Here is a 113685-nt window from a genome sequence, read left to right as displayed (position 1 = left end):
TCTCCTGCTCGACCTCGGCGAGTCGCTGCCTGAGGTGGCCGATCTCGCTGCGGGCACGCTGTGCAGCGGTCGCGGCGGAGGTGGCGTCGGCGTGCGACCGCTCTCCGGTCTCCTGGAGGCCGGCGGAGCGCTCCTCCTCCTCGTTGGCGTGCGCCTGGGCCCCGTCGGCGGCCCGGTGCAGGGCGCGGACGAGGTCGACGGCCGCGCGGGCGCGGGCGGCGAGGGCGGGCGCCGCGTCCCGCTCGGCCTCGCGGATCGCGGCGGCCACCCGTGTGGAGCGGTCGGCGGCGGCGCGGTGCCGCAGGACCGCCTCGGCGGCCTGCCAGGCCGCCTGGAGGGTGCGCGCGTCGGCCAGCTCGCGCTTCTGCGCGGCGGCCGACTTCTCCGCCCCGGCGAGAGCCAGGGAGGCGTGGCGGTAGGCGAGTTCGGCGGCGACGAGGGCGCTGCGCTCGCGGGCGCCCTCGGCGTGCGTGACGGCGTAGGCGGCGGCGGTGACGCGCTGGGCGAGTTCTCCCGCGCGTACGCGTTCGACCACGGCGCGGGCGGTCAGCCGGCGGGCGAGGGTCCGGGTGCGCCGCTCGGCGCCGGTGTGGACCTCCCGCGCGCGGGTCCGGGTCTCGGAGGCGTCGACGATGCGCCCCAGCAGGTCCACGGAGCCGGCCGTGAAGTCGCGCTCGGCGATGAGTTCGGCCCGTCGCCCGAGCTTGTTGCCGAACCCGCCGACCAGGTCGGCGAGCCCGTCGGTGTCGCGGGTGTCGGTGACCGCGCGCAGCAGCAGGTCGGTGAAGTCGGAGTCCTTCTTGACCGCGAAGAGGCCGGCCGCCTCACCCTCGTCGGCGTTCATCTCCCGCTGGTAGCGGAAGAGTTCGGGGTCGAGGCCCAGGTCGCCCAGGTGTTCGTTCCACCGGTCGTGGATCTCCTCCCAGTGCACTTCCAGGTGGGGGTAGGCCTTGCCCGCATCGGTGATGGCGTCCCGGAAGCCCTTCATGGTGCGGCGCCTGCCCTGGGCGCCGGAGGCCCCCTCGGCCGGGGGCCGGACGGTGGTGGCCTCGGCGACGGGGAGGTTGTCGAGGCTGAGGCCGGGGCCGGGCCGGAAGGAGTACCAGGCCTCGGCGAACTTGCGCGGGTCGTTGGAGACCTGGCGTCCCCGCCATTCGCTCGCCTTGCCGACGACCACGCAGGCGCCGGTGAGCGTGTGCTGCCATTCGAGGGCGACGTGCCCGCAGTCGTCGGCGAGCAGGAACTTGCGCAGGACGCCGGAGCTGGCGCCGCCGAGGGTGTTGCGGTGGCCGGGGAGCATCACCGAGAAGATCAGCTTGAGGAGCACCGACTTGCCGCCGCCGTTCTCCAGGAAGAGCACGCCGGCGGGCGCGGGGCGGCGCGGCGGGCCGACCGGCTCCTCCTCGAAGAACTCCGCCTGGGTGGGGGCGGGGTCGGGCACGGGCTCGCCGACTCCGCGGAGGTCGAGCACGGTGTCGGCGTAGCGCGCACCGGCAGGCCCGATGGAGTAGAGGCGGACCCGGGACAGCTCGTACATGGCGGCGGACTCTCGTCGTGGTGAGGGAGGAGGGGCGGGGGGCGGGGGCCGGTGTCAGGAGTGGAAGGGCAGTCCGGCTCCGGCCGCGAGCTCCAGGTCATCGGTGTCCTCGGCGGGCAGCAGGGTCGCGGTGCCGTCGGTGACGGGGACGATGCCCAGCTCCAGCAGTTCGCCCAGGGCCGCGCTGCCGGCCATGTCGCGGACCTGGAGCTGGTAGCGGGCCGTGGTGCGGTAGGTGCCGCCCGCGTCGTCCCCGGTGCGCTGGAGGAAGCCCGAGTCGGTGAGGAAGGCGACGGCCTTGGCGATGATGCCGGTGGTCGAACCGGCCAGCCGACGGGCGTCCTTGGTGGCCCCGGTGGAGCTGCGGCGCGCCCAGATCCGCCAGGCGGCTTCGAGGCCCGGCGCGTCCGTCGCCGGGTCGGTGTTCTCCCCGGTCTCCTCGGCCCGCTCCTCCAGGCGGCGGCACGCCTGCCGCACGAAGGCGTCGACGCCGTTGACCGAGACGCGTCCGATGTATCCGTCGTCGGCGAGGTCCTCGGGGCGGGGGAAGGCCATGGCGGCGACGGCGAGGTGGGCCAGGCCGTGCAGGAAGCGGTCCGCGGAGTCGGCCGAGGCGCGGCGGGCGTAGTCGCCCATGCGGACGGCGAAGACCGAGTCCTCGGCGGCGGTGACGGCCATCCCCGCGCGCGGGGACACCTCCAGGACGACGAGCCCGAGTCCCGCGGCGACCGCGTCGGCGAGCCGCGCGAAGGGCGGGTCCTCGCGGTGGCGGCGCAGCAGTTCCGCGTACTCCTGGTCGCGTGCGGGCTGCAGTTTGGGCTGGAGCCCGAAGGCGACGAGCCGCGCGGCGTCGGCGGCGTCGGCAGGGGTGACGGGGGCGTTCACCGGCGCGGCGGCGGCCTCCGGTTCACTCCACTCGACGTGCTCGGTCACGGCTGGGACTCCTTGTTCGGACGGACGGGGGCGGCCTGCGGCCGATCGGTCCCCGGGGAGAGCGGGTCGACGCGAACGGGTCCGGCGGAGCGCCGGACGGGCGCCGCGGGACGCGGGACGGGCGCCTGGGCGGCTGCCGGTGGAGCGTGGCCGGCTCGCGCGGGCGCCGGGCCGGGGCGGGCTCCGCCGGGCGGGAAGGGTGGCGGGCCGTTCACGCGCGGTCCGCCTTCATCCCGGCCGCGTCGAGCAGGGCCATGCCGACGATCAGGTCGGCGCCGCCGAACTCCGGATCGTCCAGTTCGGTGCCGTCGTCCACGGCGAACAGCAGGCGCTCCTCGCCCTGGCGGTAGGCCGTGCCGACCGGCGGGCTCGCGGCGTGCACGGCCAGCAGGGCCACGAGATAGGGCAGTTCGGGATCGCGGCGGCGGGCGTCGGCCAGCAGACCGGACAGCCTGCGCGGAGCGTCGGCGGGCAGGTTGAGCAGGTCCATGGCGGAGGCGAGCTGGTCCTCGCTGAAGCGGCTGTCGTCGGGGGTGGCGATCAGGTCGGGCTCGGGCATCTCCGCTCCGAGGTGCTCCCTCTCCTGCGGCGGCGTGAGCAGGATGTCGACGAGGTCCGCCACCCGCACGGCGACCGGCGTGCGCAGACCCGTGCCGCGGGCGAAGAAGGCGTCGGTGACGCGGAGGGACCGCTCGACCGCGAGCGGCAGCACCGGGGCGACGAGGTGGCCGTACAGGTCGATGCCCGAGGTGGTCATCGGCGTGCCGAACGCCTGCCGGTCCTGCTCGGCGCGGAACAGCGGGCCGGCCTCCAGCAGGCGGGACTGGAGCTGGGTGTGGCGGCGGATGCAGTCCTTGACGATGTCCACGAGTTCGGCCGCGCGCCGCTTCTGCTCCGGGTCCTCCGACTCGTCGCGGGCCTTGCGGATGTTGGTGAGGATCGCGTTCTCGTGGCGGTACCGGTCGGCGACGTGGTCCAGCGCCTCGGCGATCATGTCGGGGACGGCCCGGAGCCAGTCGACGGCCCGCACGTTGCGCCGGGTGGCGTCGAGCGCCTTGCGGAGGGTCTCGGCGTACTGCACGGTGCGGTACCGGGCCTGCTCGGCGGCGAGTTGCGCGTCGGCCAGCCGGCCCCGGCTGATGAGGACCTCCAGCTTGACCTCGGCGGCGATCTGCGCGCTCGTGACGTCGGTGTCCAGGGCGCCCACCAGGACGTTGACCGCTTCGTCGGTCGTCCGGAGGTAGACGCTCCCCCCGTAACCGGGGACCTCCTCGATCAGCTTGAAGTCGTAGTCGCGGCGGACGTACGAGCCGTCGGTGGCGAAGGTGCCGTACACGGCGCGGAAGCCGCGGTCGACGCTGCCGACGTTGATCAGGTTCTCCAGCACCCAGCGGGCCACCCGCTCGTGCTCGGCGACGGGGCGGTGCGGGGCCTGGGCGGCGATGCGCGGGATGAGCCGGGCCACTATCTGGTCGTGGTCGGCGCCGGTGTCGAAGTCCATGTTCAGCGTGACGAGGTCGATGGCGGCCAGGGCGACCTCGGCCATGCCGTACACCGTGTACTCGCCCGCGAGGTTCGCCTTGCGCACGTCCAGGTCGTGCAGCGGCGCGGTGCACGCGAGGGCGCGCAGCCGCCGCGCCAGACCCTCGTCGGCGGCCGGGCCCGGAGCCGGGCGCGGTCCCGCGCTGAGCTGGGCCGGAACGCTGTCCGTCGATGCAGGCGAAGTCACGGTGCACAGACTAGGTCCTCGGTCCGACAACGGTCGAAACGACGCAGATGCGACCGGTCCCCCGGCCCGGACCGGCCCTCACTCTCCGCGTCCCGGCCCTCACGCCCGGCTCTCCCGGCGTCGTCGCCCGCGTTCCGGCGACCGGCCTGCCGGCGGGCGGTCGCGGCGCGGCGGGAACGTCGGGACCCGCGGGGCGCCGTTCACGGCTGCCGGGGGCGCCGGGCGGGCGCGGGGGTGCGGGAGCCGGGCGGTGCGCGCACCGCCCGGGGCGCCCCGCCGTCGCCCGGGTCCGGCCGCCGCCCGGGACCGGCCCCGCTCCTCGCGGGGGCGGCCCGTCCCCGACACCCGCCCCCGCGCGCGCTGGTTCGCCCCGGCACCGGGGCGGGTGGGCCGCCCGTCGGCCGCTGCGCCGCTCAGCCCGCGCCCTGCCCGTCGGCCACCCTGCGCGCGTACACGTCGACGAGGCCCTTGAGGGAGTCGGCGAGGTAGGCGGCGAGGAGGTGCTCGGCGGTGTCGCGGTCGCCCTGCTGGAGGGTGCGGAGGATGCGGAGGTTGCGGGCGAGGTAGGGCTCGTGGAGCCGGCGCGGGTCGTCCACGACATGGAAGGCGAGGCGGAGTTCGGCGAAGACGCTGCGCATCACCTCGTCGGTGCGGGCGCTGCCGGCGAGGGCGACGAGTGCGCGGTGGAAGTGGATGTTCGCGGTGGACACCCCTTTCCAGTCACTTTCACCGGCCGCCCGCTGCCCCTCCTCGACGGCCGCCGCGAGCCCCTCGACGGTGTACGGCGGCTCGCCGAGCCCGCGGACGACAGCGCACTCGACCAGCGCCCTGGTGCGGTAGATGTCCGCGACGTCCTCGACGGTGAGCACCCGGACGAAGACCCCTCGGTTGAGTTCGTGCACCAGCAGACGCTCGTGCGTGAGCAGCCGGAACGCCTCGCGCAGCGTGTTCCGGGAGACGCCGAGGGCGCCGCCGATGCTGTCCTCGGACAGCCTGGTGCCGGGCGGGAAGAAGCCTTCGGCGATGCGGGTCCGGAGGATGTCGGAGACCCGTTCGGCGGTGCTGGTGCGCCCCAGGAGGGCTCGGTCGTCGGACAGTTCCGTCAGCTCTGCCATGCCCGGAATTCAACCGCAGTCACCGGGACGAAACAACAGGGGTATTGAGGGATCGTTCAACGATCCTCTACCTTGTCGGACAGGCGCCGCCCGGCACGACCGCACACGCACCGGCGGCCGGCACTACGGCGTCCATCGCTTGCGCACGGCACGGCTCGGTCCCCCAGCACTCCCCGTCCCGCACTGCGAGGTGCCCATGAGCACGACTCCTCCGTCCCATGCCCCGACCGCCGATACAGCGCCCGTCGCGGGCGAACCCCCCACTCAGGACGGCGCGTTCGGCTGGCTGCGCGCCCTCGGACCGCGCGGCCGGCGCGCGTTCGGCGGCGCGTTCGGCGGCTACGGTCTCGATTCCTACGACTACTTCACCCTGCCGCTCAGCATGGTCGCGCTGGCCGCCTCGTTCGGCCTCGACAGCGGCCGGACGGGCCTGTTGACCACCGTCACCCTGGTCGTCTCCGCGATCGGCGGCGCTCTCGCCGGTGTGCTCGCGGACCGCATCGGCCGCGTCCGGGCGCTGCTGATCACCGTCGTGACCTACGCGGTCTTCACCGTCGCGTGCGGGTTCGCGCCCAACTACGAGACGCTGCTGGTGTTCCGCGCCCTGCAGGGCCTCGGCTTCGGCGGCGAGTGGGCGGTCGGCGCCGTCCTGGTCGCGGAGTACGCGGCCCCCCGGCACCGCGGGCGCACGCTCGGCGCGGTGCAGAGTGCCTGGGCCGTCGGCTGGGGCCTGGCGGTGCTGGTCTACACGCTGGTGTTCGCGTTCCTCGGCGACGACCTCGCCTGGCGCGTCATGTTCTGGACCGGAGCGCTCCCCGCGCTGCTCGTGGTGTGGGTGCGGCGGCGGGTGCAGGACGCGCCGGGAGCGACCGCGGCCCGCGAGAGGAGTGCGGACAAGGGCTCGTTCGCCGCCATCTTCAGGCCGGGCACCGCGGGGTCCCCGGGACTGCTGCGCACCACCGTGTTCGCGGTCCTGCTCTCCACCGGCGTCCAGGGCGGCTACTACACGCTGGCGACCTGGGTGCCCACCTACCTGAAGGCGGAGCGCGGCCTGTCGGTCGTCGGGACGGGCGGCTACCTGGCCCTGCTCATCTCGGGCGCCTTCGCCGGCTACCTCACCGGCGGCCACCTCACCGACCGGCTGGGCCGCAAGCGCACCATCCTGCTCTTCGCGGTCCTGTCGGCGGGGTGCATCCTCGCCTACGCCAACATCCCGGGCGGGGCCGACACCCTTCTGCTGGTGCTCGGCTTCCCGCTCGGCTTCTGCATGTCGGCGATCTTCAGCGGCTTCGGCTCCTTCCTGAGCGAGCTGTACCCGGCGGAGGTCCGCGGCACCGGTCAGGGCTTCACGTACAACACGGGACGGGCCGTGGGCGCGGTGTTCCCCACCACGGTCGGCTTCCTGGCGGACGGCTGGGGCGTGGGCGGGGCTCTCGTCTTCGGGGCCGTCGGCTACGCCCTGGCCGGTCTGGCCCTGCTCGGGCTGCCCGAGACGCGGGGCAGGGAGCTGCTGTGAACGACACCGCCCCCGTCGCCCCGCGCCCCCTCGCCGAACCGCCCGCCGAGGTCCGGGACGCCCCCGCACGCGCGTGGACGCCCGCGGAGGCGCGGCACCGGTTCCGCTCCGGCCTGTCCCGGCCCACGGCGGGCGTCGCCGCGGGCCACACCCAGGCCAACCTCGTTTCGGTTCCGGCCGACTGGGCGTACGAGATGCTGCTGTTCTGCCAGCGCAACCCCAAGCCGTGCCCGGTCCTCGACGTCACGGACGCCGGCGCCTGGACGACACCGCTCGCCCCCGGCGCGGACCTGCGCACTGACCTGCCGCTCTACCGGGTCTGGGACCACGGGGAACTGGCGGACGAGCCGACCGACGTGCTCGCCCACTGGCGGCCCGACCTGGTCTCCTTCCTGATCGGATGCAGTTTCACCTTCGAGTGGGCGCTGGAGGGCGCGGGGGTGCCGCTGCGCCACGTCGAGCAGGGCCGGAACGTCTCGATGTACGTCACGGCGCGGCAGTGCCGCCCGGCCGGGCGGCTGCGCGGACCGATGGTGGTGTCCATGCGTCCGGTGCCGCCCCGGCACCTGGCCGCGGCCATCCGGGAGAGCAGCCTGCTGCCCGCCGTGCACGGCAGTCCGGTGCACTGCGGCGAACCCTCGGGGCTGGGCATCGAGAGCCTCGCACGCCCCGACTTCGGCGATCCGGTGGTCGCGGCCCCGGACGACATCCCGGTGTTCTGGGCCTGCGGCGTGACACCGCAGGCCGCCGTGATCGCGTCCCGTCCGCCCTTCGCGATCACCCACGCGCCGGGGAGGATGTTCCTCACGGACGCCCGTGACGAGCAGTACCGAGTGGCCTAGCAGGGCCGGAAGAGGAGACAGGGCATCCCATGACCCCGATCGATCTCAACGCCGATCTCGGCGAGGGTTTCGGCCGCTGGCGGCTGACCGACGACGAACAGCTGCTGTCCGTCGTCACCAGCGCCAACGTGGCCTGCGGTTTCCATGCCGGGGACGCCGCCACGATGCGCCGGGTGTGCGACCAGGCCGTCGAGCGCGGGGTCAGGATCGGCGCGCAGGTGTCCTACCGCGACCTGGCGGGGTTCGGACGGCGCGCGATGGACGTGCCCTCCGGGGAACTCGCGGCCGAAGTGGCCTACCAGATGGGCGCCTTGGAGGTCTTCGCGCGTGCGGCGGGGTCCCGGGTCGCGTACGTGAAACCGCACGGCGCGCTGTACAACCGGGTCGTGCACGACGAGGAGCAGGCCGCGGCGGTGGTGGAGGGTGTCGTGCTCGCGGGCGCCACCCTGCCCGTGCTCGGGCTGCCGTCCTCGCGGTTGCTGAAGGTGGCCGAGCGGGCCGGACTGCCCCCCGTCACCGAGGCCTTCGCCGACCGCGCCTACACCGAGCAGGGCACCCTCCTGCCCCGCGAGCGGGAGGGCGCGGTCCTCACCGACGCCGACGCCGTCGTGGAGCGCTCGCTGGGGCTGGCCCGGGACGGGTGGGTCGCCGCCCGCTCCGGGGAGCGCGTCGACGTCCGTGCCCGATCGCTGTGCCTGCACGGGGACACGCCGGGCGCGGTCGGGCTGGCCCGCCGGGTGCGCGAGCGGCTGGAGTCCTCGGGCGTGCGGGTGGAGGCGTTCGCGTGACGGCCGGCGCGACGGACCGGCCGGCCCACCCGGTGTCCGCAGGCACCGGGTTCCGGGACGGCCGCGGGGCGGCCCCGGCGGACACGCCGCCAGGAACGCGTGCGGAAACCCGCCTCCGGCCGCCGCCCCGCTCCACGGCTGTGCGGGTCCTCCCGGTCGGGGACCGCGCGCTGCTCGTGGAGGTCTCCTCGGGCGATGCCGCCCAGGCCCTGCACGCCGAACTGCTGCGGCGCCGGTCGGAGGGGTCCCTGGTGGTGCGCGAGATCGTCCCGGCCGCCCGCACGGTGCTGCTGGAGGGACTCGACGACGCGGCCCGGGTCGCGGAGCGGCTGCCCGGCTGGGAGATCCCGCCGCCGGGCGCGACCGCGGACGCGGAGGTCGAGATCCGCGTCCGGTACGACGGCCCCGACCTCGCGGACGTGGCGGCCGCATGGGGGGTGCCGGTGCACCGGGTGCCGGCCCTCCACGCCGCGGCCCGGTTCCGGGTGGCCTTCTGCGGGTTCGCGCCCGGCTTCGGGTACCTGACGGGGCTCCCGGACCGGTACGGCGTGCCCCGCCGGGCGACCCCGCGCACCTCGGTCCCCGCGGGATCGGTGGCGCTCGCGGGCCCGTACACCGGGATCTATCCGCGCAGTTCGCCGGGCGGCTGGCAGTTGATCGGCACGACGGACGCGGTCCTGTGGGACCACGCGCGCGTGCCGGCCGCCCTGCTGGCACCGGGCACTCGGGTCCGCTTCGTCCCGGTGGGCGGCCGATGAGCGACCGGGCCCTCGCGGTGGTGCGGGCCGGCGCCCTGACCACCGTCCAGGACCGGGGCCGGCCCGGTCACGCCCACCTCGGCGTGCCGCGCTCCGGAGCGCTCGACGCCCCCGCGGCGGCACTGGCCGGCCGCCTCGTCGGCAACGGCGTCGGCGCGGCCGTGCTGGAGACCACCCTCGACGGCTGTTCCCTGCGCCCGCGTTCGGCGGTCGTCGTGGCGGTGACGGGAGCGCCCTGCCCGGTCACGGTGGACGGCCGTCCGGCCGCCTGGGGGGCACCCGTCCGGGTGCCCGCGGGCGCCCTCCTGGACGTCGGTCCGGCGCGCGCGGGAGTGCGCTCCTACGTGGCCGTGTGCGGCGGGGTGGCGGTGGAACCGGTCCTCGGCAGCCGGTCCACCGACCTCCTCTCCGGCCTCGGCCCCCCGCCGCTGACGGCCGGGACGGTGCTTCCGCTGGGCCGCCCGGTCGCCCCCCACGCGCGCGTGGACGTGGTCCCGCAGCCCGCCCCGCCCGCGGAACTGGTCCTGCGGGTGAGGCCCGGCCCCCGCGCGGAGTGGTTCACCGCGGCGGCGCTGCGGACCCTGACGAGCCGGGTCTACCGGGTGTCGGCGGCGAGCAACAGGATCGGGCTGCGCACGGACGGACCGGTGCTGGACAGGGCCGTCGCCGGTGAACTCCCCAGCGAGGGCATGGTGCTGGGCGCCGTGCAGGTGCCGCCGGACGGCCGGCCCGTGGTGTTCCTCGCCGACCATCCGACGACCGGGGGCTATCCGGTGATCGCGGTCGTCCCGGAGGAGGACCTGGCCGCCGCCGCCCAGGCCCGCCCGGGGACTCCGGTGCGCTTCGTGGCGGCGCGCCGGCGCTGAGAAGGGGCCGGCCCGCGCGTGGGGAGGCGGCACCGGGCGCCGGCGCGGCTCCGGCGGACCCCGGAGCCCGTGCCCGTGCGCGGGCCCGTGCGGGGACGCGGGGCGCCCCGCCTGCGACGGCACGCGCGCTCCGCCCGGCCCGCCTCCCGCCGCGCGCGCGGCGAACCGCCGCCGGTCGGCGGCTCTCCCGGTGGGCGCGCCGGAGGGCCGGAGGGCCGGCTCCTCACGCCGCGTCGGGCCGTTCGGTCACCGCCAGGGCGGCCAGCGCGGCGGACACCGCGTGTGCCGTCCGGAGGTCGAGGCGGGCACTGGTGCCGCGGGCCCGGTGGCGGACCTCGGACGCGGCCAGGGTGAGCAGTTGGGGCAGCAGGTCGGTGCACCGGCGTGCCACCCAGCCCGTTCCGGCCGTGGCGAGCCACCGCAGGCTCGCCGACCGTGTGGGCGCGGCGGACTCCGGCTCCGCCGCGGGCGCCGACCCGGTGGCGACGCCCCGTTCGGCGAGCAGGGCGTGGAAGCGCAGGGCGAGTTGGCGGTGCCCCCGCTCCCCCGGGTGCAGCCGGTCCGCGCTCCACAGGGACCGGTCGGTCAGCCAGTCCTCCTCCGCGGCGTGCAGGTGCAGCGCGCCGTGGCGTTCGGAGAGGGCGTGCACGACCGCGTTGACCGCCCGCTGGCGCCGGGCCAGCGGGCGGGCGAGCGCTCCGGGCAGTCCGAGCATCGAGCCGGGGTCCGGCAGGCAGGCCGTCATCACGAGGGCGCCCCGCGCGCGGAACAACCCGTAGACGGTGTCGAGGCGTTCGGCCACCGAGGGGATGTCGAAGGTGCACCGCAGGGTGTCGTTGACGCCGATGACGACGGAGACGACGTCGGGCCGCAACGACAGCGCGACCGGGGTCTGCCTCTCCAGGACGTCCCGGGTCTGTGCCCCGCTGAGCGCGAGGTTGGTGAACTCCACGGCCGTGTCACGGGGAGCGAGGCCGCGGGCGAGGAGCGCGGCCCAGCCACGACGGCTTTCCCCGACGGGGTCGCCCACTTCTTCCGTGAGCGAGTCGCCGAGGGCGACGAAGCGGAGCGGTCTCATGCCACGCCCTTCCGGGACGGCTCGAACTCGAGGGACCGCAGGGCCAGTCGAGACCGCTCCGGCTCCCGGGACCGCCCGGGCTCCGGAACCGGCGGACCGGGCCGGGACCCGCCGTCGTCACCGTTGCGGGCGGCGGCCGGGACCGGGGCGTCGTGCGCGGCGAGGAAGCCGGCGACGGCTGCGTCCCAGCCGAAGCACTCGGCACGCGCGCGGGCCGCCGCGCGGCGCTCCCGCGCGGCCCGTCCGAGCAGCCGCTCCACCGCGTCGGCGAAGGAGTCCCCGCTGTCCGCGGCGGTCGCTCCGGCGGAACCGACCACCTCGGGCAAGGCGGAGAGCGAGCTGGCGACGACGGGCGTGCCGCAGGCCATGGCCTCCAGCGCGGCCAGGCCGAAGGTCTCGGCCGGCCCCGGCGCGAGGCACACGTCGGCCGACGCCTGGAGCGCGCCGAGCGAGGCGCGGTCGGCGACGTGTCCGAGGAAGCGGACGGGCAGGCGCCGTTCCCGCGCCCGCTGTTCGAGGCGGCTCCTCAGCGGCCCGTCTCCGGCGACGACGAGCACGGCGCGCCGTCCGCGCCGCAGGAGCGCCTCCAGGGCGTCGAGCGCCGTTCCGGGCCTCTTCTCGACGGAGAGCCGGGAGCACAGGACGAGCAGGAGCTGGTCCTCGCTCGCGTGGCGGGCCCGCAGCGCCGGGTCCCGGAGGGAGGGGTGCCGTCCCTCCAGGTCCACGCCGAGAGGGGCGCGCACGACGTTGCGGGCGCCGATGCGGACGAACTCGCGTTCGGCGAACTCGGTGGTGCACACCACGCGGGCGTAGCTGTGAGCGGTCCGGGCGTTGAGGGCGTCGGCGGTCCGGCGGGCCGCCCCCTCGGGCAGTCCCCAGGTGCGCAGGACGCCGTCGGCGCTCTCGTGGGAGACCATCAGCGCGGGTACCCGGGCGCGCCGGGCCCAGGCGCCGGTCCAGCGCAGGGTGGTGCGGTCGGACACCTCCAGGCGGTCGGGGGCGAGCGACTCGAGCAGCCGTGCCACCCGGCGCCGGTCGGTGAGCACGCGGTAGCCGCCGGTGCCGGGCAGCGCCGGTCCGGGCAGGGTGATCACGCGTCCCTGTTCGGTGGTGCGGTCGCCCGCCCGTTCGCCGGGCACGACGAGCACCGGTTCGTGACCGGCCGCCAGGTAGCCGGCGCCCAGTTCGCGCAGGGCGGTGCGCAGGCCGCCGGAGGCGGGGGCCACGAAGTTGGCCAGCCGGACGATCCTGAGACTCATGCGGCCACCGGCTTCCGCGCTGACAGGACGCTCTCGTAGTGGCCGATGAGCTGGTCGCCGACGGCGGCCCAGGTGCGGCCCTCGACCTTCGCGCGGCCGGCCGCTCCGTAGGCGGCCCGCAGGGCGGGCCGGGCGGCCAGCGTCCGCACCGCCTCCCGGACGGCGTCGCCGTCGCGGGGCGGGACGAGCAGTCCGGTGCGGCCGTGGTCGACGAGGTCGAGGGGGCCGCCGGCGGCGGGGGCCACGACGGTCACCCCGCTGGCCATCGCCTCCTGCACGGTCTGGCAGAAGGTCTCGAACGGCCCGGTGTGCGCGAAGACGTCCAGCGAGGCGAAGACGCGGGCGAGGTCGTCACCGGTGCGCCGGCCGAGGAAGACCGCGCCGGGGAGCGCGGCGCGCAGGGCGCCGTCGCTGGGACCGTCGCCGACCACGACGACGCGGACACCGTCGAGCCCGCAGACCCCGGCGAGCAGGTCGACCTGCTTCTCGGGGGCGAGCCGGCCGACGTAACCGACGATCACCTCGCCGTTCGGCGCCAGTTCGCGGCGCAGCGCGGTGTCCCGCAGCGCGGGCCGGAAGCGGACCGTGTCGACGCCCCGCGCCCACAGCCGCACCCGGGGAACGCCGTGCGTCTCCAGCTCCGCCAGGGCGGCGCTGGAGGGGGCGAGCGTCACGTCGGCCGCGGCGTGCACGGAGCGGATGCGCCGCCACGCGGTGGCCTCGCCGGCGCTGATGTAGGTACGGGCGTACCCGGCGAGGTCGGTCTGGTAGACGGCGACGGCGGGGATGCCCAGGCGGGAGGCGGCGGCCATCCCGCGGACGCCGAGGACGAAGGGGCCGGCCAGGTGGACGATGTCCGCGCGGTGCCCGGTGATGGCCGCGGCCACCCGCCGGCTGGGCAGGGCGACGCGGACCTGGGGGTAGCCGGGGAGCGGCAGGGAGGGGACCCGGACGACGGGGCAGGGGGCGAGGGCGTCGGGTCCGTCACCGGCGGAGGCGGCCGGGGCGACGACGAGGGGGGTGTGACCGCGCTCGACGAGGTGCCGGGCGGTCTGGAGCGCGCAGTGGGCCACGCCGTTCACATCGGGGGGAAAGGATTCGGTCACGATGACGACACGCATACGGGAGTTCTCGCCGTACGGGACGTGCCCACGTCAACGTCGATCTTTGCGAACAGTGAACGTCCCGTGAGCGTTGCGCTCCGCCCCCGTCCAGGTCAGCCCACGTCCACGCGGCCCGGGGCCGCGGGCCACCGGACGTTCACACGGCGGGCATGTCGGGGCCGATCCGGCTTCTGACGGCTGTCTGGACCTCGGCCTCCTCGGCCGGATCCGCCGCCAGGCGGCGCAGTTGGTCCACCACGCGCGCGTCACCCGTCTCGGCGTGCCGTGCGGCGGTCTCCCGGGTGGTCTCCTCGCAGTCCCACAGGCATTCCACGGCGAAGCCGGCCGGGAAGGAGGGATCGGTGGCGGCGAGGGCCCGGGCCGCCCGCTGCCGCAGGTGCGACGAGGCGGTCTCCCGGTAGATGTGGCGCAGCACCGGGGCGGCGCAGGCGATGCCGAGCCGTCCGGTGCCGTCCACGAGGGTCCACAGGGTCGGCGCGTCGGGCCCTTCGCCCCGGACGGCCTCGCGCAGGGCGGCGAGGACCAGGTCGCGGTCCTGCGCTCCGCCGCGGCAGGCGAGGACGCGGCCGGCGGCGGCCCCGAGGGCGTCCGGCCGGAAGGCCCAGCCGCGGGCCCGGTCGACGGCGGCCACGCCGCGCATCCGTTCGAAGGCGTCGACGGCCGCCTCGGCGACGCCCGCCGAACCGTCCGCCACGGCCGCCTCGATCAGGTCGAGGGCGGAGGGGTCCTCGCTCTCGGCGAGATAGCGCAGCGCGGTGCAGCGGGCTCCCTCCCCGCCGTGGCGCGCCGCCTCGACGATCTCGGGACGGTCCTCGGGGGCGGCGACGGCGGTGAGACAGCGGGCGGCCGGCACGTGGAGCGCGGCGCCGCGGTCGATGCCCTGCTGCGCCCAGTCGAAGACGGCCTGGACGCTCCAGCCGGGTCGCGGCCCGGAGGGCCGCATCTGGCGCTGCCAGCGGTCGAAGGAGCCGGCCTCCTGCGCGGCGCGCACCCGTGACGCGACGGACGGGCGCGGGTCGTCGGCCCACAGCCGCCAGGGCCGCGGCTCGAAGGCGTCGCGCACGGCGGCGGCGAGCGCCGCCTCGCCCTGCGGGTCGGCGGGGAAGCGGGCGAGGGTGGGGGCGGCGAGCGCGCGCAGACCGGCGTCGTCGTCGCGCAGGGCGAGTTCGTCGAGGGCCCACGCCCAGTTGGTGCCGGTGGCGGCGTACCGGCGCAGCAGCGCGAGCGCGTCCGGCCTGCCGTACGAGGCGAGGTGTCCGAGCACGGCGAGGGCCAGTCCGGTGCGGGACTCGCAGTCGTCGAGCACGTCCTCGGCGTCGAACAGGTGCCTCTCGATCTCGTCGAGCCCGCCGGCGAGATCGAGGTACAGGCGGGCGTAGTACAGGGAGCGGTTCTCCACCTGCCAGTCGTGGCGGGGGTCCCGCAGCACACAGTGGTTCAGCGCCGCGAGCGCCTCGGCGCGCGGTGCGGTGAGCGCGTGCAGCGTGCCGTCGCCGCGGCCCCGCTGGAGCAGGCCGAGCAGCGTACCGCTGGGCGCTATGACCGGATCGAACATGGGAAACAGCCTCACATCAAGCGTCGACGCAACCGGGATCGTGCATTACCTGGCCGCGTGACAACACGTCGGGGCGCCCGCCGTCTCTTGCTTGCCGAAGACCATCTTCCTCTGCCTCTCGTCGGTGGCCCATGCGGGCCGCGTCACGGCCCGCGCGGTGCGGCGAAACCTGCCCAGCCATCACGTCCGTGAATCACGTCGTCATGATGACTCGGCAGTTCTTCCTGCCGCGACCGTATTTCCGGCGGCCCCGTACCGCCTCCCTTTTTCCGTGCGTTCCGCCTGGTCAGGGCGTTGCCGTCAGTGTGCGCCGAACAATTCGACGAGGTCCGCCTTGGCGAACATGCGGGCCGTGTCGACCGCCGAGGGAGTGCCGGCGGCCGGATCGGCTCCGGCGGCCAGCAGCACCCGGATCACCGCGTCCTCCCCCTTGAAGACGGCGCCGGCGAGGGGCGTCTGCCCGCGGTCGTTGACGCGGTCGGCCTCGGCGCCGCGGTCGAGCAGGGCGCGGACGGCGTCCGCGTGGCCGTGGTAGGCGGCGAGCATCACGAGCGAGTCGCCGCGGTCGTTGGTGAGGTTGGCCGGGACGCCCGCGTCCACGTACGCCACGAGCGCCTCCGTCTCGCCGCGCCGCGCCAGATCGAAGATCCTGGTCGCGAGCTCCACGACCTCGGGGTCGGGGGCTTCACTCATCGGGGCGGACCACCTCTCGCTGCAACCGTTCGGGTGAATCGACAGAGTACTGGCTCCCCGGCACATGACGGACACCCGCCCAGGCAAAGATCACAAAGGGTGCGCACGGAGCAAAAGAGCAGCTCAGGCGGCCCAAGCAGGCTCGACCGCGCGGGTGAAAACAGCCGTAATTCACCCACTTGCACCTTTTATCGTATGGATACATGCTGTGATCCTGGAACAACTCATGGTGACTGTCCCCACGAACCAGGAGAGCTCAAATGATTCTGTCCATGTCAGGCGTCGTCCTTCTCGGCATCATCGTCTTCCTCTTCTTCAAGAAGGACGGACTGAAGGCGTCGCACGCCCTGGTGGCCGCACTCTTCGGCTTCTACCTCGCGAGCACGGCCATCGCGCCGAGCATCAAGGCCGGCGGGGAGAGCCTGGCGGGCCTCCTCGGCGGGATCAAGTTCTGACGTCGTCCCCCACCTCGTACGCACCTTCAGGAGACAGCAGTGGCCCGGCGCCCTCTCCCCCGCATCCTCGTCAACGGCAACGCGCAGATCGCCAAGAGCCGGGAGCTGGCCCGGACGGCAGCCGACAGCGCCACCGATGTCCTCCATCCACTCATCACGGTCACCCGTGGACTGCGCCGGCTGGCAGCCGCCGGGCGGCGCAAGTGGGCCGCCACCCCCAAGGACCGGCGAGGACCGCTGCTGTTCCTGGTGGCCTCGGTGGTCCTGGTGGTGGCACTGGTGCCGTACGGACCGCTGCTCGCCGTCATCAGCCTGATGGCGGCGGCAGCCTGGACCGGCCGGGAGCACACCCCGCCGGCCCCGACCGGCCCCGACGAGGCGCAGACCGGCCGCCTCCAGTCGCTCTACGACGCCCTCGTGCCGTACTTCTCCGCGGCCGAGGACCCCGCTCCCCTCTACGCCCACGGCGGGGACTGGGAGAAGGCGTTCGGCTCCTACGAGTTCGACGACGACGGGCGTCTGAGCCGGCTGGTGATCCGCTACCCGGCGTACTTCACCGACGGTGAACCGGACGCCCGCGCGCGGATCGAGCAGGTGCTGCACGCCAAGTCGGGCCGCGGACGCGAATACCGCTTCGCGTGGGACGAGGAGGGCAACGAACTCGCCGTCACCGTCCTCGCGCCGCTGCCCACCGACATCGCCGCCCAGCGCTTCGTCACCGCGCCCGGCGAGACGGTCCTCGGCATCACGGACCCGGCAGACGTCCAGCGCACCCTCCCCCTCGGCTACGGCGAGGAACGGCGGGACGTGCCGCCGGTCGTCTGGCGCACCGGCGTCCGCTCCACGGAGCCCCACCTGCTGATCACGGGCGAACCGGGCACGGGCACCACCACCCTCGTGCGGTCCATCGCCCTCCAGGCCCTCCGGCACGGCGACGTCCTCGTCGTCGACGGCGGGGGCACCGGCGAATACGCCTGCCTGACCGGACGGGACGGCGTCCTCGCCGTCGAGTGCGCGACGGCCGGGGCGCTCGGCAGCCTGGAGTGGGCCGCGCACGAGACGGAGCGCCGGCTGATCTCCGCGAACCGGGCGCTCCAGGCGGGACACCCCGCTCCCGACGACATCAAGCGCCCGCTCTGGATCCTCGTCGACCGCCCGACGGCGCTGGCCCACCTGGCCTCGGCGGACGGCGGCCCCGACCCGCAGTCACTGCTCCAGGTGCCGCTGCGGCACGGGCGCGCGGCCGGCGTCACGGTCGTGATCGCCGAGCACGTCGAGCACCTCGACCTCCTCGGCGACGCGGTCCGGCACAACACCCGCGCGCGCGTGGTGCTCGGGCCCGTACCGGCGAGCAGGCTGGAGGCGGTCCTGGGCGCGCCCGCGCACACCACCCCGGCCCCCGACGTACCGCCGGGGCGCGGTTACGCCCGGCTCGGCGCGGGACCGGTGCTGCGTCTGCAGGTGCCGGCCACCCCGGACCCCTACGACGACGCGACCAGCGAGGCACACCGCACGGCGGTGCTCGATCTGCTGCCCGAGCGGACCGCGCCCGCGGAGCGGGAGCCGGTGGCGTCCGAGGCCGCCGGGGTGGCCGGGGTGGCCGTCGCGGAGGGATAGGACCGCCGGCCGTGCCGTCCGCCCGTCCCACGGCGGACGGCACGGCCGGAACCGCCCGCTCCCCGGCGGGCCCGCGGCCCTCAGGCCACGAACGTCCGCGGGCCGTCGTCTCCCCCGGTGGCGCCGGTCTCCACGAGGCGGGCCGCCGCGGCGAGCCGCACCGCGGCCTCGTCGGCGACCGCCCCGCCCACCGTGAACGGCAGCCGCACGTACCCCTCGAAGGCGCCGTCCACCCCGAACCGCGGGCCGGAGGGCACCCGCACACCGACCCGCTCGCCGGCCTCCGCGAGCCGCGATCCGGACAGCCCGCCCGTGCGGACCCACAGGGTCAGCCCACCGCGCGGCACCGAGAACTCCCATCCGGGCACCTCCCGGTGCAGCGCGGCGACCAGCGCGTCCCGGTTCTCCCGTGCCTGCGCCCGCCGGATACCGACCGCGTCCTCCCAGCCCCCGGTGCTGAGCAGCCAGTTCAGCGCCAGCTGCTCCAGGACCGGGGTGCCCAGGTCGGCGTAGGCGCGGGCGGCGACCAGGGAGCGGATGACGTCGGGGGCGGCGCGCACCCAGCCGATGCGCATGCCCGCCCAGAATGCCTTGCTGGCGGAGCCGACCGTGATCACGGTCGAACCCGCCGGGTCGAAGCCGCACACCGGCCGGGGCATCGCGACGTCGTCGTCCAGGTGCAGTTCGCTCATCGTCTCGTCGACGACCAGCACGGTCCCCGCCGAGCGCGCGGCGTCCACCAGCCCGCGCCGCTGCTCCTCGCTCGCCAGCGCCCCGGTGGGGTTGTGGAAGTCGGCGACCACGTAGGCGAGCCGGGGTGCGGCGTCGCGCAGCACCTGACGCCAGCGGTCCATGTCCCAGCCGGCGAGTCCCTCGGCCATCGCGACGGGCACCAGCCGGGCCCCCGCCTCGCGCATCAGCTGCAGGATGTTGGCATAGGAGGGCGATTCGACGGCGATCCGCTCGCCGCGGCCCGCGAACAGGTGGCAGATCGCGTCGATGGCGCCCATCGCACCGGTGGTCACCATGATCTGTTCCGGCATGGTCGGGATGCCGCGCGCGGTGTACCGCTCGGCGAGCATGGCCCGCAGCGCGGGCAGTCCGGCCGGGTAGTCGCCATGGGTGTGCGCGTAGGGCGGCAGTTCCTCCAGGGCGCCCTGGACGCCGCGGGTCAGCCACGGCTCGGGGGCGGGCAGCGCGGCGCAGCCGAGGTCGATCATCGAACCGAGTGTCTCGGGCGGCAGCGGCTCCAGCCCCCGCGCCGGCAGCGGGTTCCCCGCGGGCACGGCGGTCCAGCTGCCCGCTCCGCGCCGGGACTCCAGGAAGCCCTCCGCCCGCAGCGCCTCGTACGCGGCGGCGACGGTGGTCCGGCTGACGGACAGGGCCAGCGCCAGCTCGCGTTCGGCGGGCAGCCGCGCGGCCACGGGCACCCGCCCCTCCAGAACCAGCAGCCGGACGCCGTCGGCGAGCGCCCGGTAGGCGGGCGGGCGGCGGGCGCCGGGGCCCGCGGGGCGCTCCTGCTGCGAGTTGAGGAGCCGGGCGAGCTGAGCGGCCCCCACCGCCGAAGTCCACTGCGCCATGATTCCAGTCCACCTTCCCGAAATTGGCCATGGATGAGACCAGTTCCCACGCCACAGAGTGACACGCGTCAGGCCACTGCCACCACCGGGGGACCCCATGAGCACACCGCCCGCGTCCGCATCCGCACCCGATCCGGCGCCGGCGCCCTCCCCGGCCACCGCGTCCCCCTCCCCCGCCCGCACCGCGCGGCCCCGGCCCCGCGGGCTCCCGCGCCGCCTCGCCAAGCTGTACGCCGGCCTCGCCCTGTACGGCGCGAGTTCGGCCCTGCTCGTGGAGGCGGGGCTCGGGCTGGAGCCGTGGAACGTCCTGCACCAGGGACTCGCGGAGCTGACCGGGCTGACGATCGGGGTCGTGTCGATCATCGTGGGCGCGGCCGTCCTGCTGCTGTGGATCCCGCTGCGCCAGCGCCCCGGACTCGGCACGGTGTCGAACGTGTTCGTGGTGGGCATCGCCATGGACGGCACCCTCGCCCTCGTGCCGGACACGCACGCCCTCGCGGCACGGATTCCCCTGCTGCTGGCGGGCGTGGTGCTCAACGGCATGGCGACGGGTCTGTACATCACGGCGTCCTTCGGGGCCGGCCCCCGGGACGGGCTGATGACCGGACTGCACCGCCGCACCGGCCGTTCGGTGCGGCTGGTGCGCACCCTCCTGGAGGTGGCGGTCGTCGCGACCGGCTTCGCCCTGGGCGGCACCGTCGGTGTGGGGACGGTGCTGTACGCCGTCGCGATCGGGCCGCTCGCCCAGTTCTTCCTGCGCGTGTTCGCCGTCCGCCCGGCACCGCGCGGCGGCACCGCGGTAACCGGCGGTCGGCCCGAGGGCGCCATACTGCCCGGATGAGCACCCGCGCACGCCACCCGTACCTCGACCACCCCGGCCCGATCCCCTTCGCCCACCGGGGCGGTTCGGCGGACGGCCTGGAGAACACGCCGGCCCAGTTCCGTCGGGCTGTGGACGCCGGGTACCGCTACATCGAGACCGACGTGCACGCCACGGCGGACGGCAGGCTGGTCGCCTTCCACGACACCACCCTCGACCGGGTGACGGACGGCGCGGGCCGGATCGCGGACCTCCCCTGGGAGGAGGTGCGCCGCGCGCGCGTGGCGGGCAGCGAGCCGGTGCCCCTCTTCGAGGAGGTGCTGGAGACCTTTCCCGAGGTGCGCTGGAACGTCGACGTCAAGGCCGAGCCGGCCCTCGTGCCCCTGCTGGACCTGATCGCCCGCGCGGACGCCTGGGACCGGGTCTGCGTCGGCTCGTTCTCCGAGGCGCGCGTCGCACGGGCCCGACACCTCGCCGGGCCGCGGCTGGCGACGTCGCTCGGCACCCGTGGGGTGCTGAACCTGCGGCTGCGTTCGTGGGGCGTGCCGGGCGCCGTGCGCCGCTCGGCGCTCGCCGCCCAGGTGCCCGAGACCCAGTCCGGCGTGCCGGTGGTCGACCGCCGCTTCGTCAACGCCGCCCACGCCCGCGGCCTCCAGGTCCACGTGTGGACCGTGAACGAACCGCAACACATGCACCGGCTCCTGGACCTGGGCGTCGATGGCATCATGACCGATCACATCGACACACTGCGCAAGGTCCTGGAAGACCGGGGCACCTGGTTCTGAGCCTCCTCGCGCGGTCCGTTCACGGGAAACGAGGGCACGGGTGAGCACGGACACCGTGCGGGCGGGGGCGGCCGACGAGTCCGCCGACCGCCGACGCGAACAGCGCGGCTGGTACTTCTACGACTGGGCCTGCTCCGTCTACTCGACGAGCGTGCTGACCGTGTTCCTCGGCCCCTATCTGACGGCCGTGGCCGAACACGCGGCGGACGGGGACGGGTTCGTCCACCCGCTGGGGGTGCCGGTGCGCGCCGGTTCCTTCTTCGCCTACGCCGTCTCCGCGTCCGTCATCGTGTCGATCTTCGTGATGCCGCTCGCGGGCGCGGCGGCCGACCGCAGCGGCCGCAAGAAACCGCTGCTCGCGGTCGCCGCCTATCTGGGCGCCGGGGCCACGACGGGCATGTTCTTCCTGGACGGCGACCGCTACCTGCTGGGCGGCGCGCTGCTGGTCGTCGCGAACGCCTCGCTGGCCGTGTCGATGGTCCTCTACAACTCCTACCTGCCGCAGATCGCACCGCCCGGGGAACGCGACGCGGTCTCCTCCCGGGGCTGGGCCTTCGGGTACGCGGCGGGTTCACTGGTGCTGATCGCGAACCTGGTCCTGTTCACCGCCCACGACACCTTCGGCGTGTCCGAGGCGACGGCCGTCCGGATCTGCCTGGCCTCCGCGGGCGTCTGGTGGGGCGCGTTCACCCTCGTCCCGCTGAAGCGGCTGCGGGACCGGCGGACGCCGGCCGCCGCGCCGGGGACCGCCCACGGCTGGCGGCAGCTGGCCGCCACCGTGCGGGACATGCGCGAAAGGCCGCTGACCCTGTCGTTCCTGCTCGCCTACCTCGTCTACAACGACGGCATCCAGACGGTCATCTCGCAGGCCTCGGTCTACGGCTCCGAGGAACTCGGGCTCAGCCAGTCGACGCTGATCGTGGCCGTCCTGCTGGTCCAGGTGCTCGCGGTGGGAGGCGCGCTCGGCATGGGCCGGCTGGCCCGCGCCTACGGAGCCAAGCGCACCATCCTCGGCTCCCTGGCCGCCTGGACGCTCACGCTCGGCGCCGGCTACTTCCTGCCGGCCGGCGCACCCGTCTGGTTCTTCGTCCTCGCGGCCGCCATCGGCCTCGTCCTCGGCGGCAGCCAGGCCCTGTCCCGCTCCCTGTTCTCGCACCTGGTGCCGCGGGGGAAGGAGGCGGAGTACTTCTCCGCGTACGAGATGAGCGACCGGGGCATGAGCTGGCTCGGTCCGCTGCTGTTCGGGCTCACCTACCAGCTGACGGGCAGCTACCGGGACGCGATCATCTCGCTGGTCGCCTTCTTCGTCATCGGTTTCGTGCTGCTCGCGCGGGTACGCGTGCGACAGGCGGTGCGCGACGCGGGCAACCCCGTACCCGAGAGGATTTAGCGTCCGGACCCAAAGAGCGGTAGTGTACGCGTTTGGCCTGCCTGCCGTACCGTTACTGCGCGTCAATGATACTGAAGCGTTGGGTGACATCTGATGTCAGATGTGACAAAGCGGGCGACGGTGGGTACAACAAGGGGCGGCTACGACGGCGACGCATGACCCTGAACGGGAATCTTTACCGCCGACCGGACGTTGACCGGATGACGACGACAGCGACACCTGTCCTGTGGGCGACAAGCCCGGGAGGCACGATTCATGAGTGAGCGAGCTCTTCGCGGCACGCGCCTCGTGGTGACCAGCTACGAGACGGACCGCGGCATCGACCTGGCCCCGCGCCAGGCCGTGGAGTACGCATGCGAGAAGGGGCATCGCTTCGAGATGCCCTTCTCGGTCGAGGCGGAGATTCCGCCGGAGTGGGAGTGCAAGGTCTGCGGGGCCCAGGCACTCCTGGTGGACGGCGACGGCCCTGAGGAAAAGAAGGCCAAGCCCGCGCGTACCCATTGGGACATGCTGATGGAACGGCGTACTCGGGAGGAACTCGAAGAGGTCCTCGAAGAGCGCCTGGCCGTCCTGCGCTCCGGCGCGATGAACATCGCGGTGCATCCGCGGGACAGCCGCAAGTCCGCCTGACCCCTCGGGGCCGAGCGGCATACCACGCACGCCGAGACCGCGGACACCGTACTCAGGTACGGGGTCCGCGGTCTCGTGCGTTCGACGACGGCCATCCCGCGTGCGAGGAACGTCCGCGGTGGAGCCGGGGGGGCAGGCGGAGCCGTGAGGGCACTCGGAGCCGGGCGCGGGGGCTGCCGGAGCACGTCGCGGGAGGCCGGACCGTGGGCGCGAGGTCTGCCGGACCACGTTGCGGGGAGGCCGGGGCCGTCCGGTGCGCACGGCCGGGAACGAACGGGCCCCGCGCTGTTCCGGGCCCGCTGCCCTCTCGCGACGACCGGCGACCGGGCCCGGCGCGGAAGGGTGTTCGGGCTGGCGGGACGGGCCGGGTACCGCGAGAGGGGCGGCTGGTGCCGCGACCGGAAAGGTTCGCCGGACGGCTCGCGGCGTCCGGTGCGGTGCAGCGCACGGTGGAGCGTCTCCCGCGTACGGGATGCACTCGGGTGATGCGACGACGCGGCGAGGCGCCGTGCCGGGCGTCGCGAGCCGGTGAACCCTTCCGGTCAGGGCACTAGCGGTTGAGCGGCGGATACGGCTCGCCGGGCTCGCGCGGTTCGTCGTGGTGGATGACCTCGCCCTGGACCACCTTGCCGTCGGGGCGGTGCATCCGGGCCTGCCGGAAGGCGCCGCCGACGGTGCCGGGTGCGGCGGCGCTCATCCTGCGGTCCAGGGCGCGCTGCGTGTACCGGCCGAGCCCCTTCTGGACGGGTGGGATCAGCAGGAGCAGGCCGAGAGCGTCGGAGATCAGCCCGGGGATCATCAGGAGCAGACCGCCGAGCATCATCAGGCCGTTGCCCCCGCCGCCCTCGGTCGAGGGCGCGACGCCGCTCTGCTGCTGTTGCAGCGTCCGGCTGAGGTTGTCGAAGGCACGGCGGCCGGCTCGCTTGATCACCACCGCTCCGAGCACGATGCCCGCCACCAGCAGCAGGAACACGGCGAAGCCACTGGTCGCGTGCGCGACGGCCACCAGCAGCCAGATCTCCAGCACCAGCCAGACCGCGACGCCGAGCGGCAGCAACGTACGCAGCCGCGAGCGCCGCGGTCGCGCGGGACGGGTGGGAGGAGGAGCGCCAGTCGTCATGCTTCCAGTGTGCCTGGGCCGGGCTCAGGACGGGATAAGCGGAAGATCAATCCCCGCTGTGGGTCGTCCGCGGCTCAGGACTGCTTGCGGCCCGTGATCCGGCCGACGCGCTCGCCGACCCCCCACGTGGTGACGCGCCACAGCGCCTCGACCAGGATGTCGCGGCTCATCTTGGAGTCGCCCAGCTCCCGCTCCACGAAGGTGATCGGCACCTCGACGACGTGGTAACCGGCCTTCACCGCCCGGCGGGCCAGGTCGACCTGGAAGCAGTACCCCTGGGAGGCGACCTCGCCGAGGCCGAGCCCCTCCAGGGTCTCCCGGCGGAAGGCGCGGTAGCCGCCCGTCACGTCGCGGATGGGCACGTCCAGCAGGACGCGGGAGTAGAGGCTGCCGCCGCGTGAGATGAACTCGCGCGACTTGGGCCAGTTGACCACCCGGCCGCCCGGCACCCAGCGCGAACCGAGCACCAGGTCGGCGCCCTTGAGCGCGGTCAGCAGGCGGGGCAGCTCCTCGGGCTGGTGGGAGCCGTCGGCGTCCATCTCGATGAGCACGCCGTAGCCGTGCTCGATGCCCCAGCGGAAGCCCGCGAGGTAGGCGGCCCCGAGGCCCTCCTTGCCCTTGCGGTGCAGCACCTGCACGTTCTCGTCGGCGGAGGCCAGCTCGTCGGCCAGCTTGCCGGTGCCGTCGGGGCTGTTGTCGTCCGCCACGAGCACGTGCGCCTCGGGCACGGCTGCGCGTACCCGGCCGACGATCTTCTTGATGTTCTCCGCCTCGTTGTAGGTCGGAATGATCACCAAGGCCGTGCCGAGCGGGCCGAACCGCCTCCCCTGGGCTTCCGCCGCGAGGGTCCCGTCGCCGTCGTTCACTGCTGCCCCTTCGAGTCCGTACGCAGGGGACCACCATAATGCGCCCGGCCTGCACCGCTGCGACGCCGCGGGAGTCCGGGGGTGTCGAATGCGGGCGAGCCGGACGGCGGGAGGGATGTGGGGGCCGAATCAACCGCTGCGGATCGGGGCCCGGCGCCCTTCGGGCCGACCAGGGGCCCGCTGGCTGCGGGTCGACCGAAAGCCGTTGTCTACTGGACGTCCGGGCCCCACCCGGGTCGCACCTGCCGACTTGTCGGAACGTTCCCTCGCCTCGCTGCGCGGGCGCTGGGCCTGGCTGCCAGCGGTGGTGCGCCGGTGCGGCACACCACCCCTGACCCAGCGGCACCGCGAGGCCGTGCGGAAGTTCCCCGGTCGGACGTCCGGTGGTGGACCCGGCCGAACCTACCGGCCCCCCGCGCCCGGCTGTCAACACTCCCGTGAGCTGCACGTTGTCCGGCCGCGACCGGGCGGGCCCGGAGGATGCCCAGGTCGCGCGACGCGGGCGCGGACCGCGCTCCCGCCCGCGCGGCCCCGGGACATCACTCGTTAGGCCGTACGAATACCGTTCGTCCGCCGACCACGGTGCGCAGACAGACCGGCAGGTCGTTCCCGGGCGTCAGATCGGGCAGTCCCGGGGTGCCGGAACGCGGGTCGGTGGACCAGCGCGCGACCCGGTCGTCGGGGGCCTGCACGACCAGTTCGGCGGTGCGCCACACGGCGTAGTCGGCGGGCGCGCCCGGCACCAGGACGCCGGCGTCGTCCCGGCCGACGGCGCGCCAGCCGCCCCGGGTGTGGGCCGTGAAGGCCGCGCGGACGGACACCCGGTGGTCGGGGTTGCGGTGGAAGGCCGCGGCGCGGACCGTGCCCCAGGGGTCGAGCGGGGTGACGGGGCTGTCGGAGCCGAAGGCCAGCGGCACGCCGGCCCGCAGCAGGGCGGCGAAGGGGTTGAGCGTCCGCGCGCGCTCGGCGCCCAGGCGCCGGGCGTACATGCCCTCGTCGCCGCCCCAGAGCGCGTCGAAGGCGGGCTGCACGGAGGCGGTGAGGCCCAGTTCGGCGAAGGCCGCGACGGTCTCGGGGGTGAGCATCTCCGCGTGCTCGACGCGGTGCCGTGCGGCGCGGACGCGGGCCGTGCCGACCTTCTCGGCGGCGGCGCGGACGCCCTCGGCCACGGAGGCGACGGCGGCGTCCCCGATGGCGTGGAAGCCCGCCTGGAGGCCCGCCTCGGTGCAGGCGACCACGTGGGCGGCCACCGCGTCGGTGTCCAGGTGGGCGACGCCGGTGTGGCCGGCGTCCAGGTAGGGCCTGCTCAGGCACGCGGTGTGCGACCCGAGGGAGCCGTCGACGAACAGGTCGCCGGCGGCGCCGACCGCGCCGAGGGCACGGGCCTTGTCCACGTCGCGCTCCGCCCAGTAGCCGACGACGCGCGGACCGGCGCTCTGCGCGGCGAGCCGCAGCAGGCCGGTGAAGTCCTCCTCGGAGGAGATCTCGGGTCCGGCGCACTCGTGCACGGAGCCGATGCCGAGCGAGGCGGCGTGGGCGAGGGCCGCCCGCTGGGCCTCGGTGCGCTGGGCCGCGCCCACCGCCCCGAGGGCCGCGGCGCGCACCGCGTGGTGGGCGTCGCCGGTCAGCGGTCCGTCCGGGGCGAACCCGCCGCGCGCGGTGACACCGGGGACCAGGTCCAGGAGCGCGGTGGTGGCCACGGCGGAGTGCACGTCGATGCGCGAGAGGTAGAGGGGGCGCCCGGAGGCGGCCGCGTCGAGTTCGGCGCGGGTCGGGGGCCGGCCGCCGGGCCAGCGGGCCGCGTCCCAGCCGTGGCCGAGCAGGACCCGGTCGGCGGGGCGGGCGGCGGCGAAGGCGCGGACGCGGGCGAGGGCCGCGTCCAGGGAGGGGGCGTCGGACAGGTCGAGGCCGGTGAGCGCGAGCCCGGTCGCCGTGGTGTGCACGTGGGCGTCGGTGAACGCGGGGGTCACCAGGGCGCCTTCCAGGTCCACGACCTCGTCGACCCTGGCGGCGAAGGCGTCGGCGGCTCCCTCCGAGCCGACCCAGGCGACCTGGCCCCGCTCGACGACCATGGCGGTGGCGAAGGGATCCGCGGGGCTGTGGACTTCTCCACCGCGCAGCAGCACGGTGACCGACGGGGCGGTGCTCTCACTCATGGGGACAGTCTCCCGCCTCCGGCCCGCCGCCCGTCGCCCGGGTGGCCGCCCGCGTCCCGCGCGCACGCCGGCCGAGGCGGGGCGGCGGGCAAGGACGCCGCCTACCCCGCTGCGGTCGGCGGGCGGCCGGTGCCGGTCCGGGGGTCAGATACGCGGAGGCCGCGCCTCGTACGGGGTCGACAGGGCGACCGTCGTACGGGTGGACACGCCCGCCAGGGTGCGCAGCCGCGCCAGCAGTTCCTCCAGCTCGTGCGGCGTGGAGACGCGCACCTTGAGGATGTAGTTCTCGTCGCCGGCGACGCTGTGGCAGGCCTCGATCTCCGGTACGCCGGCGAGCCGTTCGGCGATGTCGTCGGGGGCGCTCGGGTCGAACGGTTTCACCGAGATGAAGGCGGTCAGGGGCAGCCCGACCGCCTCCGGGTCGACGACCGCGGCATACCCGCGGATGACGCCCCGCTGCTCCAGCCGGCGCACCCGCTGGTGCACGGCGGACGTGGACAGGCCCGTGGCCTTGCCCAGGTCGGTGTAACTCATCCGCCCGTCTGCGACGAGCAGCTGCACGATCTGTCGGTCCAGCTCCTCCATGGCGCAAGAACCTACAGGGCGCCGCATCCTCGGGACACTCGGCGGCGCAGGTCATGGCCGGTTCGTGATGATGTGGCCCGCCGCCGCGGGTGCGCCGCCGGGCGGGCACGTCCGCCGGGCCGGACACCTGCACGCGGCATGTGACGAAGGCCACACGCGGGCGACAGGGTCTGTGACGGTCTCGTGATTACCGCGGGGACGTGACGGGAAGTGCTTGCTGTGGTCGAGGTCGCAGTGCCTTGTCGGCCCACCCGAGGGGGAGAATCCCATGCAGAGTGTCAAGCGCCCTGGTCGTACCGCGCCCAAGCGGCAGCAGCCCGTGTTCGAGCCCGAGCCGGAGGGCGTCGAACGCGACGCGCCGGACGGCGACGGCTTCGACGCGTACGACACCTTCGAGATGTACCGGGTGATCTGCCCGGACTGCGCGCAGCCGATCGCGCTGCTGGCCGACGAGGAGGTTCTGCCGGAGCACGCGCTGTGCGCCTCTCCGTGGAACCCGTTCGGGCTCACGGTCTGTTCGGGCACCGGCCGCACGGCCACCGAGGCGACGCCGGCCGACGCCTCCGCCGAGCCCCAGGAGCAGGACACCGCACTGCTGCTGACGCTGCCTCAGGGGCTGGACTGGCGCACGCAGCCGTTCTCCCACGTGGGCGGACCCGGCTCGCGCCCGTTGCGTCTGGTCGCCCTGACGCGCGGTCAGGCCGCCTGACCGGCACACCCGTTCACCGTTCACAGCCCGCCGGCACCCGCTGCCGTCCGGCGCCGTGCCCGGGAGACCGGCAGGCGCGGGACAGGCGGCGCCGCGGGCGGGTGCCGCACGCGCCGGGGCCGGTCGCGCCGGGCACCCCCACCGTGCCGCGGTCGGGCGCCGGGAGATCAGCACCGCCGAGGAGGCCGCGCGGGCGCGCGTCGCAGCGGTTCGGCTCGGCCTGGCCGCGGTGGAGCGGACCCGTCCGGTCACGGCGCCGGGCGCGGGAACCGTTCGCCGACGAGGGCGCCGCCTTCGCCGGCCGCACGTCGCCCCCTGAACGCTCGGCGGCCGATGCCGGCGGGAGGTGCGCTTCGTGCGCCGGGGCGGGCCGCGCGGCGGCGACGGTCCGGACGGCGGGCGGTGCGGGCCGGCCAAGACTCCCGCACGGGGTCCGCCGCGAACGCACACCCGAATCCGTCACCCGGTGACCTGCGGGCCCGCTCGGACGTTGCCCGGGTATGAACCCCACGCATGCCGCGACCGGGCGTCGGCGGCGCATCCTCCTCCCCGTTCCGGCAGAATCGGTTCAGCGTGCACCTTCCCCGCCGCCTCCGCCGGTGCAGGACCCGCCCATCTACCGCGCCCTGATGCGCGCCTGGGCCGACCGGGGCCGCACCCTGCCGGGGCGCCACGACCCGGAGTGGGCGCGCCTGTCGGCGCCGTCGGCGCTGTACGGATACGGGGCGTACGGCGCGCCCCGGGACCCGCGCGGCGAGCCGCGCTTCGTCCCCGTGCGCGACGTGCGCGCCTGACGCCTCCCGGGGCCCTCGGAACCCGAGCGGCCGGCAGGTCCGCGCAGGGCGCCGACGCCTCACGGCACTCGGGCAGGACGCTCCCCGCGGCCGGCGACGCCCACCCCAAGTCCCTGACGCCCCAGTGGAGTTGGGACATCCCGGTGATCACCTCGGGGAAGACGGGCTGCCGAACACGCAGGGGGCTCGGCGCCTTCTTCCGCATACCGGGCGGGGCGCGGACGGCGGGCCGGTCACACCGGCCGACCGATCCGCACGGCGGACACGGCACCGCCGGCGCGCGGACACCGGCCGGACGTCCGCCCCGTCGCCTCAGCCGTCCCTGCGCGCGTCGGGCGGCGCGGTGTAGGAGGGGTCGATCTCCTCGACGGCACGCAGGGTGCCGCCGAGCATCTTCACCAGCAACTCCCGCATGACATCGCGCGACAGCGCCCGGTGGCCGATCCAGTCGAGGGTGGCGCCCTCCACCCCGTGCAGCCAGCCGAGCAGGGCGATGCGCGGCAACGGCCCCACCCCGCCCCGGCCGTAGGCCCCATCGGCGATCGTCTCGACGATCACCTCGCGCACTCCGTCGCGGATCGCCTGCACCTCGGCGTCGAACCCGACACCTCCGGCGATGATCGTCCGGTACGCGGCCTGATTGTGCTCGGCGTAGCGCAGGTACCCGTCGATGGTGCGGTGGACCCGTTCCACGGGGGGCAGTTCGAGGCCGCCGGCCGCCCGCGCGACGAGTTCCGCGACGGAGTCCTCGACGATGGCGAGGTAGTAGCCCCGCTTGGAGTCGAAGTAGTAGTAGATCAGCCCCTTGGCGACGTGCGCCTGCCGCGCGATGTCGTCCATGGAGAGCGCGTCGTAGGACGTGTCGGCGAACAACTTCCGCCCGATGGCGATGAGTTCGGCGCGGCGCGCCTGCGAGCGCTCGGTGCCGCGCGCGCGGGGGCGCTCAGTGTCGCGCTGTCGACTGTGGTTCAACTCCGGCCCTGGTCTCCGACTGCCCACGGAACATCGGCAGTATGGCAGAACCGTGGCGACCGTCCGGCCGCACGCGATCAGTCGTGCGGCGACGAGCCGGGGAGGGAGCGGCCTCCCACGGCGGGCCGCAGCACGCGGCGACCGGCCGGGCCGCCGGGGCGGGGGCCGCTCAGAGCAGACCGAGCTGGGCCACGAGCATCGCCACGACGACCGCGAAGGTCCAGCCCAGGACGTGTTCGAGGATCTTCGGGCCGTCCTCGCGGGGGCCTCCGGTACGGGCACGGAGACGTGGGGCGGTGGCGGAACTCGCGGTCATGGCATCTCGCTGACGTCGTGGTGCGGTCGGATCTCCCGCCCCCGCCGGCTCCCCACCGGCCCGACCACCCTGCCATCGGAGCAGGTCCCGGCGGTAGAGAGCTTGCTCACGCCCGAGCCGCGCCGGGCGGGAGAGGCCCATGGGCACCAAGGCGTCCGACGCGCCATGTGGTTCTCGTCACAGGCGCGGCCGGGTCCCGGCGGCCCCGCACGGGAGGGGCCGCCGGTCGGGTCAGCGGACGCCCACCGCCGCGAGCGCCTGGCGCTGGCGGGGCGAGGGACGGGCGGGGAAGTACAGGTAGCAGACGCCGCCCGTCCCACTCCTGACCTTGCCGTTCGCGTCGTAGCGCTTGGTGCGGAGCCAGATGTTCTCCCACTCCGCGCGCCGGTAGACCCGGCGGACCGCGTCGTCGTCGGGGGACGCCGGGTCGTTGGCGATCACGTCTCCCTCGGCGGTGAAGCCGATGACCGTCATGAGGTGCCCCGAGGTTCCGTACCCCGCGCCCGTCAGCTCGGAGGCGAGGAACGACTGCGACGTTATGGCCGGGATGCCCGCGGCGATCAGGGTCTCCAGGTCGGTGAGCGAGGCGAGCCGGGTCACGACCCCCTGGAGGTCCTCGTAGGTCGCCGCGTAGGCGGCGTTGAACGGCCAGTTGCCGCAACCGTCGTACTGGTAGTCGAACGTGGAGCGGGCCGCGAGGCACACCTGGGGGTCGGCGTAGGAGGGGTCGACCCAGGCGAGCTGCTCCGCGGTGGGCCGGCGCCCCCAGTACTCGATGATCATCTGGGAGGAGGTGGGGCTGCACCACGCCTCGCCGCCGTTGTCGTACTCGGGGTACTGGCCGGCGTGGATCTCCTGCGAGTAGCGCGGGACCCGCAGCTCCTGCGAGAGCCCGGGGGCGGAGGCGGGAACGGTGAAGCGGTCCGGGATGTCCGAGCCCATCGCCCCGATCCGCCACACGGTCGGGGTGCGTCGCGAACCGGGGGTGCGGTAGAGCGTCAGCCGCAGCCGGTAGGAGACGAGCCGCAGGCCGGACGCCGCGTCGTCGATGGCGAAGGTGTCCGTCCAGATGCTGCTGCGGCCGTCGCCCTGGTCGTCCACCGAGGTGCGGCGGATGTCCTGCTCGCCCGAGGCCCAGCGACCCATGACGTACCAGGGTGTGGCCGTGCCGTCGGAGTACGTGCCGCACAGCTCCACCTGGAGCCAGGTGCCGGCCGGGGTGTGCGCGTTCCAGGAGGCGATGACCTCCGTCGCGGGCACGGAGAGCCGGTGGACCGGACTGGTCCAGGTGGCGTACTCCCAGGCGGCCGTTCTGCCGGTGTGCGGGTCGGTGTAGTCGGTGGTGCCGGCCCGGGTGACGATCACCAGGCCGGGCCGCCGGCCCGGTACCGCACGGGTGCCCCGCAGGGTGCCGGAACGCCAGTCCGGGTACGAGGTCCAGGCGCGGTTGTCCACCAGGCCGCCGCGCGGTCCGGCGGGGCGGTCCGCAGCGACGGCCGCCGGGGAGGCGACTCCCACGGCCGCCGCGGCCATCGCGGCCGCGAGGACGGTTCTGCGGGACGGCTGTTCGGATCTGCTCATGGGTGGTTGACCCCCAGGTGTCCAAAGCGGGCGGGCCCAAGCTCGGTCGTGCGCCAACTATGGACGCCGGGGACCGCCTTCTGCCAGCACTTCCGGTCATGCCGCGCCCACCAATATTGGTGGAGACCACTGGCATGACCTGCGGCACCCCCCATCGGGGTACTCCCGTGCCGGGGCGGCGAAGGGGGGACGGACCGAACCGGGCGGCGCGAAGCGGTCCTCCACGGCCTGCGCCGCACCGCCCGCGCGCCCGGCAGCCCGTCCGCGCCGCGGGAGGCACCCGTGGTCCGGCTCCGGGCGGCCGGCCGCTCCCGGGCCCCGCACGGCCTCGCGGACCGTCACGTCGGGCGCTCCTCGATAGAATGTTCGCCATCACCCGCCGCCCTCCGACCCACCCCAGGACATGCCATCGACTCCCTCGCCGCACGGCTGCGCCGGCTGCCGCCCTCCTGCGGTCCCGTCCGCCTGATCGGCGTCGACGGCCACGCGGGCTCGGGGAAGACCACGTTCGCCGGAGAGCTGGCAGCGGCCCTCGGCGGCGCGCCCGTCCTGCACCTGGACGACCTCGCCACCCACGAGGAGCTCTTCGAGTGGACCGGGCGCCTGCTGGACCAGGTCGTCGACCCCCTGCGGCGCGGCGAGAGCGCGCGGTACGCGCCGTACGACTGGACCGCCCGCGCGTTCGGTCCGGTACGGGAGCTGCCCGCCGCACCCGTGGTGCTCGTCGAGGGCGTCGGCGCGGGGCGCCGCGCCGTGCGCGGGTGGCTCGCGCGGCTGCTGTGGATGGAGTTGCCGCAGGACGAGGCATGGGCGCGCGGGATGCGACGGGACGGTGCGGCGCAGGGTGCGTTCTGGGCCGGCTGGGTCCGGGCCGAGCGGCGGCACTTCGCCGCGGACCCCTCGCGGCCCTTCGCGGATCATGTGGTGCGGCAGCGTCCGGAGGGATACGAGGTACTGCCGGGGCCTGCCGGGACACCGGAGACCCCCTCGTTCGTCACCCACCGTGACGGACCATCCGCAGTGTGCTGAACTCGTGAAGAGCGGTGCCGGAGAAGTTCCCCCGGTGCCTCAACTCTCCTTGACCGGGGGGTCATACAGGTCTTACGTTCTGAACGAGCGGCCTTCCCGGGCCGCCCCCGCAGTCGCGAAGCCCCCGGTTGTTCCCCCGTGATCGGGGGCTTCGTTCTGCCCACATCCGGCTTTTTCCGGACGCCCGGTGCCTCCTTTCGCTCACCCAGGGTCACCGCTCCGTGTGCGCCCCGTCTGCTCCCACCCCGCGGAACGGGGTGTGCGGCACCCTTCGGCAGGCCCGTGAACCGCAGGTACGATGCCTTTCGGTGCGACCCTCGGACGGCTGCTCTGCGCACCGATGCAACTCCCGTCCGCGGCACAGTCGTTCGACCAGAGCTGCCGCCGGGCACCTGCCCGGCGGCGGGGGCGGTGTCCCGGTCCACGAGACACCTCCCGACCATCGGGGGCACGGTTTGTGGGGGACGTGATGGACTTCGGCACGCAGGGCCCCGAGGCCCCGGCCGACCTCGCCTGGCTGCGGGGTGTGGACGCCTACACGATGGGCGCCTACCCGCAGGCGGAGGAGGAGTTCCGCGCCGCGGTCCGGATGGACCCCGGCATGGCGGACGGCTGGCTCGGACTGCACGCGCTACGGGTGGACACGACGACCGCGCTGCTGCGCATGTTCCGGCACCGGGACCGCTTCGGCGAACAGCGCACCCGCCACCGGCGCACCCTCAACTCCTGGTACTGGCTCGGCTGGTGGGTCCAGCCGGTCCTGGAGAGCCCGCGCGATCTGCTCCTCGCGCACGCCTCGCACTGGCTCGACGGCCGCCATGTGCCCGAACTGGACCGGGCGCTGGCCGGTCTGCCGCCGGTCGACGCGGACCACCAGGTGCGGTTCCTGCACGCGTGCCGCGCCTATCTGGTCAAGGACTGGGAGCAACTCGTCCGGCACACCGATCCGCTGATCGACGACGCCCTGCTCGGCATAGAGGCCGGCCTCTTCGGGGGCATGGCCCGGGTCAGGCTGGAGATGTTCGGCCAGGCGGAACCGCTGCTGTCCTCCGCCCTGATGCGCTGCCGCAGCGAGCAGCCGCAGCGCAAGGAGCTGCGCTACTGGCTGGCCCGCGCCCACGAGGGCACCGGCCGGTCCGCCGCGGCACTCCCCCTGTACCGGGCGGTGCACCGGGTCGACCCGTCCTTCATGGACACCTCGGCACGGCTCGCGGCCATCTCCGAAGGGGACGGCTACGACGACGCGGCGGCCGACCTCGCGGCGATCAGCCTCGCCGGCGTGGGGCAGGACGTCCTGGAGGGCCCCGACGGGGTCGACCCCCTCTTCGGCTCCGAGGGACGGGACCTGAAACTCTCCCCGCCCGAACCGCCGTCGGGCGGCCGGCAGCCGGAGACCGACGTCTTCCGGGAGAAGGCGACGGCCCCGCCGCAGCCCCTGCCCACCGGGCCCACCGACCCCGCCCTGCTCGAACAGGCGCTCGCCGAGCTGGAGCGCATGGTGGGCCTGGAGCCGGTCAAACGGCACGTCAAGGCGCTCTCCGCGCAGTTGAACATGGCCCGCCTGCGCGCCGGGCAGGGCTTGCCCGTCCAGCCGCCCAAACGCCACTTCGTCTTCTCCGGCCCCTCCGGCACCGGCAAGACCACGGTGGCCCGCATCCTCGGGCGGGTCTTCTACGCGCTCGGGCTGCTCGGCGGCGACCATCTGGTGGAGGCGCAGCGGTCCGACCTGGTCGGCGAGTACCTCGGCCAGACCGCGGTGAAGGCCAACGAGCTGATCGACTCGGCCATCGGCGGCGTCCTCTTCGTGGACGAGGCCTACGCGCTGTCCAACTCCGGCTACGGCAAGGGCGACGCCTACGGTGACGAGGCGCTCCAGGTCCTGCTGAAGCGGGCCGAGGACAACCGCGACCACCTCGTCGTCATCCTGGCCGGCTACCCGGAGGGCATGGACCGGCTGCTGGCGGCCAACCCCGGCCTGTCCTCCCGCTTCACCAGCCGGGTCGACTTCCCCTCCTACCGCCCGCTCGAACTGACCTCGATCGGCGAGGTGCTGGCCGCCGAGAACGGCGACGTCTGGGACGAGGAGGCGCTGGACGAGCTGCGCTCGATCGCCGGGCACGTCGTCGACCAGGGCTGGATCGACGAGCTGGGCAACGGCCGCTTCCTGCGCACCCTCTACGAGAAGAGCTGCGCCTACCGCGATCTGCGGCTGACCGGCTACACCTCCACGCCGTCCCGCGACGACCTGTCGACGCTGCGGCTGCCGGACCTGATGCAGGCCTACGGGGAGGTCCTGTCCGGACGGGGCCCGCACGACCCGTCCGCCATGTGAGGGACCGCGCGGCCGTCCCGTCACGGGAGAGGCCCCGGCCGTGCGGGCGGGTACGACCACGACAGCCGTCGTGCCCGCCCGCGCGGAACCGGGGCCCGCGGGCACGGTCAGCTCGCCAGCGCCTCCTCGGGAGCTGCCGGGCCGGGGCTCGGCCCCGGGCCGGCCGCCGGTGCCGGACCCCGCTCCGGGCGGGCCTGCGCGACCCGCACCGGCCGGGCGTCCCGGTGCGCCGGGTCGCGCACCTCGCCGACGAGCAGTTCCAGGACGTCCTCCAGCGCCACGAGCCCGAGGACCCGGCCCGCGGAGTCGGCCACCTGGGCCAGGTGGGTGGCGGCACGGCGCATCACCGTGAGGGCGTCGTCGAGCGGGAGTTCGGCCCGGAGCGTGGTCATCGGCCGCCACATCCGCTGCGGGACGGCACGGTCGGAGTCCTCCAGGTCCAGGACGTCCTTCACGTGCAGGTAGCAGCCCATGAAGGCGCCCGTCTCCGCGACCACCGGGAACCGGGAGAAGCCGGTGCGCGCGGTCAGCGCGACCACCTGGCCCGGGGTCACCGAGGGGTCCACGGTGACGAGCGAGGCGCCGTCGAGCAGGACGTCGGTGACCGGGCGGGAACCCAGCTCCAGCGCGTCCTCCAGACGCTCCTGCTCCTCGGGGTCGAGCAGACCGGCCTGCCCCGAGTCCTCCACCAGGCGGTTGAGCTGCTCGCTCGTGAAGACCGCCTCGACCTCGTCCCGGGGCTCCACCCGGAACAGCCGCAGGATCAGCCGCGCACAGGCGCCGAGCGCCCGGGTGACCGGCCGGCACAGCCGGGCGAAGGCGACCAGCCCGGGGCCGAGCCACAGGGCCGTCTTCTCCGGGGCCGCCATCGCCAGGTTCTTCGGGACCATCTCGCCGATGACGAGGTGGAGGAAGACGACGAGCGCGAGGGCGATCACATAGCCGAGGGGGTGGATCACCCCCTCGGGCAGGTGGAGCGCCGCGAAGAGCGGTTCGAGCAGGTGGGCGACGGTCGGTTCGGCGACCGCGCCGAGCGTCAGCGAGCAGACCGTGATGCCGAACTGGGCGGCGGCCATCATCTGCGGCAGCCGCTCCAGGCCGTACAGCACCTGCCGGGAACGGGTGGTGTCCAGCGGTTCGATCTGGCTGCGGCGCACCGACACGAGGGCGAACTCGGCGCCGACGAAGAATCCGTTGGCGAGCACCAGCAGGCCGGCGAGGAGGAGTTGGAGAACGCTCATCGCAGGGCCTCCGGAGCCGGTGCGGTCCGCACCAGGCGGACGCGCTCCGCCCGGTAGTGGCCGACCTGCCGGACCGACAGGCGCCAGCCGGGGAGTTCGGCCTTGTCGCCGGGGGCGGGGATGCGGCCCAGCAGGTCGGCGACGAGACCCGCGACGGTCTCGTAGGGCCCCTCGGGGACGTCCAGGCCTATCCGGCGCAGGACGTCCACGCGGCAGCTGCCGTCGGCGTCCCAGGCGGGCCGGCCGTCCTCCGGCGGGGCGGCGGCCAGCTCGGGCGGTTCGCCGAGCACGTCGTCGTGTTCGTCACGGACCTCGCCGACGATCTCCTCGACGATGTCCTCCAGGGTGACCACCCCGGCCGTGCCGCCGTACTCGTCGACGACGACGGCGATCGGCTGCTCGTTGCGCAGCTGCCCCAGGAGGGGCTGCACGGGCAGGGTCTCCGGGACGAGCAGCGGCGGCTGGGCGATCCGCCCGACCGGGGTGCGCAGCCGGTCGTGCGAGGGCACCGCGAGGGCGTCCTTGAGGTGCACCATGCCGACGATCTCGTCGATCCGCTCCCGGTAGACGGGGAACCGGGACAGGCCGGTGGCGCGGGTGAGGTTGACCACGTCCTCGGCGGTCGCCGACGACTGGAGCGCGCTGACCTTCACGCGCGGCGTCATCACGTGCTGCGCGGTGAGACCGGCGAGGGACATGGTGCGGACGAAGAGGTCCGCGGTGTCCTGTTCCAGGGCGCCGGCCCGGGCGGAGTGGCGCGCCAGCGAGACGAGTTCGCCCGGGGTGCGGGCGGACGCCAGCTCGTCGGCGGGTTCGACGCCGAGGGTCCGGACCAGCCGGTTGGCGACCGTGTTCAGCGCGGCGATCACCGGGCGGAACAGGCGGGAGAAGACGTGCTGCGGGCCGGCCACGAAGCGGGCCACCTGGAGCGGCTTGGAGACCGCCCAGTTCTTGGGCACCAGCTCACCGACCACCATCTGCACGGCGGAGGCGAGCAGCATGCCCAGCACGACGGCGATGCCGGACACCGCCCCCTCGGGCAGGCCGGTCGCGGCGAACGGGCCCTGGAGCAGCCGGGCGAGCGCCGGTTCGGCGAGCATGCCGACGACCAGGGAGGTGATGGTGATGCCGAGCTGGGTCCCGGAGAGCTGGAACGAGAGCTCCTTGAGGGACTCGACGACCGTGGCGGCGCGCTTGTCGCCGTCGGCGGCGGCCTGCTCGGCGTCGGGGCGCTCCACGGTGACGAGGCCGAACTCGGCGGCCACGAAGAATCCGTTGGCGAGGATCAGCAGGAACGCCGCGCCAAGGAGCAACAGGGGGATGGTCATGCCGCCGCCTCGCTCTGTCGGGAGGGGGCGGCGCAGGTACTACAGGACGATCCGTCCATCGCTGGAGGGAGTCACTCCTCGGGTAGCAGGGAGCCTCGGAGGGCGGGGGCCGCATCGAAGGCGGAGGCGTCGTGGAACGCCTCCGCCACCAGATTAATCAAGACATGGGCCCTCGGGGCAGGGTGGAAGGGCGAGAGTCAGCCCTGATGTTCGTCACGGTGCCGGCCGGGCTCGCCGGCCGAGCGGGCCTCGGCGAGCGCCCGCAGGGTCCGCGCGTCCTCGATGGCGCGCCGCTTGGCGATGCCCGGCTGGATGCCGAGCGCCGGGAGGCTGGTGCCGTCGCTGAGGTCGAGGAAGACCCAGGGGTCGCCGGGACGCAGGTTGACCCGCAGGATCTCCGCCCAGTCCAGCCGGCGCCGGCCCGCGATGTTGACCACGGTGACCCCGGTCTCCTCGGCGACGACCTTGGGCCGTGCGAGCAGCATGAGCACGCCGAGCAGGAGGGCGGCGGTGAGGACGAAGCTGAGCCGCTCCCCCGGGCCGAGCTGCTCCAGGAGCATCGCGACCGTGGTGATGACCACGAAGATCGCGGTGCCCGCGGTGAGCAGCACCGCCCGGGTGCGGGCGGGGCGGAAGGTGACGGGGAGGGCGGGGAGGTCGGACATGTCCTGAGGTCCTGTCAGAGTCGGCAGGCGTGGATGGCCGTGGTGAGGATGGCCCGCGCCCCGATGGCGTACAGGTCGTCCATGATCCGCTGGGCCTCCTTGGAGGGGACCATGGCGCGGACGGCGACCCAGCCCTCGTTGTGCAGCGGCGAGATGGTCGGAGACTCCAGGCCCGGGGTGAGGGCGATGGCCTTCTCCAGGTGCTCGGCACGGCAGTCGTAGTCCATCATCACGTACGTGCGTGCTACCAGGACGCCCTGGAGGCGGCGCAGGAACTGCTGGACCTTGGGCTCGGCGTCCCCGGTGAGGTCGGCTCCGACCCGGCGGACGACGACGGCCTCGGACTTCATGATCGGGTCGCCGAACACCTCCAGTCCGGCGTTGCGCAGCGAGGTGCCGGTCTCGACGACGTCCGCGATGACCTCGGCGACCCCGAGTTCGATCGCGGTCTCGACGGCGCCGTCGAGGTGGACGACGGAGGCGTCGATGCCGTGCTCGGCGAGGTACTTGGCGACGATGCCCTCGTAGGAGGTGGCGACGGTCCGGCCGGCGAGGCCGGCGACGCCCTCGGCGGTGCCGGGCTTGGCGGCGAAGCGGAAGGTGGAGCGGGCGAAGCCCAGCGGCAGGATCTCCTCCGCGCCGGCTCCGGAGTCGATCAGCAGGTCGCGTCCGGTGATGCCGATGTCGAGGCGTCCGGAGGAGACGTAGATCGCGATGTCGCGGGGGCGGAGGTAGAAGAACTCGACCTCGTTGACCGGGTCGACGATCCGCAGTTCCTTGGACTCGCGGCGCTGCTGGTAGCCGGCCTCATGCAGCATGTCCGCCGCAGGTCCTGACAGGGAACCCTTGTTGGGGACGGCGATGCGCAGCATGAGGTCGGCTTCCTTTGCGTGAGGTGTTCGGGGCGGGGACGGGACGGTGGACGGGCGCGGCGGTACGGGGCTCGGCCCCTACAGATGCGCGTACACGTCGTCGAGGGAGATGCCGCGCGCGACCATCATCACCTGGACGTGGTAGAGCAACTGCGAGATCTCCTCGGCGGCGGCGTCCTTGCCCTCGTACTCGGCGGCCATCCAGACCTCGGCGGCCTCTTCGACGACCTTCTTGCCGATGGCGTGGACGCCCTTGCCGACCAGCTCGGCGGTGCGCGATGTGGCGGGGTCGCCGGTGGCGGCCTTCTGCTGGAGCTCGGTGAACAGCTCCTCGAACGTCTTCTTGGACATGGTGTCCTCAGCCTACGCGCTCCGTGCCGTGCCTCAGCGCCAGGGTTCGGATACCGAGCGCAGGGTGGCGGCCGTCGCGACGGCCGCGGTGACCGCCTCGTGCCCCTTGTCCTCGTTGGAGCCCTCCAGTCCGGCACGGTCCAGCGCCTGCTCCTCGGTGTCGCAGGTCAGGACGCCGAAGCCGATGGGCACGCCGGTCTCGACGGAGACCTGGACGAGGCCCTGGGTGACGCCCTGGCACACGTACTCGAAGTGGGGTGTTCCGCCGCGGATGACGACGCCGAGCGCGACGACCGCGTCGTAGCCGCGGCCGGCGAGGACCTTGGCGACGACCGGGAGCTCGAAGCTGCCGGGGACCCGCAGCAGGGTCGGCTCGTCGATCCCCAGCTCGTGCAGGGCGCGCAGGGCGCCGTCGACGAGTCCGTCCATCACCTTGTCGTGCCACTGCGCCGCGACGACCGCCACGCGCAGGTCGCCGCAGTTGCGTACCGACAGTTCGGGTGCACCCTTGCCGCTCACGTCTCTCCTCAGTCCCTCTGTGCTGCGTTGCCGATCGTGCTGAAGTGTTGCCGGTGGTGCCGTGCTGCCGGGTCGGACGCGGTCACTGGCTTCCGCAGGCGGACACGGTGGTCGCGTCCAGCCAGGGCAGGTCGTGTCCCATCCGGTCCCGCTTGGTGCGCAGGTAGCGCATATTGTGCTCGCCGGCCTGGACGGGCATGGGCTCGCGGCCGGTGACGTGCAGGCCGTGTCCGGCGAGCGCGTCGGTCTTGTCGGGGTTGTTGGTCATCAGGCGCAGGCTGCGGACGCCGAGGTCCTCCAGGATCTGCGCGCTCGCCCCGTAGTCGCGGGCGTCGGCGGGCAGGCCCAGTTCCAGGTTGGCGTCCAGGGTGTCCCGTCCGCGCTCCTGGAGCTCGTAGGCGCGGAGCTTGGAGAGCAGGCCGATGCCGCGCCCCTCGTGCCCGCGCAGGTAGACGACGATGCCGCGGCCCTCGGCCTGGATGCGTTCCATGGACGTCTGGAGCTGGGGCCCGCAGTCGCAGCGCTGCGAGTGGAAGACGTCTCCGGTCAGGCACTCGGAGTGCACGCGGACCAGGACGTCCTCTCCGTCGCCGAGGTCGCCGTGGACGAGGGCGACGTGTTCGACCCCGTCGGCGGTGGAGCGGTAGCCGTAGGCGGTGAACTCGCCGAAGGCGGTGGGCAGGTGGACCTCCGCCTCGCGGCGGACGGAGGGTGATGCGAGCACGCCCCCGTCGGCGGTCGCGGCCGGCGCGGCGGCGCGGCGGTAGGCGATCAGGTCCTCGATGGAGATGATCGTCAGGCCGTGCTTGCGGGCGAAGGGGATCAGCTCGGGCAGCCGCAGCATGCGGCCGTCCTCGCCGGCGATCTCGACGATGGCCCCCGCCGGGCGCAGCCCGGCGAGCCGGGCCAGGTCGACGGCCGCCTCGGTGTGGCCGGGGCGGGCCAGGACGCCGCCGGGCCGGGCGCGCAGCGGGAAGATGTGGCCGGGGCGGACGAAGTCGTCGGCGCCGGAGGTGCCGTCCGCGAGCAGCCGCAGGGTGGCGGCGCGGTCGGAGGCGGAGATACCGGTGCTCACGCCGTGTGCGGCACCGGCGTCCACCGACACCGTGAACGCCGTCTTCATCGACTCGGTGTTGTCGTCGACCATCTGCGGCAGGCGCAGCCGGTCGAGTTCCTCGCCTTCCATGGGGGCGCAGATCAGCCCGCGGCACTCGCTCATCATGAAGGCGACGATCTCGGGCGTGGCCTTCTCGGCGGCGATGACGAGGTCGCCCTCGTTCTCGCGGTCCTCGTCGTCGACGACCACGATCGGGCGGCCGGCCGCGATGTCGGCGACGGCCCGCTCGACGGGGTCGAGCGCGAAGTCCGAGGCGTCTTGATCGTGCCCGGTGCTGTACCAGACCGGCGTCGTTGTCATGCCGGGGCTCCTTCCAGGACGGGCTGCCCGGCCTCGCGGGAGCGCAGCCACCAGTCGCGCATGCCCCACAGGACGAGCGCGCCGTACAGGACGTAGACGAAACCGGAGAAGGCGTACCCGTTGGCGAAGTTGAGCGGGACGCCCACCACGTCGACGAGCAGCCAGGCGAACCAGAACTCGACCATGCCGCGGGCCTGCGCGTACATGGCGACGATGGTGCCGACGAAGATGTAGGCGTCGGGCCAGGGGTCCCAGGACAGGGCCGGGTAGGCGTGGAACAGGCCGCCCACCGCGAGGGTGCCCGCCGCGGCGGCGCCCGCCATGACGGCGCGCTCCCGCCAGGTGGCGAACCGCACGCCGACGCGGCCGTCCTCGCCCTCGCGGCGGCTCCACTGCCACCAGCCCCACAGGGCGACGGCGATGACCACGACCTGCTTGCCGGCGCTGCCGGCGAGGTGCCCGAAGAAGGCGGTGAAGAGGACGACTCCGGAGAGGAGCTGGACGGGCCAGCTCCACACCGAGCGGCGCCAGCCGAGGGCGAGGGCGATCAGGCCGATCACGTTGCCGATCATGTCCGACCACATGATGTGCTGGCCGAAGAGGACGAAGGCCTCGGAATTGAGCCAGTTCACCGGCCGGCCTCCGGGATGCCGGGCAGCCCTGCGGGCCGCTCGCCCCGTGCCCCGAGCAGGCGCTCGACGTACTTGGCGATGACGTCGACCTCCAGGTTGACGGGGTCGCCGGGCTGCTTGTGGCCGAGCGTGGTCAGGGCGAGGGTGGTGGGGATGAGGCTGACCGTGAAGAAGTCCGGGCCGGCGTCCACCACGGTGAGGCTGATGCCGTCGACCGTGACGGAGCCCTTCTCGACCACGTAGCGGGAGAGGTCGGCGGGCAGCGAGATCCTCACGATCTCCCAGTTCTCCGACGGCTTGCGCTCCAGGACGGTGCCGGTGCCGTCGACGTGCCCCTGCACGATGTGGCCGCCCAGGCGGTCGCCCACGGCCATCGGCCGTTCGAGGTTGACGCGGGAGCCGACGGCGAGGGCACCGAGGCTGGAGCGGTCGAGGGTCTCCGCCATGACGTCGGCGGTGAACTCGTCGCCCTCGTGGGCGACGACGGTGAGGCAGACGCCGTTGACGGCGATGGAGTCGCCGTGGCGTGCGCCCTGCGTGACGACGGGGCCGCGCAGACGGAAACGCGAGGCGTCGTCGAGCGACTCGACGGCGGTGACTTCACCCAGCTCTTCGACGATTCCGGTGAACACTTCCCGGGTCCTCCTGCCTCATGGGGCACGGACTCCGGGGCCTGTCGAGGACGACAGAACGAACGGACGAGAAACACGTCGGAGGCGACGCCGAAAGGGCGCCCGTCCCTGGGGACGAGCCACGACAAACGGCGGCGCGCACGCATGCTCGCCCGCCGCGCACTGCCTCCCATCCGGACTTTAACCGTCGGTCCAGGAATTTCACCTGGTCAACCGGCCGCTGGAAGCGACCGGGTCGCGGACTGTAACCGCCGGTTCGGAATTTCACCGACCCCGGAGTGCGCTGCTTCTGGTACGTAGCCAGTGTGCCACGCCGTGCCGCCGGCGATACGGGCGGCGAGCTGTGGGGTGGCTCACAGGAAGCGGGTGCGGCGACCCCGCGGCGATCCACCCGGCCATCGATCGCGGCAACACGCCCCGCGGCGGGGGAGGTTGGGCGCACACCGGGTTCGTCCGGTTGGTCCATACCTATTGACGCTATGGTCTAGTCCTCTTAGTGTCCTCGACCAAGACGGCGTGATCACCCATCGCCGGTCCCCCACGAACGACCCGGCGGCGGTGACGAAGGCCCTTGCCCCGCCGCCGGGTCTCTCCCACCGGCCCGCGGGCCGCCCGCACGGCCGGGGCGGCCACCGTCGGACCCGCCCCGCGACCCTCCTCCCCGGCCGCCTCCCCGGGCGGGCGCACGACCCTTCGGGTACCGGCCCCCGCCACCCAAGCGCCCCCATCCCCCACCGGCGCCACCGGCGCCGTCGCCTTCGAGGCCGCCGCCGACGCGGCGCGCGGCGCAGCGGCCGACACCGTCGCTCGCCGGGCACCGGTCCGCCTCGTTCCCCGACCGCGGCCGGCCCTCCTCCGCCGCGACCGGGTCCGGCGGACGGGGGGGGCGGCGACGGCGGCGCGCCGCGTCACCTCCCCGCGGGCCGCCGGGTCTGATGGTCGGGGAGGCTTCGCACGGGAGCGTCCCGCGTCGAAAGGGGCTGAACGGCATGACCACGATCCTGGTGACGGGCGGGACCGGAACCCTCGGGCGGCTCGTCTGCGAGCGGCTGCGGGAGGACGGGCACACGGTACGGGTGCTGAGCCGGCACACCCAGCCGTACGCCGTCGATCTCCGCAAGGGGGGCACCGTGCTGGACAGCGCCGTCCTCGGCGCCGACGCGATCGTGCACTGCGCGTCGAGCCCGCGGGGCGGCGACGAGCGCGCGGCGGAGCGGCTGATCACGGCGGCCCGCCGCGCCGGCGTCCCCCATCTGCTCTACATCTCGATCGTCGGCGTCGACGTCGTGCCGATGGGCTACTACCGGGCCAAGCTGGCGGTGGAGCGGCTGGTGCGGGAGTCGGGCCTCGGCTGGACGATCCTGCGGGCGACGCAGTTCCACGACCTGGTGGACCAGGTGCTCACCGGCCTCGCCAAGCCCCCGGTGCTCCTGCTCCCGGCCGGCGCCGACGACCAGCCGATCGCGGTCGCCGAGGTCGCGGCCCGGCTGGCGGAGCTGGCGGCCGGGGCCCCCGCGGGACGGGTCGCGGACATGGGCGGGCCCGAGGTGCGGAGCCTGCGGTCCCTGGCCGCCGCGCACCTGAGTGCCACCGGCAAGCGCCGCCCGGTCGTCGGAGTCCCCCTCTTCGGCGCCACCTACCGCGCCTTCCGGGACGGCGGCCACCTCACCCCCGGACAGGCCGTCGGCAGGGGAACGTTCGAGGACTTCCTGAAGGAGCGGTACCCGGCGCCCAGGTGACCCCGCACCGCCCCTACCGGCCCGCGGGCGGCCCGAAGAGGTCGTCCTGGGCTCCGTCCCGGGCGGTGATCAGCGCGCCCCGCAGCACCGCGCCGCCGCCCAGCGTGCCGGCGCGCACCTCGGTCGGCAGCGGCGACATCCGGGCGAGGCGCCGCTCCACCCGCTCGGCGAGCGCGCCGCCTCCGGCCCGGCCGACCTCGCCGCCGAGGACCACGCAGCCGGGGTCGAGGACGGCGGTGACGGAGGCGGCGCCGATGGCGAGGCGGTCGGCGAGCGCGTCGAGGAAGGCGGCGGCGCCCGGGGAGCCGGCGGCGCCGGCCACCGCCCGGCGGACCAGTGCGGCGGCGTGCGGTTCGTGTCCCTCCGGCCGGGCGGTGACGCCGAACCGGCCGGCCAGCTCCGCGACCGCCGCGCCTCCGGCGAGCGAGTGGAAGCCTCCCTCGCAGTCGGTCGCCGAGGGCAGGGCCGCGGTGCCCGGCACGGGCAGGAAGCCGATCTCGCCGGTGCCGCCGGAGGCACCTCGGCGCAGGGCGCCGTCGAGGACGACGGCCGCGCCGGTGCCGTGTCCCAGCCAGAGCAGGACGAAGGTGTCCCGGTCGCGGGCGACGCCGTCGCGCTGCTCGGCGAGCGCGGCGAGGTTGGTCTCGTTCTCGACCAGGACGCGGGCCCCGGGCAGCCTGTCCTGGAGTTCGGCGACCAGTCTGCGGTGCCAGGCGGGCAGCCCGGAGGAGTCGCGGAGTTCGCCGGTGCCGGGGTCGATGAGCCCCGGCGCGCCGATGCCGACGGTGTGCAGCCGGCCCCAGCCCCGTCCGGGTCCGGCCGGGGGCGCCGCGCCGAGGGAGCCCGCCTCCGTGGCGGCGCGTTCCACCAGGGCGACCGCCCGTTCCACCGCCGGGCCGGTCCCGCTGCCGCCGTCGATGGGCACCGACGCCTCGGTGAGGACGGCGCCGACCAGGTCGGAGACGACCACGGAGACGCCCTCGGTGCGGATGTCCAGGGCGGCCAGGTGGGCGCGGTCCGCGACGATCCCGTAGACCCGGGCGTTCGGGCCCCGCCGCTGCTCGCCCGACTCCCCGACGACCGTGACGAGACCGGAGTCCGTGAGGCGTTCCACGAGGTCGGCGACGGTCGGGCGGGACAGTCCGGTGAGCTGCTTCAGCCGGCTCGCCGTCAAGGGGCCCTCCTGCTGCAACAGGCGCAGGGCGAGCCGGTCGTTGATGGCCCGGGCGGTGCTCGGGGATGCGGGCATGCCGGGAATCCTCCCAGATCGGCGGGACCGCCTCGGGACGGGGCGGCGGACGGGCATCTATCTATCAGGCAGGGTTCCTGATAGTTTACGGCCGCAGATCGGGGAAGCGTCCGCCGGGGAGGGGTCCGAGCATGACCGAAGCACCGTACGAGCGGCGGACGGTGAGGCGCGCGCGGTACGCCGTGGCCGCGGTCTTCGCCGTGCACGGAGCGGTGACCGGGTCGTTCGCGACCCGCGTGCCCTGGATCCAGGACCACGCCTCGGTCGGCGCGGGCGCGCTGGGCTTCGCCCTGGCCTTCACGGCGTTCGGAGCCTCCTGCTCGATGCCGCTGGCGGGCCGCGTCACCCACCGCTTCGGCAGCCGCACGGCGCTGCGCGGACTGCTGGCCCTGTGGACCATGGCGCTGGTCCTCCCCTCCGTCGCGCCCGGCCTGTTCACCCTGTGCCTGGCGATGTTCGTGTACGGGGCGACGGCGGGGATGTCGGACGTGGCGATGAACGCCCTGGGGGTCGAGGTCGAACGGCGCCTCGACCGGTCGATCATGTCGGGCCTGCACGGGATGTGGAGCGCCGGCGCCCTGACCGGTTCGGCGGCGGGAACCCTGGCCGCGCACCTGGGCTCGGACGCACGGGTGCACCACGCGCTGGCCGCGGCGGTCCTCACGGTCCTCGGACTCGTCGCCTGCCGGTGGGTGCTCGACCTCCAGCCCACGGAGGGCGAGGAGCCTCCGCCGCGGTTCGCGCTGCCTCCGCGGTCGGCGCTGCTCATCGGCGCGGTCGGCTTCTGCGCGGTGTTCGCGGAGGGCGCGAGTCTGGACTGGTCGGCCGTCTACCTGCGGGACCGGATGAACAGTTCGGCGGGCCTGGCCGCCGCCACCACCACGGGCTTCATGCTGACCATGGCGGTGGCCCGGCTGGTCGGCGACACGGTGGTGAACCGTTTCGGCGCAGTGCGCACCGTCCGGGCGGGCGGCGTCCTCGCCACCCTGGGCGGGCTCCTGATCGTCGTCGCGGACCGCCCGGCCCCGGCGATGGCGGGCTTCGCGCTGCTCGGCCTCGGCATCGCGGTCGTGGTGCCGCTCTGCTTCGCGGCGGCCGGGCACAGCGGGCCCAACCCCAGCCAGGCCATCGCCGGTGTCGCGACCATCACCTACACCTCGGGGCTCATCGCCCCGAGCCTCATCGGTTCGGTGGCGCAGGCGACCAGCCTGGTCGTGTCGTTCACCCTGGTCACCGCGCTGGCGTGCGGTCTGACCGTGCTGGCGGGAGTGCTGCGCGCCGGGGACCGCGACCGGCCGAAGGTCAGTCCGCCGGGCGCAGCAGTTCCCGGCCCGCGGCCCTGAAGGTCTCGCTCCACGGCGCGGGACGCAGCGTCGCCGCGTCGAGGCGGACCAGCACACGCGTGCCGTGGGCGTAGGTGAGCGAGCCGTCGGCCGAGCAGAACCGGAAGCCGTACGTCAGCCCGGTGGTGCCGAGCCGCTCCAGCCACAGGTGGACGGCGTAGGCGCCGGGGCGGTCCACCGGGGCCTCGTAGGTGATCCGGAGTTCCTTGACCGCGTTGCAGGCGTCGCCCGCCGCCGCCCAGTCGCCGTCGAAGCCGACGCCGCGCTCGCTCCACAGCGCGGTCCAGGCGCGCTCGACCAGGACCGGGTAGCGGGCGTTGTGCAGCAGGCCCAGCGCGTCGAGGTCGTCGAAGTGCACGGTGACGGGCAGCAGCCGGCCCGGGAGGCGGACGGGGGCGGAGGGGGCTTCGGCGGTCACGGTCGGGGACTCCTGGACGTGCTGGGGAGGGGCGGGCGCGGCCCAGGGGGGCGTCCGGCGGCGGGGGACCCGGTCCGCCCGGAACCTCCCGGGCCGTTGACGTGCCCCTCATCCTAAGCAAACGCTCAGCAGGCAGGCAGGCGGGGCAGGGTGGGACGGGCCGGCGGGCCGGGACGCGGCAGGACGACGGAGGCTCGGCCCGCCGGACGGGGGGCGCGCACGCGCGGCACCCGACCGCGCGGGGCGGCGGCCCGACCTCGGTGGACGGAGGACCTCCGGTCGGCCCCGACAATGGTCCGGACGGATTCACGTACAGAGAAAGCGACATCGCACCATGGACCTCGGCGTCCGCTGGAAACTGCACGGCGACGGGCGGACCCCCGCCCCCGGGGCGGTCGTCCGCCCCGACGAACGCCTCTCCTGGCCGCGGACCGCGGGACTCGGCGCCCAGCACGTGGTGGCCATGTTCGGTGCGTCCTTCGTGGCGCCCGTCCTGATGGGCCTCGACCCCAACCTCGCGATCATGATGTCCGGCGTCGCGACGGTGGTCTTCCTGCTCGCCACCCGCGGCCGGGTGCCCAGCTACCTCGGCTGCTCGCTGTCCTTCGTGGGCGTCGCCGCCGTGATCCGCGCCCAGGGCGGCACCAGCGCCACGGTCACCGGGGCCGTGTTCGTGGTCGGTGTCGCGCTTGTGCTGGTGGGCATCGCCGTGCAGCGCTTCGGCGCCCGGATCATCCACGCCGCGATGCCGCCGATCGTGACCGGCGCGGTGGTCATGCTCATCGGCTTCAACCTGGCGCCGGTGACCGCCTCGACCTACTGGCCGCAGGACCAGTGGACCGCACTGCTCACCATGCTGGTCACCGGCGCCGCCGTCGTGTGCCTGCGCGGGTTCTGGTCGCGCATCGCGATCTTCCTCGGCCTGGTCTTCGGCTACGCGGTCTCCTGGGTCTTCGACCGGGTCTTCGGCCCGATCCACTCGGTGGACGCGAGCGGCAAGGTCACCGACCACTGGCGGCTCGACTTCTCCGGCGTCGGCAAGGCCGACTGGATCGGGCTCCCGGCCTTCCACGGGCCCGCGTTCCAGTGGTCCGCGATCCTGGTGGCGCTCCCGGTCGTCATCGCCCTCGTCGCCGAGAACGCCGGCCACGTCAAGGCCGTCGGCGAGATGACCGGCGACCCGCTCGACGACCGGCTGGGCACCGCGATCTCCGCCGACGGTGTCGCCTCGATGCTCTCCACCGCGGTCGGCGGTCCGCCCAACACCACCTACTCCGAGAACATCGGCGTGATGGCCGCCACCCGCGTCTACTCCACGGCGGCCTACTGGGCCGCTGCCGGGTTCGCCCTGCTGTTCGGCCTGTGCCCCAAGTTCGGAGCCGTGGTGGCGGCGATCCCCGGCGGCGTCCTCGGCGGCATCACCGTGATCCTCTACGGCATGATCGGCCTGCTCGGTGCGCAGATCTGGCTCAACGCCCGGGTGGACCTGCGCAATCCGCTGAACCTGGTGCCGGCCGCGGCGGGCATCATCATCGGGATCGGCGGGGTGAGCCTGAAGTTCACCGACACGTTCTCGCTGAACGGCATCGCCCTCGGCACCATCGTCGTCATCACCGGCTACCACGGGTTGCGGGCGCTCGCCCCGGCCCACCTGAAGACCCGGACCCCGCTGCTGGACTCGGGGACGTCCCGCTACGACGAGGCGGACGATCAGCGCGCCAGCTCGTAGGCGTACTCCGGCGAGAAGGTTCCCGGGGAGCCCTTGCAGCCGTCCGACTCGCCGGGCAGCTTCACCCACAGATAGGCGTCGATGCCCGCCACCCCGGTGGCCAGGGTGGGCGCCTGCCCGATCCTTCGGCCCGACGGGTCGCACCACTCGCCGTCGGCCGGGGCCCCGTTGCCGTTGCGGCTGGTGTCGATGACGGCGCCCAGGCCGGGTGGCCCGCCGAGCGCGGCCAGCACGCTGCGGGCGTAGCCGGTCTCCTCGCTCGTCCGGTTGAAGTTCGACACGTTGGTGAAGATGCCGTCGGAGGAGGCCGCCGAGGCCGCGCCGGCCCGGCGGAGCAGTCCGGCCTGCCGGTCGGCCGGGTTCCAGTCGGAGTGGCCGGCGTCGAAGTAGACGCGCGCCCGGGGATCGGCCGCCTTCAGGACCCGGCCGGCGCGGGCCAGGGAGGCGAACCGGCCGCTGCGCTGCTCCTCGTCGAGGCACTCGGACTGCGCGATCGAGTCGGGTTCCAGGACGACGACGACCTCGCCGGAGCCGAGACCCGCCGCGAAGGCGTCGATCCAGGCGTCGTACGCGGCGAGGTCGGGCGCCCCGCCCTCGGAGGCGCCGCCGCAGTCGCGCTGCGGTACGGCGTACGGCACGACGACGGGGACCCGGCCGGCCGCGGCGGCCGACGACGTGACGGCCCGGACCCGGGCGGTGACGGTGGACGGGGTGAAGTCGGCGAACCACACCGCAGCCGGCCGGTCCGCGATCCGGGACGCGATGACGTCCCGCCGCGCGTCACCGGGGTGGGCGTCGAGCCACTCGCGGACCTGGGAGTCGGGGTGGCTGTAGAGCCGCGCCGGTGCGGCGGCGGTCCGGGACGGCGTCGGGCGCGGCGACGCGGTCGCGGAGGGCGTCACCGCGGAGGCGGACGGCGAGGGCGCGGCGGTCCGGCGCGACGCGGTCGGCACGGCGGGCAGCGGACGCAGGGTCGGCGCCGCGGTGGGCGGCGGCTTCGCCGCGCCGGACGGCCGGCCCTCGCCCAGGGCGGACACCGCGCCCGTCACCGCCCCGATCGCCACCACGGCCGAGGCCGCCGCGACCATGAATCCCCGCGCGCCGGATCGACCGCGTCCCAGCCGGCGCGCGGACCGCCGCCGGTCACCCAAGCGTGGCACGTCCCGTCCCCCCACCGCGCCCCGTGCGCGTTCCCCCGTTCTGGGGAAGCCTCCGGCCCGGTGGCACCGCGGCCACCCTAGGACTGGGACGCTGCCTCCATGGCCCAGTCGGCACACCTCACCACCGCCGTAGACGCGATCGTCGCCCGGCTGCGGGCGCTGGACGCGACGCTGCCGGAGCGGGACGGCGTCGCGGTCTTCAACCGCGTCTACCTCACCGTCACCGAGGAGTTCGACCGGCGGCTGGACTCCGGGTTCTTCCCGGACCGCCGTGCCGCCGCGGCGCTGGACGTGCGGTTCGCCGAGCGCTATCTGGCGGTGGCCGAGGAGGGCCGGGCGCCGGCCTGCTGGCGCCCGCTGCTCCAGTTCCGCCGTCATCCGGGAGTACGGCCGCTGCAGTTCGCGCTCGCGGGCATCAACGCGCACATCGGGCACGACCTCGCGCTCGCCGTCGTGGACACCTGCCGTACGCTCGATTGCGAACCGGCCGATCTGGAGGACGCGTTCGACCGGGTGGGCGACCTCCTCGCCTCGCTGGAGGAGTGCGTCCGCGAGGACCTGATGCCGGGACCCGACCTGCTCCAGATCGCCGACCCGCTCACCCATCTGCTCGGCGCCTGGAGCCTGGAGCGGGCCCGCGAGGCGACCTGGTCCGCGGCGCGGGCCCTCTGGGCCCTGCGCGAACTCCCTGACCTGGCCGAGGAGTTCGCCGAGCGCCTGGACGCCGTCGTCGGGCTGGCCGGCCGGATGCTGCTCACTCCGCTGCCGCGGTGATCCGGCCGCCCAGCGCGGCGCGAAAGACGGAACAGCCCTTAGTCCTCCGGGAGTTCGACCGGTGCGATCTCCTCGTAGAGGTCGCCGGGGCCGGGGTTCGTCGGGTCGGTCGTGCCGCCGAGCTGGTGCATGACGCCCCAGACCGCGTTGAGAGCGGTCTGGACGGCGCCCTCGGCCCAGCCGGCCGTCCAGGAGATGTCGTCGCCGGCGAGGAAGATGCCCCGCTTGTCCTCGGGCAGCGCGTCCTGCATGAAGTGCGTGAACAGGCGGCGCTGGTACCGGTAGTGACCGGGCAGGTTGGCCTTGAACGCGCCCATGAAGTAGGGCTCGTTCTCCCAGGACACGGTGACCGGGTTGCCGATGACGTGGCTGCGGATGTCGACCTTCGGGTAGATCTCGCCCAGCGACTTCAGCATCACCTCCATCCGCTCGTTGGCCGACAGCGGCAGCCACTTGAGGCTGTCGTCGCACCAGGTGTACGAGAGGCAGATGACGGCCGGCTTGTCGGGGCCGTCGTCCAGGAGGTAGGTGCCGCGCGTCATCCGGTCGGTGAGCGTCATCGACATCACGTCACGCCCGGTCTCCTCGTCCTTGTCGAGCCAGAACGGCCGGTCGACGGGCACGAAGAGCTTGCTGGACTCCATGTAGTGGGTGCGCTCGATCGCCGTCCAGTGGTCGATCGGGAAGAGCGAGTCGTCGCAGGCGACCTTGGAGAGCAGCATCCAGGACTGGGCGGTGAAGATCGCCGCCTTGTAGGTGCGGATGTCGCCGTTCGCGTCCGTCACGGTGATGCCGTTGCCCGCGGTGCGGTGCAGCCGGGTGACCGCCGGGCGCGGGGTGCCGGCGTGCAGCGACGACAGCGAGGTGCCGTACGCCCAGTGGACGATCTTCTCCGGCTCGCGCTCCCACAGCCGCAGCGGCAGCTGCTGGGAGCCGCCGACGATGCCGCGGTGGTGGTCGTCGGCCTCGGTGTAGACGACGCGCAGGATCTCCAGGATGGAGTTGGGGAAGTCGGTGTCCCAGCCGCCGGTGCCGAAGCCGACCTGGCCGAAGATCTCCCGGTGCCGGAAGGACGTGAAGGACTCCGAGTCGCACAGGAAGCCGTAGAAGGTCTGGTTGTCCAGCTTCTCGACCAGGCGCGACCAGATCTCCCGGATGCGCGGGACGTCGCGCTCGCGCATGGCCTGGTTCATGTCGGAGAAGTCGGCGCCATCCTCCAGACACGCGTTCCAGGCGTTCATGACGTCGCGGTAGACCTGCGGGAGGTCGTCGACGGAGGTCGCGTAGTGGGACTCGCCCTTGAGGTCGACGACCGTCGAGGGCGTGGACTCCGCGAGCGGGTTGGGGAACGGACTGGTCTTGAGGCCGACCAGGTCGATGTAGTGCTGGAGGGCGGTGGAGGAGGGCGGGAAGCGCATCGCGCCCATCTCGGCGGTCAGCGAGGGGTCGCAGCCCTCGAAGCCGACGGTGCGCAGCCGGCCGCCGATCTCGTCGGCCTCGTACACGACGGGCTTGAGACCCATCTTCATCAGCTCGTAGGCGGCCACGATGCCGGACAGCCCGCCGCCGATCACCGCGACCTCGGTGCCGTGCTCGGTCGCCGGTATCTGGCCGAGGCCCGCGGGGTGCGCGAGGAAGTCGTCGTAGGCGTAGGGGAAGTCCGGGCCGAACATGGTGATCGGCGGCTGCTGCACGTCGGCGTGCTGGACGGCGTTGGGCACGGTGGACGTCATGGGGTACGGACTCCTTGCGCGAAAAGCGGGTGAGGGGGAGGTCGGCGGGGCCGGGCCGGAGCGGGGTTCCGGGGCGGCCCGGTGGTCAGACGAGGGCCCCGTAGAGGCCGGGGCGGCGGTCCAGCAGGTAAGGGTTCGTCTCCCGCGACGCGGCCAGCAGGACGGGGTCGGCGTCGGCCAGGACGAGTTCCTCGCCGCGGCCCGCCCGGGCCCGGGCCACGCCGTCGGGGCCGGCCAGCGTGGAGAGGCCGACGAACTCGAACTCCCCTTCCGGGCCGGTGCGGTTGACGTACGCGACGTACATCTGGTTCTCGAAGGCGCGCACCGGGACGACGGACTCGGCGACGAACTGGAAGGGGTGCATCTGCGCGGTCGGCACGAGCAGCAGATCGGTGCCCGCGAGGGCGTGCGCGCGGACGTTCTCCGGGAACTCGACGTCGTAGCAGATCATCAGGCCGACCCGGAGGCCGTTCAGCTCGGCCTGCACCACGGTCCGGTCGCCGGGGGTGAAGTGCTCCCGTTCGAAGCAGCCGAAGAGGTGGGTCTTGCGGTAGTTCGCGAGCCGGGCGCCGTCGGCGGAGATCAGCTGGACGGAGTTGTACACGTCGGGCGTGCCGCCGGCCGGGGCGCCCGTGCCGCGGTCGCGCTCGGGGTAGCCGTAGGCGACGGCCACGCGGTGCCGTTCCGCGATCTCGGCGACCGCGTCGGCGGAGTCGCCGTCGGCGGGCTCGGCGAGGCGTCCGACGCCGTCACCGATGGCATAGCCGGTGAGGAACAGCTCGGCGGTCACGAGGAGCCCTGCGCCGGCCGCCGCCGCCCGGCCCGCGGCCTCGTCGAGCACCGTCAGGTTCTCGGCGACCGAGCCGGGGCGGCCGGAGCTCTGGAGCAGGGCTGTGCGCATGCGTGTTCTCCACCGGTACGGAGGGGGTCTGGGGGGCCTGTTAGACGGTACGGTCGGCGGCCTCGGCCGGACAAGAAGAACCCGTTGCGCGCCACCGAACGATTCGTTGCGTGCGGGGACCCGGCGACGGCGATTCATTGCGCAGCCCCCGGCGGCCCCCCGCCGCCCCACACAGCGGGGAGACGCAGGTCACAGGCCGGTCCCGGCGTCCGGTCGGCCGGCGCGGCCGGAGTCCGCGGGGGCACCGCCGGACCGCCCGCGACCCTCCTTCCGCCCGGCACCGCGCCACGGCCGCGACCTCCGTCGCCGTCGCGCTCCGCGTGGCCCGGCGGGCACGCGGATCCGGGCTCCCGGACCGGACCGCACGCCCACGTCGAACGCACCCGACGCCCGAGGACGGTGCCGGCCCCGCCGGCGATACGGCGGTGCAGCGGCCCCCCGACCGCGCTGCGGGCCGGGTGCTCCGGTGGGAGGGTCAGGCGGGTCCGCGGCGTCCCGGGCCGACGTCACCGGACGGCGTCGGGCCGCCCCAGGCGATCATGGCGCGCAGCCGGTCCGGGGTCACCCCCTCCAGGCTGCTCAGCACCGTGCGCCCGGCGGCCGGGCCGATCGGCGCGAGGGAGGGCACGGCGAGGACCGCGCAGCCCGCGGACTCGGCTGAGGCGACGCCGGTCCGCGTGTCCTCCACGGCGACGCAGGCCGCGGGGTCGACGCCGAGCGCACGGCAGGCGGCGAGGTAGGGATCGGGGGCCGGCTTGGTGCGCTCGGTGTCGTCGGCGGTGACGGAGACGGCGAAGCGCTCGGGACCGAGGGCCGCGAGGACGGTGTCGGCGATCGCCCGCGGAGAGGCGGTGACCAGGGCGGTCGGAACGCTCTCCCGGGCGAGGGCGTCGAGCAGTACGGTCGCCCCGGGCCGGGGCACGATGCCGGTCCGGACCCGCTCGCCGAACGCACGGTGCAGGTCGCGGGCGATCGTCCCGGCCGGTGACGCGCTGGTCGCGGCCAGCCAGCCGGCGGTGTGCTCGACCGCGCGCCCGAGCACCTCGGGCTGGTCGGCGTCGGTGAGCGTGTGGCCGAAGACCCCGGCCACCTGCTCCACCGCCTCCCACCACAGTCGCTCGGTGTCCACGAGGGTGCCGTCCATGTCGAACAGGACGGCCTGGAGGGGGAGTCGGGCGGCGATCTCGTGGCGCACGGTGACCTCTTTCTTCGGTGGGGGATGTGGGGGGGGTACGACCATGGCCGCAGGGCGGCGGGGCCCCGGGGCGTGCGAGGGCCGCGGGGCGGGTTGTCGCGCGCGGACGGGAGCCGGACGGGGCGGCCGACCGCCGGGCCGACCACCGCAACCCCGGCGGTACGGGGGTGGGCGCCGGGCTCGCCGGGCCCACCCGGCCATGTAAGCCGGTTTGCCTCCCTCGCGAGGCGGACCCGCACCGCGGGGGTCCCGAACGGCCCCGTGCCGGCCGTCGGACCGCCGGAGGCACGCCCCGCGGGACGCGCTCCTACCGGCGCCGCACGTCACCGGGAGGGCGGCCCTGCGGACGGGCGCGGGGCGGCCCACCGGCGTTCGGCACTCCCCTGCCGGGCGGTCCGGCCTCACCACGCCGGACCGGTCGCCGCCGGCGGGCACCCGCCGGCCGCGGCCGGACTCCCGGCACCGGAGCCCGGACGGCCCCGGGGGAACGCGGCCCGGCGCCTGCCGTGCCTCGCGCCGGAAGCGGGACCGCGCGGGGGCGAACCGCACGTCCGCCGGCACCCCGGCGCCCGGTGGGCCGACCGGAGGGCGCGGGTCGCCGAGGCCACCCGGACGACGGCCCGGAGGCCGCACGATCGTCCCGCGGCCGGGCCGCCGGACGGCGCCCCGGCGCCCCTCCGACGACGGGCCGCTTGCGCGCCCGCCGGGAGCCGACGGCCCGCCGGGGCCTGCCCGCGGCCCCGGACCGGCGGAGCCCCGGGCAGCCGGCCGTGGTCTCCCGGGCGCTCCGGGGATCGCGGCCCGCCCCGGCCTCGGCGCGAGCTACCGGCCGCCCACCGCCCGCGGGTCGGACGGCCGCGCCGGCGCCCGCGGGCGGCGCCGGGCACGTCGCGCCGGATCGGGACCGAGGAGGAGACGTCCGGTGCTCAGCTCGTGCGCGCGGCGACGAGGACCGGCCGTTCCGGCAGGGTCACCGTGACCGCCGCGCCCGGGGCGAGCGCCGCGGCCTCGTGCGTGGGCAGGTCGGCCTTGACCTCGGTGCCGCCGGCCAGCCGCACGGTGACCCGGGTGGCCGCGCCGAGGAACGCGGTGCCGACGAGCCGGGCGTCCCCCGCCTCGTCGGCGCTCACCCGCACGGCCTCCGGCCGGACCAGCACGTCCACCTCGCGCTCGGCGGGCGCCTCCCCGTCCACCGGCAGCCGGCGGCCGAGGACGGACACGGACCCGCCGTCGAGGGTGCCCGGGACCCGGCTCATCGTGCCCACGAACTCGGCCACGAAGGCCGTGGCCGGCCGTCCGTACAGCGCGGCGGGTTCCGCGCACTGTTCGAGCCTGCCGGACCGCATCACCGCGACCCGGTCCGCCATCGACAACGCCTCCTCCTGGTCGTGGGTCACGAACAGCGTGGTGATGCCGAGTTCCCGCTGGAGCCGGCGGATCTCCTCGCGCAGCGACAGGCGCACCTTGGCGTCCAGGGCGGAGAGCGGCTCGTCGAGCAGCAGGACCCGGGGCCGCAGCGCGAGCGCGCGGGCCAGCGCGACGCGCTGCTGCTGTCCGCCGGAGAGCTGGTGCGGATACCGCTCCCCCTTGTCCGCGAGACCCACCAGGTCGAGCAACTCGGCTGCTCGGGAACGCCGTTCGGCCGTGCGGACCTTGCGCATCCGCAGCCCGAAGGCGACGTTGTCGAGGGCGCTCAGATGGGGGAAGAGGCTGTAGGACTGGAAGACCATCCCGGCGTCACGCCGGTGTGCCGGGACCCGGGTGACGTCCTCGCCGTCGACCAGCACCTCACCGGAGTCGGGGTGTTCGAAGCCGGCGAGCATGCGCAGCGCGGTGGTCTTGCCGCAGCCGGAGGGGCCGAGCAGGGCGAGGAGTTCACCGGGCCGGACGGCGAGGTCGAGGCCGTCGAGCGCGACGGTCGGGCCGAACTCCCGGCGCAGTGCGCGGAATTCGACAGTGGCGGGCCGGTCGGGCGTGGCGAGGGTCATGGTCATCCCCGGGAGGCGGAAGCGGTACGGGAGCGGCCGCCGAAGACGGCGAGCGCGAGGAGCAGGGCCCAGGTGACGAACAGGCTGAGCACGGAGACGGCGACGGACAACTGGGCCTGTGAGCCGCCGACGTTGTAGATCCACACGGCGAACGGCTGGTAGCCGAGGAGCCGGGCGACCGTGAACTCGCCGAGCACCAGGGCGAGGGTGAGGAAGGAGGCGTTGAGCAGCGCGCCGCGCAGGTTGGGCAGTACGGCGCGGACCAGTGCCTGCGGCCGGCTCGCGCCGCAGCTCCGGGCGGCCTCGACGAGGGTGCGCACGTCGACGGCACGGAGTCCGGCGTCGAGGGCCCGGTGGACGAACGGCAGCGCCATGACGACGTAGGCGAGGACGAGCACGACCGGGAAGTCCGGGTTCTGGACGGCCACGAAGGTCTGGAACAGCGGGGTGCGCGAGAGGTGGTCGGGTCCCCACTTGAGGACGGTGGCCATGCCGGCGACGAAGGCGATCGGCGGGACCACCAGGGGCAGCGAGCACACCACCTCGACGACGGGCCGCAGCCGGGGCGCGCCGAGCCGCAGCGCGACGGTGGCCGGGACCGTCAGGAGCAGCACCACGACGATGGTGGCGACGGCCAGTTCCAGGGAGAGCAGCAGGCTGGGGACGAACCCGTCGGCGGAGACGATCCGGGTGTAGGCGTCGAAGGTGACGCCGTGACCGGGCACGTCGACCGTGAAGACCACGGACGCGGCCATGGGCACCAGGAAGTACAGGCCGGCGAGGGCGAGGACCACCCAGCGCCACGGGTTCAGGCGAGCCATCGCGCGCTCCGTCGTTGCAGGGGCAGGTACACGGCCATGACCAGGCCCGCGACGAGGACCATGTCGAGGCTCAGGGCGAGCGCCACGTTCTCCTGGCCGACCAGCACGTTGCCCGAGATGGCGTCGGCGATCTGCAGGGTGACCAGCGGGACGGCGCTGCCGACCATGGCGGCGGCGGTGGCGTACGCGGCGAAGGCGCTGCCGAACAGGAGCACGCCGCCGCCGAGCAGGGAGGGCGCGAGGACGGGCAGCGCCACGTGCCGCCAGTACTGCACGGAGGTCGCGCCGTTGTTCAGCGCCGCCTCGCGCCACTGCGAGCGCAGTCCGTCGAGGGCGGGCGTGATGGTGAGGACCATGAGCGGGATCAGGAAGTACAGGTAGACGATGACCAGACCCCAGAAGCTGTAGAGGTTCCAGCCCTTGTCCGCGAGGCCGAGGTGCCGGGTCAGGACACCGGAGTTGCCGAGGGTGGCGACGAAGGCGAAGGCGAGCGGGACGCCGCCGAAGTTGGCGAGGACCCCGGAGGCGGTGAGCACGGCCTCGCGCAGCGCGCGGAAGCGGGAGGTCACCACGGCCTGGGCGAGGGGCAGTCCGAGGAGGGTCGCCAGGATCGCGGAGACCGCGGACAGCTTGACGCTGCCGAGGAGTGCCGTGAGGTAGGCGCCCTGGAACGAGTCGGTGAGGTTCGCCGTGGTGTACGAACTGGCGCCGGTGACCTCGTTCTTGACGGTGAAGGCGCCGTTCAGCATGGCGAGGGCGGGGATGCCGAAGGCGATCGCGGCGAAGACGAGCAGGGGCAGGACGGCGAGCAGGCCGGGGGCGCCGCGGCCCCGCCGCTGCCGACCGGCAGCGGCGGGAGACACGTCGGCCGGGGCCTCGGTGAGGGCGGCGGTCATCCGGAGACGGCCTTGCCCCAGCCCTGGCCGAGCACGGTCTTGGCCTTGTCCTGCTGGTCCTCGGTCGGGAAGCTCGGCGTGCCGGAGACGGCGGGGAGCTTCGCGGCGGCCGTCTTGTCGAGCGTGCCGGCCTTGTCCATCGCGGGCATCAGGACGGGGCGGGCGTAGCCCTTGAGCCAGAGGTTCTGGCCCTCGGCGCTGTACACGTACTCCTGCCACAGGCGGGCGGCGGCCGGGTGCGGCGCGTCCTTGTTGACGGCCTGGGAGTAGTACTGGGCGTACCGGCCGTCGGAGGGGATGGCGACCTTCCAGTCGACGCCCTTGGACGTGAACTCGTCGGCGTAGCCGGCGTTCAGGTAGTCCCAGTCGATGCTGATGGGCGTCTCGCCCTTCTCGACGGTGGCCGGGGTCGACTCGACGGGCGTGTAGTTGCCGTTCTTCTTCAGCCGGGCGAAGAAGTCGAGGCCGGGCTGGATGTCGTCGAAGGAGCCGCCGCCGGCCAGCGCGGCGGCGTAGACGCCGCCGAACGCCGAACCCGACTTGGTGGGGTTGCCGTTGAGGGCGACCTGGCCCTTGTACTGCGGCTTGAGCAGGTCCTTGAAGGTCGTGGGGCACTCCTTGACCTTCTTGGCGTCGCAGCCGATCGAGATGTAGCCGCCGTAGTCGTTGTACCAGCGGCCGGCGGCGTCCTTCTGCTCCTCGGGGATGTCGCCGAAGGCGGCCACCTTGTACGGGGCGAGCAGTCCCTGCCGGGCGGCGCTCAGGGCGAAGGAGCTGCCGAGGTCGAGGACGTCCGGGGCGCGGTCCTGGCCCTTGCGGGAGGTGACGGCGTTGATCTCGTCCTGGCTGGAGCCGTCGGGGCTCTCGACGTCGATCTTGATGCCGTACTTCTTGGTGAAGCCGTCGATCAGGGCGCCGTAGTTGGCCCAGTCGCGGGGCAGGGCGATCGCGTGGAGCGTGCCCTCCTTCCGGGCCGCCTCGGCCAGGGCGTCGAGGCCGCCGAAGTCCGCGGCGGAGGTCGCGGTGGCCGCGCTCTTGCCGTCGGCGGTGGTCGCCTTGTCGTCGGGGGCGGCGCCGCAGGCGCCCAGGGCGAGAGCGGCGACGACGGCGAGGCCGCCGGTGCGGAGGGCGGTCCTCGGCAGGAACACGGTCACGGTCTCTCCAGATGACACACGAGGGTGAGGTAGGACGGAGAACTTGTCTGAACAAGTTGGCCCCAGTAGGCCCGGCACGGGTGTCTCGTTCGTGAACTCCGTCGAAACCATGGCCCTTGATTCGCTGCACAATCCCGGCTGCCGCGGACGACCGCGCCGGGTCGATTAGGCTGATCACGCTGTGCACACCGGTCCGTCCAGAGGGGAAGCATGCCGGCGCGACACGAGGAGATCGCCGAGGAGCTGCGGCGGGCGATCGGCCGCGAGGAGTACACGGTGGGCAGCCTGCTGCCGGCGGAGACCGACCTCGCCGCCCACTACGGCGTCTCGCGCGGGACGGTGCGCCAGGCCGTCGCGGCACTGACCGCCGAGGGGCTGATCGGCTCGCGCCAGGGCGCCCGGCGCGTGGTGCTGGCGAGCCGGCGCAGCCAGAGCTTCGCCGAGTTGCGCAGCTTCGCCCAGTGGGCGCGGGCGATGGGGCGCGAGGCGAGCGGGCACGTGGTGGCGCAGGAGTACCTGCCGGCCACCGCCGAGGACGCCGTGCTCCTCCAACTCCGTGAGCGCACGCCGGTGCTGCACGTCCTGCGGGTGCGCGGCCTGGACGGCGAGCCGGTCCTGCTGGAGCGCACGGTGTACGCGGACTGGATCTCCGCCGCCGTGGCCGCCGTCGAGCCCGAGTGCCCGTCCGTCACCCAGCGCCTGTTCGAGGACACCGGCCTGGTCTTCGCCTACGGCGAGCACGTGATCGACGCCGTCGCCGCCGGCGCGCGGGACGCCGAGCTGCTCGGCGTCCGCCGGACCAGTCCGCTGCTGCGGGTCCGCCGCGTCACCACCACGCGCGAGGGCCGTCCGGTCGAATGGTCCGACGACCGCTACCGGTCCGACGCGGTGAGCTTCAGCGTCCACAACTCGACGGGCAGCAACGCCCTGGCGAGGAAGACGGCCGGCTAGTGCCGGGGACCGGCGCCGGACGGGCACGGGCTGCCCGGCGGGCGCCGGGCGCCGGGCCCGGTCCGGGAACCGCCCGCGGGAGCATCCCGCGCGGCACGGGAAGGCGTGCGGGCGGCCACCGCGGCCCCGCGGCCCGCGTGACCCCGCCCGCGGGCACGGAGAGGGCCGGGGCGGGGCCCCGGGTCTCGCGGACGTCCCGGCTGCCGCCGGTGCCCCGCACGGCACGCTCGCCGCACCGGGCGGGAACCCGGGTACGGGATGTATGCGGGCGTCCGCCCGGCACGCCGACAGCACGCGCCCGACGCCGCGCGGCGCGCCCTCCGGCCGAACGACGGGACGTCCGCAGCCCGCTAGGCGGGCGACCCCGAGGAGAACCTCCGCAGCAGCGGCGAGAGCACGAGAACGGACTTCGTCCGCTCCACGAAGGGCTCCCCCGCGATCCGCTCCAGCACCCGCTCGAAGTGCCGCATGTCCGAGGCGAAGACCTGGACGACCGCGTCCGCCTCACCGGTGACGGTGGAGGCGGCCACCACCTCCTGGTACCGCTCCAGACCGCGCTGGATCGTCTCCGGCGAGGTGTTGCGGCGGCAGTAGATCTCGACGAACCCCTCGGTCTCCCAGCCGAGCGCCGCCGGGTCCACCCGTACGGTGAACCCGGTGATGGCACCGGTGGCCCGCAACCGGTCCACCCGTCGCTTCACGGCGGGCGCGGACAGGCCGACCTGTTGCCCGATGTCGGCGTAGGAGCGGCGGGCGTCCTCGGCGAGGGCGTGCACGATGCGTTCGTCGAGATCGTTCAGCACTGCGGGTGGTTCACTTTTCTGGGAGGGTCCTACGGTTGCTCGGCGACGGGTTCCGCGGTCGCCATCCGGGACCGGCGGTAGCCGTAACTGAAGTAGAACACGAGCCCCACGGCCATCCAGACACCGAAGACCACCCAGGTGACGGCGGAGAGACTGGCCATCATCCACAGGCACAGCAGGAAGCCGATCGCGGGCAGCACGGGCGCGAGCGGCACCCGGAAAGTGCGGCGCATGCCCGGGCGCGTCCGGCGCAGCACCACGACGGCGACGTTGACCAGCGCGAAGGCGAACAGGGTGCCGATGCTGGTGGCGTCGGCGAGCTGGCCGAGCGGGATGGCGGCGGCGAGGACACCGCAGAACAGCGAGACGATCACCGTGTTGGCGCGCGGGGTGCCGGTCTTGGGGTGGACGCGGCCGAAGACCTTCGGCACGAGACCGTCGCGGGACATGGCGAACAGGATGCGGGTCTGGCCGTACAGCACCGTCAGCACGACGCTCGCGATGGCGATGACGGCGCAGGCGGCGAGCAGCGTGCCCCAGAAGGTCTGTCCGGTGACGTCCTTCATGATCTCGGCGAGCGTGGCCTCCGAGTCGCCGAATCGGCGCCAGGGCTTCGCGCCGACGGCGACGGCCGCGACGAGGACGTACAGGGCGGTGACGACGACCAGCGACAGCATGATCGCGCGCGGCAGGTCGCGCTGCGCGTCCCGGGCCTCCTCGCCCGCCGTGGAGGCGGCGTCGAAGCCGATGTAGGAGAAGAAGAGGGTGGCACCGGCCGCGCTGACGCCCGCCATGCCGAGCGGCATGAAGTGCTCGTAGTTGCCGGAGCGGAAGCCCTGGACGCCGATGGCGCAGAACATCACCAGCGCGGCGATCTTCACGGTCACCATGATGGTGTTGGCGCGCGCGGACTCCTTGGCGCCGCCGAGCAGGAAGGCCATGGCGAGCAGCACCACGACGAGGGCCGGCAGGTTGAAGACGCCCCCGTCGCCGGGCGGCGCCGACAGGGCGTCGGGGATGGTGACGCCTATGGTGCCGTCGAGCAGCTCGTTCAGGTACTCGCCCCAGCCGACGGCGACGGCCGCGACGGAGACGCCGTACTCCAGGACCAGGCACCAGCCGCAGATCCAGGCGATCAGCTCGCCCATCGTCGCGTAGGCGTACGAGTAGGAGGACCCGGCGACCGGGATGGTGCCCGCCAGTTCGGCGTAGGACAGGGCGGAGAAGAGCGCGGTGAGGCCGGCGATGACGAAGGACAGCGTGACCGCCGGGCCGGCCTTGGGCACGGCCTCGCCGAGGACGACGAAGATGCCGGTGCCCAGGGTGGCGCCGATGCTGATCATGGTGAGCTGCCACAGTCCGAGGGAGCGGCGCAGCGAACCCCCGTCGCCCTTGCCGCCCTCGGCGACCAAGCGCTCCACGGGCTTGCGGCGCATCAGGCGGGCGCCGGTCCCCGGGGACGGTGGGGAGGGGGTGGTTCGGGACTGCGGGGGTGCGCCGTGGTCGAGCACGCGGGGGGCTCCTTCATCGCTGCCGGTCGAAAAGGGCGGGGACCGGCGGCACCCCTGACAGAAGGGACCCGCCGAGCGGGGTCCCCGCCACACCTGTGTACCGCGCTCGACCCTATGAGCTGGGACTTCACGGGCGTAATGCAGCAACCTTGCGCGCCGTCGCATGATCGTTGCGTTCCGCGCGACCTGATGGGTGATCGTTGCGCGGGGCCTTTCGATGGTTGCACAAAGCGTCTCTTCGCCGGTGAAAAGGGTGCGCGGGACGATGGTCCGACGCTCCGTCAATTCCGCCCGGCCCGGCGCCCGTCCGCTCCTCGCGCGCGGCCGGGGAACGCCGACGGCCCCCGGCCCCTCGGAAGGGGCCCGGGGGCCGTCGTGGCGCCGCCGGACCGGTGGTCCGGTGGTCCAGTGGTCCGGTGGTCCGGAGCGAGAGGTGCCCGCCGGGCACTAGCTCCAGCTGGCGTGCAGCGGCTTGCCCTCCGCGTAGCCTGCGGCGCTCTGGATGCCGACGATCGCGTTGGCGGCGAACTCCTCCAGGGAGTTGGCGCCCGCGTAGGTGCAGGACGAGCGGACACCGGCGACGATCGAGTCGATCAGGTCCTCGACGCCCGGGCGGGACGGGTCGAGGAACATGCGCGACGTGGAGATGCCCTCCTCGAACAGCGCCTTGCGGGCCCGGTCGTAGGCCGACTCCTCGCTGGTGCGGTTCCTGACGGCACGCGCCGAGGCCATGCCGAAGGACTCCTTGTACCAGCGGCCCTCGGCGTCCTGCTGGAGGTCGCCGGGCGACTCGTAGGTCCCGGCGAACCAGGAGCCGATCATGACGTTGGACGCACCGGCGGCCAGCGCCATGGCGACGTCGCGCGGGTGGCGGACACCTCCGTCGGCCCACACGTGCTTGCCGTACTTGCGCGCCTCCGCCGAGCACTCCAGGACCGCGGAGAACTGCGGCCGGCCGACGCCCGTCATCATGCGGGTCGTGCACATGGCGCCGGGGCCGACCCCGACCTTGATGATGTCGGCGCCGGCGTCGATCAGGTCCTTGACGCCCTCGGCGGCCACGATGTTGCCCGCCACGATGGGCACGCGCGGGTCGAGCGCGCGCACCGTGCGCACGGCGGCGATCATCGACTCCTGGTGGCCGTGCGCGGTGTCGATGACGAGGGTGTCGACGCCCGCGTCGAGGAGCTGCTTGGCCTTGCCGGCCACGTCGCCGTTGATGCCCACGGCGGCGGCGATGCGCAGCCGGCCGTCGCCGTCGGTGGCCGGGGTGTACAGCGTGGCGCGCAGGGCGCCCTTGCGGGTGAGGATGCCGGCGAGGCGGCCGTCCGCGTCCACCGCGGGGGCGTAGCGGCGGTTGGCGGCGTCGAGCCGGTTGAACGCCTCGCGGGGTTCGATGCCGGCGTCGAGGAGCAGCAGGTCCCTGGACATGACCTCGGACAGCTGGGTGAAGCGGTCCACGCCGGTGAGGTCGGCGTCGGTGACCACGCCGACCGGGCGGCCCTCCTCGTCCACCACGACGCCCGCGTTGTGGGCGCGCTTGGGCAGCAGCGCCAGCGCGTCGGCGACGGTCTGGTGGGGCGCGAGGACGATCGGGGTGTCGAGCACCAGGTGGCGCCCCTTGACCCAGGAGACGACCTCGGTGACGACCTCGATCGGGATGTCCTGCGGGATGACGACCAGGCCGCCGCGGCGGGCGACGGTCTCCGCCATGCGCCGGCCGGCGATGGCCGTCATGTTGGCGACGACGAGCGGGATGGTGGTGCCCGTGCCGTCCGGGGAGCTGAGGTCCACGCCCTGGCGCGAGCCGACCGCGGAGCGGCTGGGCACCATGAACACGTCGTCGTACGTCAGGTCGTACGGGGGCTGGATGTCGTTGAGGAAACGCACGTGCTGCACATCCCAGTCGATCAGAGGTGGCCCCCGGACAGGTCAGCCAGGGGGAAGAGCACGTACTTCATTGTCCCATGACGGCCGGTATGCGATGCCCGGACGGATCGTCCAGGCAGGTCAGGGGGGCCTGGTCGGATCCTCCAAGGACGGGGGCGACCGCGTGCACGGCGTCCGGCCCTCGGGGGTGGCCGGCGGGCGGCTCCGGGATCCTTCGGGGCGGGCGGCGGAGCCGGTCGGGTCTCCCGGGGCGGGCGGAGCGGCCGTGCGCGGCGGTGGACGTCCGGTCGGCCGGGGTGGCGGCGCCGGTCACGGGACGGCTCGCCGCGCCGCCGGCCGGACGGCTCGCGAACGCCTGCGGGGACGGCTCCCCGGGCGAGCTTGGCACGGATCGCGGCGAGGACCTTGGAGTCGGTGTGCCGGTCGCCGTTCAGGAGCGTGGTGCCGTGGCGGCATGCGTCGATGCCGCCACGGCCGTCCCCGCAGGGCGCGCCCACCAGCCCCGTCAGGGGCCGTCCGGGTCGGCCCGGTTCAGCGCGGGACGGGGGGTCGTACCCGCCGTCATCAGATAGTCCGCGGCCGAGGTGTCCGTCACCAGGCTGGTGACGAGTCCGGAGCGCAGCACCGCGTCGATGGCGGCGGCCTTGCGCTGCCCCCCGGCGATCGCCACGACCTCGGGGATGCGGCGCAGCCGGTCGGCCTCGACGGTGATGCAGCGCTGGCCCAGGTCGCGGCCGACCCGGCGGCCCTCGGCGTCGAAGAGGTGCGCGGACATCTCGGCGGCGACGCCGAGGGACGCGTAGTGCGCGCGTTCCTCGTCGCTGAGCATGTCGTGCACCGTGGAGATGCCGGGCTCCCAGGAGCCGATGGAGACGCAGGCGACCGTGACCTTGTCGAAGTACTCGAAAGCGCGGGCGATGCCCGTCTGGTTGCGCAGCGCCGCCGCCGTGGCCTCGTCGGGCAGCAGCATCGGCGCGTAGATGGGGTGGGCGTCGCCCCCGGACACCTGTGCGGCGCGGCGCACCGCCTCCACGGAGCCGCGCTCGGCGGTCCCCGCGTCGTAGACCCCGGTCAGCTGCACCACGGTGCACGGGGGGAGCCGGTCCAGCGCCGCCGCCATGTGGATGGTGGAGCGGCCCCAGGCGAGGCCGAGCACATCGCCCTCGTTGACCAGCTCACCGAGCAGGTCGGCGGCCACCTCGCCGAGGTTCTCCGGGTCGGGCGACTCCTCGGCGTCCGCCGGGGACTCGACGACCACGGCGTGCCGCAGGCCGTAGCGGGCGCGCAGCGCGTCCGAGCGCTCCGCGTCCAGCTCGGCGGGGACGCGGATCTCGATCCTCACGAGATCCCGTTCGAGGGCCGTCTCCAGGACCCGGGCCACCTTGAAGCGGCTGACGCCGAACTCCTCGGCGATCTGGATCTTGGATTTGCCCTCGAGGTAGAAACGGCGGGCCATGGCCGCCGCCTGCACCAGCTCAGCGGGTCCCATCCGCATGGCCGACCGGCCCGCCGACATACCCGACACGGCGATCTCCTCACTGCTGTTCACACTCTGGATTCGCCGTTCATCCTCGCAGATCCGGCGGACTTGATCAGCCCTGATGGGCGGCGTTCACGTTCCCTTGGTTCAGTGGTCGCACGCCCACGAGGCGCGCGCCGTCGCCTCCTCGGCCCGGGTGCGCAGGGCACGTACCGCCTCGGCGGGGTCCGCGGCCCCGTAGACGGCCGATCCGGCGACGAAGACGTCGGCCCCCGCCTCGGCGCAGCGCTCGATCGTCGACTCCGCGACACCGCCGTCGACCTGGAGCCACAGTTCGAGGCCGTGCTTTTTGATCAACTCGCGGGTGCGGCGGATCTTCGGGAGCATGATGTCGAGGAACGACTGGCCGCCGAAGCCGGGCTCGACGGTCATGATCAGCAGCATGTCGAGCTCGGGCAGCAGATCCTCGAACGGCTCGACGGGCGTGGCCGGCTTGAGCGCCATCGAGGCACGGGCTCCCTTGGCCCGGATCTCGCGGGCGAGCCTGACCGGTGCGGCCGCCGCCTCCGCGTGGAAGGTGACCGAGCCGGCCCCCGCCTCCACGTACCGGGGCGCCCACCGATCGGCGTCCTCGATCATCAGATGGCAGTCCAGCGGAGTGTCCGTCGCACGGGCCAGCGCCTCCACGACCGGCACACCGAGCGTGAGGTTCGGTACGAAATGGTTGTCCATCACGTCGACATGGAGCCAGTCTGCGCCGTCCACCGCCTTCGCCTCCTCGGCGAGGCGGGCGAAGTCGGCGGACAGGATGCTGGGGTTGATCTGCGCGGCCATGCCCCAAGCCTGCCATGTTCCGGGCCGGTTGCCCGCCCCGGTCCGCCCCTCGGTCGGCGCGGGCGGGGCCGGCGGTGCCCCCGCGTGCCGTGCCGGGGTTCCCGGCGGTGTCCCGCGCGGCCCCGGAGGTGGGCATGAACCGGCTCGGCGGTGTCCGGCGCACGGCGGTCGCCGTCGTGTGCGGACGGCGGTCCAAGTGGCTCGTGCTGGTGCTGTGGCTCCTGGTGCTCGTCTTCGTGGCCCCCCTGGGCATGAAGCTCACCGACGCGCAGGACAACGACGCCCAGTCCTGGCTGCCCGGCTCGGCGGAGTCCACGCAAGTCCTGGACGTCTCCGGCGAGTTCCGGCCCGAGCAGATCCCGGCGGTCGTCGTCTACGCACGCCCGGGCGGGCTCACCGCCCAGGACCGGCGCGCGATCGAACAGGACGTCCGGCAGATCGAGCGGCTGCGGGACCACGGCGTTCGCGGGGCGGAGACCCGGGGACCGGTCTTCGACCGCCCGGCCGACCCGCGGGCCGCACAGATCTACGTGCCGATCACCATGGACGCGTCGGGCTGGCAGCGCATCGCTCCCGCCGTCGACTCGATCCGCGACCGGGTCGGCCCGGGCGGGGACGGGCTCGCCGTGCACATCACCGGGCCGGGCGGGACCGCCGCGGACTCCGCCAAGGCATTCGAGGGCATCGACTCCACCCTGCTGTACGCCGCGATGGCGGTCGTCGTCGTGATGCTCCTGATCACCTTCCGCAGCCCGACCCTGCTGTTCGTGCCGCTGCTGGGGGTGATCGTCGCGCTGTTCACGGCCCAGGCGCTGATCTACCTGCTGGCCACGCACGCCGGACTGACCGTCAACGGCCAGAGCGCGGGCATCCTCACCGTGCTCGTGTTCGGCGCGGGCACCGACTACGCTCTGCTGCTCGTCGCCCGCTACCGGGAGGAACTGCGCCGGCACGAGGACCGGCACGAGGCGATGGCGCTCGCCCTGAACCGGGCGGGGCCGGCCGTCCTCGCCTCCGGGGCGACCGTCGTCCTGAGCATGCTGGTGCTGCTGGTGGCCGAGATGAACTCCACGCGGGGCCTCGGCCCGGTCGCGGCGATCGGCGTGGCCGTCGCGCTGCTCGCCATGCTCACCCTCTTCCCGGCACTGCTCCTGGTCTTCGGACGCTGGATCTTCTGGCCCGCCGTGCCGCACCCCGGCTCCACCGATCCGACGCGCGGCGGCTTCTGGTCACGCACCGGCCGGCGCATCGCCGGGCGCCCCCGGGCCACCTGGATCGGCACGGCGCTCGCCCTGGCGGTGCTCTCGCTCGGGCTCGTCGGGCTGCGGGCGGCGGGCATCCCCACGGCGGACCAGTTCACGGGGAAGCCGGACTCGATCGTCGGCCAGGAGGTCTCCGAGCAGTACTTCCCGGCAGGCTCCGGCGATCCGCTGGTGGTGGTGTCCGACGCGGCGGCCGGCGAGCGGGTCCGCCGTGCCGTGGCGGCGGATCCGGGCGTGGTGCCCGCGAGCATCGGCGTGCCTCCGGGCGCCGCGCCGGAGCACGACGGCAAGGCACTGTTCGAGGCGACGCTGCGCGACCCGTCCGACAGCGACGCGGCGAAGGCCACGGTCGAACGGGTGCGGGACTCCGTGCACGAGCTGCCCGGCGCCGACGCGCGGGTGGGCGGTGGCACGGCGGCGCTGCTCGACATGGAGAACGCCCAGACGCACGACAACTACCTGGTCATCCCCCTGGTGCTGGTCGTCGTGCTGCTCGTCCTCGGCGTGCTGCTGCGGGCGCTGGTCGCGCCGCTGCTGCTCATCGCGACGGTGGTGCTCTCGCTGACCGCCGCGCTCGGCGTGAGCGCGCTGGCCTTCCGGCACGTCTTCGACTACGCGGGCGAGGACGTGGCGTTCCCGCTGTTCGTCTTCGTGTTCCTGGTCGCCCTCGGCATCGACTACAACATCTTCCTGACCACCCGCATCCGCGAGGAGGCGGCCCGCCGGGGCACCCGGCCGGGCGTCGTCACCGGACTCGCCGCCACCGGGGCGGTGATCACCTCGGCGGGGCTGGTGCTGGCCGGCACGTTCGCCGCGCTCGGCACGCTTCCGGTGGTGGGGTTCGCGGAGATCGGCTTCGCGGTCGCCTTCGGCGTGCTGCTGGACACCTTCGTCGTGCGCTCGATCCTCGTGACCTCGCTGTTCCTGGACGTGGGCTCGAAGGTGTGGTGGCCGAGCCGGCTGTCGCGCGAGGACGGCGGCTCCGGCCCGCCGGCGGCCTCCTCCCCCGGTTCCCCCGGTTCCCCCGGCTCCCCTTCCGGCGCCGGCCCGGAGGCCCGATCCGGGCCTCGGCCCGGCTGACCGCCGCCCCGCCCCGGTCCGCGCCGCGGGAGGCGGGCGGGTGGCCGGCGAACCGGGGGCTGGTGGACGGGCCGGGCGGGCCGTACGCGGGCCGCGCGGAAGGGTCAGGCCGTCCGCCGGATGAGCGCCAGGTACATCGCGTCGGTCCCGTGCAGGTGCGGCCACAGCTGGATGTCGGGGCCGTCGCCGAGGGCCGGGACGCCGGGCAGCAGGGGGCGGGCGTCGACGAGTTCGGCGGCACCGTCCGCGTCGTGCCGGAGGACATCGTCGACGACCGCGCGGGTCTCGGCGAGATGCGGCGAGCAGGTCGCGTACCCGACGACCCCGCCGACCCGGACCGATTCCAGGGCCGTGCGCAGCAGCCCGCGCTGGAGCGGGGCGAAGCCGTCGAGGTCCTCGGGGCGGCGCCGCCAGCGGGCCTCGGGGCGCCGGCGCAGGGCGCCCAGCCCGGTGCAGGGCACGTCCACGAGCACCCGGTCGAAGGTGCCCGGGCGCCACGGCGGGCGGGTGCCGTCGGCGGCGATCACCTGGTAGGGGCCGGGGTTCCCGGCGAGCGCCTTGGCGACCAGGCCCGCCCGGTGCGGCTGCTTCTCGGAGGCGAGCAGGGTCGCCCCGCGCCCGGCGGCGAGCCCCGCGAGCAGCGCGGCCTTGCCGCCCGGTCCGGCGCAGCCGTCCAGCCAGAGCCGGTCGGGTCCGTCCAGCGGTGCGTTGGCGAGAGCCGCGGCGACGAGCTGGCTGCCCTCGTCCTGGACGCCGGCGCGCCCCTCCCGGACGGCGTCGATCGCACCGGGCTCGCCGCCCTCGCTGAGCCGCACGGCGTACGGGGACCAGCGGCCCGGCAGCGCCGAGTCCGCATCCAGCGCACCGAGCAGTTCCCGCGCGGTGGAGCGTCCCGGCCGGGCGACGAGGGTGACCTCGGGCCGTTCGTTGTCGGCTTCCAGCAGGTCCTCGATGCCGGCCCGGCCGCCGCCGAGGGAGTCCCACAGCGCGGAGACCACCCACCGGGGATGCGAGTGCACCACGGCGAGATGGTCCTCGGGGTCCTCGTCGTAGGGCGGCGCCACCTGCTCCAGCCAGGCGTCGAGGTCCTGCCGGGCCACCTTGCGCAGCACGGCGTTCACGAACTTCGCGCGCCCGTCGCCGAGCACCACCCGGGCCAGCTCCACCGACGCCGAGACGGCGGCGTGGGTGGGGATGCGGGTGCCGAGCAGCTGGTGCGCGCCGAGGCTGAGCACGTCGAGGACCGGCGGGTCGACCTCGCGCAGCGGCCGGTCGACGCAGGCGGCGATGACGGCGTCGTACGTCCCCTGGCGGCGCAGGGTGCCGTAGACCAGCTCCGTGGCGAGCGCGGCGTCCCGGCCGTCGAAGTCGCCCTTCTCCCGGGCCTTGCGCAGCAGGGGCGGCAGGACGAGGTTGGCGTAGGCGTCCCGCTCGTCCACGGCCCGCAGCGCCTCGAAGGCGAGCATGCGGACCGGGTCCTTCTGGGGGCGTCGGTAGGGCTTGCCGGGCCTGTTCGGCCGACGGGACTGCTCACTCACGAAAAAGGTGCTCCGGATCCGGGAAGAGGTGCGGTCGTCAGCCTACGCCGCGGGGCGGACGCGGGCCGTGCGGCGAGGGTCAGCCGCCGAGCCGCTCACCGGAGGGGATGCGCACCCCGCGCGCCCAGTCGGCGGCCCGCATCGGCTTCTTGCCCTGCGCCTGCACCCAGAGCAGCTCGACGGCGTGCGAACCGGTGCCCGCGTGGACGGCGTTCTTGGCGACGGACAGCTCGCCCGGGGCGAGGTCGGTGCGGTCGGGCACGGTGGCGACCTGGACGAGCTTGAGGCGCTCGCCGCGGAAGACGGTCCAGGCACCCGGGGCCGGGGTGCAGCCGCGCACCACGCGGTCCACCCGCAGGGCCGGCGCCGCCCAGTCGACGTGCGCGTCCTCGACCGTGATCTTCGGTGCGGCGCTGACGCCGTCGGCGGGCTGGGGCACCGCCTTGACGGTGCCGTCCTCGATGCCGTCCATGGTCGCGGCGAGCAGGCCCGAGCCGGCGAAGGCGAGCCGGGTCAGCAGGTCGCCGCTGGTGTCGCTGGGCCGGATCTCCTCGGTGACCGTGCCGTAGACGGGGCCCGAGTCGAGGCCCTCCTCGATCAGGAAGGTCGAGGCGCCCGTGATCTCGTCGCCGGCCATGATCGAGTGCTGCACGGGGGCGGCTCCGCGCCAGGCGGGGAGCAGCGAGAAGTGCAGGTTGACCCAGCCGTGCGCGGGGACGTCGAGGGCGACGCGCGGCAGCAGCGCCCCGTAGGCGACCACCGGGCAGCAGTCGGGGCCGATCTCCCGCAGCCGGGCCAGGAAATCCTCGTCCCGGGGCTTCGCGGGCTTGAGGACCTCGATCCCGGCCTCCTCGGCACGGACGGCGACCGGGCTCGCGACGAGCCGCCGCCCCCGTCCGGCCGGGGCGTCCGGCCGGGTCACGACGGCGGCCACCTCGTGCCGCTCGGAGGCGATCAGGGCGTCCAGGGCGGGAACGGCGACCTCGGGGGTGCCTGCGAAGACGAGCTTCATGGGTGGCGGTTGGCCTCTCGGGCGGGAGCTCTTCCATGCCCGCGCGCGGGCGCACGGGGCGTCACGCGGGGCGGCGCACCAGTCTATGCCGCCCGCGGCAGACCGGCTCGGGGGTCCGCCCCGGCTCTCCTCCGGGGCGTGCGGGGCGCCGGCGGCGGCCACCGCGGGGCCGCCGCCGGGACGGCGACCACGGTGCGCGGACCGCCGGGCCGGGGGCGCGGGACCGCGATCTCGGGGGGCGTACGTCGGGCGGCGCGCCCCGCACGCGGGCCCTCACGCCCCCGCAGCGTGACCACTCACCCGTCCACGCGTTGGTCAAGAAAGAGTTGACCACAGCGGGCCGCAGGCGCGGCCCGGTCCCTTTCAACGCCTGTTCGAGAGGCTTGTTCATGGCCGACCACGCAACCCACGACGCCCAGGCTCGGGCCAGCCTGCACTTGCTGGTGCGGGACATCGAGCGGGTCCGCCGGCAGGTGGACGCACTGCGCACGCTCACCGCCCAGCTGGGCAACGTCTACCGCCCACGCCGCTCGGGCCCCTCCACCGGGTTCGTCGTGTACGGGCGGGCTCCCGCCCCGACCGTCCGGCTCGCGCAGGAACTGCGGGACAGCGTGGAGACGCTGGTCACGGCGGCCGTGGACTTCGACCGCTCGCTCGGCTTCTCGTGGGACGCCGTGGGATCGGCCCTCGGGGTGACCAAGCAGGCGGTCCACCGCCGGTACGGCGCGCGCCGCGCCGTAGCGCAGGCCGCCGCCGACGCGGAGCGGGCCACGGAGACGGCGAGCCCCCGCGCGGTCCCCGTCGCGGCTGGACTCCCGGCGGTGCCCACGGTGCCCGCGGCCCGGTCCATGCCGACCCAGCCGACCGCGGGCAGCACGTTCCGCGACGAGGTCAGGCCGACCGCCTTCCCGGGCCCGCGCAACGGCTGACCCACTCCCCCGCCGGCCACCGGCACTGCCTCCCGGCCGACGCCCCGGGAGGCAGTCGCATGTCCGCCTCCGTCGTGAGCGGGTGCGCCCGGTCGCGCCGAGGCCCGCCGGACGCCGCCCCGGGCGGCGGGGCCGGGTGACCGGCGCGGACGGCCGGCGCCGGGTCGTGCGCGCCGGTCAGCCGATGTCCGGCGGGTCGATCCGGATCCGCACGGGCTCGCTCCCGCCGCGAGCCGTCCGCGCGGCCTGCGCGCTCTTCAGCGCCGCGGCCAGCGCGGCTCCGCTGCCGGGCGGGACACGCACCAGGACCCGTTCCGCCGCCTCCGCGGCGGGTGGGCCGCCCGGCCGCCGCCCGCGCGCGGCCTCCGCGGCCGGTACCGGAACCGGCCCCAGCACCTCGGCGTCGGGCGGCAGTTCCGCGCTCGCCAGGAAACCGGCGAGTGCCTCCGGCGTCCCGGAGACGGACGCCATCCGGGACACCGGGGGGAAGCCCAGTTCGGCCCGCTCGGCGAGCTCCCGCACCGCGTGCCCGACGGGGTCCCAGCGCACGAGCGCCTGGACGGGCCGCAGGGTCGGCTCCGCCACCACCACGACCGTGCCGCCCTCGCCCTGCGGGCGCACCAGCGCCGCCGCACCGATCCACCGGCGCAGGCCGTCCTCACCGGCCCGCAGGTCGGGGCGCCCGAGCATGGCCCAGCCGTCGAGCAGCAGGGCCGCCGCGTACCCGCCCTCGGCGACCGGTTCCGCGCCCGGGGTGCTGACCACCAGGGCGGGGCCGGCGGACACCGTGTCGAGCACCTGCTCCCGCCCGGACGTGCGCACCGGGACGGCGGGGAACGCGCGCCCCAGTTCCTCGGCGGTACGGCGCGCTCCGACGACCTGCGCGCGCAGCCGGAAGCCGCCGCACTCCTGGCAGTGCCAGGAGCCCTCGTCCCGACCGCACCAGGCGCAGCGCAGCGCCCGCGCGTCCTGCGCCTCCAGCGGGCCCGCGCAGTGCCGGCAGCGCGCGGGCGCCCGGCACCGGGCGCACGCCATCCGCGGGACGTAGCCGCGCCGGGGCACCTGGACGAGCACCGGGCCCCGGCGCAGTCCGTCGCGCACGACCTGCCAGGCGAGGGTGGGCAGGCGCGCGGCACGCGCCGCCTCGTCGCGCGCGAGGTCGCCGTCCCCGACGGTCCGCACGAGCGGCGCCGCGGCGCGCACCTCCTCCCGGCTCGCGGTCAGCGGCTGCGCCCAGCCGGTCTCGACCAGCTGGGCGGCCTCCACCGTGCACGTCCAGCCGCCCAGCAGGAAGCCGCAGCGGTCCCGGGACGCCCGCAGTTCCAGCACCTCGCGGACGTGCGGGAAGGGGGCGTTGTCGTCGCTGTGCCCGGCGTCGCCGTCGTCCCACACGACGACCAGACCGAGGTCGCGGACCGGTGCGAACATCGCGGCCCGGGTGCCGACCACGGCCCGTACGGCACCGCGCCGTACGGAGAGCCACTCGCGGTAGCGCCGCTCCGGTCCCGCGTCGGCGGTGAGGACCGCGTGCCGGTCGTCGCCGAGCAGGGTGCGCAGCGCAGCGTCGACGCGGGCGGTGGGCCGGCCGGCCGGGACGACCACGAGGGCGCCCCGGCCGGAGGCGAGCGTCGCCTGCACGGCGCGGGCGATCTCCTCGGCCCAGCCAGGCCCGGGCAGCGCGGTCCACACGGCGCGTGGTGCCCCGCCCGCGGCGAGCGAGGCGAGGAAGTCGGCCCCGCGCCCGTATCGGCGCCAGCTCCCCGGGTCGGGGGCGGCGGGCGCGGGCGGGGGCGGGGGTGAGTCGCGGGACTCGGCTCGGGCGTGCCGCGGCGGCACGGCCAGTTGCAGCACGTCGGCGAGCGAGCCGGCGTACCGGTCGGCGACGGCGCGGGCGAGTCCCAGCAGCTCGGGGCCGAGGACGGGCTCGGGCGAGACGACCTGGGCCAGGGCGGCCAGCGGCCCCGCGTAGTCCGACGCGGCGACCCGCTCGACGAGGAACCCGTCGATCAGGCCGCCGCCCTCGCGCCGCCCGCCCCGGACGGTGCGCCCGCCGGCGCCGAACCGCACCCGGACCCGCACGCCCGGCCGCGCGGCCTCGTCGAGGTCCTCGGGCACGGCGTAGTCGAAGTACCGGTCGAGGTGCAGCACCCCTTTGTCGACCAGGACCCGGGCGACCGGCAGGTCCTTCGCCAGCGGCGCCCCGCGCCAGGTCCGCGGCTTGGCCTTCGGGGCCTTCGCCCGGCGGACCGTCTCCCGGATCAGCGCAAGCTGCTCGGGCGGGCCGCCCTCGGCGCCGCCCGCCCCGTCCGCGTCGGCCCCCTCGCCCTCGGGCCGCCCGTTCGCGCTGCTCACAGCAGTATTCCTACCAGACCGCACCGACACCGCCGCGGGCCTGCGACGGGGCCGGCCGCGCGCTGCCGGCGGCCGGGACGGCGGGGCGGGCGGGCCTGCCGCCGCACCGGGTCAGGCGCCGGGGGCGACCGCGCGACGGGGTGCGAGGCCGCCTCCCGGACGGCACCGCCCCGGCGCCCCGCCGGACCTGCGCGGGGCTCCGGGCGATCGGCTCCGGGCAGCCGTCAGGCCCGGCACCGTGGGGTGCCGGGCCTGACCGGATCGGGCGTCGCGGGATGCGGGACTACAGGCCCACCGCCGCGCGGAGCGCGTCGACACGGTCGGTCCGCTCCCAGGTGAAGTCGGGCAGCTCACGGCCGAAGTGCCCATAGGCGGCCGTCTGCGCGTAGATCGGCCGCAGCAGGTCGAGGTCGCGGATGATCGCCGCCGGGCGGAGGTCGAAGACCTCGGAGATGGCGGTCTCGATCTTCTCCGCGTCCACCTTGGCGGTGCCGAAGGTCTCGACGAACAGACCGACCGGCTCGGCCTTGCCGATCGCGTACGCGACCTGGACCTCGCAGCGCGAGGCCAGGCCCGCGGCGACGACGTTCTTCGCGACCCAGCGCATCGCGTAGGCGGCGGAGCGGTCCACCTTGGACGGGTCCTTGCCCGAGAAGGCGCCGCCGCCGTGCCGGGCCATGCCGCCGTACGTGTCGATGATGATCTTGCGGCCGGTGAGCCCGGCGTCGCCCATCGGGCCACCGATCTCGAAGCGGCCGGTCGGGTTCACCAGCAGGCGGTAGCCGTCGGTGTCCAGCTTGATGCCGTCGTCGAGGAGGGCCTTCAGCTCCGGCTCCACCACGAACTCGCGGATGTCGGGAGCGAGCAGCGAGTCCAGGTCGATGTCCGAGGCGTGCTGCGAGGAGACCACCACCGTGTCCAGCCGGACCGCCTTGTCCCCGTCGTACTCGATGGTGACCTGGGTCTTGCCGTCGGGGCGCAGGTAGGGGATGGTCCCGTTCTTGCGGACCTCGGACAGCCGGCGGGAGAGCCGGTGCGCGAGGTGGATCGGGAGCGGCATCAGGTTCGGGGTCTCGTCGGTCGCGTAGCCGAACATCAGGCCCTGGTCGCCCGCGCCCTGCCGGTCGAGCTCGTCCTCGTCACCCTCGACCCGGTTCTCGTACGCGGTGTCGACACCCTGCGCGATGTCCGGGGACTGGGAGCCGATCGACACCGACACGCCGCAGGACGCCCCGTCGAAGCCCTTCTTCGACGAGTCGTAGCCGATCTCCAGGATCTTGTCGCGGACCAGCTGCGCGATCGGCGCGTACGCCTTGGTCGTGACCTCTCCGGCCACGTGCACCAGGCCGGTGGTGATGAGCGTCTCCACGGCGACCCGGGACGTCGGGTCCTCCCGCAGAAGCGCGTCGAGAATGGTGTCGCTGATCTGGTCAGCGATCTTGTCGGGGTGACCCTCGGTCACGGACTCCGAGGTGAACAGGCGACGGGACACAACGCTCCCTGTGGTTGCAGCGGCTGCTGGCTGATCATGGGTGGACGGGTCGGGGGCTGCGCCCGGCGTCGTCCGAGAACAGTTTATCGGTCGCGCTCGGCCGTGGGATCACCGTCTCGCCTCTCGGGAAGCCTGTGACCTGCGGCACGGGCATTCTGCGTCATCGCCGTGGCGGTCCGCCAGGGTCGCCACGCGCGATTTCGCGGTGCCGGGGCCTCCGGCCCGGCGGACGAGACCGTCACCCCAGTCGGCGTGTCACGAGGTCCCAGACGGTGTCGGCCAGGGCCTCCTTGGGCCCGTACGGCACGGTCGTCTCGCTGCCGTCGGAGCCGAGCACCACCGCCTCGTTCTCCTCGGAGCCGAACGTGCGGCTCTCGCCGACCTCGTTCACCACGAGCAGATCGCAGCCCTTGCGCTCCAGCTTGGCCCGTCCGTTGGCCAGGACGTCGTCCGTCTCGGCCGCGAAACCGACGACCACCTGCCCGGCGCGCGCCCGGCTCGCGGAGATCTCGGCGAGGACGTCGGGATTGCGGACGAGGACGATCGGCTCCGGCTCCCGTCCGTCCTTCTTCTTGATCTTTCCGGCCGCGTAGGTCTCGGGGCGGAAGTCCGCCACGGCGGCCGCCATCACCACGGCGTCGGCGTCCGGTGCGGCCTTGAGCACCGCCTGGCGCAGCTGGACGGCCGTTCCGACCGGGATCACGTCGACCCCGGCCGGGTCGGGCAGGGCGGTGTTCGCGGCGATCAGCGTGACCCGGGCGCCCCGGGCGGCGGCGGTGCGGGCCAGGGCGTACCCCTGCTTGCCGGAGGAGCGGTTGCCGAGGAAGCGGACGGGGTCGAGGGGTTCCCGGGTGCCGCCCGCGCTGACGACGACGTGCCGTCCGGCGAGGTCGGGCTCGGTGGCTCCGCGGGCCAGCACACGGCGGCACACCTCGAAGATCTCCGCCGGGTCGGGCAGCCGGCCCTTGCCGGTGTCGACGCCGGTCAGCCGGCCCACGGCGGGCTCGACGACGATCGCGCCGCGGCGCCGCAGGGTCGCCACGTTCTCCCGGGTGGCGGGGTGCTCCCACATCTCGGTGTGCATGGCGGGCGCGAAGACGACCGGGCAGCGCGCGGTGAGCAGGGTGTTGGTGAGCAGGTCGTCGGCGAGGCCGTGGGCCGCCTTGGCCAGCATGTCGGCGGTGGCGGGGGCCACCACCACCAGGTCGGCCCGCTGGCCGATGCGCACGTGCGGGACCTCGTGCACGTCGGACCAGACCTCGGTGGAGACGGGATGGCCCGAGAGCGCGGACCAGGTGGCGGCGCCGACGAAGTGCAGGGCGGAGGCGGTGGGCACGACCCGCACGTCGTGGCCCGATTCCGTCAGCCGTCGCAGCAGCTCACAGGCCTTGTACGCGGCGATGCCACCGCTGACCCCCAGGACGACCCTCGGCTTGTCCACCGTCTCTCCCCGCGCTCGGAACCGTAGAGGTCCATGACACACCACGGGCCCGGCGGTCGCGCCGCCGGGCCCGGGGTGACAGAGGTGGACGACTACTGGGCGGGGCCCTCGACGGCCTCGGACGTCAGCAGTCCCGCGTTGATCTCGCGCAGGGCGATCGACAGCGGCTTCTCGTGGACGTGGGTGTCGACGAGCGGACCGACGTACTCGAGGAGGCCCTCGCCGAGCTGCGAGTAGTACGCGTTGATCTGACGGGCGCGCTTGGCCGCGTAGATCACCAGGCTGTACTTCGAGTCGGTGGCCTCGAGGAGCTCGTCGATCGGAGGGTTGATGATGCCCTCGGGAGCGGTGATGGAAGAGGACACGCTCTGCCTTCCGAAAGGTGGAAATTGACCTGAAAGATCAAACAACTTCCATCAAGGCTAGCAGCTCGCGCGCCACGTCCTCGACGGAGGTGTTGACCAGGGTGGTGTCGAACTCCGGCTCGGCCGCCAGTTCGATCTTCGCCGCCGCGAGACGGCGTTCGATCACCTCGGGGGATTCGGTGCCGCGGCCGGTGAGCCGGCGCACGAGCTCCTCCCAGGAGGGTGGGGCCAGGAACACGAGCAGCGCCTCGGGCATCGACTCGCGGACCTGGCGCGCGCCCTGGAGGTCGATCTCCAGCAGGACGGGCACACCCGACTCCAGGTGCTCCAGGACGGCGGCTCGCGGCGTCCCATAGCGGTTGCCGGCGAACTCGGCCCACTCCAGCAGCTCGCCGTTGGCGATCAGCTTGTCCATCTCCTCGTCGGTGACGAAGAAGTAGTGGACTCCGTGCTTCTCACCCGGGCGGGGCCTGCGGGTCGTCGCCGACACCGAGAGCCAGACCTCGGGGTGTTCCTTGCGCATATGAGCGACGACCGTGCTCTTGCCGACCCCGGAGGGGCCGGAGAGCACGGTCAGCCGCGGACGTACGTCCGGGGGTACGGGGGTCGTCCCCCGGGGTGTTGCAGCCATGCGGCGATTATTCCAGCAATCCCGGTGTGCCCAGGACTCAGGCGCCGGAACCGCCGAACTCGCGCTCCAAGGAGGCGATCTGGTTCGAGCCGAGACCGCGAACACGGCGGCTCTCGGAGATCCCGAGTCGCTCCATGATCTGCTTGGCGCGGACCTTGCCCACGCCCGGCAGCGACTCCAGCAGGGCGGAGACCTTCATCTTGCCGATGACGTCGTTCTCCTGGCCCTGCTTGATGACCTCGTGGAGCGAGGCACCGGAGTGCTTGAGTCGATTCTTGACCTCGGCCCGCTCCCGGCGAGCCGCGGCGGCCTTTTCGAGCGCGGCTGCGCGCTGTTCAGGGGTAAGGGGCGGAAGAGCCACGCCTACGTCACCTCGGATGTCGAACTGTCGGATACGGACCGGTGAGGAACCTAGTCGCCCCACACCTGGGGAGTTACGAGCAACACGCTTGCCCGTTCTCTCGACGGAGACTAGCGGGCAAGTGCGCCGGAGTCAGCGAGAACAGCGGAAAAGTCCTGGTCAGCCTCCCTGGAGCCCGACATTCCCGACATAATGCCCCGGATTTGGGAATGTATTCGCGCCCGGCGCGTCGCCCGGACCCGGTCCGGGCCCGTTCCACGGCGCGGCGAAGGCGTCAGGCGGCGCTCACGGCGGCCCTGATCTCCTCAGCGAAACGGTCCGCCGAGGTGCGCAGGGCCCCGGCGTCGGGGCCGAACCGCAGCACGCCCCGGCTCACGTTCGGGACCACGTTGCGCAGCGCCGGGCCGAAGACGCCCGCGAGGTCGGCCGCCGCCGCGCCCTGGGCGCCGATGCCGGGGGCGAGGAGCGGGCCGTTGATGTCGAGGTCGTAGCCGGACAGGTCGCCCAGCGTGGCGCCGACGACCGCGCCGAAGGAGCCGAGTGGCGTCTCGCCCGCGTTCTCCACCGCCAGGTGCGCCAGCATCGTCGCCCCGACCGAGCGGCCGTCCTCGCGCAGGGCGTGCTGCACCTCGCCGCCCTCCGGGTTGGACGTGAGGGCGAGGACGAAGAGTCCGGCGCCGGACTCGCGCGCCAGCTCGACCGCGGGCCGCAGCGATCCGTAGCCGAGGTAGGGCGAGACGGTGAGCGCGTCCGAGAACAGGGGCGCGTCCTTGCGCAGGTAGGTCTCCGCGTAGGCGGACATCGTGGAGCCGATGTCCCCGCGCTTGGCGTCCATCACCACCAGGGCCCCGGCGGCACGGGCCTCCGCGACCGACGTCTCCAGGACGGCGATCCCGCGCGAGCCGAACCGCTCGAAGAAGGCGCTCTGCGGCTTCAGGACGGCGACGCGGTCGGCGAGCGCCTCCACGACCGTGCGGCTGAAGCGCTCCAGTCCGGCGACGTCGTCGGCCAGGCCCCAGTCCGCCAGCAGCGAGGCGTGCGGGTCGATGCCCACGCACAGCGGGCCCCGGTCGTCCATGGCGCGGCGCAGGCGGGCGCCGAAGGGTTCCAGGCTCATCGGGACGTCCTCACGTCGGCGCCGACCGCGTCGGCGAGGGTGGCGTACGGGCTCGTCCGCAGACGGGCGGCGAGCCCCTTGTGCAGGGCGCGGGCCCAGAAGGGGCCCTGGTAGACGAAGGCGCTGTAGCCCTGGACCAGCGTGGCACCGGCCAGGATGCGCTGCCAGGCGTCCTCGGCGCTCTCGATGCCGCCGACGCCCACCAGGGTGATGCGGTCCCCCACGCGCGCGTAGAGGCGGCGCAGCACCTCCAGCGACCGGGCCGTGAGCGGAGCGCCGGACAGCCCGCCGGTCTCCCCCACCAGGGCGGGGTCGGACAGCAGGCCGAGGCCCTCGCGCGCGATGGTGGTGTTCGTCGCGATGATCCCGTCCAGGCCGAGTTCCACGGCGAGGTCGGCGACCGCGTCGACGTCCTCGTCGGCGAGGTCGGGCGCGATCTTGACCAGGAGCGGGACGCGACGGCCGGCGACCGAGCGGTCGGCGGCCTCGCGCACGGCGCCGAGCAGCGGGCGCAGCGCGTCGGTGGCCTGGAGGTTGCGCAGGCCCGGCGTGTTCGGTGAGGAGACGTTCACCACCAGGTAGTCGGCGTGCCGCGCCAGCCGCTCGGTGGACTTCACGTAGTCACCGACGGCCTCCTCCTCGGGGACGACCTTGGTCTTGCCGATGTTGACGCCGACGACCGTGCGGAAGACGGGCGTGCGGGCCGCGAGGCGCTCCGCCACGGCCGCCGAGCCCTCGTTGTTGAAGCCCATGCGGTTGATCAGCGCGCGGTCCGGGACCAGGCGGAACAGCCGCTTGCCGGGGTTGCCGGGCTGCGGCTCCCCGGTGACCGTGCCGATCTCGACGTGGTCGAAGCCGAGCATCGCCATGCCGTCGATGGCCACGGCGTTCTTGTCGAAGCCGGCGGCGAGCCCGAAGGGGCCGTGCATGCGCAGGCCGAACGCCTCGGTCCGCAGTTCCTTGTGGCGGGGGGCGAGCGCGGCGGCGACGAAGGTGCGCAGGCCGGGCACGCGGGCGGTGAGCCGGATCCAGCGGAAGGCGAGGTGATGGGCCCGCTCCGGGTCCATCCGCTTGAAGACGAGGTCGAAGAAGAGCTTGTACATGAATCGTGTCCTCGGAAGGGCCGCGCGGGCCTCAGGCGGGAAGGGGGCTCATGAAGAGGGGGACACCGTCCGGTGTCCCCCTCTTGGCTGCTACTCGCGCGCGGCGGTCAGATGCTCGGCGTGTTCCTGGAGTGAACGCACGCCGACGTCGCCGTGGTTGAGCGCGTCGATGCCCTGGACGGCGGCGGCGAGTGCCTGCACCGTCGTCAGGCAGGGGACGGCGCGGGCCACGGCCGCGGTGCGGATGTCGTAGCCGTCGAGACGGCCTCCGGTGCCGTACGGGGTGTTGACGATGAGGTCGACCTCGCCGTCGTGGATCAGCTGGACGATGGTCTTCTCGCCGTTCGGGCCGACGCCCTCGCTCTGCTTGCGCACCACGGTGGCGTTGATGCCGTTGCGCTTGAGCACCTCGGCGGTGCCCGAGGTCGCGAGCAACTCGAAGCCGTGGGCGACCAGTTCACGCGCCGGGAAGATCATCGAGCGCTTGTCGCGGTTGGCGACCGAGATGAAGGCGCGGCCCTTGGTCGGCAGCGGACCGTACGCGCCCGCCTGGGACTTGGCGTACGCGGTGCCGAACACCGAGTCGATGCCCATGACTTCGCCGGTGGAGCGCATCTCCGGGCCGAGCACCGTGTCGACGCCGCGGCCGTGGATGTCGCGGAAGCGCGACCACGGCATGACGGCCTCCTTGACGGAGATCGGCGCGTCCAGCGGCAGGGTGCCGCCGTCGCCCTCCGCCGGGAGCAGGCCCTCGGCGCGCAGTTCGGCGACGGTCGCGCCCAGCGAGATGCGGGCGGCGGCCTTCGCGAGCGGCACCGCGGTCGCCTTCGAGGTGAAGGGGACGGTGCGCGAGGCGCGCGGGTTGGCCTCCAGGACGTAGAGGATGTCCCCGGCCATCGCGAACTGGATGTTGATCAGGCCGCGGACGCCGACGCCCTTGGCGATGGCCTCCGTCGAGGCGCGCAGCCGCTTGATGTCGAACCCGCCGAGGGTGATCGGCGGGAGGGCGCACGCCGAGTCGCCGGAGTGGATGCCGGCCTCCTCGATGTGCTCCATGACGCCGCCGAGGTACAGCTCGGCACCGTCGTACAGCGCGTCGACGTCGATCTCGATCGCGTCGTCGAGGAAGCGGTCGACCAGGACCGGCCGGGAGGGGCTGATCTCGGTGGACTCGGCGATGTAGGCGGACAGCCGGGCCTCGTCGTAGACGATCTCCATGCCCCGGCCGCCGAGGACGTAGGACGGGCGGACGAGGACCGGGTAGCCGATCTCGTCGGCGATGGCCTTGGCCTGGGCGAAGGTGGTGGCGGTGCCGTGCTTGGGGGCCGGCAGGCCGGCCTCGGCGAGCACCCGGCCGAAGGCACCGCGGTCCTCGGCGGCGTGGATCGCCTCCGGCGGGGTGCCGACGACGGGCACGCCGTTGTCCTTCAGGGCCTGCGACAGGCCGAGCGGGGTCTGGCCGCCGAGTTGCACGACCACGCCCGCGACCGGGCCGGCGAGCGTCTCGGCGTGCACGATCTCCAGGACGTCCTCGAGCGTCAGCGGCTCGAAGTACAGGCGGTCGGAGGTGTCGTAGTCCGTGGACACCGTCTCGGGGTTGCAGTTGACCATCACGGTCTCGTAGCCGGCCTCGCTCAGGGCGAAGGAGGCGTGGACGCAGGAGTAGTCGAACTCGATGCCCTGGCCGATGCGGTTGGGCCCGGAACCCAGGATGATCACCGCGGGCTTCTCGCGCGGCGCCACCTCGCTCTCCTCGTCGTAGGAGGAGTAGAAGTACGGCGTCTTCGCGGCGAACTCGGCGGCGCAGGTGTCGACCGTCTTGTAGACCGGGCGGACCCCGAGCGCGTGCCGCACCTCGCGGACGACGTCCTCGCGCAGGCCCCGGATCTCGGCGATCTGGCCGTCGGAGAAGCCGTGCCGCTTGGCCTCGGCCAGCAGTTCGGGGCCGAGCTTGTCGGCGGCGGCCAGCTCGTCCGCGATCTCCTTGATCAGGAACAGCTGGTCGACGAACCACGGGTCGATCTTGGTGGCGTCGAAGACCTCCTCGGGGGTGGCGCCGGCGCGGATGGCCTGCATGACGGCGTTGATCCGGCCGTCGGTGGGCCGCACGGCCTCCCGCAGCAGCTCGGCCTTGTCGCCGGGCTCGCCGACGAAGGTGAACCGGCTGCCCTGCTTCTCCAGCGAGCGCAGCGCCTTCTGGAGCGCCTCGGTGAAGTTGCGGCCGATCGCCATGGCCTCGCCGACCGACTTCATGGTGGTGGTGAGGGTGGAGTCGGCGGACGGGAACTTCTCGAAGGCGAAACGCGGGGCCTTCACCACGACGTAGTCGAGGGTGGGCTCGAAGGACGCCGGGGTCTTCTCGGTGATGTCGTTGGGGATCTCGTCGAGCGTGTAGCCGACGGCCAGCTTGGCGGCGATCTTGGCGATCGGGAAGCCGGTGGCCTTGGAGGCGAGCGCCGAGGAGCGCGAGACGCGCGGGTTCATCTCGATGACGATGATCCGGCCGTCCGCGGGATTGACCGCGAACTGGATGTTGCAGCCACCCGTGTCGACGCCGACCTCGCGGATGATCGCGATGCCGATGTCGCGCAGCCGCTGGTACTCGCGGTCGGTCAGCGTCATGGCCGGGGCGACCGTGATGGAGTCGCCCGTGTGGACGCCCATGGGGTCGAAGTTCTCGATGGAGCAGACGACCACGACGTTGTCGTTCTTGTCGCGCATCAGCTCCAGCTCGTACTCCTTCCAGCCGAGGATGGACTCCTCCAGGAGCACCTCGGTGGTCGGGGAGAGCGTCAGGCCCTGGCCGGCGATGCGGCGCAGCTCCTCCTCGTCGTGGGCGAAGCCGGAGCCGGCGCCGCCCATGGTGAAGGAGGGGCGGACGACCACGGGGTAGCCGCCGAGCGTGTCGACGCCCGCGATGACGTCGTCCATGGAGTGGCAGATGACGGACCGGGCGGACTCGCCGTGCCCGATCTTCTGGCGGACGGCCTCGACGACGCCCTTGAAGAGGTCGCGGTCCTCGCCCTTGTTGATCGCCTCGACGTTGGCGCCGATCAGCTCGACACCGTACTTCTCCAGCACCCCCTGCTCGTGCAGGGAGATCGCGGTGTTCAGCGCCGTCTGGCCGCCGAGGGTCGGCAGCAGGACGTCGGGGCGCTCCTTGGCGATGATCTTCTCGACGAACTCGGGGGTGATCGGTTCGACGTAGGTGGCGTCGGCGATCTCCGGGTCGGTCATGATCGTCGCGGGGTTGGAGTTGACGAGGACGACGCGCAGGCCCTCGGCCCGCAGGACGCGGCACGCCTGGGTGCCGGAGTAGTCGAACTCCGCGGCCTGGCCGATGACGATCGGGCCGGAGCCGATGACCAGGACGGACTGGATATCGGTGCGCTTAGGCACGCTGGCCCTCCATCAGAGCTGTTTCCATCAAAGACGTGAAGCGGTCGAACAGGTAGGCGGCGTCGTGGGGTCCTGCCGCGGCTTCGGGGTGGTACTGGACGCTGAAGGCCGGCTGGTCGAGCAGCTGGAGGCCCTCCACGACGTTGTCGTTGAGGCAGACGTGGGAGACCTCGGCGCGGCCGTAGGGGGTCTCGGACACCGCGTCGAGCGGGGCGTCGACGGCGAAGCCGTGGTTGTGCGCGGTGACCTCGACCTTGCCGGTCGTCCGGTCCTGGACCGGCTGGTTGATGCCGCGGTGGCCGTACTTCAGTTTGTAGGTGCCGAAGCCGAGCGCGCGGCCGAGGATCTGGTTGCCGAAGCAGATGCCGAAGAGCGGCGTCCTGCGGGCGAGCACCTCGCGCATCACGGCCACCGGGCCGTCGGCGGTCGCCGGGTCGCCGGGGCCGTTGGAGAAGAAGACGCCGTCGGGGTTCACGGCGTAGACGTCCTCGGCGGTGGCCGTCGCGGGCAGCACGTGGACCTCGATGCCGCGCTCGGCCATCCGGTGCGGGGTCATGCCCTTGATGCCCAGGTCGACGGCGGCGACGGTGAACTTCGCCGTGCCGAGGGGGACGGCCTCGCCGTCGGGGCCAATCGCCGGGACGACGTACGGCTCCCGGGTGGCGACCTCGGCGGCCAGGTTCGCGCCCTTCATCTCGGGGGCCTGGCGCACCTCGGCGAGCATGGTGCCCTCGTCCGGCAGGGCGTTGCCGGAGAAGATGCCGACGCGCATGGCGCCGCGCTCGCGCAGGTGGCGGGTGAGGGCGCGGGTGTCGACGCCGCTGATGCCGACGACTCCCTGGGTGCGCAGTTCCTCGTCGAGGGAGCGGCGCGAGCGCCAGTTGGAGGGCATCCGCGCGGGGTCGCGGACCACGTAGCCGGAGACCCAGATCCGCCGGGACTCGGGGTCCTCGTCGTTCACGCCGGTGTTGCCGATGTGCGGGGCGGTCATCACGACGACCTGGCGGTGGTACGACGGGTCGGTGAGGGTCTCCTGGTAGCCGGTCATGCCGGTGGAGAACACCGCCTCGCCGAAGGTCTCCCCCACGGCCCCGTAGGAGCGGCCGCGGAAGACGCGGCCGTCCTCCAGGACGAGTACGGCGGGAAGCGCCTTCTTCCTCGGTGAGGCGTTCCCCTGGGTGGAGGTCGTCATCGTGCGCCTTCCGTTTCCGTCGTGTCGATCATGGTGTTCAGGGTCTCGGCCCAGGCCGCGTGCTCGTCGGCCCGATCCGAGCGGAAGCCGGAGTCGATCAGCCGGTCGCCGTGCCGCCAGGTGACGACGAGCAGTCCGCCCTCGGTGAGGACCTTGCCCGCGATGCCCTTGTCGAGACGGGCCCCGCGCAGCTGCGAGGCCGGCACGAAGAAGTCGCGCGCGCCGGGGCGTACGACGTCCAGTCCCGCGTCCGTGAGCGTGAGCTCGGCCCGGCTGCGGGTGCCGAGGCCGTGCGCCACGATCCGGTCGAGCCACTGCCCGGCGGTGGTGGAGCCGTGGTAGCGGCCGCTCATGCCCAGTCTCACCGGGCCGGTGTCGTCCGGCGCGGTGGGGAGTTCGGGCAGGTCGCCCTGGAGGGTGCCGCGCCACTTCCAGCCCTCGCGCATCAGCCAGTAGACGAGCGCGATGAACAGGACGATGCCGACGAGCCAGCCGATGCGGGCGGCCCAGTCGGTCACTTCCGCCGACTTCTGTTCGGCGGCCAGGGGCAGGAGAGGTGTCACGCGAGCTTCCCGTCGACGAGGGTGGCCTTGCCCCGCAGCCAGGTGTGGGTGACCCTGCCCGGCAGCTCACGGCCCTCGTAGGGGGTGTTGCGGCTGCGCGAGGCGAAGCCCGCGGGGTCCACGTCCCCACGGTATGCGGTGTCGACCAGGGTGAGGTTGGCGGGCTCACCCTCCGAGACGGGACGGCCGTGGCCCGTGGCCCCGCCGATCAGCGCGGGCCTGGCCGACATGCGGTCGGCGACGCCGGCCCAGTCGAGCAGGCCGGTCTCGACCATCGTCTGCTGGACGACGGACAGCGCGGTCTCCAGGCCCACCATGCCCATGGCGGCGGCGGCCCACTCGCAGTCCTTGTCCTCGTGCGGGTGCGGGGCGTGGTCGGTGGCGACGATGTCGATCGTGCCGTCGGCGAGCGCCTCGCGCAGCGCCATGACGTCCTTCTCGGTGCGCAGCGGCGGGTTGACCTTGAACACCGGGTTGTAGGTGCGCACCAGCTCGTCGGTGAGCAGGAGGTGGTGCGGGGTGACCTCGGCGGTGACGTCGATGCCGCGGGACTTGGCCCAGCGGACGATCTCGACGGACCCGGCGGTCGACAGGTGGCAGATGTGCACGCGCGAGCCCACGTGCTCGGCGAGCAGCACGTCGCGGGCGATGATCGACTCCTCGGCGACCGCCGGCCAGCCGCCGAGCCCCAGCTCGGCGGAGACGACGCCCTCGTTCATCTGGGCGCCCTCGGTGAGGCGGGGCTCCTGGGCGTGCTGGGCGACGACGCCGCCGAAGGCCTTCACGTACTCCAGGGCGCGGCGCATGATCACGGCGTCGTGGACGCACTTGCCGTCGTCGGAGAAGACGGTGACGCCGGCGGCGGACTCGTGCATGGCGCCCAGCTCGGCGAGCTTGGCGCCTTCCAGGCCGACGGTGACGGCGCCGATGGGCTGGACGTCGCAGTAGCCGTGCTGCCGGCCGAGGCGGTAGACCTGCTCGACCACGCCGGCGGTGTCGGCGACGGGGAAGGTGTTGGCCATGGCGAACACGGCCGTGAAGCCGCCGGCGGCCGCCGCGCGGGTGCCGGTCAGGACGGTCTCGGAGTCCTCGCGGCCGGGCTCGCGCAGGTGGGTGTGCAGGTCGACCAGGCCCGGCAGGAGCACCTTGCCGTCGGCCTCGACGACCTCGGCGCCCTCCGCCGCCAGGCCGGTGCCGACCGCGGCGATCGTGTCGCCGTCGATCAGGACGTCCTGGGGCTCGCCGCCGAGCACCTTCGCACCACGGATCAGGATCTTGCTCATGTCTTACTTCTCCTCGGTGCGGGTGTGGGTGACGGCGGGCTCGTTGCCGCCCAGCAGCAGGTAGAGCACGGCCATGCGGATGGAGACGCCGTTGGCGACCTGCTCGACGACGGTGCAGCGGTCGGAGTCGGCGACCTCGGCGGTGATCTCCATGCCGCGGACCATGGGGCCGGGGTGCATCACGACGGCGTGCTCGGGCATCTTCGCCATGCGCCCGCCGTCGAGGCCGTAGCGCCGCGAGTACTCGCGTTCGGTGGGGAAGAACGCGGCGTTCATCCGCTCGCGCTGGACGCGGAGCATCATGACGGCGTCGGACTTGGACAGGGTGCTGTCGAGGTCGTAGGAGACCGCGCAGGGCCAGGTCTCGACACCGACGGGGACCAGGGTGGGGGGCGCGACGAGGGTGACCTCGGCGCCGAGGGTGTGCAGCAGGTCGACGTTCGATCGGGCCACCCGGCTGTGCAGCACGTCGCCGACGATCGTGATGCGCCGGCCGGCCAGGTCCTGGCCGATCCCGGCGTCCCGGCCGACCAGGCGCCGGCGCATGGTGAAGGCGTCGAGCAGTGCCTGGGTGGGGTGCTGGTGGGTGCCGTCGCCCGCGTTGATGACGGCGGCGTCGATCCAGCCGGAGGTGGCGAGCCGGTAGGGGGCCCCGGAGGCGCCGTGCCGGATCACGACGGCGTCGACCCCCATGGCCTCCAGGGTCTGGGCGGTGTCCTTCAGGGACTCGCCCTTGGAGACGCTCGACCCTTTGGCGGTGAAGTTGATGACGTCGGCGGACAGGCGCTTCTCCGCGGCCTCGAAGGAGATCCGGGTCCGGGTGGAGTCCTCGAAGAAGAGGTTGACGACGGTACGGCCGCGCAGGGTCGGCAGTTTCTTGATCGGCCGGTCGGCGACCCGGGCCATCTCCTCGGCGGTGTCGAGGATCAGGACGGCGTCGTCGCGGGTGAGGTCGGCGGCCGAGATGAGATGACGCTGCATCTGTCAGGCTCCGTAGGGAGGTTCAGGGAGGATTCGGGCATGCGGGCGCGCGGGAGCGCACTCGGCGGGGTGGGCCGGAGTGCTACTGCCGCTCGTCCGGGGCGGTCCGCTTGGCGCCGAGCAGCACGGTGTCGCGGCCGTCCTCCTCGGCGAGCTGGACCTTGACCGTCTCCCGCAACGACGTGGGGAGGTTCTTGCCGACGTAGTCGGCGCGGATCGGCAGTTCGCGGTGGCCCCGGTCGACCAGGACCGCGAGCTGCACGGCGCGCGGCCGGCCGATGTCGTTGAGCGCGTCGAGCGCGGCACGGATGGTGCGGCCGGAGAAGAGCACGTCGTCGACGAGGACGACGAGGCGGCCGTCGATGCCGTCACCGGGGATGTCGGTGCGGGCCAGCGCACGCGGCGGGTGCATGCGCAGGTCGTCGCGGTACATCGTGATGTCGAGGGAGCCGACCGGGATCGCGCGGCCGGTGATCTCCCGGAGCTTGTCGGCCAGCCGCCGGGCGAGGAAGACGCCGCGGGTCGGGATGCCGAGGAGGACGACGTCGTCGGCGCCCTTGGCGCGTTCGACGATCTCGTGCGCGATGCGGGTCAGCACCCGCGCGATGTCGGTCGCCTCCAGAACGGGCCGGGCATCGGCCGCGTACTGCTGCTTGTCCTGCTCTGAGTCCATGGAAAACGGACCTCCTTCTCCGCCTCACGGGACGGATCATTAAAGGACGTCGGAATTGCGCCATCCACCGTACCAGCCCGGCGACGCGCCTGATCACCCACCTTTGCGTCATCCCCGGCGGCTCCCCGGGCGGGGACCTGGTCCGACCCCTCCGGCTTGACGGGGGAGAGTAACGCTGCGTAACCTCACAGTGAGTCACCAGAGTCACCAGCCGCGCGGCGGAGCCGCACGTTGATACAGCGTCCGGGGAGCTATATGTCCAGCGAATACGCCAAACAGCTCGGGGCCAAGCTCCGTGCCATCCGCACCCAGCAGGGCCTTTCCCTCCACGGCGTCGAGGAGAAGTCCCAGGGCCGCTGGAAGGCCGTCGTGGTCGGCTCGTACGAGCGAGGCGACCGCGCCGTGACCGTCCAGCGCCTCGCCGAGCTGGCCGATTTCTACGGGGTCCCGGTGCAGGAGCTGCTGCCCGGCACCACCCCCGGCGGTGCCGCCGAGCCGCCGCCGAAGCTGGTCCTGGACCTGGAGCGGCTGGCCCACGTGCCGGCCGAGAAGGCGGGCCCGCTCCAGCGCTACGCCGCGACCATCCAGTCGCAGCGCGGTGACTACAACGGCAAGGTGCTGTCGATCCGCCAGGACGACCTGCGCACCCTCGCCGTCATCTACGACCAGTCCCCCTCGGTCCTGACCGAGCAGCTGATCGGCTGGGGCGTGCTGGACGCGGACGCGCGCCGCGCCGTCGCCCACGACGAGGGCTGATCCCGCGGGACAGCCCAGCAGAAACGTACCGCCGGGGTGGCCGGAGCCTGAGGGTTCCGGCCACCCCGGCGGTTTCTGCGTTCCCGGGAGCCACACCGGCCCCGCAGGCGCCCCGCAGGGACCGACGCGGGCAGACGGCGGACGCGGCCGGCAGCGGGGGCGTGACGGGCGAGGCATGCGCGGCGGGAGGCCCCGAGCGGGGCCCCGGACCGGCGGCGAGCCGTCGGGGGGCCGGAGCGCGGAGCGGGAACGCCGGAGGGCCCGCAGCGCGGACGCTGCGGGCCCTCCGGCGATGCCTACCGCCCCTGCGGGCCGTAGACGTCTGTCGTCGTCTAGTCCTCGTCGCGGCGCAGCGACGGCTTGAGCTCCTTGAAACGGCCGAGCAGGCCGTTCACGAACGAGGGCGACTCGTCCGTGGAGAACTCCTTGGCCAACTGCACCGACTCGTCGAGCACCACGGCGTCGGGGGTCTCGTCGACCCAGATCAGCTCGTAGGCGCCGAGGCGCAGGATGTTGCGGTCGACGACCGGCATCCTGTCCAGCGTCCAGCCGACGGCGTACTGGGCGATGAGGTCGTCGATGCGGCGCGCCTGGGCGGCGTACCCCTCGACCAGCTCCATCGTGTACTCGCTGACCGGCGGCTGCCGGGTGTCGGAGCGGGAGTGCCGGATCCAGTCCGCGAGGACCGTCAGGACGTCCACTCCGCGCTGGTCGCCCTCGAAGAGGATCTGGAAGGCGCGCTTGCGGGCCGTGTTGCGGGCAGCCACGGTTAGCTGTTCACCCGGCCGAGGTAGTCGCTCGTGCGGGTGTCGACCTTGATCTTCTCACCGGTGGTGATGAAGAGCGGGACCTGGATCTGGTGGCCCGTCTCCAGGGTGGCGGGCTTGGTGCCGCCGGTGGAGCGGTCGCCCTGGACGCCGGGCTCGGTCTCCTGGATGACCAGCTCGACGGCGGCGGGCAGCTCGACGAAGAGCACCTCGCCCTCGTGCTGGGCGACGGTGGCGGTGAAGCCCTCGACCAGGAAGTTGGCGGCGTCGCCGACGGACTTGCGGTCGACCATGAGCTGGTCGTACGTGTCCATGTCCATGAAGACGAAGTACTCGCCGTCCATGTACGAGAACTGCATGTCGCGCTTGTCGATCGTGGCCGTCTCGACCTTGACGCCGGCGTTGAACGTCTTGTCGACGACCTTGCCGGAGAGCACGTTCTTCAGCTTGGTGCGCACGAAGGCCGGGCCCTTGCCGGGTTTGACGTGCTGGAACTCGACGACGGACCAGAGCTGGCCTCCGTCGAGCTTGAGCACCAGGCCGTTCTTGAGGTCGTTCGTGGAAGCCACGGTTGCGGAATCTCCTGGACTGACGTGGACGACCCCGGCGCAGGCGCCCAGCTCGGAGAGCTAGAGCGCGAGCAGCTCCTTGGTCGTGATGGTGAGTAGCTCGGGTCCGCCGTCCGCCTCAGGGCGCACGACGAGCGTGTCATCGATCCGGACACCGCCCCGTCCCGGGAGGTGGACCCCCGGTTCGACGGTGACCGGCACGCAAGCGTCCAGTTTACCCATGGCCGCGGGGGCAAGCTGCGGGTCCTCGTCGATTTCGAGCCCGACCCCGTGCCCGGTGAGCGGCACAAGGCCCTCGGCGTGGCCCGCGGAGTCCAGCACCTGCCGGGCCGCGCGGTCCACGTCGCGGTAGGCGGCGCCGGGCAGCAGCGCCTCCCGTCCGGCGCGCTGAGCGGCGAAGACGAGGTCGTACAGCTCGATCTGCCAGTCGGCGGGAGAGGTGCCGATGACGAACGTGCGGCCGACCTCGCAGCGGTAGCCCCGGTAGGTCGCACCGAGGCAGACGGTGAGGAAGTCGCCCTCCTCCACCCTGCGGTCGGTGGGACGGTGGCCCCGCGTGCCCGAGTTCGGGCCGGTGCCGACCGAGGTGCGGAAGGCCGGGCCGTCCGCGCCGTGGTCGACCAGCCGCCGCTCCAGTTCCAGCGCGAGATGGCGTTCGGTGCGGCCGACGAGGATGGATTCGAGGAGTTCCCCGAGGGCCTGGTCGGCGATCTCGGCGCCGATCCGCAGCGCGGAGATCTCCTCCTCGTCCTTGACGACCCGCAGTTGCTCGACGGCGCCGCCCAGGTCCGCGAGACGCAGCCGGGGGGCCACCGAGCCCAGGGCGCGGTGGCGGGCCACGGTGACGTGGTGCTCCTCGACGGCGAGGGAGTCGGCCCCCCGGCCGGCCGCCATGCCCGCGGCGGCGACCGCCGGGTCACCGCCGGCGCGCGGCAGCGCCCGCACCTCCACGCCCTCGTCGGGGCGCCCCTCGCCGACGTCGCCGACCGGCGTTCCGGCGCACAGCAGCACGTCCTCTCCCCTGCCGAGCAGCAGCAGGGCGGCGCCGCGCGGGGCCGCGCCGGCGAGGTACCTCACGTTGGCGGGGCGGGTCACCAGAGCGGTCGCACTGCCGCTCGCCGTACAGCGCTCCCGGAGCCGCTCTCGGCGGGTCGCGTACACCTCGGACATGAACCGAGCGTACGAGCGGCGGGCGGATGGCGCCGGTTCAGAGGGCCGGACGGGTTCGGCCGGCCGGAGCGGAGCCGGGGCGGTCCCGGGTCCGCTCCGGCCGGGAAGGCCGTCGAGCGGCGGTCCCCCGCGGGCCCGGAGGCGGCGGCGCGGGGAGCGGGAGAGCCGCAGGCGCCCGCCGTGTTCCCGGCGCGGGCCGGGGCGCGCCCCCGCGCGGCCCGGGGGTCACCAGGAGGGCGGGCTCGCGATGGAACGGGCGAGGACGTCGTCCAGGACGCGGGCCGTGGCGGCCACGTCGAGTTGGGAGTTGTCGATGATGGGCAGGCCCGAGCCGTACCAGCCGGCCATCCTGCCGTGGATGCGCGCGACCTCCTCGTCGCCGAGCCTGCGGTTGCCCGAGCGCTGGGCGTTGCGCTCCAGGACGACCTCCAGGCCCGGCAGCAGGACGACGGGCAGCAGCCCCGGTCCGACGTGCCGCTTCCAGCCGCCGAGGCCGACGACCGGGCGGTCCGGGAAGACGGCGTCGTCGAGAATGCAGGAGATGCCGTTGGCCAGGAAGTTCCGTGCGGCGAAGCCGCAGGTGCGGCGGGCCAGGCGGTACTGCGCCTCGGAGTGGTCGTTCCACCCGGACTGGGGGTCGGCGAAACCCGAGCGCACCCACTCGCGCACGTCGTCCAGGCTGATGTGGGCCGTCGGCACCCCGCGGTGGTCGGCCCAGTACTTGGCCACACTGGTCTTCCCGGCGCCCGCGGGACCGATCAGCAGGACCGCGAGCGTCGTCGCGGCCGGGTCCGGGGTCCCGGGGGCGGGCGGCGGGCTCGGCATCCCGACCGGGCCGCCCGGGGGCAGCCGTACGTGCCCGGTGCTGTCCGGCGGCGGGACGGGGAGCTGCCGAGCGGGCTGCGCCGGGGGCTGCTGCGCGGGCGGGCCGGGCGCGTGGTGCGGGGCGACGGGCTGCTGCGGCGGCTGGGCGGGAGGCGCGCCCGGCGGGACCGGCCCGCCGGCGAATCCCGGGGCCGGTGCGGGACCCGGCTGCCCCGGGTGATGTCCGGCCGACGACCAGCCGCCGGCCGGACCGTGCCCCGGCTGATGGGGCGGCGGCAGCGGAGCCCCCACTGCGTGCTGCATCCGGTGCCACTCCGTCTCGTACAGGCAATGGGCGCTGGCGGACGGGACCCGGTCCCGCCGCTACCGAACGGTACCCTCCCCGGCCGCCGTTGTGTGAACGGCCGGGGAAGCCGCGACGTGCCCGCGGGCGAGGGGCGGAACAAAGGGAGCCGGGGGCGTCCCGGTGGCGCCGGGCCGGAGGGGCGTCGCTACTCGGCGACCTCGCCGTACGCGGCGAGCAGGACGGCCGGGTCGGGGCCCTCCAGGACGGTGGGCTTGGCCAGGCCGTCGAGGACGATGAACCGCAGCATGTCGCCGCGGGACTTCTTGTCGACCTTCATCGTCTCCAGGAGCTTCGGCCACTGGTCGTGGCGGTAGCTCAGCGGGAGCCCCAGCGACTGAAGCACCGTACGGTGCCGGTCGGCGGTCGCGTCGTCCAGCCGGCCCGCGAGGCGGCCGAGTTCGGCGGCGAAGTGCATGCCGACCGAGACGGCCGCGCCGTGCCGCCACTTGTAGCGCTCGTTCTTCTCGATGGCGTGCGCCAGCGTGTGGCCGTAGTTGAGGATCTCGCGCAGCCCGGACTCCTTGAGGTCGCCGGAGACGACCTCCGCCTTGACCTTGATGGAGCGCACGATCAGCTCGGCCGTGTGCGGGCCGGCGGGCGTCCTCGCCGCCTGCGGGTCCGCCTCGATGAGTTCGAGGATCGTCGGGTCGGCGATGAAGCCGGCCTTGACGACCTCGGCGAGCCCGGACACGAAGTCGTGCACCGGCAGCGAGTCGAGCGCCGCCAGGTCGCAGAGCACACCGGCCGGCGGGTGGAAGGCGCCGACGAGGTTCTTGCCCTCGGCGGTGTTGATCCCGGTCTTGCCGCCGACCGCCGCGTCGACCATGCCGAGCACGGTGGTGGGAACGGCGATCCAGCGCACTCCGCGCAGCCAGCTCGCGGCCACGAAGCCGGCGAGGTCGGTGGTGGCGCCGCCGCCCACGCCGACGATGACGTCGGTGCGGGTGAAGCCGGACTGGCCGAGCGCCTTCCAGCAGTAGGCGGCGACCTCGGCGGTCTTGGCCTCCTCGGCGTTGGGCACCTGGATGGCGACGGCCTCGAAGCCCTGGTCCGCCAGGTCGGCGCGGAGCGCCTCACCCGTCTCGGCCAGTGCCTCGGGGTGGATCACGGCGACCCGCCTGGCCTGCTCGCCGATCAGTCCGGCCAGCTCGCCGAGGAGTCGGCGGCCGACCAGGACCTCGTAGGGATCGGTGCCCGCCGTGCCACCGACCTGGACACGGGTCACTGACTCGCTCATGCTTCCTTCAACTCCAGTGCGTCGAGGACCGCTTGGGCGACCTCATCGGGGGTGCGGCCGTCGGTCGCCACGACCGCGCGCGCCACGTCGGTGTACAGGTGGCGGCGGGCGTCCATCAGTTCGCGCCACTGCCGGCGCGGGTTGACGGCGAGCAGCGGCCGGGCGGCGTTCAGGCCGGTGCGCTGGACGGCCTCCTCCACGTCCATGGAGAGGTAGACGACGCGGTGGTCGGCGAGCAGCGCGCGGGTGCCGGCGTCGAGGACGGCACCGCCGCCGAGCGCGAGCACGCCGTCGTGGCCGGCGAGCGCCTCGCGGACGGCGTCCTTCTCGATCGCCCGGAAGGCGGCCTCGCCCTCGTCGACGAAGATGTCGGCGATGGTGCGGCCCTGTGCGGCGACGATGTCGTCGTCGGCGTCCCGGTAGGCGCAGCCGAGGCGCTCGGCGAGGAGCGCGCCCACGGTGGACTTGCCGACCCCCATCGGGCCGACGAGGACCAGACGCGGGGCGGTCACCGGACGGCCAGGTTCTCGAGGTAGCCGGTCACGTTGCGCCGGGTCTCCGAGACGCTGTCCCCGCCGAACTTCTCGGCCACGGCGTCCGCGAGGACGAGGGCGACCATGGCCTCGGCGACGATGCCCGCGGCCGGGACCGCGCAGACGTCGGAGCGCTGGTGGTGGGCCTTGGCGGCCTCGCCGGTGGCGACGTCGACGGTGGCCAGAGCCCGCGGCACGGTGGCGATCGGCTTCATCGCGGCGCGGACGCGCAGCAGTTCGCCGGTGGTGAGACCGCCCTCGGTGCCACCGGAGCGGCCGGTGGAGCGCCGGATGCCCTCCGCGGTGTGGACGATCTCGTCGTGCGCCTGCGAACCCGGCACGCGCGCGAGGTCGAAGCCGTCGCCGACCTCGACGCCCTTGATCGCCTGGATGCCCATGAGCGCGGCGGCGAGGCGTGCGTCGAGACGCCGGTCCCAGTGGACGTGGGAGCCGAGGCCCACCGGCACGCCGTACGCGAGGACCTCGACGACGCCGCCGAGGGTGTCTCCGTCCTTGTGGGCCTGGTCGATCTCCGCGACCATCGCCTTGGAGGCGTCGGCGTCGAGGCAGCGCACCGGGTCGGCGTCGAGCCTGTCGACGTCCGAGGGCTCGGGGAGGACGCCGCGGGGCGCCTTGGCCGCCGCCAGTTCGACGACGTGGGAGACGATCTCGATGCCGGCCGTCTCCTTGAGGTAGGAGCGGGCGACCGCGCCGAGGGCCACCCGGGCCGCGGTCTCGCGGGCGGAGGCGCGCTCCAGGATCGGCCGGGCCTCGTCGAAGCCGTACTTCTGCATGCCGGCGAGGTCGGCGTGGCCGGGCCGGGGGCGGGTGAGCGGGGCGTTGCGCGCGAGGTCGGCGAGGATCTCCGGGGCGACCGGGTCGGCGGCCATGACCTGGTCCCACTTGGGCCACTCGGTGTTGCCGACCATGACGGCGATCGGGGAGCCGAGGCTGAGGCCGTGCCGGACGCCGCCGAGGAAGGTGACCTCGTCGCGCTCGAACTTCATCCGGGCACCGCGCCCGTAGCCGAGGCGCCGCCGGGCCAGGTGGTCCGCCACCATGTCCGTGGTGATCGGCACGCCGGCGGGAAGTCCCTCCAGCGTCGCCACAAGTGCGGGACCGTGGGACTCCCCTGCGGTCAGCCAGCGCAACCTGCTCAACGGTGCTCCTCATGCTCGCGCCCTGGTGCTGCTGCTGCGTACGCGCGTCCTCGCGTACGGCGACGGCGGGACCGGGTGCGCGGCCCTGGCCCGCCGTCCCCGATCCTCCCACGTCCGGGGGCGGGAACCGGCCGCAGGTCCATCAGGCGGACGCGTCCGTCCGGGGCGCGGCGGGCGCGGGGACGGTTCCGCCAAGGCGTCCGGGGCGCGGCGGGTGCCGTGGCCCGTCCGCCCTGTGCGGTGACCGGAGAGGTTCGCCGGGAAGCCCGGGGCGTCCGGTGCGGTGCGGTGCGTCGCCGGGCCGGGCGTCGCCCGCCACCGGGATGTGTCCGGGTGGTGAGACAACGCGGCGAGGTGCCGGGCCGGGCGTCGCGAGCCGGTGAACCCGGCCGGTCAGGGCACTAGCGTGCGGCGAGGGCGCGTTCACCGGCCCGGCGCATGGCATCGAGCGGAGCGGGACGACATCCGGTCATCTGTTCGACTTGGAGCACCGCCTGGTGGACCAGGAGGTCGAGCCCGCCGACGACGGCACCGCCGGACGCCGACCAGCGCGCGGCGAGCCGGGTGGGCCAGGGGTCGTACAGGACGTCGAACAGGGTCGCGGGACGCTCCGGTACGGCCACGGCCAGGGCGTCGGTGGTACCCGCCGGGGTCGTGGCGACGACCAGGGGGGCCCGCAGCGCCTCGGCGGCGTCGGTCCAGTCGGCGGTGCGGACGTCCACGCCGAGCCGCTCGCCCCACCGCCGCATCTCGGCGGCGCGCTCGGCGCTGCGGACGTAGGCGACGACCTCGCCCGTGCAGATCCGCGCGAGCGCGGCGAGGGCCGAGGAGGCGGTGGCTCCGGCGCCGAGCACGGCGGCCGAGTCGACCTGCTCGATCCCGCGCTCGCGGAGCGCCGCCACCATGCCGGGGATGTCCGTGTTGTCACCGGTGCGGCGTCCGTCCTCGGCGACGACCACGGTGTTGACGGCCTCGACGGAGGCCGCCGTCCCGCTGATCTCGTCGAGCAGCGGAATAACGGCGCGCTTGAGCGGCATGGTCAGCGACAGCCCGGCCCATTCGGGACCGAGGCCGCCGAGGAACCCGGCCAGCGACTCCTCGTCGACCTCGAACCGGTCGTACGTCCAGGCCCCGAGGCCCAGCTCCCGGTACGCGGCGCGGTGCAGCACCGGGGAGAGCGAGTGGGCGATCGGGGATCCGAGCACGGCGGCCCGGCGGGCATCAGTTGCCCGAACTGTCATTGAACTTGTCCTTGAGCTTCTCGAAGTCGGCGTTCGTCCTGGCGAACTCGGTCTTGCTGTGACCGTCGGTCGCCACGAAGTACATCCAGCCGTCGCTCGTGGGATGGAACGTCGCGTTCAGCGCCTCGACCCCGGGATTGCCGATCGGGCCGGGCGGCAGCCCCTTCTGCGTGTACGTGTTGTAGGGGTCCCGGTTGCTGTTGATCTCGGACTCGCTGATGTGGATGTTGCTCTGGCGCTTGAGGTAGTTGAAGGTCGAGTCGAACTGCAGGAGCTGGTTCGTCTCGGTGTTGGAGGGCTTCAGACGGTTGTAGACGACCTCGGCCATCTTGCGGAAGTCGTCGTGGGTCTTGCCTTCCGCCTGCACCAGGCTCGCGACCGTGACCACCTGCAGCGGATCGGCCAGCTTCAGCGACTTGGCCTTCTCCTCGATGCCCATCGAGGCGTAGTTGCTCGACGCCTGCTTGACCATGCTCTTGAGCACGTTCTCGGGCTTCATCCCCTTGGCCGCCGGGTAGGTGGCGGGCCAGAGGAATCCTTCCAGCGGATCCTTTATGTGCCGGTCGCTGTTCGCCCAGCTCGGCAGCCCCAGGCTCTTGTAGTCCTTCTCCGCGACCTTGCCGGTGGTCCCCTTGGAGAGACCGAGCTGCTTGTCGATGGCCGCGTAGACCGTGACGTTGCGGTTCCCGGGAGCCACGACGACGTTGTTCTGGCTCTTGGGGTCGAGCATCAGCTCGACGGCGCTCGCCGCGGACATCTGCTTGCGCAGCAGATAGGCGCCGGCCTGGATCTTCTGGCCGTCGGGGTTCTCCTGCTGGGCGGAGACGAAGGCGTCCACGCTCTTGACGACCCCGAGCGCCTTGAGTTTCTGACCGATCTCGTAGCCGCCGGCGCCCTTGCCGATCTCGACGGTCACCTGGCCCGAACCGTCGCCCGCGTAGTCGGGCGCCGAGCCGAAGCGATTTTGGTAGTAGTGGTAGCCGAAATAGGTGACGCCGGCGAGCCCCCCGCCGAACACCGCGACGACCACCAGGCACGCGCAGCCGCTGCGCCGCTTGCGGCCCTTGGCGCCGCCCCGGCCCTTGCGGTCGCCGCGGCCCCGCCGGCCCTGGGGGTCGTCGTCGGCGTCGTCGTCCTCGTCGCCGCCGGAGAAGAAGGCGTGCTCGCCCTCGTCGGGCCCGGGGTCCCAGTCGGTCTCCGGCTCGGGCTCCGCGCGGCGCCGCGCCGGGGGCTCGGGCGGCGGGTACGCCTCGGGGGTGTTGTAGAAGTCCGGCTGCTCGGCGGGGTACCCGCCCGCGTAGGGGTCGGTCGGGTCGGCGGCGTAGGGCACCTGGGGGTGGCCCCCGGTCTGCCAGCCGCCGCCGTCGTCGTAACTCCGGTCGTCCCCGGGCTGCTGCTGCCGGTACTGCTGCTGCCCCTGGGCGGGGTAGTGCTGCTGCGGCTGTCCGGCGTACTGGGGCTGCCCCTGACCGGGGTACTGCTGCTCGGGGTACGGGTACTGGCCGGATTCGCCCGGGGAATGCTGCGGGTACTGCTGGTATCCCTGGCCGTGCGGCTGCCCGCCGGTGCCCCAGTCGCCCTGCTCGTCAGGATGCGCCTGAGCCTGGCCGTACTGCTGCGGCCGGCCGCCGTCGTAGGCGGACCGGCCGTCGGCGGCCTGCCCGCCCCATCCGCCGTCCCCGTACAACGGGTCCTGCGGATGCCACGGTTCGGAGCCTGGGCCCCGGCCATACTCAGTCATCGATCCCCTACGAGCCGAGAGCCGGCAGCTGCCGGCTCTCGTGGCCCGGCTCCCGTCCGCCTCTTTTGCTGTGCGGGGGCTGTTCGAACACCACCGCATCGCGCGGAACGTTACCGTATCGCGATCACATGACCACTTCGACGCCCTCGCCGGGAGATTTACCTGACACCCGTTCGGATTCCAGCGCCTGCTGCAGGATGACGACGGCGGCGGCCTGGTCGATGACCGACCTGCCCTTCTTCGCCTTCACGCCCGAGGCGCGCAGCCCCTGACCCGCCGTCACCGTGGTCATCCGCTCGTCGACGAGCCGCACCGGGACCGGAGCGATCGCCCGTGCGAGGTGCTGGGCGAAGGCCCTGACCTTGACGGCGGCGGGCCCCTCGCCCCCCTTGAGGGAGCGAGGGAGACCGACGACGACCTCGATCGGTTCGTACTCCTCGACGAGCTGTCCCAGCCGGCGGTGGGCCGCCGGGACGTCGCGTCCCGGGACCGTCTCCACCGGTGTCGCGAGGATTCCGTCGGGGTCGCACGAGGCGACCCCGATCCGGGCGTCCCCGACGTCGATCGCCAGCCGGCGTCCTCTGCGCATGGCCGCGGACCTACTTGGCCGTCTCGGCGACGAGGCGCCGGACCGCGTCGGCCGCCTCGCCGACGGCGGCCGGGTTCTGGCCTCCGCCCTGGGCGACGTCCGGCTTGCCGCCACCGCCGCCGCCGAGGGTCTTGGCGGCGGCCCGGACGAGCTCGCCGGCCTTGAGCCCGCGCTCACGCGCGGCCTCGTTGGTGGCGATGACCGTCAGCGGCTTGCCGCCGGCCACGGTGAACAGGGCCACGACCGCGGCCCGTCCGCCCTGGATGCGGCCGCGCACGTCGAGGACCAGCTTGCGCAGGTCGTCGGCGCCGGTGCCGTCGGGCACCTGGCCGGTGACCAGGGCGACGCCGCCCACGTCCTCGGCGGACTCCACGAGACCGGCGGCGGCCTGCAGGACCTTCTCCGCGCGGAACCGCTCGATCTCCTTCTCGGCCTCCCTCAGCTTGCCGAGCATGGCGGAGACCTTCTCCGGAAGCTCCTCGGGACGGCCCTTGACCAGTTCCTGGAGCTGGGCGACGACCGTGTGCTCGCGGGCGAGGAAGTTGTACGCGTCGACGCCGACGAGGGCCTCGATGCGGCGCACCCCGGAGCCGATGGACGACTCGCCCAGCAGCTTGACCAGACCGAGCTGGGCCGTGTTGTGCACGTGGGTGCCGCCGCACAGCTCCTTGGAGAAGTCGCCGATGGTCACCACGCGGACCCGCTCGCCGTACTTCTCGCCGAACTCGGCGATGGCGCCCTGCTTCTTCGCCTCGTCGATGCTCATGACCTCGGCCTCGACGTCCAGGTCGCGGGCCAGCACCTCGTTGATCTGCTGCTCGACGTCGGTCATGACGGCCGTCGGGACGGCCGAGGGGGAACCGAAGTCGAAGCGGAAGCGGCCGGGCTGGTTCTCCGAACCGGCCTGGGCGGCGGTCGGGCCGAGGGCGTCGCGCAGCGCCTGGTGCGTGAGGTGCGTGGCCGAGTGGGCGCGGGCGATCGCCGTGCGCCGGCGCACGTCGATGGTGGCCTGCGCCTTGGCGCCGACGGTGGCCTCGCCGACCTGGACGACGCCCTTGTGGACGTACACGCCGGGGACGGGCTTCTGGCAGTCGCGGACCTCGATGACGGCGCCGGAGTCGACCCGGATGCGGCCGGTGTCGCCGATCTGGCCGCCGCCCTCGGCGTAGAAGGGGGTGCGGTCGAGGACGATCTCCACCTCGTCGCCCTCCGTCGCGGCCGGCGAGGAGACGCCGTCGACCAGGATGCCGACGATGGTCGACTCGCCCTCGGTGCGGTCGTACCCGATGAAGTCCGTCTCGCCGGCGGCGTCGGCGATCTGCCGGTAGGCGCCGAGGTCGGCGTGCCCGGTCTTCTTGGCGCGGGCGTCGGCCTTGGCCTTGTCCCGCTGCTCCTTCATCAGGCGGCGGAAGCCGTCCTCGTCCACCGACAGGCCCTGTTCGGCGGCCATTTCGAGGGTGAGGTCGATCGGGAAGCCCCAGGTGTCGTGGAGCAGGAACGCCTTGTCGCCGGCGAGGACGGTGCCGCCGGTCTCCTTGGTGTCGGAGATGGCGGTGTCGAGGATGTTCGTGCCGGCCTTCAGCGTCTTGAGGAAGGCCGCCTCCTCGGCGAGGGCCACGGTCTCGATCCGCTGCCGGTCGGTGACCAGCTCGGGGTACTGCCGGCCCATCATCTCGATCACGACGTCGATGAGGTCCTTGACGACCGGACCGGTGGCGCCGAGCAGCCGCATGTTGCGGATGGCCCGGCGCATGATGCGGCGCAGCACGTAGCCGCGGCCCTCGTTGCCGGGGCTGACGCCGTCGCCGATGAGCATGACGGAGGTGCGCATGTGGTCGGTGACGACGCGCAGCGAGACGTCGGAGGCGTCCGCGGCGCCGTACTCCACGCCGGTCAGCTCGGTGGCCTTCTCGATGACGGCCATCGAGGTGTCGATCTCGTACATGTTCTGCACGCCCTGCAGGATCATGGCGAGACGTTCCAGCCCGAGGCCGGTGTCGATGTTCTTGCTGGGCAGCTCGCCGAGGATCTCGAAGTCGTCCTTCGAGATGCCCTCGCCGCGCTCGTACTGCATGAAGACCAGGTTCCAGATCTCCACGTAGCGCTCGTCGTTGACCGCCGGGCCGCCCTCGGCGCCGAACTCGGGGCCGCGGTCGTAGTTGATCTCGGAGCACGGACCGCAGGGTCCGGGGACGCCCATGGACCAGTAGTTGTCCTTCTTGCCCAGGCGCTGGATGCGCTCGGCCGGCACGCCGATCCTGTCCCGCCAGATGGTCTCGGCCTCGTCGTCGTCGAGGTAGACCGTGATCCACAGGCGCTCGGGGTCGAGGCCGTAACCGCCCTTGTCCTGAGGCGAGGTGAGGAGCTCCCAGGCGTAGGTGATGGCTCCTTCCTTGAAGTAGTCGCCGAAGGAGAAGTTGCCGCACATCTGGAAGAACGTGCCGTGCCGGGTGGTCTTGCCGACCTCTTCGATGTCGGGGGTGCGCACGCACTTCTGCACGCTGGTGGCGCGCGACCACGGCGGCTTGACCTCGCCGAGGAAGTACGGCTTGAAGGGGACCATGCCGGCGGGGACGAGGAGCAGAGTCGGGTCGTCCGCGATGAGCGACGCCGAAGGGACGACGGTGTGACCGCGCTCCTCGTAGAAGCTCAGCCAGCGGCGGCGGATTTCAGCCGACTCCATCAGTGGTCCTCATTCCGGTTGTACGTGTACGTCGTGTTCTCGATGTACTTGATCTGCTGGTCGCCGGCGAGCCGCCCGGCGGCGCCGGTCCGGCGCTGCGCGGGGAGTCCGGGGTCGGGACGGCCGTCCAGGCCGAGCACCTCGCCGAGTTCGGCCTCCCGCTGCGCCATCCCGTCGCGGACGTCGAGGGCGAAGTCCTTGAGGCGGTGGCCCGCATCGATCGCCTTGTTGGCGGCCTGGGCCGCGAGGCTCTCGGGGGTCAGCGACCGGATCTTGCGGTTGACCTTGGTGGTGGCCCATACACCCGCGGCTGCGCCCGCGGTGAACCAGAACGTACGGCGGAACATCGCTGCGTCAGTCCTTCTTCCGCTTTCCCCGCCGCGACGACGGGATGGTGCGGCCCACGATCACGGTTCGCCGGGACGCCTTGTCGGGCTCGTTCTCTCGACGGCCTCCGATGGCCCGGCGCACGCCGTAACCGAACGCCGCGACCTTGACCAGGGGCCCGCCGAAGGTGGAGGCCACGGTGGTCGACAGGGCCGACGCGTTCGAGGTGACCTCCTGCACGTCCGACGCGATGGCGTCGACGCGGTCGATCTGGGTCTGCGCGGAGCGCACGGCCGCCGAGGCGTCCGCCAGCAGGGGGACGGCCTGGTCGGTCACGTCCGCCACGAGTTTGGTGGTCGCCTTGAGCGTCTGGGCCAGTCTCGCCAGCGCGACGGCGAGGAAGGACACCAGGATCGCCCAGAACACGGCCACCAGGATGCCGGCCACCTCACCACCGGTCACTGTCGCACCCGCTCCCTGACTGCCTGCCCGAACATCGAAAAGTCGTCCCCCGAGCCTATCGCGCCGACGCCGCGGCTCCGTACCGCATTACCGGGCGCCGCACCCGGAGTTGCGCGAAGCGATTGTACGGAGTGCTCACGGGTCAGTACGCTCCGTGTCCCATGCAGCGTTCTCACCCGGCCCGGGAGCCCGCTTCGCCGGCGCCCGGCGATCTGCCCCTGGAACTCGACGCGTTCGTGGGGCGCTCCGCCGAACTGGAGCGGCTCGCCGAGCTGCTGGCATCGGCCCGCCTGGTCACGGTGACCGGAGTGGCGGGCGTGGGCAAGTCGCGCTTCGCCGCGCGCGCGGCGGCGCGGGCCGGTGGGGCGGACGGGCCCCGGGCGGTGTGCCGCGTCGACCTGTCCGCGGTGCACGACCCGGACCTCGTGGTCCACGCGGCGGCCGAGGCCCTGGGGCTGACGGACCACACCGCGACGCCGATCAGGCGGGTGCTGGTCGGCCATCTCGCCGGCCGCCGGCTGCTGCTCCTGCTGGACGGTTACGAGCACCTGGTGGAGGCGAGCGCCGCCCTGGTCGCGGAGCTGCTGCGGCGGGCGCCGGGGCTGGTCGTGCTCGCGGCGGGGCGCCGCCCGCTGGGCCTGGGCGGGGAGCGGGTGTTCCCGCTCGCGCCGCTGCCCACGCCACAGGCGGTGGAGCTGTTCGCCGACCGGGCGGCGGCACGGATCCCCGGTTTCGTGCTGGACGAGGACGACCGGGCCGACGTGGCGGAACTGTGCCGGCGGCTGGACGGCATCCCGCTGGCGCTGGAGCTGGCCGCGGGGCGGCTCGGCGCCCTCTCCCCCGGCCGGCTGCTCGCCCGCCTGGAGGACCGGTTCCGGCTGCTGACCGGGGGCGGGCGGGACGCGCTGCCCCGGCACCAGACACTGCGGACCGCGATCGGCTGGAGTCACGAGCTGTGCACGTCCGCCGAGCGGCTGCTGTGGGCGCGGCTGTCGGTGTTCGCCGGCTGCTTCGACCTGGAGGCCGCCGAGTACGTGTGCAGCGGCGACGGGCTCCCCGCCGACGAGGTCCTCGACGTGCTGGACGCGCTGCTCGCGCAGTCGGTGCTCTCCCGCGAGGAGACGCCGGCCGGGGTGCGGCTGCGGATGCTGGACACGGTGCGGGACTACGGGGCGGAGTGGCTGGAGGCGACGGGCGACGCGGAGCGGCTGCGGCGCCGGCACCGCGACTGGTACATGGGGCTGGCCACCTGGTGCGAGCTGGACTGGTTCTCGCCGCGGCAGGCCGAGGTCGCCGCCCGGGTCGAGGCGGAGCTGCCGAACCTGCGCCGGGCGCTGGAGTTCTCCCTGGCCGAGCCGGACGGCGCGCATCTGGGGCAGTACCTCGCCGGAGCCCTGTGGTTCTGCTGGGTGGGCTGCGGCCGGCTCGCGGAGGGCCGGCACTGGCTGGAGCGCAGTGTCGAGCTGGACGGCGACCGCGACCAGTCGCGGCTCAAGGCCCTGTGGGTGCTCGGCTATGTGGCGGTCCTCCAGGGCGACTCGGTGTCCGCCCTGTCGGCGCTCCACGAGTGCCGGACCGAGGCGGAGCGCTCGCGGAACGCGGTGGCGATCGCCTACGCCGAGCACCGCACGGGCTGTCTGGCGCTGGTGACCGACGACATGGAGCGCGCCGAGACGCTGCTGCGGTCGGCGCTGGACCGCTATCACGCGATCGGCGAGCTGAACAGCAACGTGCTGATGGGGCAGGTCGAGCTGGCGATGGCGCTGGCCTTCCGGGGCGACCTGCCCGCCGCGGTCCGGCTGTGCGAGGACGTCCGCCGGGTCTGCGAGGACCACGGGGAGCGCTGGGCGCTCGGGTACGCGCTGTACGTCCTGGCGTACGAGGCGCAGGCCGGCGGCGACCCGGCCCGTGCGCGGGAGTTGCTGCGCCGGCAGCTGGGCATCGCCCACACCTTCCGCGATCTGCTCGGCGCCGTCCTCGCGGTCGAGCTGCTGGCCCTGGTCACCGCGGTGGAGGGCGATCCGGCGGAGGCGGCGCTGCTCCAGGGGGCGGCGTCCCGGATGTGGCCGTCGGTGGGCCTGCCGCTGTTCGGTTCGGCCTACTACAACGCGCCGCACGAGCGCTGCGCGGCGCTGGCCCGCGGGCGGCTGGGCGACGAGCGGTACGAGGAGCGGCTGCGGGCGGGGCGGCTGCTCGGGAGGGAGGACGCGATCACCCGGGCCCTGGACGGGTCGGGGACCCGGGCGCTCGGGGCCGTGCCGTCGCCGCGCAGGCTCGTCCCGGACGCGCGAAAGCCCGCCGTCTCCCCCACCGCGAAGGGCGGAGAGACGACGGGCTGACGTGACGCGCGGGTGGTACCGCGTCCGCGGAGTGGAATCAGCGGGCGTAGTACTCGACGACGAGCTGCTCGTCGCAGATCACCGGGATCTCCTTGCGGTTCGGCTCGCGGTCCAGGCGGAAGGCCAGGGCCGGGAGGTTCACCTGGAGGTAGCGCGGGGTCTCGCCGTCGGGGGCGAAGCCACCGGCGCGGGAGACCTCGAAGAGCGTCTTGCCGCGGCTGCGCTCGCGGACCATCACGACGTCGTCGGGACGGACGCGGAACGAGGGCTTGTCGACCTTCTGGCCGTTGACCTCGATGTGGCCGTGGACGACCATCTGGCGGGCCTGGTAGATCGTGCGGGCGATGCCCGAACGCAGGACCAGCGCGTCGAGACGACGCTCCAGCTCGATGATCAGGGCCTCACCGGTCTTGCCCTGGACCTTGGAGGCACGCTCGTAGGCGCGGACGAGCTGGCGCTCGGACACGTCGTACTGCGCGCGCAGACGCTGCTTCTCCAGCAGACGGACCTTGTAGTCCGAGTTCTGCTTGCGGCCGCGGCCGTGCTCACCCGGCGGGTAGGGGCGGGCCTCGAAGTACTTGACGGCCTTCGGGGTCAGCGCGATACCGAGCGCACGCGACTTCTTGACCTTGGGGCGGGACTGGTTCGCCATGAACCAAACACCTCATGTTTCCGATGCGAATACGGCTTCACCAGGGTTAGGGGAGGTCGCAATCCGCAGCCCGGGAAACCCTCCTCGCCGACGTGGACCTCCACGTGGGACGGGGCGGGCAGCCGCTCCTGGGTCTGGGCACATACGTGCAGCACGCGAGTGACCCACCGACCTGTCCCGGGGATCCGGGGGGTGGTGGGTTGCCCGCGACACCTTCGACGGTGCGCGACGCTCCTGGAATCCCCCCGTGTCGGCGGGGCTCCGGCTGGATGTCCCGTTCTGGTGGTGCCGACCGGAGCCGGACACGGGACGCAGCGCTTCGGGACATGCTACAGGGTGTTCAGGACCGCCCTCGACCGAGGTGCCTGCGGGTCCACTCCACCGCGTCCGCGTACCGCGCCTCGGCCCCGTGCCGGGTCGGGGTGTAGTACTCCCGGTCCTTCAGCTCCTCCGGGGCGTACTGCTGGGCGGCGATGCCCTCGGGCAGGTCGTGCGGGTACACGTAGCCCTGGGCGTGCCCGAGCTTGGCGGCGCCCTTGTAGTGCCCGTCGCGCAGGTGGGCCGGGACCGGCCCCGCGTGTCCCTTGCGCACGTCGTCCAGGGCGGCGCCGATCGCGGTCGTCGCGGCGTTGGACTTCGGGGCCAGGGCGAGGGCGATCGTGGCGTGGCTGAGGGTGAGCGCGGCCTCCGGGAACCCGATCATCGCGACGGCCTGGGCGGCGGCCACCGCGATGGGCAGCGCGTTCGGGTCGGCGAGGCCGATGTCCTCGCTCGCGGAGATCATCAGGCGGCGGGCGATGAACCGGGGGTCCTCGCCCGCCTCGACCATCCGGGCCAGGTAGTGCAGGGCCGCGTCGACGTCCGAGCCACGGATGGACTTGATGAGCGCGCTGGCCACGTCGTAGTGCTGGTCGCCGTCGCGGTCGTACGTCACCGCGGCGCGGTCGACGGTCGCCTCCAGGGTCTGGAGGGTGATCTCGGGCTCGCCCTGGTCGAGGGCGGCACCGGCGGCGGCCTCCAGCGCGGTCAGGGCCCGGCGGGCGTCACCGCCGGCGATCCGCAGCAGGTGCTGCTCGGTGTCCTCGGGGAGGGTCACGGCGCCGCCGAGGCCGCGCTCGTCGCCGAGGGCACGGCGCAGCAGGCCGCGCAGGTCCTCGTCGGTGAGCGGTTCGAGGGTGAGGAGCAGGGAGCGGGAGAGCAGCGGCGAGATCACCGAGAAGTACGGGTTCTCCGTGGTCGCGGCGATCAGGGTGACCCAGCGGTTCTCGACGGCCGGGAGGAGGGAGTCCTGCTGGGCCTTGCTGAAGCGGTGGATCTCGTCGAGGAAGAGGACGGTCTCCTTGCCGAAGCCGCCGGTGGCGCGGCGGGCGCCGTCGATGACGGCGCGCACCTCCTTGACGCCGGCGGTGATGGCGGACAGTTCGACGAAGCGCTTGTCGGTGGCCTTGGAGACCACGTAGGCGAGGGTCGTCTTGCCGGTGCCGGGCGGGCCCCAGAGGATCACGGAGGACGGTCCCGCCGGGCCGCCACCGCCCTCGGCGACGAGTCTGCGCAGCGGCGAGCCCGGCTTCAGCAGATGCTGCTGCCCCACGACGTCGTCGAGGGTGCGCGGGCGCATCCGCACCGCCAGGGGACTGCCGGACGGGTCCTTCTCCTGGCGTTCTTCTGCTGCGGCGGTGAACAGGTCGGGCTCCACGTCGGAAACCCTATGTCACGCCGCCGACAGTCCCCGCGGAGCCGTCAGCTGGTCCAGAAGTCCCACCAGCGGGTGAGGATCAGCATGCCGATGACGCCGATGTGCAGCACGGGCAGGACCCAGGTGAACTCGCCGAGGAAGCCCTTCGCCGAGCGCGGGGCGGGCAGGAAGCCGTGGCGGACGTTGAACGAGGTCACGTACCAGAACATGACGATGGTGGCGACCCACGCGAGGCAGCACCACAGGCACAGCGAGTTGATCCGGTACAGCGACTGGTACTGGAGCCAGGTGCAGAATCCGACGCCGAACAGCGTGCCGGCGTTGAAGGTCAGCCAGTACCAGCGGGGGAAGGCGACGCGGGTGAGCAGGCTCACGCCGACGCAGATGACGATGCCGTAGGCGACCAGGCCCAGCATCGGGTTGGGGAACCCGAAGGCGGACGCCTGGTCGCTCTTCATGATGTTGCCGCAGGACACGACCGGGTTCAGGCTGCACGCGGGCGTGAAGTTCGGGTCTTCCAGCAGCTTGAACTTGTCGATCGTGATGACCCACGCGGCAAGGAGACCGGCCGCGCCCGTGATCACCAGCAGCAGGGCGAGGGCCCGGCTGCCGCCCGCCGTGCGCGCGGCGGCGGGGGGTGCGTGGTCGGTCGGGACGTCCCTGACTGTCGTCTTGCTCATCACGCCGTTTCCGTTGCCTAGAAGGGGCCTGGGGGCAGGCTCATTGTGCCGCACTCGCGCCCGCGCCCACCGTTCGCCGGACATAAGGAAGTACGCGCGGAACACCCCGGTGCACTCGATTCGGCGGGACGCTCCGTGCCGTGAGCGGTGCACGGGGAGCGCCCCGCGGTCGACGGGACCGGGCTGCGCCGTCGGCACGGGGCCGTGACCGCGGCCGGCGGCGTCGGCCCCGGCATCCGGCGGAGGCAGGCGTTCGGCCTGCTCGGACCCGATGGGGCGGGCGGCAGCACGGCGGTGGCGATCCCCCCGGGCGACCGGCGGCAGGGGCGCGGGCGGCGCCCCGGAACCGGGCGCGGTCGCGGCCGCGGGCGCGGTCGCGGCCGCGGGCACGCCCGCGGGCCCATGGCCGGGTCGGCGTCGCCCGGCAGGACGAATGCGCGCCCGCCGGGTTGACGGTGCCGGAAACCGTGCGGCGGTTCGCCCGCCATGCCCTGAATGCGCGGAATCCGGGGAGGATCACCGCGGCCCCGCGCCGCCCGGGGACGCGGCGTCCCGGGCAGGATCCGGCTGGTTCTCGTCACCGGCCTCCGGCGGCCGGGCCGCCGCTGCTCGTCGGCGCCAAGGCCCCCGGCCCGGGCACGGGGCGGCCCGGTTCCCCCTGGTGCCGGCCGCGTGCCGCGCCGGCGGACCGCCGCTGCGCGCCGTGCCTGCCGTCCCTCCGCCGGAGGGGACGGCCCGGCGGCCGAGACCCGCCCCGCCGTCCCGCCTGAGCCACCCGCCCACCGGCCGGAAACGCGTCTCCCGCCCTCACCGGCAGCGGGAGGGCGGGAGGCGTCCGGGCTCAGCCCAGCCGTGCGCGCAGTTCGCCCACGATGTCGCCGACGGCCACGGCCGCCTGCTCGCCGGACTCCATGTCCTTGAGCTGCACGACGCCCTCGGCGAGGTCGCGCTCACCGGCCACGACCGTGTAGCGCGCCCCCGACCGGTTCGCGTTCTTCATCGCGCCCTTGAGCCCCTTGGACCCGTAGGAGAAGTCGGCGGCGACCCCGGCCTTGCGCAGCTCGGTCACCACCGCGAACAGCGCCCGGCGCGCCTCCTCGCCGAGCGGTACCGCGAACACGCTGGTGGACGCCGGGATGTCCAGCTCGACGCCCTCCGCCTCCAGCGCCAGGACCGTGCGGTCGACACCGAGGGCCCAGCCCACCGACGGCAGCGCCGGGCCGCCGATCATCTCGGACAGGCCGTCGTAGCGGCCCCCGCCGCCCACCGCGGACTGCGAGCCGAGACCGTCGTGGACGAACTCGAAGGTCGTGCGCGTGTAGTAGTCCAGGCCGCGCACCAGCTTCGGGTCGTCCTCGAAGGCGACGCCCGCCGCCGTGACCAGGTCGCGCACCTCCTCGTGGTATGCCGTGCAGGCGTCGCACAGGTAGTCCCGCAGCAGCGGCGCCCCGGTCAACTGCTTCTGGACGGCCTCGCGCTTGTCGTCGAGCACCCGCAGCGGGTTGATCTCCGCCCGGCGCAGCGTGTCCTCGTCGAGGTCGAGGCCGCGCAGGAACTCCTGGAGGGCGGCGCGGTAGACGGGACGGCACTCCTGGTCGCCCAGGCTGTTCAGCAGGATGCGGAAGTCGCGCAGGCCCAGCGAGCGGTACGCCTGGTCGGCCAGGATGATCATCTCGGCGTCCAGCGCCGGGTCCTCGGCACCGATCGCCTCGGCACCCACCTGGGAGAAGTGGCGGTAACGGCCCTTCTGCGGACGCTCGTAGCGGTAGTACGAGCCGGAGTACCAGAGCTTGACGGGGAGGTTGCCCGCCTTGTGCAGGTTGGCCTCCAGGGCGGCGCGCAGCACGGAGGCGGTGCCCTCGGGGCGCAGGGCCAGCCGGTCGCCGCCCTTGGTCTCGAAGGCGTACATCTCCTTGGTCACGATGTCGGTGGACTCACCGACACCGCGTGCGAAGAGTTCGACGTTCTCGAAGCCGGGCGTCTCGATGTAGCCGTAGCCGGAGTTGCGCAGCGGCGCGGCGATGGCCTCGCGGACGGCCAGGTACCGGGCGCTGTCCGGCGGGATCAGGTCGTACGTGCCCCGGGGGGCCTTGAAGGTGCTCACGGAAGTCTCTCGTCACATTCCTCGTCGAGGAGCGGCGCTCTGGCCCGCTCCGCGTTCCTGGCGGCCCGCCGCCACCTGCCGCAGATACGGGTTGGTGGCGCGCTCCTGGCCGATGGTCGTCTGGGGGCCGTGGCCGGACAGCACCACGGTCGAGTCGTCGAGCGGCAGGCAGACCCGGCCGAGCGAGTCGAGCATCTCGTCCATGTCGCCGCCGGGCAGGTCGGTGCGTCCGACGGAGCCGGCGAAGAGCAGATCCCCGGAGAAGAACACGGACGGGATGTCCGCGCTCTCGGGCATCCGGAACGTCACCGACCCCTTCGTATGGCCCGGCGCGTGCGCGACGGACAGGTCCAGACCCGCCAGACTCAGGTCCGCGCCGTCGGCGAGCGTCCGCACGTCGTCGGGCTCGCCCACGGTCAACTCGCCCATCAGCGGCATCCCGATGGAACGGCCGAGCGCCCGCTCCGGGTCGCTCATCATGTAGCGGTCCTCGGGGTGGATCCAGGCCGGCACGTCGTGCGCCCCGCACACGGGGACGACCGACGCGACATGGTCGATGTGGCCGTGGGTGAGGATGACCGCGACGGGCTTGAGCCGATGCTTGGCGAGTGCCTCCTCGACTCCCTGGGCGGCCTGGTGGCCCGGGTCGATGATCACGCACTCCTCACCCGCGGCGGGGGCGACCAGGTAACAGTTGGTCCCCCAGGCCCCGGCGGGGAACCCGGCAATGAGCACGATCGTCCTTCGTGGTGGCGTACGCGCTGGTGTCGTACGGGGCGGGTGGCTGTGGATCAGAGCCTACCGGCGCTGCCGATTCCTCAGCGAACCCATATACGGTACGGGTCACACGCAGGCGGTCGGCTCACAAGACGCACGCGTCCCATCGACGTACGAGACGCACGAGGAGAAACCCGGTGGTCAGCCAGGAGCAGCGGCGGCGTCAGCTCGCCCGGGAGAAGTTCTTGCGACAGCAGCAGCGCCGCACGGCCGCGCGCCGCAGGACCCGTACACGCAACGCGGTGATCGCGTCGGTCGTCGGCGTGCTCGTCGCGGGCGGGGTGCTGTCGTACGCGACCGGGGTGTTCGAGGACGACGGCAAGAAGGCCAACGCCGGCGCCGAGGTGACGCCGAGCGCCACCCCGAGCAAGGCGCCCGACCCGTGCGCCAAGCCGGCGGCCGGCAAGGTCAAGCCGCTCAGCTGGAAGAAGGAGCCGGCGGTCACCATCGACAAGTCCGCGGACTACACGATGAAGATGGCGACGACCTGCGGCGACATAG

The 113685-nt window shown here is 73.8% G+C and carries 99 protein-coding genes, 1 pseudogene and 1 riboswitch (2 of these 101 only partly in view); of the genes and pseudogenes, 25 read left to right on the top strand and 75 right to left on the bottom strand.

Annotated elements, in window-relative coordinates; translation table 11 throughout:
• The 4 genes from ACGFS9_RS06830 to ACGFS9_RS06815 form a co-directional block, all read right to left on the bottom strand.
• Window positions 1-1537: the 5' portion of a hypothetical protein gene (locus ACGFS9_RS06830; RefSeq protein ID WP_393251237.1), read on the bottom strand. It extends 3095 nt beyond the left edge of the window; the window shows 1537 of its 4632 coding nt (coding positions 1-1537); it begins with the start codon at window positions 1535-1537; its stop codon lies off the left edge, out of view.
• A 54-nt stretch (window positions 1538-1591) separates the two neighbouring features.
• Window positions 1592-2470 carry a hypothetical protein gene (locus ACGFS9_RS06825; RefSeq protein WP_393251236.1) on the bottom strand — a complete coding sequence of 293 codons (879 nt, stop codon included), beginning with the start codon at window positions 2468-2470 and terminating at the stop codon, window positions 1592-1594.
• Between the two features lie 211 nt (window positions 2471-2681).
• Window positions 2682-4199: a hypothetical protein gene (locus tag ACGFS9_RS06820; RefSeq protein WP_393251235.1), complete on the bottom strand. Its 1518-nt coding sequence runs from the start codon at window positions 4197-4199 to the stop codon at window positions 2682-2684.
• 413 nt (window positions 4200-4612) lie between these two features.
• Window positions 4613-5314 (bottom strand): GntR family transcriptional regulator, encoded by a 702-nt coding sequence (locus ACGFS9_RS06815; protein WP_393251234.1) that lies wholly within the window; start codon window positions 5312-5314, stop codon window positions 4613-4615.
• 196 nt (window positions 5315-5510) lie between these two features.
• Here ACGFS9_RS06815 and ACGFS9_RS06810 point away from each other — a divergent pair, with 196 nt between their 5' ends.
• The 5 genes from ACGFS9_RS06810 to ACGFS9_RS06790 all read left to right on the top strand — a co-directional run bounded on the left by ACGFS9_RS06810 (window position 5511) and on the right by ACGFS9_RS06790 (window position 10084).
• Window positions 5511-6830 carry an MFS transporter gene (locus ACGFS9_RS06810; protein WP_393251233.1) on the top strand — a complete coding sequence of 440 codons (1320 nt, stop codon included), beginning with the start codon at window positions 5511-5513 and terminating at the stop codon, window positions 6828-6830.
• A complete protein-coding gene (locus tag ACGFS9_RS06805; RefSeq protein ID WP_393251232.1) occupies window positions 6827-7672 on the top strand; it encodes a putative hydro-lyase in 846 nt (281 codons plus the stop codon). Before ACGFS9_RS06810 ends, ACGFS9_RS06805 begins: the two co-directional genes overlap by 4 nt.
• A 29-nt stretch (window positions 7673-7701) precedes the next feature.
• Window positions 7702-8460 (top strand): LamB/YcsF family protein, encoded by a 759-nt coding sequence (locus ACGFS9_RS06800; protein WP_393251231.1) that lies wholly within the window; start codon window positions 7702-7704, stop codon window positions 8458-8460.
• Window positions 8461-8600: 140 nt separating this feature from the next.
• Window positions 8601-9218 (top strand): allophanate hydrolase subunit 1, encoded by a 618-nt coding sequence (locus ACGFS9_RS06795; RefSeq protein WP_393251230.1) that lies wholly within the window; start codon window positions 8601-8603, stop codon window positions 9216-9218.
• Complete coding sequence (locus ACGFS9_RS06790; RefSeq protein ID WP_393251229.1) at window positions 9215-10084, top strand: biotin-dependent carboxyltransferase family protein; 870 nt, start codon at window positions 9215-9217, stop codon at window positions 10082-10084. Before ACGFS9_RS06795 ends, ACGFS9_RS06790 begins: the two co-directional genes overlap by 4 nt.
• 223 nt (window positions 10085-10307) lie before the next feature.
• Here ACGFS9_RS06790 and ACGFS9_RS06785 read toward each other — a convergent pair whose 3' ends face one another.
• The 5 genes from ACGFS9_RS06785 to ACGFS9_RS06765 all read right to left on the bottom strand — a co-directional run bounded on the left by ACGFS9_RS06785 (window position 10308) and on the right by ACGFS9_RS06765 (window position 15793).
• Window positions 10308-11162, bottom strand: a complete 855-nt coding sequence (locus ACGFS9_RS06785) for an SGNH/GDSL hydrolase family protein (protein ID WP_393251228.1) — start codon at window positions 11160-11162, stop codon at window positions 10308-10310.
• On the bottom strand, window positions 11159-12421 hold the full coding sequence (locus ACGFS9_RS06780; protein WP_393251227.1) for a glycosyltransferase: 1263 nt from the start codon (window positions 12419-12421) through the stop codon (window positions 11159-11161). Before ACGFS9_RS06780 ends, ACGFS9_RS06785 begins: the two co-directional genes overlap by 4 nt.
• Window positions 12418-13542: a glycosyltransferase family 4 protein gene (locus tag ACGFS9_RS06775; RefSeq protein WP_393251226.1), complete on the bottom strand. Its 1125-nt coding sequence runs from the start codon at window positions 13540-13542 to the stop codon at window positions 12418-12420. The genes ACGFS9_RS06780 and ACGFS9_RS06775 overlap by 4 nt, the downstream gene beginning before the upstream one ends.
• Before the next feature lie 139 nt (window positions 13543-13681).
• Window positions 13682-15100: a HEAT repeat domain-containing protein gene (locus tag ACGFS9_RS06770; protein ID WP_393251225.1), complete on the bottom strand. Its 1419-nt coding sequence runs from the start codon at window positions 15098-15100 to the stop codon at window positions 13682-13684.
• Window positions 15101-15400: 300 nt separating this feature from the next.
• Complete coding sequence (locus ACGFS9_RS06765; RefSeq protein ID WP_393251224.1) at window positions 15401-15793, bottom strand: ankyrin repeat domain-containing protein; 393 nt, start codon at window positions 15791-15793, stop codon at window positions 15401-15403.
• A gap of 260 nt (window positions 15794-16053) precedes the next feature.
• Here ACGFS9_RS06765 and ACGFS9_RS06760 point away from each other — a divergent pair, with 260 nt between their 5' ends.
• Complete coding sequence (locus ACGFS9_RS06760) at window positions 16054-16248, top strand: hypothetical protein (protein ID WP_037621052.1); 195 nt, start codon at window positions 16054-16056, stop codon at window positions 16246-16248.
• A 39-nt stretch (window positions 16249-16287) separates the two neighbouring features.
• On the top strand, window positions 16288-17865 hold the full coding sequence (locus ACGFS9_RS06755; RefSeq protein ID WP_393251223.1) for a hypothetical protein: 1578 nt from the start codon (window positions 16288-16290) through the stop codon (window positions 17863-17865).
• A gap of 80 nt (window positions 17866-17945) precedes the next feature.
• On the opposite strand, the gene ACGFS9_RS06750 is transcribed toward ACGFS9_RS06755, so the two are convergent.
• Window positions 17946-19445, bottom strand: a complete 1500-nt coding sequence (locus ACGFS9_RS06750) for a PLP-dependent aminotransferase family protein (protein ID WP_393251222.1) — start codon at window positions 19443-19445, stop codon at window positions 17946-17948.
• 97 nt (window positions 19446-19542) lie between these two features.
• Here ACGFS9_RS06750 and ACGFS9_RS06745 point away from each other — a divergent pair, with 97 nt between their 5' ends.
• The 4 genes from ACGFS9_RS06745 to ACGFS9_RS06730 all read left to right on the top strand — a co-directional run bounded on the left by ACGFS9_RS06745 (window position 19543) and on the right by ACGFS9_RS06730 (window position 23070).
• A complete protein-coding gene (locus tag ACGFS9_RS06745; RefSeq protein WP_393251221.1) occupies window positions 19543-20286 on the top strand; it encodes a YitT family protein in 744 nt (247 codons plus the stop codon).
• Window positions 20283-21050, top strand: a complete 768-nt coding sequence (locus tag ACGFS9_RS06740) for a glycerophosphodiester phosphodiesterase (RefSeq protein ID WP_393251220.1) — start codon at window positions 20283-20285, stop codon at window positions 21048-21050. The genes ACGFS9_RS06745 and ACGFS9_RS06740 overlap by 4 nt, the downstream gene beginning before the upstream one ends.
• Before the next feature lie 40 nt (window positions 21051-21090).
• Window positions 21091-22440 (top strand): MFS transporter, encoded by a 1350-nt coding sequence (locus tag ACGFS9_RS06735; protein WP_393251219.1) that lies wholly within the window; start codon window positions 21091-21093, stop codon window positions 22438-22440.
• A 255-nt stretch (window positions 22441-22695) separates the two neighbouring features.
• Window positions 22696-23070 (top strand): RNA polymerase-binding protein RbpA, encoded by a 375-nt coding sequence (locus ACGFS9_RS06730; RefSeq protein ID WP_003977404.1) that lies wholly within the window; start codon window positions 22696-22698, stop codon window positions 23068-23070.
• Between the two features lie 550 nt (window positions 23071-23620).
• On the opposite strand, the gene fxsA is transcribed toward ACGFS9_RS06730, so the two are convergent.
• From fxsA to ACGFS9_RS06710, 4 genes are all read right to left on the bottom strand, one after another.
• A complete protein-coding gene (gene fxsA, locus ACGFS9_RS06725) occupies window positions 23621-24190 on the bottom strand; it encodes an FxsA family membrane protein (RefSeq protein WP_393251218.1) in 570 nt (189 codons plus the stop codon).
• A gap of 74 nt (window positions 24191-24264) precedes the next feature.
• On the bottom strand, window positions 24265-25056 hold the full coding sequence (locus ACGFS9_RS06720) for a polyprenol monophosphomannose synthase (RefSeq protein ID WP_393251217.1): 792 nt from the start codon (window positions 25054-25056) through the stop codon (window positions 24265-24267).
• Between the two features lie 539 nt (window positions 25057-25595).
• Window positions 25596-27212 (bottom strand): amidohydrolase, encoded by a 1617-nt coding sequence (locus tag ACGFS9_RS06715; RefSeq protein ID WP_393251216.1) that lies wholly within the window; start codon window positions 27210-27212, stop codon window positions 25596-25598.
• A 144-nt stretch (window positions 27213-27356) separates the two neighbouring features.
• Window positions 27357-27797 carry an Lrp/AsnC family transcriptional regulator gene (locus ACGFS9_RS06710; RefSeq protein WP_393251215.1) on the bottom strand — a complete coding sequence of 147 codons (441 nt, stop codon included), beginning with the start codon at window positions 27795-27797 and terminating at the stop codon, window positions 27357-27359.
• A gap of 268 nt (window positions 27798-28065) precedes the next feature.
• Here ACGFS9_RS06710 and ACGFS9_RS06705 point away from each other — a divergent pair, with 268 nt between their 5' ends.
• Together ACGFS9_RS06705 and ACGFS9_RS06700 are read left to right on the top strand one after the other, a co-directional pair.
• A complete protein-coding gene (locus ACGFS9_RS06705) occupies window positions 28066-28506 on the top strand; it encodes a hypothetical protein (RefSeq protein ID WP_393251214.1) in 441 nt (146 codons plus the stop codon).
• 599 nt (window positions 28507-29105) lie between these two features.
• Window positions 29106-29300, top strand: a complete 195-nt coding sequence (locus ACGFS9_RS06700) for a hypothetical protein (protein WP_393251213.1) — start codon at window positions 29106-29108, stop codon at window positions 29298-29300.
• A 312-nt stretch (window positions 29301-29612) separates the two neighbouring features.
• Here ACGFS9_RS06700 and ACGFS9_RS06695 read toward each other — a convergent pair whose 3' ends face one another.
• The 3 genes from ACGFS9_RS06695 to ACGFS9_RS06685 form a co-directional block, all read right to left on the bottom strand.
• A complete protein-coding gene (locus ACGFS9_RS06695) occupies window positions 29613-30272 on the bottom strand; it encodes a TetR/AcrR family transcriptional regulator (protein WP_393251212.1) in 660 nt (219 codons plus the stop codon).
• A 169-nt stretch (window positions 30273-30441) separates the two neighbouring features.
• Complete coding sequence (locus ACGFS9_RS06690) at window positions 30442-30588, bottom strand: SCO1431 family membrane protein (RefSeq protein ID WP_393251211.1); 147 nt, start codon at window positions 30586-30588, stop codon at window positions 30442-30444.
• 231 nt (window positions 30589-30819) lie between these two features.
• Window positions 30820-32169 carry a peptidase C39 family protein gene (locus ACGFS9_RS06685; protein WP_393251210.1) on the bottom strand — a complete coding sequence of 450 codons (1350 nt, stop codon included), beginning with the start codon at window positions 32167-32169 and terminating at the stop codon, window positions 30820-30822.
• Between the two features lie 408 nt (window positions 32170-32577).
• Between ACGFS9_RS06685 and ACGFS9_RS06680 the strand changes: the two genes are divergently transcribed.
• Together ACGFS9_RS06680 and ACGFS9_RS06675 are read left to right on the top strand one after the other, a co-directional pair.
• The gene (locus ACGFS9_RS06680; RefSeq protein WP_393251289.1) at window positions 32578-33198 is read left to right on the top strand and encodes a uridine kinase; all 621 of its coding nucleotides are present in this window, start codon (window positions 32578-32580) and stop codon (window positions 33196-33198) included.
• 469 nt (window positions 33199-33667) lie between these two features.
• Window positions 33668-35530: an AAA family ATPase gene (locus ACGFS9_RS06675; protein ID WP_393251209.1), complete on the top strand. Its 1863-nt coding sequence runs from the start codon at window positions 33668-33670 to the stop codon at window positions 35528-35530.
• A 107-nt stretch (window positions 35531-35637) separates the two neighbouring features.
• Here ACGFS9_RS06675 and ACGFS9_RS06670 read toward each other — a convergent pair whose 3' ends face one another.
• The 9 genes from ACGFS9_RS06670 to ACGFS9_RS06630 form a co-directional block, all read right to left on the bottom strand.
• Window positions 35638-36771 carry a hemolysin family protein gene (locus ACGFS9_RS06670; protein WP_393251208.1) on the bottom strand — a complete coding sequence of 378 codons (1134 nt, stop codon included), beginning with the start codon at window positions 36769-36771 and terminating at the stop codon, window positions 35638-35640.
• Complete coding sequence (locus ACGFS9_RS06665) at window positions 36768-38099, bottom strand: hemolysin family protein (RefSeq protein WP_393251207.1); 1332 nt, start codon at window positions 38097-38099, stop codon at window positions 36768-36770. Before ACGFS9_RS06665 ends, ACGFS9_RS06670 begins: the two co-directional genes overlap by 4 nt.
• A 197-nt stretch (window positions 38100-38296) precedes the next feature.
• Complete coding sequence (locus ACGFS9_RS06660) at window positions 38297-38764, bottom strand: PH domain-containing protein (RefSeq protein ID WP_393251206.1); 468 nt, start codon at window positions 38762-38764, stop codon at window positions 38297-38299.
• Window positions 38765-38778: 14 nt separating this feature from the next.
• Window positions 38779-39636, bottom strand: coding sequence for an ATP phosphoribosyltransferase (gene hisG / locus ACGFS9_RS06655; protein WP_393251205.1), 858 nt, complete (start codon window positions 39634-39636; stop codon window positions 38779-38781).
• Window positions 39637-39714: 78 nt separating this feature from the next.
• Window positions 39715-39987, bottom strand: coding sequence for a phosphoribosyl-ATP diphosphatase (locus ACGFS9_RS06650; RefSeq protein ID WP_081223298.1), 273 nt, complete (start codon window positions 39985-39987; stop codon window positions 39715-39717).
• Window positions 39988-40020: 33 nt separating this feature from the next.
• Complete coding sequence (ribH, locus tag ACGFS9_RS06645) at window positions 40021-40506, bottom strand: 6,7-dimethyl-8-ribityllumazine synthase (RefSeq protein ID WP_393251204.1); 486 nt, start codon at window positions 40504-40506, stop codon at window positions 40021-40023.
• Between the two features lie 82 nt (window positions 40507-40588).
• Window positions 40589-41923, bottom strand: a complete 1335-nt coding sequence (locus tag ACGFS9_RS06640; RefSeq protein WP_393251203.1) for a bifunctional 3,4-dihydroxy-2-butanone-4-phosphate synthase/GTP cyclohydrolase II — start codon at window positions 41921-41923, stop codon at window positions 40589-40591.
• Complete coding sequence (locus ACGFS9_RS06635) at window positions 41920-42555, bottom strand: nicotinamide riboside transporter PnuC (RefSeq protein ID WP_393251202.1); 636 nt, start codon at window positions 42553-42555, stop codon at window positions 41920-41922. The genes ACGFS9_RS06640 and ACGFS9_RS06635 overlap by 4 nt, the downstream gene beginning before the upstream one ends.
• On the bottom strand, window positions 42552-43187 hold the full coding sequence (locus ACGFS9_RS06630; RefSeq protein WP_393251201.1) for a riboflavin synthase: 636 nt from the start codon (window positions 43185-43187) through the stop codon (window positions 42552-42554). Before ACGFS9_RS06630 ends, ACGFS9_RS06635 begins: the two co-directional genes overlap by 4 nt.
• A gap of 155 nt (window positions 43188-43342) precedes the next feature.
• Window positions 43343-43473: riboswitch (FMN riboswitch) on the bottom strand.
• A gap of 703 nt (window positions 43474-44176) precedes the next feature.
• Between ACGFS9_RS06630 and ACGFS9_RS06625 the strand changes: the two genes are divergently transcribed.
• On the top strand, window positions 44177-44926 hold the full coding sequence (locus tag ACGFS9_RS06625) for an SDR family oxidoreductase (protein ID WP_393251200.1): 750 nt from the start codon (window positions 44177-44179) through the stop codon (window positions 44924-44926).
• Window positions 44927-44939: 13 nt separating this feature from the next.
• Here ACGFS9_RS06625 and ACGFS9_RS06620 read toward each other — a convergent pair whose 3' ends face one another.
• Entirely contained in the window at window positions 44940-46175 is a 1236-nt protein-coding gene (locus ACGFS9_RS06620) for an ROK family transcriptional regulator (RefSeq protein ID WP_393251199.1), read from the bottom strand.
• A gap of 131 nt (window positions 46176-46306) precedes the next feature.
• On the opposite strand from ACGFS9_RS06620, the gene ACGFS9_RS06615 reads away from it, so the two are divergent.
• Entirely contained in the window at window positions 46307-47518 is a 1212-nt protein-coding gene (locus ACGFS9_RS06615) for an MFS transporter (RefSeq protein ID WP_393251198.1), read from the top strand.
• Here ACGFS9_RS06615 and ACGFS9_RS06610 read toward each other — a convergent pair.
• Complete coding sequence (locus ACGFS9_RS06610; protein ID WP_393251197.1) at window positions 47478-47936, bottom strand: acyl-CoA thioesterase; 459 nt, start codon at window positions 47934-47936, stop codon at window positions 47478-47480. The genes ACGFS9_RS06615 and ACGFS9_RS06610 overlap by 41 nt on opposite strands.
• A 334-nt stretch (window positions 47937-48270) precedes the next feature.
• Between ACGFS9_RS06610 and ACGFS9_RS06605 the strand changes: the two genes are divergently transcribed.
• Window positions 48271-49665, top strand: coding sequence for a uracil-xanthine permease family protein (locus ACGFS9_RS06605; protein WP_393251196.1), 1395 nt, complete (start codon window positions 48271-48273; stop codon window positions 49663-49665).
• Here ACGFS9_RS06605 and ACGFS9_RS06600 read toward each other — a convergent pair.
• Window positions 49647-50753, bottom strand: a complete 1107-nt coding sequence (locus tag ACGFS9_RS06600) for a glycoside hydrolase family 6 protein (protein WP_393251195.1) — start codon at window positions 50751-50753, stop codon at window positions 49647-49649. The two genes, ACGFS9_RS06605 and ACGFS9_RS06600, sit on opposite strands and share 19 nt — an antisense overlap.
• Window positions 50754-50924: 171 nt before the next feature.
• Between ACGFS9_RS06600 and ACGFS9_RS06595 the strand changes: the two genes are divergently transcribed.
• Entirely contained in the window at window positions 50925-51599 is a 675-nt protein-coding gene (locus ACGFS9_RS06595; RefSeq protein WP_393251194.1) for a DUF5995 family protein, read from the top strand.
• Window positions 51600-51637: 38 nt separating this feature from the next.
• Here the strand turns inward: ACGFS9_RS06595 and ACGFS9_RS06590 are convergent, their stop codons facing one another.
• The 7 genes and pseudogenes from ACGFS9_RS06590 to ACGFS9_RS06560 form a co-directional block, all read right to left on the bottom strand.
• Window positions 51638-53332 (bottom strand): flavin monoamine oxidase family protein, encoded by a 1695-nt coding sequence (locus ACGFS9_RS06590; RefSeq protein ID WP_393251193.1) that lies wholly within the window; start codon window positions 53330-53332, stop codon window positions 51638-51640.
• A gap of 85 nt (window positions 53333-53417) precedes the next feature.
• Window positions 53418-54233 carry a carbon-nitrogen hydrolase family protein gene (locus ACGFS9_RS06585; RefSeq protein ID WP_393251192.1) on the bottom strand — a complete coding sequence of 272 codons (816 nt, stop codon included), beginning with the start codon at window positions 54231-54233 and terminating at the stop codon, window positions 53418-53420.
• Window positions 54234-54753: 520 nt separating this feature from the next.
• Window positions 54754-55428: pseudogene (locus ACGFS9_RS06580) on the bottom strand (HAD family hydrolase); the annotation flags it as partial.
• Window positions 55429-56354: 926 nt separating this feature from the next.
• On the bottom strand, window positions 56355-57422 hold the full coding sequence (locus ACGFS9_RS06575; RefSeq protein WP_393251191.1) for an ABC transporter ATP-binding protein: 1068 nt from the start codon (window positions 57420-57422) through the stop codon (window positions 56355-56357).
• Window positions 57419-58237: an ABC transporter permease gene (locus ACGFS9_RS06570; RefSeq protein ID WP_393251190.1), complete on the bottom strand. Its 819-nt coding sequence runs from the start codon at window positions 58235-58237 to the stop codon at window positions 57419-57421. Before ACGFS9_RS06570 ends, ACGFS9_RS06575 begins: the two co-directional genes overlap by 4 nt.
• Window positions 58225-59133, bottom strand: a complete 909-nt coding sequence (locus tag ACGFS9_RS06565) for an ABC transporter permease (protein WP_393251189.1) — start codon at window positions 59131-59133, stop codon at window positions 58225-58227. The genes ACGFS9_RS06570 and ACGFS9_RS06565 overlap by 13 nt, the downstream gene beginning before the upstream one ends.
• Entirely contained in the window at window positions 59130-60287 is a 1158-nt protein-coding gene (locus ACGFS9_RS06560; protein ID WP_393251188.1) for an ABC transporter substrate-binding protein, read from the bottom strand. The genes ACGFS9_RS06565 and ACGFS9_RS06560 overlap by 4 nt, the downstream gene beginning before the upstream one ends.
• A gap of 210 nt (window positions 60288-60497) precedes the next feature.
• On the opposite strand from ACGFS9_RS06560, the gene ACGFS9_RS06555 reads away from it, so the two are divergent.
• Window positions 60498-61238 (top strand): GntR family transcriptional regulator, encoded by a 741-nt coding sequence (locus tag ACGFS9_RS06555; RefSeq protein ID WP_393251187.1) that lies wholly within the window; start codon window positions 60498-60500, stop codon window positions 61236-61238.
• A gap of 350 nt (window positions 61239-61588) precedes the next feature.
• Here the strand turns inward: ACGFS9_RS06555 and ACGFS9_RS06550 are convergent, their stop codons facing one another.
• The 5 genes from ACGFS9_RS06550 to rpe all read right to left on the bottom strand — a co-directional run bounded on the left by ACGFS9_RS06550 (window position 61589) and on the right by rpe (window position 67756).
• Complete coding sequence (locus tag ACGFS9_RS06550) at window positions 61589-62041, bottom strand: Lrp/AsnC family transcriptional regulator (protein WP_366700981.1); 453 nt, start codon at window positions 62039-62041, stop codon at window positions 61589-61591.
• Between the two features lie 29 nt (window positions 62042-62070).
• Window positions 62071-63552 (bottom strand): amino acid permease, encoded by a 1482-nt coding sequence (locus ACGFS9_RS06545; protein ID WP_393251186.1) that lies wholly within the window; start codon window positions 63550-63552, stop codon window positions 62071-62073.
• Between the two features lie 447 nt (window positions 63553-63999).
• A complete protein-coding gene (locus ACGFS9_RS06540) occupies window positions 64000-65442 on the bottom strand; it encodes a GuaB1 family IMP dehydrogenase-related protein (RefSeq protein WP_393251288.1) in 1443 nt (480 codons plus the stop codon).
• A 505-nt stretch (window positions 65443-65947) separates the two neighbouring features.
• The gene (locus ACGFS9_RS06535; protein ID WP_393251184.1) at window positions 65948-66991 is read right to left on the bottom strand and encodes a sugar-binding transcriptional regulator; all 1044 of its coding nucleotides are present in this window, start codon (window positions 66989-66991) and stop codon (window positions 65948-65950) included.
• A 78-nt stretch (window positions 66992-67069) separates the two neighbouring features.
• The gene (rpe, locus tag ACGFS9_RS06530) at window positions 67070-67756 is read right to left on the bottom strand and encodes a ribulose-phosphate 3-epimerase (protein WP_393251183.1); all 687 of its coding nucleotides are present in this window, start codon (window positions 67754-67756) and stop codon (window positions 67070-67072) included.
• Window positions 67757-67890: 134 nt separating this feature from the next.
• On the opposite strand from rpe, the gene ACGFS9_RS06525 reads away from it, so the two are divergent.
• Window positions 67891-70098, top strand: a complete 2208-nt coding sequence (locus tag ACGFS9_RS06525; RefSeq protein WP_393251182.1) for an MMPL family transporter — start codon at window positions 67891-67893, stop codon at window positions 70096-70098.
• Window positions 70099-70202: 104 nt separating this feature from the next.
• On the opposite strand, the gene ACGFS9_RS06520 is transcribed toward ACGFS9_RS06525, so the two are convergent.
• Window positions 70203-71636, bottom strand: coding sequence for an RsmB/NOP family class I SAM-dependent RNA methyltransferase (locus ACGFS9_RS06520; RefSeq protein ID WP_393251181.1), 1434 nt, complete (start codon window positions 71634-71636; stop codon window positions 70203-70205).
• A gap of 79 nt (window positions 71637-71715) precedes the next feature.
• Window positions 71716-72648 (bottom strand): methionyl-tRNA formyltransferase, encoded by a 933-nt coding sequence (fmt, locus tag ACGFS9_RS06515; protein WP_393251180.1) that lies wholly within the window; start codon window positions 72646-72648, stop codon window positions 71716-71718.
• A gap of 389 nt (window positions 72649-73037) precedes the next feature.
• Here fmt and ACGFS9_RS06510 point away from each other — a divergent pair, with 389 nt between their 5' ends.
• Window positions 73038-73577: a hypothetical protein gene (locus tag ACGFS9_RS06510; protein ID WP_393251179.1), complete on the top strand. Its 540-nt coding sequence runs from the start codon at window positions 73038-73040 to the stop codon at window positions 73575-73577.
• Window positions 73578-73754: 177 nt separating this feature from the next.
• Here the strand turns inward: ACGFS9_RS06510 and ACGFS9_RS06505 are convergent, their stop codons facing one another.
• The 14 genes from ACGFS9_RS06505 to pyrR form a co-directional block, all read right to left on the bottom strand.
• Window positions 73755-75929 carry a primosomal protein N' gene (locus tag ACGFS9_RS06505; RefSeq protein ID WP_393251178.1) on the bottom strand — a complete coding sequence of 725 codons (2175 nt, stop codon included), beginning with the start codon at window positions 75927-75929 and terminating at the stop codon, window positions 73755-73757.
• 283 nt (window positions 75930-76212) lie between these two features.
• Complete coding sequence (gene metK, locus ACGFS9_RS06500) at window positions 76213-77421, bottom strand: methionine adenosyltransferase (RefSeq protein WP_393251177.1); 1209 nt, start codon at window positions 77419-77421, stop codon at window positions 76213-76215.
• A gap of 238 nt (window positions 77422-77659) precedes the next feature.
• Entirely contained in the window at window positions 77660-78862 is a 1203-nt protein-coding gene (coaBC, locus tag ACGFS9_RS06495; protein ID WP_393251176.1) for a bifunctional phosphopantothenoylcysteine decarboxylase/phosphopantothenate--cysteine ligase CoaBC, read from the bottom strand.
• 92 nt (window positions 78863-78954) lie between these two features.
• On the bottom strand, window positions 78955-79227 hold the full coding sequence (gene rpoZ, locus ACGFS9_RS06490) for a DNA-directed RNA polymerase subunit omega (RefSeq protein ID WP_003982715.1): 273 nt from the start codon (window positions 79225-79227) through the stop codon (window positions 78955-78957).
• Between the two features lie 37 nt (window positions 79228-79264).
• Entirely contained in the window at window positions 79265-79858 is a 594-nt protein-coding gene (gene gmk / locus ACGFS9_RS06485; protein WP_393251175.1) for a guanylate kinase, read from the bottom strand.
• 37 nt (window positions 79859-79895) lie between these two features.
• Window positions 79896-80219, bottom strand: coding sequence for an integration host factor (locus ACGFS9_RS06480; RefSeq protein WP_016638838.1), 324 nt, complete (start codon window positions 80217-80219; stop codon window positions 79896-79898).
• A gap of 274 nt (window positions 80220-80493) precedes the next feature.
• Entirely contained in the window at window positions 80494-81336 is an 843-nt protein-coding gene (pyrF, locus tag ACGFS9_RS06475; protein ID WP_393251174.1) for an orotidine-5'-phosphate decarboxylase, read from the bottom strand.
• A complete protein-coding gene (locus ACGFS9_RS06470; RefSeq protein ID WP_393251173.1) occupies window positions 81333-82439 on the bottom strand; it encodes a quinone-dependent dihydroorotate dehydrogenase in 1107 nt (368 codons plus the stop codon). Before ACGFS9_RS06470 ends, pyrF begins: the two co-directional genes overlap by 4 nt.
• 90 nt (window positions 82440-82529) lie before the next feature.
• Window positions 82530-85838: a carbamoyl-phosphate synthase large subunit gene (gene carB / locus ACGFS9_RS06465; RefSeq protein ID WP_393251172.1), complete on the bottom strand. Its 3309-nt coding sequence runs from the start codon at window positions 85836-85838 to the stop codon at window positions 82530-82532.
• Complete coding sequence (carA, locus tag ACGFS9_RS06460; protein ID WP_393251171.1) at window positions 85831-87030, bottom strand: glutamine-hydrolyzing carbamoyl-phosphate synthase small subunit; 1200 nt, start codon at window positions 87028-87030, stop codon at window positions 85831-85833. Before carA ends, carB begins: the two co-directional genes overlap by 8 nt.
• On the bottom strand, window positions 87027-87593 hold the full coding sequence (locus tag ACGFS9_RS06455; RefSeq protein ID WP_393251170.1) for a hypothetical protein: 567 nt from the start codon (window positions 87591-87593) through the stop codon (window positions 87027-87029). The genes carA and ACGFS9_RS06455 overlap by 4 nt, the downstream gene beginning before the upstream one ends.
• Window positions 87590-88876, bottom strand: coding sequence for a dihydroorotase (locus ACGFS9_RS06450; RefSeq protein WP_393251169.1), 1287 nt, complete (start codon window positions 88874-88876; stop codon window positions 87590-87592). Before ACGFS9_RS06450 ends, ACGFS9_RS06455 begins: the two co-directional genes overlap by 4 nt.
• Before the next feature lie 3 nt (window positions 88877-88879).
• Entirely contained in the window at window positions 88880-89857 is a 978-nt protein-coding gene (locus tag ACGFS9_RS06445; RefSeq protein WP_393251168.1) for an aspartate carbamoyltransferase catalytic subunit, read from the bottom strand.
• Window positions 89858-89939: 82 nt separating this feature from the next.
• Window positions 89940-90530 carry a bifunctional pyr operon transcriptional regulator/uracil phosphoribosyltransferase PyrR gene (pyrR, locus tag ACGFS9_RS06440; RefSeq protein WP_393251167.1) on the bottom strand — a complete coding sequence of 197 codons (591 nt, stop codon included), beginning with the start codon at window positions 90528-90530 and terminating at the stop codon, window positions 89940-89942.
• A gap of 255 nt (window positions 90531-90785) precedes the next feature.
• Here pyrR and bldD point away from each other — a divergent pair, with 255 nt between their 5' ends.
• On the top strand, window positions 90786-91286 hold the full coding sequence (bldD, locus tag ACGFS9_RS06435) for a transcriptional regulator BldD (RefSeq protein ID WP_393251166.1): 501 nt from the start codon (window positions 90786-90788) through the stop codon (window positions 91284-91286).
• A 332-nt stretch (window positions 91287-91618) separates the two neighbouring features.
• On the opposite strand, the gene nusB is transcribed toward bldD, so the two are convergent.
• From nusB to ACGFS9_RS06370, 13 genes are all read right to left on the bottom strand, one after another.
• The gene (nusB, locus tag ACGFS9_RS06430; protein WP_393251165.1) at window positions 91619-92053 is read right to left on the bottom strand and encodes a transcription antitermination factor NusB; all 435 of its coding nucleotides are present in this window, start codon (window positions 92051-92053) and stop codon (window positions 91619-91621) included.
• 2 nt (window positions 92054-92055) lie between these two features.
• Window positions 92056-92622, bottom strand: a complete 567-nt coding sequence (gene efp / locus ACGFS9_RS06425) for an elongation factor P (RefSeq protein ID WP_393251164.1) — start codon at window positions 92620-92622, stop codon at window positions 92056-92058.
• Between the two features lie 60 nt (window positions 92623-92682).
• Window positions 92683-93792, bottom strand: coding sequence for an aminopeptidase P family protein (locus ACGFS9_RS06420; protein ID WP_393251163.1), 1110 nt, complete (start codon window positions 93790-93792; stop codon window positions 92683-92685).
• Between the two features lie 225 nt (window positions 93793-94017).
• Window positions 94018-94920 carry a Pro-rich N-terminal domain-containing protein gene (locus ACGFS9_RS06415; RefSeq protein ID WP_393251162.1) on the bottom strand — a complete coding sequence of 301 codons (903 nt, stop codon included), beginning with the start codon at window positions 94918-94920 and terminating at the stop codon, window positions 94018-94020.
• Window positions 94921-95108: 188 nt separating this feature from the next.
• Window positions 95109-96200: a 3-dehydroquinate synthase gene (gene aroB / locus ACGFS9_RS06410; protein ID WP_393251161.1), complete on the bottom strand. Its 1092-nt coding sequence runs from the start codon at window positions 96198-96200 to the stop codon at window positions 95109-95111.
• Window positions 96197-96679, bottom strand: coding sequence for a shikimate kinase (locus ACGFS9_RS06405; RefSeq protein ID WP_393251287.1), 483 nt, complete (start codon window positions 96677-96679; stop codon window positions 96197-96199). The genes aroB and ACGFS9_RS06405 overlap by 4 nt, the downstream gene beginning before the upstream one ends.
• A gap of 29 nt (window positions 96680-96708) precedes the next feature.
• Window positions 96709-97893: a chorismate synthase gene (gene aroC, locus ACGFS9_RS06400; RefSeq protein WP_393251160.1), complete on the bottom strand. Its 1185-nt coding sequence runs from the start codon at window positions 97891-97893 to the stop codon at window positions 96709-96711.
• Window positions 97894-98294: 401 nt separating this feature from the next.
• A complete protein-coding gene (locus tag ACGFS9_RS06395; RefSeq protein WP_393251159.1) occupies window positions 98295-99134 on the bottom strand; it encodes a shikimate dehydrogenase in 840 nt (279 codons plus the stop codon).
• Window positions 99115-100875 (bottom strand): endolytic transglycosylase MltG, encoded by a 1761-nt coding sequence (gene mltG / locus ACGFS9_RS06390; RefSeq protein WP_393251158.1) that lies wholly within the window; start codon window positions 100873-100875, stop codon window positions 99115-99117. Before mltG ends, ACGFS9_RS06395 begins: the two co-directional genes overlap by 20 nt.
• A 124-nt stretch (window positions 100876-100999) precedes the next feature.
• A complete protein-coding gene (gene ruvX / locus ACGFS9_RS06385) occupies window positions 101000-101464 on the bottom strand; it encodes a Holliday junction resolvase RuvX (protein ID WP_393251157.1) in 465 nt (154 codons plus the stop codon).
• A gap of 10 nt (window positions 101465-101474) precedes the next feature.
• Window positions 101475-104147, bottom strand: a complete 2673-nt coding sequence (gene alaS, locus ACGFS9_RS06380) for an alanine--tRNA ligase (RefSeq protein WP_393251156.1) — start codon at window positions 104145-104147, stop codon at window positions 101475-101477.
• On the bottom strand, window positions 104147-104494 hold the full coding sequence (locus tag ACGFS9_RS06375) for a DUF6167 family protein (protein ID WP_393251155.1): 348 nt from the start codon (window positions 104492-104494) through the stop codon (window positions 104147-104149). The genes alaS and ACGFS9_RS06375 overlap by 1 nt, the downstream gene beginning before the upstream one ends.
• Before the next feature lie 7 nt (window positions 104495-104501).
• Window positions 104502-104936 carry a DUF948 domain-containing protein gene (locus ACGFS9_RS06370; protein WP_393251154.1) on the bottom strand — a complete coding sequence of 145 codons (435 nt, stop codon included), beginning with the start codon at window positions 104934-104936 and terminating at the stop codon, window positions 104502-104504.
• A 161-nt stretch (window positions 104937-105097) separates the two neighbouring features.
• Between ACGFS9_RS06370 and ACGFS9_RS06365 the strand changes: the two genes are divergently transcribed.
• Entirely contained in the window at window positions 105098-107275 is a 2178-nt protein-coding gene (locus ACGFS9_RS06365) for an ATP-binding protein (protein ID WP_393251153.1), read from the top strand.
• A gap of 37 nt (window positions 107276-107312) precedes the next feature.
• Here the strand turns inward: ACGFS9_RS06365 and rpsD are convergent, their stop codons facing one another.
• The 5 genes from rpsD to ACGFS9_RS06340 form a co-directional block, all read right to left on the bottom strand.
• A complete protein-coding gene (gene rpsD, locus ACGFS9_RS06360) occupies window positions 107313-107927 on the bottom strand; it encodes a 30S ribosomal protein S4 (RefSeq protein ID WP_366703478.1) in 615 nt (204 codons plus the stop codon).
• Between the two features lie 340 nt (window positions 107928-108267).
• Entirely contained in the window at window positions 108268-109623 is a 1356-nt protein-coding gene (locus ACGFS9_RS06355) for a replication-associated recombination protein A (RefSeq protein WP_393251152.1), read from the bottom strand.
• Window positions 109624-109667: 44 nt separating this feature from the next.
• Entirely contained in the window at window positions 109668-110303 is a 636-nt protein-coding gene (locus ACGFS9_RS06350) for a vitamin K epoxide reductase family protein (RefSeq protein ID WP_393251151.1), read from the bottom strand.
• An 841-nt stretch (window positions 110304-111144) separates the two neighbouring features.
• The gene (gene hisS / locus ACGFS9_RS06345) at window positions 111145-112407 is read right to left on the bottom strand and encodes a histidine--tRNA ligase (RefSeq protein ID WP_393251150.1); all 1263 of its coding nucleotides are present in this window, start codon (window positions 112405-112407) and stop codon (window positions 111145-111147) included.
• Between the two features lie 12 nt (window positions 112408-112419).
• Window positions 112420-113142, bottom strand: coding sequence for an MBL fold metallo-hydrolase (locus ACGFS9_RS06340; RefSeq protein WP_393251149.1), 723 nt, complete (start codon window positions 113140-113142; stop codon window positions 112420-112422).
• Between the two features lie 179 nt (window positions 113143-113321).
• Here ACGFS9_RS06340 and ACGFS9_RS06335 point away from each other — a divergent pair, with 179 nt between their 5' ends.
• A protein-coding gene (locus tag ACGFS9_RS06335) for a peptidylprolyl isomerase (RefSeq protein WP_393251148.1) crosses the window boundary here: on the top strand, window positions 113322-113685 show its beginning. 482 nt of this gene lie beyond the right edge of the window; 364 of the gene's 846 nt are visible here — the first part of the coding sequence; it begins with the start codon at window positions 113322-113324; its stop codon lies off the right edge, out of view.

This window comes from Streptomyces sp. NPDC048566 (genome assembly GCF_043199735.1).
In the GTDB taxonomy this organism is placed as follows: Bacteria; Actinomycetota; Actinomycetes; order Streptomycetales; family Streptomycetaceae; genus Streptomyces.
This window is presented reverse-complemented; position numbering and strand designations above follow the sequence as displayed.

Coding starts and splice junctions, on each gene's coding strand:
- ACGFS9_RS06415 (WP_393251162.1), bottom strand. CDS start 94,920: ATGCAGCACGCAGTGGGGGCTCCGCTGCCGCCGCCCCATCAGCCGGGG.
- ACGFS9_RS06350 (WP_393251151.1), bottom strand. CDS start 110,303: ATGAGCAAGACGACAGTCAGGGACGTCCCGACCGACCACGCACCCCCC.
- hisG (WP_393251205.1), bottom strand. CDS start 39,636: ATGCTGCGCATCGCCGTCCCCAACAAGGGTTCCCTGTCAGGACCTGCG.
- ACGFS9_RS06790 (WP_393251229.1), top strand. CDS start 9,215: ATGAGCGACCGGGCCCTCGCGGTGGTGCGGGCCGGCGCCCTGACCACC.
- bldD (WP_393251166.1), top strand. CDS start 90,786: ATGTCCAGCGAATACGCCAAACAGCTCGGGGCCAAGCTCCGTGCCATC.
- ACGFS9_RS06375 (WP_393251155.1), bottom strand. CDS start 104,494: ATGTTCCGCCGTACGTTCTGGTTCACCGCGGGCGCAGCCGCGGGTGTA.
- mltG (WP_393251158.1), bottom strand. CDS start 100,875: ATGACTGAGTATGGCCGGGGCCCAGGCTCCGAACCGTGGCATCCGCAG.
- ACGFS9_RS06675 (WP_393251209.1), top strand. CDS start 33,668: ATGGACTTCGGCACGCAGGGCCCCGAGGCCCCGGCCGACCTCGCCTGG.
- ACGFS9_RS06365 (WP_393251153.1), top strand. CDS start 105,098: ATGCAGCGTTCTCACCCGGCCCGGGAGCCCGCTTCGCCGGCGCCCGGC.
- ACGFS9_RS06810 (WP_393251233.1), top strand. CDS start 5,511: ATGAGCACGACTCCTCCGTCCCATGCCCCGACCGCCGATACAGCGCCC.
- ACGFS9_RS06565 (WP_393251189.1), bottom strand. CDS start 59,133: ATGACCGCCGCCCTCACCGAGGCCCCGGCCGACGTGTCTCCCGCCGCT.
- ACGFS9_RS06525 (WP_393251182.1), top strand. CDS start 67,891: ATGAACCGGCTCGGCGGTGTCCGGCGCACGGCGGTCGCCGTCGTGTGC.
- ACGFS9_RS06800 (WP_393251231.1), top strand. CDS start 7,702: ATGACCCCGATCGATCTCAACGCCGATCTCGGCGAGGGTTTCGGCCGC.
- ACGFS9_RS06690 (WP_393251211.1), bottom strand. CDS start 30,588: ATGACCGCGAGTTCCGCCACCGCCCCACGTCTCCGTGCCCGTACCGGA.
- ACGFS9_RS06575 (WP_393251191.1), bottom strand. CDS start 57,422: ATGACCATGACCCTCGCCACGCCCGACCGGCCCGCCACTGTCGAATTC.
- fxsA (WP_393251218.1), bottom strand. CDS start 24,190: ATGACGACTGGCGCTCCTCCTCCCACCCGTCCCGCGCGACCGCGGCGC.
- rpsD (WP_366703478.1), bottom strand. CDS start 107,927: ATGGCGAACCAGTCCCGCCCCAAGGTCAAGAAGTCGCGTGCGCTCGGT.
- ACGFS9_RS06625 (WP_393251200.1), top strand. CDS start 44,177: ATGACCACGATCCTGGTGACGGGCGGGACCGGAACCCTCGGGCGGCTC.
- ACGFS9_RS06420 (WP_393251163.1), bottom strand. CDS start 93,792: ATGTCCGAGGTGTACGCGACCCGCCGAGAGCGGCTCCGGGAGCGCTGT.
- ACGFS9_RS06815 (WP_393251234.1), bottom strand. CDS start 5,314: ATGGCAGAGCTGACGGAACTGTCCGACGACCGAGCCCTCCTGGGGCGC.
- ACGFS9_RS06770 (WP_393251225.1), bottom strand. CDS start 15,100: ATGTTCGATCCGGTCATAGCGCCCAGCGGTACGCTGCTCGGCCTGCTC.
- ACGFS9_RS06570 (WP_393251190.1), bottom strand. CDS start 58,237: ATGGCTCGCCTGAACCCGTGGCGCTGGGTGGTCCTCGCCCTCGCCGGC.
- alaS (WP_393251156.1), bottom strand. CDS start 104,147: ATGGAGTCGGCTGAAATCCGCCGCCGCTGGCTGAGCTTCTACGAGGAG.
- ACGFS9_RS06705 (WP_393251214.1), top strand. CDS start 28,066: ATGCAGAGTGTCAAGCGCCCTGGTCGTACCGCGCCCAAGCGGCAGCAG.
- ACGFS9_RS06760 (WP_037621052.1), top strand. CDS start 16,054: ATGATTCTGTCCATGTCAGGCGTCGTCCTTCTCGGCATCATCGTCTTC.
- ACGFS9_RS06765 (WP_393251224.1), bottom strand. CDS start 15,793: ATGAGTGAAGCCCCCGACCCCGAGGTCGTGGAGCTCGCGACCAGGATC.
- ACGFS9_RS06605 (WP_393251196.1), top strand. CDS start 48,271: ATGGACCTCGGCGTCCGCTGGAAACTGCACGGCGACGGGCGGACCCCC.
- ACGFS9_RS06730 (WP_003977404.1), top strand. CDS start 22,696: ATGAGTGAGCGAGCTCTTCGCGGCACGCGCCTCGTGGTGACCAGCTAC.
- pyrF (WP_393251174.1), bottom strand. CDS start 81,336: ATGAGCCTGGAACCCTTCGGCGCCCGCCTGCGCCGCGCCATGGACGAC.
- ACGFS9_RS06670 (WP_393251208.1), bottom strand. CDS start 36,771: ATGAGCGTTCTCCAACTCCTCCTCGCCGGCCTGCTGGTGCTCGCCAAC.
- ACGFS9_RS06745 (WP_393251221.1), top strand. CDS start 19,543: ATGAGCACACCGCCCGCGTCCGCATCCGCACCCGATCCGGCGCCGGCG.
- ACGFS9_RS06665 (WP_393251207.1), bottom strand. CDS start 38,099: ATGACCATCCCCCTGTTGCTCCTTGGCGCGGCGTTCCTGCTGATCCTC.
- ACGFS9_RS06555 (WP_393251187.1), top strand. CDS start 60,498: ATGCCGGCGCGACACGAGGAGATCGCCGAGGAGCTGCGGCGGGCGATC.
- ruvX (WP_393251157.1), bottom strand. CDS start 101,464: ATGCGCAGAGGACGCCGGCTGGCGATCGACGTCGGGGACGCCCGGATC.
- ACGFS9_RS06650 (WP_081223298.1), bottom strand. CDS start 39,987: ATGTCCAAGAAGACGTTCGAGGAGCTGTTCACCGAGCTCCAGCAGAAG.
- fmt (WP_393251180.1), bottom strand. CDS start 72,648: ATGAAGCTCGTCTTCGCAGGCACCCCCGAGGTCGCCGTTCCCGCCCTG.
- pyrR (WP_393251167.1), bottom strand. CDS start 90,530: ATGGACTCAGAGCAGGACAAGCAGCAGTACGCGGCCGATGCCCGGCCC.
- ACGFS9_RS06620 (WP_393251199.1), bottom strand. CDS start 46,175: ATGCCCGCATCCCCGAGCACCGCCCGGGCCATCAACGACCGGCTCGCC.
- ACGFS9_RS06785 (WP_393251228.1), bottom strand. CDS start 11,162: ATGAGACCGCTCCGCTTCGTCGCCCTCGGCGACTCGCTCACGGAAGAA.
- ACGFS9_RS06780 (WP_393251227.1), bottom strand. CDS start 12,421: ATGAGTCTCAGGATCGTCCGGCTGGCCAACTTCGTGGCCCCCGCCTCC.
- ACGFS9_RS06715 (WP_393251216.1), bottom strand. CDS start 27,212: ATGAGTGAGAGCACCGCCCCGTCGGTCACCGTGCTGCTGCGCGGTGGA.
- ACGFS9_RS06445 (WP_393251168.1), bottom strand. CDS start 89,857: ATGCAGCGTCATCTCATCTCGGCCGCCGACCTCACCCGCGACGACGCC.
- ACGFS9_RS06615 (WP_393251198.1), top strand. CDS start 46,307: ATGACCGAAGCACCGTACGAGCGGCGGACGGTGAGGCGCGCGCGGTAC.
- ACGFS9_RS06585 (WP_393251192.1), bottom strand. CDS start 54,233: ATGCGCACAGCCCTGCTCCAGAGCTCCGGCCGCCCCGGCTCGGTCGCC.
- ACGFS9_RS06470 (WP_393251173.1), bottom strand. CDS start 82,439: ATGTACAAGCTCTTCTTCGACCTCGTCTTCAAGCGGATGGACCCGGAG.
- ACGFS9_RS06595 (WP_393251194.1), top strand. CDS start 50,925: ATGGCCCAGTCGGCACACCTCACCACCGCCGTAGACGCGATCGTCGCC.
- aroB (WP_393251161.1), bottom strand. CDS start 96,200: ATGAGCGAGTCAGTGACCCGTGTCCAGGTCGGTGGCACGGCGGGCACC.
- rpe (WP_393251183.1), bottom strand. CDS start 67,756: ATGGCCGCGCAGATCAACCCCAGCATCCTGTCCGCCGACTTCGCCCGC.
- ACGFS9_RS06510 (WP_393251179.1), top strand. CDS start 73,038: ATGGCCGACCACGCAACCCACGACGCCCAGGCTCGGGCCAGCCTGCAC.
- ACGFS9_RS06750 (WP_393251222.1), bottom strand. CDS start 19,445: ATGGCGCAGTGGACTTCGGCGGTGGGGGCCGCTCAGCTCGCCCGGCTC.
- ACGFS9_RS06395 (WP_393251159.1), bottom strand. CDS start 99,134: ATGACAGTTCGGGCAACTGATGCCCGCCGGGCCGCCGTGCTCGGATCC.
- ACGFS9_RS06590 (WP_393251193.1), bottom strand. CDS start 53,332: ATGACGTCCACCGTGCCCAACGCCGTCCAGCACGCCGACGTGCAGCAG.
- ACGFS9_RS06740 (WP_393251220.1), top strand. CDS start 20,283: ATGAGCACCCGCGCACGCCACCCGTACCTCGACCACCCCGGCCCGATC.
- ACGFS9_RS06640 (WP_393251203.1), bottom strand. CDS start 41,923: ATGACAACGACGCCGGTCTGGTACAGCACCGGGCACGATCAAGACGCC.
- ACGFS9_RS06775 (WP_393251226.1), bottom strand. CDS start 13,542: ATGCGTGTCGTCATCGTGACCGAATCCTTTCCCCCCGATGTGAACGGC.
- gmk (WP_393251175.1), bottom strand. CDS start 79,858: ATGGCTGCAACACCCCGGGGGACGACCCCCGTACCCCCGGACGTACGT.
- ACGFS9_RS06685 (WP_393251210.1), bottom strand. CDS start 32,169: ATGAGCAGATCCGAACAGCCGTCCCGCAGAACCGTCCTCGCGGCCGCG.
- carA (WP_393251171.1), bottom strand. CDS start 87,030: ATGACGACCTCCACCCAGGGGAACGCCTCACCGAGGAAGAAGGCGCTT.
- ACGFS9_RS06405 (WP_393251287.1), bottom strand. CDS start 96,679: ATGGGGGTCGGCAAGTCCACCGTGGGCGCGCTCCTCGCCGAGCGCCTC.
- ACGFS9_RS06710 (WP_393251215.1), bottom strand. CDS start 27,797: ATGGAGGAGCTGGACCGACAGATCGTGCAGCTGCTCGTCGCAGACGGG.
- ACGFS9_RS06450 (WP_393251169.1), bottom strand. CDS start 88,876: ATGAGCAAGATCCTGATCCGTGGTGCGAAGGTGCTCGGCGGCGAGCCC.
- ACGFS9_RS06600 (WP_393251195.1), bottom strand. CDS start 50,753: ATGGTCGCGGCGGCCTCGGCCGTGGTGGCGATCGGGGCGGTGACGGGC.
- ACGFS9_RS06660 (WP_393251206.1), bottom strand. CDS start 38,764: ATGTCCGACCTCCCCGCCCTCCCCGTCACCTTCCGCCCCGCCCGCACC.